The sequence below is a fragment of the Marinobacter flavimaris genome (assembly GCF_045057155.1).
Taxonomy (GTDB): Bacteria; Pseudomonadota; Gammaproteobacteria; order Pseudomonadales; family Oleiphilaceae; genus Marinobacter; species Marinobacter manganoxydans.
Genome location: NZ_CP171359.1, coordinates 3,187,795 through 3,303,137, shown reverse-complemented (window position 1 = coordinate 3,303,137; position 115,343 = coordinate 3,187,795). Strand labels below are relative to the sequence as shown.

Here is a 115,343-nt window from a genome sequence, read left to right as displayed (position 1 = left end):
TCAGCCTGCTCAACGGGCAGGGCAGTCCGCCAACCTGTTTACCCGGGCACTGTTCCCCGAGATCATCTATCCGGAGGCTGGCCTGGCCGGTGACAACCGACGGGTGATTCAGTCCCGGCAACGCCGGCTGGCCGTGGCCGCCGTGGTGGCTGTTTGTGCCGGAGCGGGTATGACAGCCGGCTGGCAGCATTTCTTTATCAAGAATGCAGAGGCCGCGACCGCCGTGGAAACCCGTGTGCGGGGATTCATCGATAACTGGCAGCCGGTGGGTTTTGAGCCGGACAATACCGGCCGAAACCTGCTCGGCCCGCTGGATGAACTTCGTGAGGCGACCCTGGCCTTTGGCGACCACCGCCGGAACTGGCCGTTGCTCAGTGATATGGGCCTATACCGTGGCCATGAGGTGGGCCCGGAAGTTGAGGAATCCTACCTGGATATGCTGGCATACCAATATTTGCCAGCCCTGATGTTCGGTGTGATGGCCGAGATGGGTCAGGCGCCGGACAATAGCACTGAGCGCCTGGAGCATCTGCGGGTGTTGCGCATGCTGTATGACGCCAGTGGTCGTCGGGACGATATTGTTACCCGCTACATGCAGAACCACTGGCAGGAGGCGTTCCCCGGCCAGAGTGAACTGCAGCAGCGGCTACTGGGTCATCTGGACTATGCCATGGCGCATACCGATCTGGCACAGCTAACTCGCCAGGGCGATGCGGTTGCCGATATGACCCTGGCGCCGTTTCGTAGCAGTGTCGAGTGGGCACAACATGAGCTTGGTCGGATTGCCACGCCAGACCGGGTCTATCGGGATCTGGAAATTGAAGCAGAACAGGAATTCCGGGCACCGTTGGAACTGGCCCGGGCATCCGGGCCGGCATTCAGCACGGTGTTCACCCGGCTGGATGGCTATGGCGAGCCGTCGGACTCGGGAGCAGCGGTGGAAGAAGACCCATTGACCATCCCCGCGTTGCTGACCCGGGAGGGACTGGAAAAATGGTTCCTGCGCAAGTCCGGCTCGGTAACGGAGCTGGCTCTGGTGGACGCCTGGGTGCTGGGCCGCCGGGACAACGTCGATTTTAGCAAGGCGGATGAAGCCAGGCTGCTGGCCAGTTTGCAGACCCTCTATGCCGAGCACTACGCCGAGGCCTGGCGTACTGCCTTGAGCCGCATTGATATTCAGCGATTTGAGGACCTGAACCACGGCGTACGTATTCTGGAGAGCCTGACCAGCGGCCACGAGCCCCTGGCAAGCCTGCTCGGGCAGGTTCGCCATAACACGCGTCTTGTACCTTCGGCAGAAGGGGAGAGTGCTGCGGCCCGGGAGCTTCTGGAGCAGTCGCCCCATTTCCGCATGCTGCAGGATATTGAACGGCAGTTTGCGGAGCTCAACCAGTTGACCCGAAAAAATGGCGATCAGCCAACCGGGCTTGAACAGATCATGCTGGTGGTCGCGGAACTTCACGAGTACATGCGCAACATCCAGGAAGCGCCAGACAAGGGCAAGGCTGCGCTGGCCGCTGCCCGGGCCCGCATGGGCCTGCAGGGAGCCGACCCGATCTTCACCCTGCAGCGCATGGCCGACAACCAGCCGGAGCCCCTGAACCGGCTGCTGACCCGGTTGGCCACGGAAAGCTGGCGGGTGGTTCTGGACCAGGCGGTGGCGCAGCTCGAGCATGAGTGGTACCGCGAGGTGTATCAGCCCTTCCAGCAGAATCTGGCCCGCCACTATCCCTTTAATCCGGACTCCGGGCGGGATGTTGCACTGCAGGACTTTGAACGGTTCTTTGCCCCGGGCGGCGTATTGGACGCCTTCTATCAGGACAACCTGAAACTGTTCCTCGAGGATCACCCGGAACAGGTGGGCGATGCCCGACGTGCCGGCCTGGTGCGCGGTGCGGTACTGACGTCATTGGAAAATGCCGATCGAATCCGCAGGGCCTACTTTACCCGGGGTGGTTCGCTGGATGTGGAGTTCGCGCTGGAACCGCTCAATCTCTCAGCCAACAAGCGCCGCAGCGTGGTCAATGTCGACGGCCAACTGGTGGAGTTCAGCCATGGCCCGCGCCAGAGCATTCCGCTGGTCTGGCCTAATACCCTGCGGGACTCTGTTGAGAGCCGTATTACCCTGGTGCCGGTTCAGGTGAACCGTTCACCCCGCAGCCTCTCGGAAAGCGGCCCATGGGCTCTGTTCCGACTGCTCGATAAAGCCGACATTACCGGCGTGAGCAGCAGCGCGGTCGATGTCCGGTTCCGGGTTGACGACGGGGAGATGCGTTATCGCCTCCACGCGGCCAGCAATACCAACCCGTTCACAGAGCAACTACTTGCGGGGTACCGCATACCCCGCAGCTTGTATTAAACTCTTTCAGCATACCAGGGCCGCCCTGATGAGAGCAGGACGCTTTCATCAGGGTTGAGCCTTCGCACAGGATGGTGCGAAAGCCCGGATTTTCTTTTTTCTTCAGGGACCGAAGACATGCCCCAGGCAAGCGGACTGCAATTCACCGCCACCATTGGCGAATACTCCTCTGACCACTTTTCCGTTGTTGGCTTTGCGCTGACAGAACGGCTGTCCGAGCTGTTCCAGGGACGCCTTGACCTGGCCAGTACCGATCCGTCTGTTGTCGCCTCGAAGGTGCTGGAGCAACCAGTGGATCTCGTGATCTGGCAGGACCGGGCACCGCTGCGTCGCTTTACCGGCGTGGTCAGCGAATTCGCTCGAGGCGATTCCGGCCATCGGCGTACCCGCTACGAACTGGTTTTCCGTCCGCCGCTCTGGCGCCTGGCGCTGATGCACAACAGCCGCATTTTCCAGAACCGGGGCACGGATGAGATTGTGCGTACCCTGCTGGAGGAGCGGGGGGTTGTCGATACCGTCTTCGACCTTGAACGCCGCCCAGAGGAGCGGGAATACTGCGTACAGCATCGTGAAAGTGATCTGGCCTTTGTTGAACGTCTGGCTGCCGAAGAAGGCTGGCACTACCGCTACCAGCACGGCAGCCTCGATGGTCAGGAGCCACCGGCCCTGGTTTTTGCCGATCATCATCGCGATTCGCCACGGCTCGAAGCCGTCCCCTACAACGGCAAAGCAGGGGGCAGCACCCGAACGCCCTGTGTGTTCCGGTTCGCGTACCGAGAGCGGGTGCGCCCTGCTTCGGTCGCCATGAAGGATTACACCTTCAAAAACCCGGCCTACGCCCTGATGCATGAGCAGTCTGGCGATCAGCTCGTCCACCGGGAGGATTACCAGCACTACGACTACCCCGGCCGATTCAAACAGGATGCCAGTGGTCGGCCGTTCACTGAAGCCAGGCTTGCTGCCCTACGCAGCGATGCCAGCACCACCTTTGGTGAAAGCAATCGTCCGGACTTTGCACCTGGTGCCAGGGTGCCGCTGACCGACCACGACAACGAGGCTGTGAACCGCGACTGGCTTCTCACAGCGATCACCCATACTGGCTCACAACCCCAGGCCCTGGAAGAAGAGGGTGGCAGCGAACCGACACGCTACGGCAACCACTTTACCGCCATCCCCGCAGACCGCAGCTGGCGGCCCGTGTGTGAGCACAAACCATTGATGGACGGACCCCAGATGGCCATGGTGACCGGCCCGGAAGGCGAAGAAATTCATTGCGACCAATACGGCCGGGTGAAAGTGCGCTTTCCCTGGGATCGCTATGCGTTAAATGATCAACACAGCAGTGCCTGGCTCCGGGTCAGCCAGGGTTGGGCCGGCGGCCAGTATGGTTTCACCGCACTGCCGAGGATCGGCCATGAAGTGATCGTTTCCTTCCTGGACGGCGATCCGGACCAGCCGATCATCACCGGCCGGACTTGGCACGCCACCAACACACCGCCGTATTCGCTGCCGGAACACAAAACCCGCACCACCCTGAAAACCAAAACCCACAAGGGCGAGGGCAGTAACGAGCTTCGGTTTGAAGACGAAGCCGGCGAAGAACAGATCTACGTTCACGCCCAGAAAGAACTGGCCCTGATCACGGAGAACAACCGCACTGAAGTCATCAGGAACGATCGCCACCTGACCGTGGGCAACGACCGCAAGGCCCACATCAAAGGCAGTGACCACGCCACGGTGAACGGTGAAAAACGGGAGAAAACCGGCAAAGACCGTAGTTTCAACGTCACTGGTACGTTGCACCTGAAAGCCGGCACGGCTTGGCTAACCGACTGTGGCACCGAACTGCACATCAAGGCCGGCCAGAAAACCGTTATTGAAGCCGGTGCGGAAATCACCCTCAAGGCCGGTGGCAGTTTCGTGAAGATCGACCCCAGCGGTGTGGCTATGGGTGGCGCTGCCATCAAGCTGAATGCCGGAGGTTCGCCGGGTAAGGGGAGTGGGCAGAAGGTTCAGGTGCCGGAGATGCCGGGGTTGGTGGAGAAGAATGGGGGGGCTGTTGCGCCGGTGGCCCTGCCGGAGACACAGCAAAGACCGATGGCCAAGTCCGACCAGATGCGCGCCATCAAGAATGCCGCGAATCAGGGTAAGGGAATTTGCCAGGTCTGCTCACCAGAATCACAAGGTGCGATCTGATGGGGCATCTGGCTGGACTTCCCGGTGAGGGGAAGACGTTCATTCTTATTGATGGCGCCAAAGTAAATAATCTGCCCCAAGTTATTTATCGTGAGATCGAAACACCTCATTGTGATGCGCTCTACAGGCAAACGGAGCTTGCCGACCTATTGGAAGTTTCACCGTGGCTGGTTGAAACGGGAATAGATAGCTCGCTGACACTTAAATGCTTCAATGATTGGAAACATCAGGGTGTTGCCATCGTATTGCGGGCTGACTGCCACTTCGAAGAGGTCATGCAACACTTGCGTGGATTGCTTATGGCGAGGTTGGTCACGGGAGATGAGGTTGTTTTCCGGTTTTATGATCCTGAAATCGCGCGGCACCTGTTGAAGCTGGATTCGTCAGGTGAAAATGTGAGGCGATTGATGGGGCCTTGTAGTCTGTTTGCCATTCAGGATCGCCGCACTGGTGAGTGGGAGTATTTTCATAATGATCAGCCCAGTAGTGAGCGGCAGGCTGAGAGGTTAAGCATTCGTGAGGAACACCAGGTTGCCATGGAAAGAGCGGCGGAACGGACGGCCCTCAGGAAACTCGAACTTCACGTTGCAAACTACTTTCCCCATTTGCTTCACAAAACGGATACAGATGGGAAGGATTGGGGGATGGTCTCTGCTTTAGTCGATGCGGCGAAAGCGCGGGGACTCTGTAGTACCCGAGATATTGCGCTGTTTATCAATACGATTGGCTGGCTTGGACACCAGGCATTCGACGACAGTGAAGTACAGCTTCTGTGGAAAGAGAATTCCGCAGCGCCAGGCAAAGCCATAGCGCGAATTGCAGAATTCGCCGAGAAAAAGTCAACGGAGGGACTGGTTCATGGGTAGCGCTAACAGCTCAGCGTTTATACAGGGTGCTGATGACATAGACTCAGCGGCACAGATGTGCCCGCTCCAGTTCAAAACCGTTGCGTTGTATCCGGTACGTTGGGCGATCAGTCAGGAAGAAGTAGCGCTGCCCCCTCACTTCCGACCGCCCACCGTTGCGCTTGAAACCACGCATTACTGTGTACGAAAACTAACGCCCGGTTGGGTGTATATGTTCTCCGAAGTATTCGGAACGCTGCATGAGTATCGTGTTGACGAACAAGGCGAGTTGACAGAAGTGCAGCCGGGGTTCAACTCGGTTCTTTTTTCCGCTGTGGACGCAGAAAGCGCTTTGCCCGCCTTACATCACCCTGCGGAAGGAAAAGTTTTTCTTAAGTTTGTGCAGCATCGATGGACTTCCCGTTTGCAGGAACTTGTACGCACGGATGCGGAAATTCGCGAAGAGCACATGCAGCCGTTCGACTTGCGAAGCCTACCTGGAAGAGGTGAGGCCGTTAATATCAGTGAAACTGAAGCGATAAGCGAGGTGGTTGAAGATTTTCGATCAGAACCGTTGGATTTTGAATGGAGTCTGACCACCTTAATGCATGGAATCGGTGAATCGGATTTGCAGGGCCAATGCAAAAAAGAAACTGAATTTTCTTACTGCGTTGCTCTTGAAGACGAAATCGGTATCACATCTGATTTGAGTCAATTGCATGCTCTTTATGTGAATCTGATTACGAACTATGCCGAGGAGAACGCATACGCCTATACAACCGCCCAGATGGTAGATGCGCTCATTGCCCGTGAGGCTGGCAAAAAGGAATCGCCTGAGGACCAGCAGGAAACTGCTGAGGAACTTAAAGAACGAGTTCGTTCAGAGGAAAAAGACGCATTCGTCGAAAGCTACCACAAGCAGCTTGAAAAGTATGACCACGCTCGAACATTGGTATTCGATGATTGGAAGCGATGGATTGATTCTGACCAACTGGCCAGGAAGCTGGAGCTCAACGACTGTTACTGCGCCGAAGGGTTCAAGGCGGTTGAGCAGGAACTGGCAGATATATTGGATGGCTACGTCAGTTCGGAGAAAGGTAAGGAAGACTCTGAAAATTGGTTAGCTGCTGATGAGGGCGACGCGGGTACGGTTGGGAACATGTTAAAAACCGTCCTGTTCCTCGCATCTGCTACCAACGGCATGACCGAAAAACTGAAAGGCCTGCCCGGCTTTGACTATGGCAGCCTAAAGATCGTGGATAGTATCTTCGATATGCCTGCCTATGTGCAGGTGAGCACCGCCACCGATACTCTGATGCTGGAATTTGCCGCTCCCGCTGCCAAGATGGGCACCTGGGCGAAAGACCCTCAAACTTGGCCGCAGTGGAGAAAGTGGACCAGGGCCGTCCAGCGACGTTATGGCATTGATGTCCACCGACACGGAATAACATTGAATACCGCGGCCGACTTGCTCCACGAGGTCCACCGTAAATCATTGGAAGGGGCCGGCCATAATCTCTCAGAACTTGCAATGACACCCCTGGCCGCCGGAATGGCGGATGCACGTATCAGGGCCTACCTGAACAGGGCACTGATCGACGTATTCCACCTGACCCCGGACTTCAAGGACAACCCCTTTGGCTGGCTTCATACCCGTCTGGACCCGGTAGTTGAAAGCATCAAGCAGAATAGGGGCAAGTTCATCGGCGCCGTGACTTTCTTCCACGCGATTAATCTGGCAAACCTGTTTTCTGGGTTGGATAAGACTCGGAAGGACGTGATGATTGGCGATAGGACAGCTATTGACCGGTGGGGGGCTGTTTTGTCCGGCCTATGGAGCGTCGGCGAGGGCGTTGTTAATCTCAGTGGAGTATTAGTCAAGGAGGAATATGCCAGAGCCTTGGGGGCAAGTCTCTCTGCGGCTGGTGCCAGGGTTTCGGTGGCTTTTAATGGGCTAAGGTTTGTTAGCAAGGTCGCAGATATTACGGTGAGTCTTGCGAGAATCAGCCTAAAGCCCCTTCCTTACGTCGGTGTCATACTGTCAATAGGTCTGGAAGGCTGGACGAGCCACAAGGCTCTGAACACAGGCCATTACGCAATGGCGTCGCTATCCGGGGTCCAGATTGGGCTGAGTATCGGCATCACTTACCTGGCGTCTTTGGCAGTAGCGGGCGCCGTTACCGGGGCGGGTTTACCCGTTGTGCTTGTGGTGGGTTCAGTACTGGTCGCGATCTCTTTCGTCATCAGTATGGTACAGCTATATATAGCCCGATCTAGGATCGAGGATTTCATTTCACTGTCATTCTGGGGTAACGCGCCTACATTGCGGTACTGGGATGAGCAATCCAGGCCATCAAGCGCAGAGCTTCTGGAAGATAGCCGAACCATTGTTTCTCAGGGTGAGGGTGTCGATGTCAGGCGATATTTCGAAGCGGAACTGGATGGATTCTACTATTTGCTGTTCTCCCCCCTGGTAAAGATAACTGAGTACATGCCCAAGCATTGGGCGGTAACCCAACAGGGTGAGCAGCGAGTTCTATCAGAATTCACCAGTCTCATCGTGCATTTTCCAGGTTACATTGAAGGTAACTGCGCTGTCTCCATCAAGCTTTTCGTGGCTAATAGAAACTGGTTAGTGGAGAACGAGTCGAGGGAAATCACAGATCTGTTTAATAGAACAGCGAGGATAGACTCCACTTCGCAGGGCTTAATGTATCGGTTCACGCACTACAATCACGATAATTGGGAACAGCTCGAAATGCTGATCGAGTATGAGAAAGACGGCAGGAGCGTAACGGGTGAAAACGGGCTTAGAGTCATTCTGGATAACAACGATGTAGAGGAACTGGGTATCGATGAAAGACTTGCCTTTGAAGTGTGATTTTCCGGACACGAACCTGGAACAACAACTGGAAAAGAAGCTGTACCGAACCCACGGAGCGCGGCTTGCTAGTCCGCCGGCACGAAAAGTGAGGGGGGTGTCCGATTCGTCGGAAAAGATGGAGCACAGTTTTGCCTGCATCGGTGAACGTTTCGTGGACATTCGCACTGCCTTAATGTCTCTTCGCTCAGGCTTGCCAGCAATCATCAATATTTTCATGATTATTGTTATGGTATTGGGTTGGGTTATTAGCTTTTTTTATTCAAAAGCACTGTTTGCGATGTTGATTGCTTTTGGGCCAGTCTGGGTGGCCGTCTATGTGTTCGAAATTTTTCTTCCCCTCACGTTGCCCGTCCGGATCGACCGAAAGGAAGGATTTGTTTACGTAGGGCATAGAGGGACGTTCTACCGGATTCCTTGGGACGAATTGGAAGTGACCTTTTCTTACAACTGGCAATATTTAGGCTCCGGGGTTGTATGGGAACGACAGTACTACGCCCACCTTTTTATGCGGGAAAAGCATTACTTTTGTGGAAAGCCCCCAAAGATGCCCCTGCAGCGGAAAAAAATATCTTCCGGTTTTAAAGAAGAACGTATTTACCAGAAATGGAATTTTATTGTCAGGTATTATGATGAAGGAACCACTAGAGAGGACTTCGATAATCTTGCCTGGGTTAATTACGATTTCTATAAAGAGGATCTGAAAAAGAAATCAATTGGGATCAAAATTGTTGAGTGTTTGGGGGTCATTTTATTTGTTCCGAGTATTATTTGGTGGAATTTTACCCCCTTTAAATACAAATGGCCGAAGGAAATTGAAGCCATTTTCGGTAAAGCCAATTACTACTAGCCATTGAAAAGGAATTCGCGGTGTCTGTAAAAATCGCTCTAATGCTCCTCTGCCTTATTCCCCTCTCCACAAACGCCGGCGTCTACAAATGGGTCGATGCCAACGGTCAGACCCATTTCGGGGACCGTCCACCAGCTCAGGCAGCATCAAGTGAAGTTACGGTAAAGGCCGCCCCGGCCAGCGTGGATGCGGGAGCCCGGGAGCGGCATCAGAAGATGACCGAGTTTCTGGAGCAGCAGCAGGAAGAGCGTGAGACGCGGCAGGCTGCCAATGCCAAAGCCGAGGAGAAGGCGGAGAAGCAAGCCGAGCTGTGCAGAAAGCTTCGGGCGCGCCTCAAGTTTCTTGCCAGCGTTTCGACCTTCTACAACATCAACGATCAGGGCGAGCGGATTTATGTCAATGAGGCCGAGAATACCCGTATTCGTGAGGATTTCCGGGAAAAGGTGAGGAGCACCTGCGGAAACGACTAATACGCGGATGCTGACCAGGGGCGGAAAGGAAAGTCTGACCTCTGTAGGAAAAAGCAACTGAGAGCAAAGGAATTGCCATGCCGTTTCGATTGTTCAGCGCCGCGCTGCCGGTGCTGATTTCCCTTCTGTTTTCCCCCGTGGCGGTAGCGAAACAGCCCGAGCTGACACTCGCCAACGTGTATCAAAAGGGCATGCCGCTGGACGGCTACTGGTTCAGTGAAAAGCTCGACGGGGTGCGAGCATACTGGACTGGCGAGCGATTTCTTTCCCGTGGCGGTCATGAGTATCGGGCACCCGGTTGGTTCACCAGAGGGTTTCCGGCACGTCCCCTGGACGGTGAGCTCTGGATGGGGCGGGGCCGTTTTGCGGAATTGTCAGGGGCGGTGCGTCAGGTGGTGCCCGATGACAACGATTGGCGGCGGATTCGGTTCATGGTGTTTGATCTTCCGGATAAGGAGGCAACCTTCGACCAACGTTTGGCCCGGCTGCGTGTATTAATCCAAGAGGTTGAATCACCCTACATGGCGCTTGTCGATCAGCAACGGGCGAGCACCCATGAGAAACTGATGCAGCGTTTGGATAAGATCGTCGACGGCGGCGCAGAGGGTTTGATGTTGAAGCTGGGGTCCAGTCATTACCGAAGTGGGCGCTCCGATGATCTACTGAAAGTAAAACAGTATCAGGATGCCGAAGCGGTGGTTGTTCATCATCTGCCGGGAAAGGGCAAATACGAGGGGCTGATGGGGTCACTGCTGGTGGAGTTGGACGATGGCAGGCGATTCCGGATTGGTACGGGGTTCAGCGATTCCGAGCGAGCGTCTCCTCCGAGACCCGGAACCACGATTACATTCAAGCACTATGGCCTCACAGCCACGGGGCTGCCTCGCTTTGCCAGCTTTCTCCGTATCCGGAATGATGAACCTGCGCGGTAATTGAGCGCACAGGCTCACTGGCGCTTGACGGGGGTCAAGACTGGCAAGCGCAGCTAGCCATACACTGGAATGAGTCAAATACATCTCATCCCCCACAGTCATGGAGACTGCGCGAATGTCCCTCGAAAAACACGATCTGATTCACGAACTGCCGGAATCCAAAGAAGCCATTCATCTTTTGAAAACCAACAGCACTCACTTCGCCAAGCTGTTTGACGAATATCATGAAGTGGACCATGCCGTTCATCGCGTTGAAACGGGCGCTGAAAACACCTCCGATGAGTATCTGGAAAACCTCAAAAAGAAGCGGCTGAATCTGAAGGACCAGTTGTTTGCCATGATTCGCGAGTATGAGGCTTCGGCGGCTAGCTGAGGGCAACCTGCCAGATAATCCAGCATCGGCTGTCAATTGGCCGTAATCCTCCTTGGGGAGACTGTTGATAGGGTATCATCGGTCTCACAAGGAGGAGGTTATGATGTTACGGATCCTTTCGGGGCTGGTGCTGTGCTCGGTACTTTCCCTGGTACAAGCGGCGACCGTTGAAGAGCTCTCCCCGCAATCAATTGCGCTGGCGCCTGAACAGTCGGAGCCCTCGGTCCATCTGGGACCACGGCCTTTCTGGCTGGTTGGTGCAATGGACGACAGTCCGCTCAAAGAGCGCCTGCAAGCCTGCAATACCGACACTGTCGAGAAAACGGATTTCTCCATCGGCCATCGTGGCGCGCCCCTGCAGTTTCCCGAACATACCCGTGAATCCTACATTGCGGCAGCGCGCATGGGTGCGGGTATTCTGGAATGTGATGTCGCCTTCACCAGGGATCGGGAACTGGTTTGCCGACATGCCCAGGACGACCTTCATACCACCACCAATATCGTTGCCGTCCCTGCATTGAACGCCAAGTGTACCCAGCCTTTTGTGCCCGCCGATCCTGCCACGGGCACGCCGGCACAGGCCGAGTGTCGCACCAGCGATATCACTCTGGCCGAGTTCAAGTCACTGGAGGGCAAGATGGATGCCCACAACCCAATGGCAACCACGCCGGAGGAATACCTGGCTGGCACCGCAGACTGGCGCACTGATCTCTACTCCAGCCGGGGCACCTTGATGACTCATCAGGAGAGCATCGAGTTGTTCAGGGCTCTGGGCGCGAAGTTCACTCCGGAATTGAAATCACCGGTGGTTGCTATGCCCTTTGAGGGGGATTACAGCCAGCAAGACTATGCCCGCCAAATGATCCAGGATTACATCGATGCCGGTGTGCAGCCGGAAGACGTCTGGCCCCAGTCCTTCAATTTGAAGGACGTTCTTTTCTGGGTAGACGAGATGCCGGAATTTGGTCGGCAAGCAGTCTTCCTCGACCAATCTGAGTCTACCCTTGTGAACGCGTCCGCAACCTATATGGCTTACCTTAAAAGTAGGGGTGTGAACATTCTGGCGCCGGCGCTCTGGAAGCTGCTGACTCTGGACAGCCAGAGGCAAATCGTTCCGTCCCGGTACGCGGAGAATGCGCGCGAAGCCGGCCTGGACCTGATTGCCTGGACCGTTGAGCGCAGCGGTCCGCTGGAAAAGGGCGGCGGCTGGTATTACCAGACGGTGACCGATGCCATTAACAACGACGGCGACGTGCTCACCGTGATCGATGTTCTGGCCCGTGAGGTAGGTGTGATTGGGGTTTTCTCGGATTGGCCGGCGACAACGACCTTCTATGCCAATTGTATGGGGTTGTCTAAGCATTGAGGTAGGGACGGCGCAGCGCCAAGTTGGCCCCCCGGAGAGAATGTGAATCTATGGCCTGTTTCTCCGGAGGACAGACAATAGCGCTCCTGAGCTCTTGTTCACTTAAAAGTCTTGTTCATTATTAATGAACAGTGCTATTTTGTGAACATAATGTTGGAGAGGCTATGAAACCATCAATCAACGAGCGCGCATTTCTAAGCCAGGCAATCCGCGCGTTCCATCAAGAGACAGGTTTAGACTTACACCCTACTGTCGAGAGTGAAGTGATGCCCTGCTCTGATGGCCTCATTCTTGAACTGGGCGATACGGGCATCCAGTACAGCGTTGAGCTGAAGCGCTGGGCGCAGCAGGCGAATATAGGCACTATTGTCGCTCAGCTACGGCGAATGCCGCCGCCCGCATTGCTGGTCGCTGATTACGTAAACCCGAATATGGCAGACCGCCTTCGAGAAGCCGGCGCACAGTTCATTGACGCCGCCGGCAATGCTTATCTGAACGAAAAGACATTCTTCATCTTCGTAAAAGGTAATCGCAAAAGGCCGGTTCATGCATCAGCAAGGAAAACCTCCCGAGCCTTTAATTCATCTGGTTTAAAGCTGATTTTCAGTTTTCTAATGGACCCTCATCTGGTCGGTGAAACTTATCGAAAAATGGCAGAAGTCAGCGGTGTTTCCCTCGGAGCCATCGGCTGGGTTCTGAATGACCTGAAAGACAAGGGCTATGTTCGAGAACATGGAAAGAAGGGCGCAAGGTCACTTGAGAACCCTATGGGGCTGCTTGATCGCTGGGCCGAGTCCTACCCGGAAAAACTGCTACCCGAGTTGGACATGGGGCTATTTCAGGCAACCTCTGCGATGCCGTGGAAGAAAATCCGGCCGGAGCTTCTGGGTGGGTGTTGGGGCGGGGAAGTTGCCGTCTCTCGGCTGGGCAACTATCTGTCGCCTGCCCAGGGGACTATTTATCTGCCCCGAGAAAAGCTGAAAAGCTTGGTGATGGAATATAGGCTTCGTAAAAGCCCGGGCAATTCACCCAATACGTCCGAGACATTGCAGATCAACGAGAAATTCTGGCTCGCTGATTCACTCAACGTAAACCAAACTCCTGGGATTGCCCCAGATATTCTTGTCTATGCTGACCTCCTGATGACCGGCGACTCGCGTAACCTGGAAGCAGCGGAGCGGCTTTATGCCCAGATTAAAGATCGATTCCAAGAATATTGATCCGACTCAATTGAAGACCTACGGAGCCATCAAGTGTGTCGCCGTGGATCAGGATGTGCCATTCATCATTGTCGGCGCCTCCGCCCGTGATCTGGTAATGCATCACGCCTATGGAGCACCCATTCAACGGGCAACAATGGATATCGATCTTGCCGTTCAGGTCCCGGATTGGGCTGATTTTGAACGCATCCGGGATAGTTTGATTGGCAAAGGTTATACCAAAACCGATCTCCCTCATCGTTTGCACGGCCCGAACGGCGCACCCATCGACATTCTTCCTTTTGGAGCTGTTGAAAGTGACGATTCAGTTATTCAATGGCCGCCTTCTGGCGAAGTGCAAATGAGCGTGGTCGGTTTTCAGGATGCCCTGAATAACGCCGACTGGTTGATGATAGCAGCAGAGTCAGAGTCAGAGCTGGAGTTGCCTGTTGCCAGTCCTCAGGGATTGGCCCTTCTGAAACTGGTGGCCTGGTCCGAAAGAGATGCGCAAACAAGACGCAAAGACGCGGCCGATATCGCTTATCTGGCATCCAACTATGAAAATATTCCTGGCCAGATGGACCGGCTTTTCGAACAGCATGAAAGCATCCTCGAAGCCTACGGCTGGGATACGAGACTTGCGGGCGCTCAGTTGCTCGGCAAGGAAACGGCACAGATTGCCAACAAATCAACGATGAAAGTCCTGCGACGCCTGCTCAGTAAGGATCTGATTGCCAACCTGACTAGGGATTCGGGCAACACGTGCGGCGATTTCACCGAAGAAGTTGTGTCAGCGTTTATTGGCGGACTTTTTGGCTCAGAAGTAACAAATGTACAAAATTGACTCAGAAGCCAACCGCATAACACCAATGGCGGTAACTTCTCAGAATGCAAGATTTTAGAGCGAAATCACTGTCAGGAATGGCTCGAAAACGCTCCCGAAGCCTTCGGCGAAGAGCTTCCGATTATCCAGAAAGAGTTCGACGGTTTTGAAGATACCCGTGGACGCCGAGATTCACTTGTTCTCGACAAAGACGGCAACCTGGTCATTATCGAAAAGAAGCTGGATGACATCCGATCGTTATGTGGTCTGGCAGGCGCTGAAGTACGGCGGCTACTCCGCGAATCTGAGCAGTTCCTAGCGCCTGATATTCGTGGCGGCTAAATTCCGCAAAGAAGTCACCAATGTGGTGTTATGGCTCAGCCAGTTCTGATTGCATTCTCTTCCTTGCGCTTGTCTTCTACCGCCTGACACGGCCGGTTTCCTCCAGAAAACGGCAAAAAGGGGTAGAGGCGCAATCAGGTTTAGGTATCGATGCCATTCGCAATCTGATCAAAGCCAATCCCCTGGAGGCCGCGTTGATGGCGTTCGCAGTGGGTATCGCAGAGCAGAAGGATCCCAGGCTCAAATCATTGCTGATGGAAGGTGGCATGGTGCTGATGAAACGGGCCGAGTCGTCTGACCCCGACCGGGTCGTTGCATATAAGACTCCCGAGAACGAGAGTGAAACCAAGCCAGATTCTAATACCCCTCAATAAGTCAAAGTTGTTGTTTTTTCGAGGTTAATTGCGGATTACGGGATCTTAGTCCGGGTTTAACCCGGTAGGGCAGGAATTCCTAGTAGGGTGAGTTCAGGTAATTGAAAGGCAACTTTCGATTTCCATGGAATGAAAGGATATTTGAACTCATTAGGAGGAACGCCCTATGAATTCCGCAATCCGTATTACCAGCGCCGCACTGTTCACAGCCTCGCTTGTTACTGCGCCCGTCGCTTTAGCTCAGAGCAACGCGGAGAGGGACCAGTCAGGCCCCTATGTCAGCGGCAGTTACGGTGGCTACAAATCACACGGCGGCGAGTTCGAGGATGAAAACGATCTGCTTGGCGCCGCTGTCGGCTACCAGTTCAATCCGTTTTTTGCCCTGGAGGCCGAATACATTGATTTCGGCAACTTTGGCGAGGACGAGGTTGAAGGCAAGCTGAAAGGCTTTGGCCTGAGCGCTGTTGGCCGTCTGCCTCTGACCGATAGCTTCGGCGTCTATGGTAAGGCCGGCGCGTTTGCGTCTGCGTTTGATGTTGATGCATTCAACGCAAGTGAAACCTACGATGAAGTATCGCCCTTTGTCGGCGCCGGTGTGGATTTCCGGGTAACGCCCGCGCTGACGGCATTCGCGGAATACAATCGCTACAACGTCGACATTGATAAAGAGGACTTCAACGGCCAGGTAACCAACAGCGGTCCGGAGTTTGATACCGGTCGGGTCGGCCTGAAACATCAGTTCTGATGAGTGCAGGGCGCAGCGCGGGGCTGCGCCTTTCTCTTTTACTGAACGTTTTCCTGCTCGCCAAACTGGCCGGCGAATAACGCTGTGGAAAGATAACGCTCGGCGGTATCCGGCAGCACCACCACGATGTTCTTGCCCTGGTACTCCGGCTGCTTGCTGATGCGTACCGCAGCCGCCACCGCTGCGCCGCAGGAAATGCCGCAGAGAATGCCCTCTTCCTGCATCAGCCGATGGGCCATGTCCATGGCGTCTTCGTTGGTAACCGTCTCCACCTGGTCAACCATTTCCAGATCCAGATTCTTGGGCACGAAGCCCGCACCGATGCCCTGGATCTTGTGGGGCGCCGGCTTGATGTCTTCGCCGTTCATCATCTGGGTGATCACCGGTGAGTCGGTAGGCTCGACGGCAATGGTGGCGATCTGTTTGCCCTTGGTGCCTTTGATGTAGCGGGAAACGCCGGTCAGCGTGCCACCGGTGCCCACGCCCGCCACGAAGATATCGATTTCACCATCAGTGTCTTCCCAGATTTCCGGGCCGGTGGTGTCCTCGTGGATTCGGGGGTTGGCCGGGTTCTGGAACTGCTGGGGCAGGAAATAGTTATCCGGGTCTGACGAGAAGATCTCTTCGGCCTTGGCGATGGCACCCGGCATGCCTTTGGCAGGTTCGGTCAGCACCAGTTCTGCTCCCAGTGCCTTCAAGACCTTGCGACGCTCAAGACTCATGGAAGCGGGCATGGTAAGGATCAGTTTGTAGCCCCGGGCGGCTGCCACGTAGGCCAGGGCGATCCCGGTATTGCCGCTGGTGGGTTCCACAATAGTCATGCCCGCCTTCAGGGTACCGCGCTTCTCGGCGTCCCAGATCATGGCAGAGCCGATCCGGCACTTAACGGAATAGGCCGGGTTTCGGCCCTCAATCTTGGCCCAGATCGTGGCGCCGTCGTTCACGCGGTTCAGTCTGACCAGTGGGGTATTGCCGATGGACAGGGAATTGTCCTCGTAGATGCGAGCCATGGCGTTCTCCTTGTTACTTTGTTTTTATTCAGTCTAGCACCACTCAGGAACCCACTGAGCGCGCTTCCAGCCGGTTGCGACCGTTCTGCTTGGCCTGGTAGAGCGCCTGGTCTGCCTGTCTGAGAAACTCTGCTGGCGAGTCGTCGGGGCCCGGTACGCCAGTGGCAAGGCCAATGCTGATGGTGAGGTGAACGTTGTGTTCTCCGCATACCGAGCAGCTTTTTTCGACGTGTTTGCGGAAGGATTCCAGCCGGTTACGAATTTCGGTACTGTCATCATAGCTGGCGAAAATAACAAACTCTTCGCCACCGAAGCGCGAGAGCCGGTCGGTTTCCCGCCGGAAATGTTTGCGCATAAGCTCTGCCAGTGTTTGCAGGCAGATGTCGCCCGCTTCATGGCCGTAATTGTCGTTGATCCTTTTGAAGTGGTCGGCATCCACCATGGCCACTGCGAAGCCAGAATGGTGGCGCTGGCACCACTGAAAGCTCTTTCGGAATTCCTGATCAAAGTAGCTTCGGTTGCCCAGTCTGGTGAGGTCGTCTGTCACGCTGAGCCGCGCGAGTGTCTCGTTGGCGTCGGTCAGGTTTTTGTTGAGCCGGTTCAGCTTGCGGTTCCAGTAAACCAGAAGCAGAGCAATCAATATGGCTGCGATTGAAAGCTGCCAGATCAGCGTGTAATCAACGGACTGCTTGAGACGGATGTTGCGCCACTGCCTCTCGAGATCTTTGCGTTCCTGCGCGGTCAGGCTGGATACCAGTTTTTGCATGATTCCCAGGACGACAGGCTCGTCTTTCCGTGTGGCGACTGAAAGCGACCAGTCTGCCGGAATGCGGCCGATGACTTTCACATCCGCAAGGCCCAGCTCCTGCATGTAATAGCTGGCTGTTGCCAGAGTTGTAATATAGCCGTCCAGGTCATGGTTCTGTAGTTTACGTAGGCCCATCTGCTCGTTGGCAACCTCGATCAGATTGAGGGAGGGGTAGCGACTCTGAAGCAATTCTGCGAAGGCATAGTCTTTGACAACGCCGACTCTTTGTCCGCGCAAGTCCCCGACCCGCTCAATGAAGGGGGCTTCAATCCGGCCAAGCACAACTGTCGGTACCTCGAGATAGGGTTCGGTAAAGTTCAGGAATTCTGACCGCTCCGGAGTTTTCATGGCCATGGTGAAAATGTCGCATTTGCCCTGCCGGGCTGCTCCGATCGATTCGGTCCAGCTGTCGGTGCGCACCAGCTCGAACCGAACCGGTGCCCGTGAGGAGAATAACCGGGCCACTTCTGCGGATAAGCCTGCGTGGTTGCCCTCTTCGTCTATGCCTTCGAGCGGGAGCCAGTTCGGATCAATACACATGTTCAACTGGTTGTCGTGGACCTTGAGCCACGCCAGTTCAACCGCATTCAGGGAAACCTCACCCGTTTCCTGTAGCTCCAGGTCTACGCTCGCGCCCAGCCAGCGGCTTTCGATGGTGTGCATCTCTTCGGGGGAAATTGCAGCCAGCGCCTGATCGAGTATGTCTGCCAGGGGCGCGAGACCGGGCCTGACGCCAAACCGGAGGTCTTCCCCGGACTGTCCCTCGATAACCAGCTCTCCCGCGATTCTGACGCCTGGTATGCCCAGCTCCCGGATCCAGAAGTTGCCGTTGGGAAGAGCAGCGAGTACAACATCCACTTCGTCTCTGGCCAGAGCCTGGAACATGGCATCCTGGGTCGTAAAAATCCGGGCGTTGTTGCCGAGGGCCTGGGTAACAGGCTCTTCGTAGTAAATGCCGGAGCCGAGAGCAACGCGTTGGTCCTTCAGGTCTTCCAGGCTTTGAATTCTTAACGCGGGATCCCGGGTAAAGGCGACGTTGGGTATGGTGTGGTAGGGCTGGGTAAATCGGGTGAAGGCCTGACGATCAGGCCGGAAAGACATGTTAGCCAACACGTCAATCTCGCCATCGCGGAATAGTGGGAGTAGCTCTATCCACTGGCCCTCGACCGGTATTACCTGCAGCCCGGTCAGATCGGATATCCGGCTCAGCACGTCTACGCTCAAACCGTGAATTCGAGTTGCGCTCTCGAAACTGTAAGGTGCGTAATCCCGCATCAGACCAACGCGCACGGGGCCGGTTTCGGAGATGAATTCCTTTTGATCTGGTCCCAACGAAAAGCTGGTGCCCCGGGCTAAGCTATTGCCTCCCAGTTCCTGCCAACGCTGAAGCAGTTCGTTGATGCGTTTCGCCGGAACCTGCTCCAGGCCAGAGGAAATCCTCTGGTACAGCTCGCTCTTGGCTTTCAGAACACCAATTCGAAAATCTTCGGTCGCCAGATCACCGAGGGGGGCGGTGCCGGCAATCTCAAGAAAACCGAACCCGGCCTGGTTGGCATAATAATGCAGCGTCAGCCGCGGCCCGATAATGACATCCACCCAACCAAATGCCAGAGCGCGAATGAGGCTGTGGACCGAATCATAGCTCGTCAGGGATACACCCTGTGCATCGAGTGCTTCGCGATAGTAGACGTCGCGCACTATACCTACCCGAAGTCCCTTCAGATCCGAGAGGGTGCGGATGTCCCCCAGTGGCCTCTGGTTGTTGTGCATCAGATAGGTCTGGCGAAGGTGGTAGGGCTCTGTGAACAGGATGTTTTCTGCCCGCTCCGCACTGAACGAGATGCCGTCGATAACATCAAGCTCGCCCCGCAAAAATGCATCGTAGATTTCCGGCCAGCTGCCAGCGCGAAATCGGAAGTTCAGATCGGCATTTCGGGCGACCTCGCGAAGCACATCAACAGAAAAACCGGAGGCGCCGGGACCATCGTCGAACGAGAAGGGTTTGTTGTCGCCCACGATGCCGACAGTCACGGTGTCGTCGGCCTGTTCGGACATCGCCAGTGGGGATGCGAGCAAAAGGCAAAGGGCCCAGAGGACTGTCGCGGCCACGCTCCGGTATCGAGTTTCTTTGTGAGTAGCGGGAGTCTTCATCGGCGAGCCGGCGATCCTTTACTGCTTCGACTTAAGTGTAGCCTTAACCGACTCGATTGAACATTACTCAGGTGCTCACTGGGCGGCCGGTGTAATCGGAGAAGTCCGGCTTTTTCGGATGATGCTGGTCGTCTGTCATGTACGCCGAGGTAAGAATGAATTCGGCAGTTGCGCGGTTGCAGGCCACGGGAATGTTCCAGAGCGCGGCAATGCGCAGCAGTGCCTTGATGTCCGGGTCATGGGGTTGAGGTTCCAGAGGGTCCCAGAAGAACACCAGCAGGTCGATTTCGCCCTCGGCGATCTTGGCGCCGATTTGCTGGTCGCCGCCCAGCGGACCGCTTAGCAGGCAATGGATATCGTCCCGCTCCAGGTTATCCCGAAGCAGCCGGCCCGTGGTGCCGGTGGCGTAGAGTTTCAGCGGGGCAAATCGGGTGCGGTTTTCGGCAACCCAGTCCACCAGTTCCTTTTTCTTGTTGTCGTGTGCCACCAAAGCGACGGATTTTACGGCCATTTGGGGTAAAGTCTCCTGTTATCAAGGTTTTTACGGTGCCAGTGTTTCACAGGCTGGCCCGGTTCGGAATAGGAAAGAGGTTTATGTCCGCGACAACATCGTTTGACTGGCAATCCACACCGGCGGCTGTCTGGCGTCGGCATCGGTCGGGGCTGCGCGCCATCCGACGGCTCGATCCGGTGCAATGGCAGGATCTGAAGGGCATCGACCGACAGCAGCAGGCTCTGGCCCGCAATACCGAACGGTTTCTGGCCGGTGAACCCTCCAACAACGCGTTGCTCTGGGGCTCACGCGGCACCGGCAAGTCGTCGCTGATCAAGGCGCTGTTGAACCGCTACCAGGAGCGTGGGCTGCGGATGATCGAGGTGGACAAGGATGATCTGGTCAACCTGCCGGAAATTGTCGATGAGATCTGCGAGCTGCCGTTCCGGTTTGTGATCTTCTGCGACGACCTGTCGTTTGACGTTGGTGAGTCCAGCTACAAGGCCCTGAAAAGTGTACTGGAAGGTTCCCTGGAACTGCCCCCGGAGAATGTAAGGGTGTATGCCACCTCCAACCGCCGTCATCTGATGCCGGAGTTCATGTCCGATAACCTCAAGAGCGAAATGCGCGACGGTGAGCTGCACCCGGCCGAAGCCATCGAAGAGCAGGTGTCCCTGGCGGACCGGTTCGGTCTTCAGCTTTCGTTCTATGCGTTTTCGCAGGCTGTGTACCTGCAGGCGGTGGACGCGCTGTTCCCCGACTTTGATGACCGGGAAGGCCTGCATCGGGAGGCGATCCGCTTCGCCACTGCCAAGGGCGTACGCAATGGTCGCACGGCCCAGCAGTTTTACCGGCAGTTTGCCGGCGAGCAGGATCTCGGCAGGCTGAAGTAGCTACTGCCGTTTTGCCATCTTGATGAAGTGATGGTGGACCACCCGAACCCCGAGAAACACCAGGGTCATTACCACCGGAATGGCGATGCCCAGAACCAGGGTCTTGTTGAAGACAACACCGGCTTCGTAAACCGAATCCAGCCCGAATTTGAGCAGGCCGATCAGGTAATAGGTGATGGCCACCACCGAGAAGCCTTCCACCGTATGCTGCATCATCAACTGGATCTTGGAGCGCCGGTCCATGGAACTGAGCAATTGCTGGTTCTGGCTCTGGATGGCCAGTTCCACCCGGGTGCGCATCATGTCCGAGGCCCGGTCGACCCGTCGGGAAAGGTCTTCCAGCCGTTCGCTCACCGCTTCGCAGGTTTTCACTGCCGGAGTCAGTCGGCGGGTCATGAATTCGGTCAGGGTCAGGTGGCCGGAGAGTTCGTCTTCCCGCAATTCTTCCAGGCGGGTCAGTACCAGCCGGTGATAGGCGCGGGTGGCAGAGAAACGGAACGTGGAGTGGGCCCGGAAGGCCTCGATACGGGCCGCAATGTTGGTCAGTTGGGCCAGCAGTTTTTCTTCGTCCACATCCTCATTTTCCGCCAGTGACCGGGTGATCACGGCCAGTTTTTCATCCATATCGTTCAGTGACGGTGTGATTTCCCGGGCAACGGGGAGTGCCAGCAGTGACATCAGGCGGTAGGTTTCGATTTCCATCAGGCGCTGGGTCAGACGGCCCAGCTGGCTGTCCGACATGTGGTGGTTCATCACCATGAACCGGCCAAAGCCGTCACTGTGTAGCCGGAAGGTGCCCCACACCCTGGCGGCACCCTCCTGGGGACTGCTCCCGACCAGTCGCATGCCTTCGAAGTGCTTGCGTACATAGTCCAGGTCGCCTTCGGTTCCGTCAGCGGCCGGCCGTACTTCCAGGTGGAATGCCGCAATCACTGTACCGGTCAGCTGTTCCAGCCACCCCTCCGGCAACGGTGTAATGCCGGTCTCGCTAAAGGGTGTTTCCTCACCCGCAGCCAGGTTGATAAAGGTGTAGGACGCGAATTCCATGTGCATCTCGCGACGCACCCGCAGGGCACCGAAGGTATGTTCAAAGCAGCCCACCTCGTTCTCCGGTACCGGATGCCCCATCAGCCGATGGAGTTCCTGCAGGTGCCGGAATTGTTCCTGCCGTTGCTCAGGTGTTGTCAGAACCGCCATCTGGGTAACCCGCGCCGGTGTCGGTAGCACCTGGAACGGCCTTGAGTGCAGCTCGTTGTAGAGATCGTTCCGAAGCGGGTGAATGTCGAGGGATTCCAGGCGTGCGCTCACGGCAGGGTGGTCCTGTGGTCAAGAGTGGATAGCTGGGATCATAACCCGGAAGCACACACCGTCAATGCCACCTTGGGCGCGGTTCCGGGCTTCCACATGGGCACCATGGTAGTCGGCAATCAGGTTGACAATGAGTAGCCCCTGTCCAAGGTGGCCCTGTTCCTGGCCGTCCCGCATTGAAACGAAGGGGCTGAAGATGTCAGTTGTTGTGTCTTCGGGCAGCGTTGAACCCTCATTGAAGACCGACAGACACAGCCCTTCCGAAGTTGTTTCCAGGCCTACCTCAATCAGTCCATCCTGTGGTGTGAAATCCCGGGCGTTATCCACCAGCTTGTCGAGCAGTTGCACCATCAGTTCTGGCGAACCCGTGATCTTGCAGCCTGCCTGCGGCCCCGAGTAGCGGATCTGATGGCTGCTGTCGAGGGCCTGATACGCAGCGGTTGCTTCTGCGGCCACCTCCGCCAGATCGAACTGTTCTTTATCCGCATGGTCCAGGCTCTGCTCCAGACGCGCCGCTTCGCTCATGCCATGGAGTATCTGCCGGAGGCGTTCGGTGGCGGAAGCGGCCCTTTCGATGTATTGCCTGCGCTCTTCCTCCGAATCGCTGTGGTTGAGGTTTTCCAGCGAGGAACGAACCACAGCGACAGGTGTTTTAAGTTCGTGAGAGAGTCGCCGGGAGAAGCTTTCCAGGTAGCGGTTGTACCCGTGGAGACGATCCACCATCAGGCTGAAGTGTCGCTGCAACTGGCCCAGTTCGTCCTTGCTTCGGGCATCCGGCACTCTGCCCGTGATCCGGCCGTCTTCATCAATACTGGCGCTGACAGCACGCTGCAGCCGGGTAATCCGCCAGGACAACCAGCTGGCATAGCCAAGCAGAACCAGGGTGAGAGCGACAATGATGAGGGTGCTGCGGGCAATGACCGAGCCGAGGGCAGAGCCGGAGAGGGTAAGAAGCTGATCCAGCGACTGCTCCAGAATCAGCGTGCGGCCACCGAAAACCTCCCGGGTGGTCAGCAGCCAGACGCTGTCATCTTCATGACGGACCAGGCTCGTTTCCGGTAGCGCCTCAACGTCCACACGGTTGGTGTCGGTTTCGATTGAGGTGGGTTCTGGCTGGTAAAGGCGCACCAGGCCCCTGAGTGCATTGAGACTGATCTTTTCGATCACCTGCACCGGGCTGAGACTGTCGAACTCTGGCGCTGTGACGGCTGAGTCAGCCTGTTGTCTCGCGATGACCCATCCGGCCGGTTCAACCAGTCGGGCCTGCTGGCCGGGGTTAAGTTGTGGTTCCAGCTGTCGCTCCAGGGCGAGATTTCGACTGACCAGCACCGGCAATGGGTCAACCGACGTGGAGACGCCGGTTACCTGATCACTGCCCCATAAGGCGGCAAAACCCAGGCGGCTGCGGTCGACAGGCATGGGCAGTTTCAGTTCCAGCTGCCAGCCATCACCGGCGCCCTGCAAAAAGCCGGAGAGGCGATAGTCAGGCTGGCCGCCTTTCTCTTCAAGGCCATAGAGCTGGCCGGGAGCCGGTGTGCGCAGTAACCAGGACTGCCGGCCGGATTCCTGGGCCAGGTTGCCGCCTGAGGGCTCTAGCCAGAGCCTCAGCCGGTCATGGGCCTGTTCCGGGCTGCCGGGATTAAAGAACACGGGTTGCCTATGGCTAACGCGAATTAGCAGGTACAGGTTCCGTCTATCGGTAGCGGCCTGCCATTGCAGAGCCGTTTCCCCGGCTTTGCCGCTGGTGACCCTTTGCCAGTTTCTGGTCTGGTTTGCCTCGTCATATCCTGGCCAATCGTCAGCGTAACCATCCAGGTTCAGGTTGCCGGCAAAAGGTTCCACGTAGATGGCGGGCTCACCGGGCCGGACCACCGGCGTACCGATGATCTGATCGCCGGCAGTCGCGGCCAGTCTTTCGGCCTGGGCCTGGAGTTGCTGCCGGGCCTGTTGGCGAAGGGCATCGTCCAGCTCCAGAACAAACTGAAGGCCCGCCCAGGGGATCAGCAGCATCAGAAGGCTGGCAACGAACAGCTGGCGCTTGAGATTCAAGACTCAGACCTCACGGGCGTTCCACCGGTAGCCCATGCCGTAGGCGGTCTGTATGCCGTCAAAAGTTGCGTCAATCTGCTGGAACTTGCGGCGGATACGCTTGATGTGGGAGGTGACCGTATTGTCATCCAGCACCGTGCTTGCGGCTTCCATCAATTGTTCCCGGCTGCGGACATGGCCGGGGTGCTGAACCAGCGAGTGCAGCATCCAGAATTCAGTGACGGTCAGGTCGATGGGCGTTTCATCCCAGGCCACTGTCATGCGATCCACATTGAGGGAGAGTTTGCCCCGCTCGAGCACCTCGTCCGGTTTCTGCAGGGCTTCGGCCCAGGCGTCGGCCCGCCTGAGCAGGGCGGTAACCCGGGCCAGCAGGTGGTCCAGGCTCATGTCCTTGGTGACGTAATCATCGGCCCCAAGGCGCAAACCGTGGACGGAATCGATGTCGCTGTCTCGGGCGGTCAGGAAGATAATCGGCAGGGTCTGGGACAGTGACCTCAGATCCTGGCACAGGGCGAAGCCACCCTCCGGCTCATCGCCCAGGCCAACGTCGATGATGGCCAGGTCCGGCAAGGACTGCCGCAACACCTGCCAGGCCGACGACCGGTCGCCATGGGCGGTCACGCGATAGCCACGGCGCTCGAATGCGGCGCGGTAGTTGTCGCGGATGGCGGGTTCGTCTTCGATCAGTACAACGTGTTTCTTCATGGTGGCGGCTGCTTCCCGTTGCCGGTGTGTGCCTATTTAACCACGGCAGGTGCTGATAACAAGCGCGCAGGTCGTTGTTGCCATAATTCATCATTTTTTGAGGGTGGTTTGTCGCTTTCTGCCATGGGAGTTCCTCTCCGGATTGCTGAAATGGCGGTGTTTCGCACAGTCATGCAGTCACAAGGATTCTCTCATGATGCTCTCCAATTCTCTCTTGCAGCTCTACTCGACTTCTTCTGATAAGAGTCTGCCGCCCGGCCAGCGCCGGGTACCTTCCGAAACACGCTGTGAATACGTCCCTGTACGCTCGGCTCCGCCATCCATGGCTCCGCACGGTTTCGGAAGGTACCCGGCGCTGGCCTCTTTCATGAGCCGCTTTCTGCACCGTCGTTTCAAGCAGATCTGTGAGGGAATTAGCCTCTGGCTGGCAGTTTTGCTGATGCTGTTTGTTCACCCACTGTATGCCGAGGCGAATGAGGCAGACAAGGTCGGCCAGTTGCATTTTGTCGACGGCCAGGGGCAATGGCAGGAACCGGCGCTGGTGCTGGACAGTGAATTCGACATTCAGGTCAGCGGACTGATTGCCGACACTCGGTTGCTGCGCAGTTTCCAGAATACCAGCGACCAGTGGCGCGAAGGCGTTTTCGTGTTCCCGTTGCCCGAGAAGGCCAGTGTGTACGGTCTGACGATGACGGTGGGGGAGCGGACCATTGAGGGCAAGGTGCAGCCCAGGGAGACGGCGCGGCAGACCTATGAGAAAGCAAAGCAGGCCGGGCAGCATGCGGCGAATGTGGAGCAGCAGCGTCCGAATCTTTTTACTGCCCGGGTTGCCAATATCCCGCCGGGGGAGACGGTTTCGGTTAAGCTGAAGTACCAGCAACCGGTGCAGTATCAGGCCGGGGTGTTCGAGCTCACTGTGCCGACCACGCTGACGCCGCGTTACATGCCGGGAGCGCCGGTCAGCACCGCACCGGATCAGTGGCAAGGCGGGTGGGCGCTGCCGACGACCGAGGTGCCGGATGCCGGTGCCATCAGTCCGTTTACGGTAACCCCGGATGATGTGGCGGCCGACAGCCACCGGGCGGTGATTAATCTGGTGATTGATTCCGGGCTGCCGCTGGAGAGCGTCTCCAGCCCGTCCCACCGTCTCGCGACCAGTCAGGATGGCCAGACTTTCAGGATTCGTCCCGATGGCGGCGAGATCCTGATGAATCGTGATTTCGTGGTGCGGTGGCGTCCGGTTGCCGGGCTGGAACCCTCCGCAGCGGTTTTTCACCAGTCCTGGCAGGGTGAGGACTATCTCATGGCGATGCTGGTGCCGGGCGAAAACGGCGCCATGGCGTTGCCCCGGGATCTGGTGTTCGTGATCGACACCTCCGGTTCCATGGCGGGCGAATCGATCCGCCAGGCCCGAGATGCTCTTCAGGCCGGTCTGGACACACTGACACCGAGGGACCGGTTCAATGTCATCCAGTTCAACAGCCAGACGCATTCCCTGTTCATGCAGCCTGAAGTGGCCACCGGTAACAACCTTGCCCGGGCGCGTCAGTATGTGGATCGCCTTCGTGCCGACGGTGGCACCGAGATGGCTCCAGCCCTTTCCAGAGCCCTGGAAGGCGGAGGCGAGACTGAAGACGGCGCACGGGTGCGCCAGGTCATTTTCATTACCGATGGCGCGGTGGGAAATGAAGCTGCGCTGTTCCGGCAGATCCGCCAGCAGCTTGGAAACCAGAGGCTGTTTACGGTGGCTATTGGCTCTGCGCCGAATCGGCACTTCATGCGCGAAGCCGCCCGCTGGGGGCGGGGTACCTACACGGCGATTCACTCGCCTTCCGATGTGGATGGACCTCTGCAGGCCCTGTTCTCAGCCATGGAGTCACCGGTTCTGACCGATATCGGGGTCAACTGGCCCGGCCAGAAAGCCGGTCAGGAGTCGTTTCCGAGACGCCCGGGCGATTTGTTCCAGGGCGAGCCGCTGATTCATGTGGTTCGTGGCGTCCCGGCCATGGGGCAGCTGGAGGTGTCGGGGCGCCTGCCGGGTGGCAAGGACTGGACCAGAACGCTGGACCTGCAGCAGGCCGCCCCGGCAACCGGGCTTCATCGGCATTGGGCGAGAGAGAAGATCGACAGCCTGGAGGATGAGGCCAGGGTGACGGGCCGGGAGCCGGACAAGGCCGGCATTACCGAGCTGGCGGTCAGCCATGGCTTGATGTCGGCCTACACCAGTTTTGTGGCCGTGGATTCCACGCCGGCCCGGAGCCCAGAAACGCCAATGGAATCGGATAATTTGCCCACTCTTCTGCCGGCGGGCAGCCAGGACGGCATGCTGCGCTATCCGCAGACGGCAACGTCGGCGCCGCTGCTGATTGCGCTCGGCCTGGTCGGGCTGATGTTTTCCCTGGCGATTGTGCTGCTGCAGAGGAGGGCGTTCCCATGACAAGGCTCCTGTTACTGTTATTGACCAGCTCTGCTACCTTGTTGGTATTCGGGTTATGGATTCCGCTCAAGGCGGTTATTGCCCAGGAATTACTGGAGATGGCCTGGGCGGAAAGTCAGGCCCGGCAGACGGACTCACGGCCCTGGCCCTGGGCGGACACCTGGCCGGTAGCTCGCCTGGCCATTCCGGAGCTGAACGACACGATGATTGTTCTGGCCGATACCCACGGCGAGAGTCTGGCGTTTGGTCCAGGCCGGTTAACCGGAAGCAGGGATCATGGCGGAGCCGTGATCATTGCCGGGCACCGGGATACCCATTTCCGGAGCCTGAAAGCGCTGGAGACCGGCAATGAGGTTCGCCTGCAAGGCCGGGATGGCCGGTGGCAGAGTTACCATGTAGACGGTGCCCGGGTGGTGGATAGCCGTTCAGAGCTGATTGACACCCAGCGTTTGCCGGAGGGGACGCTTCTGCTGGTGACCTGTTACCCGTTCGACAGTGTCGATGCCGGAGGGCCGCTTCGTTACGTGGTAAGGGCCTCGGCAAAGGGCAAACAAAGGGAGCAAATTGACACTGTTGCCGGAATATAAAGTTGGCGTACACTTGTGCGCCAAAATTTCGCTGCAGAGTTTGGTTGCATGGGTATTATCAGAAAACTGCTGGCGTGGCTGAGCGTACCGATCATTTGCCTGTTCGCGCTCGTGTTCTACGCGGCGAGGCCGTTCAATCCGGACAACAACCGTATCCTGGCGCGCGTCGTCGCTCGTTTCGGGCGGGCGGTTCTGGGTATGGAGCGCCCTCTTGAAGGCTGGGAAAACATGCCGCAGGACCGGCCTACCGTCGTCATTGCCAATCACCAGCACAATGACGATCTGTTTGTTGTGGGCGACTTGTTGCCGCCGCGCACCGTCACGGTTGGTAAATCGTCACTGGTCTGGGTGCCTTTCTTTGGCCAGGTCTTCTGGCTGGGCGGTAACGTTATCCTTAATCGCGGACGCTCCCACAAGGCCATTGCGGTCATGAAGGCCACCAGCAGCGCCATCGCACGGGATCGAAAGAGCCTCTGGGTGTTCCCCGAAGGCACTCGCAGCAGGGGCCGGGGACTGCAGAAATTCAAGAAAGGCGCGTTTCACGCAGCGGTAGCATCAGGCGCGCCCATCACCATGGTCTGTGTTCAGGAGTACGCCGATGAGGCCGTCGGCTGGACAGGCCGGCGTGAGTCAGTGGCCATTCGGGTTTTACCGCCCATCGAAACCGAGGGTCTCACGGTTGATGATATTCCGGAGCTGATCGAGCGTTGCCACAAAAAAATGTCGGAGACGATTGCCACATTGTAATCGCCTCGTCTGGAAGTGCTTGAAGCACTTCGGTAAACAGGGCAGTCTTGCGGGACTGATCGTTTCGTTCAACGACCCTCAGGGAGAGGCAAGAGATGAATCTGATTCTGTTTTTGATTATAGGCGGTGTGGCCGGTTGGCTGGCTGGTTTGATCATGAAGGGCCGTGGTTTCGGCATTCTGGCCAACATCGGTATTGGTATTGTCGGCTCGTTTCTCGGCGGTTTTGTGTTCCGCCTTCTGGGTCTGGCGGCCCAGGGTGCTGTTGGTGAGCTGGTCACCGCAACGGTAGGCGCTGTGTTGCTTCTCGCTATTGTTAGTGCAATCAAGAAGGCCTGAGCATGATCGTACCCGTAACCGGAGTGTTTGCCGCAGTTATCGGCATTCTTTTGCTGGTGTTGTCGGCGCAGGTCGTCAAATTTCGTCTGAAGTACAAAAAGGGCCTGGGCGTCACCGATGATCGGGATTTCGAGGCCGCGGTCCGGGCCCACGCCAACCTGGTGGAGTATGCGCCACTCGGTCTGCTCATGCTGGCTATCGCTGAGCTCAACGGCGTTTCCAGTACTCTGATTTACTGGACCGGTATGGCGCTGGTGGTTGGCCGCATTCTTCATGCCTTCGGCATGATCAACGGTCGCGGTGGCACCCATTGGGCCCGTATGATCGGCATTCTGCTGACCTGGCTGGCGATTCTGGTGACAGCCTTATTGCTGTTGTGGAACGTCTGGCAGGTTTATGGCTAGACCAGAAAAGAACGGGCGGCCAATGGCCGCCCGTTCTGCTTTCAGCAACCCGGTTTTATACCCGGTCAGTCTTCAACCTGGCTCTCATCCTCCAGGATAAGCTCTACTTCTTCCGCATCCAGTACCTGAGGCTCATAGGTCAGTCCCTGTGCCTCGATCACGCTTACAAAGGCTTTCAGGTGGCTTTTTGATCCATCCAGCAGGTTGGAATAGGCAAGAATGATGGCGCGCTCATCGGTTTGATTAATCGCAGCCAGAATATCTCTCATATCCTTCTCTTCGATCAGGCCCCCTACGAACAGGCCATCAACAAACGAGTTTTTTCCCTTGGCAACCAATTCGTCATACAGGGCCTGAAGTTCCTGATTGGTGAATACGCCGATCGTGTCATTCACTACCGGGTCTTCAACATCAAACTTTTTCAACAGGTAGTCTACGGTGCTGGTATGGGATTCTTCGGACAGCGCGATTCTTGCGAATACCTGCGTTCTGTCGCCCCAGTACTGGTCCATTGTGAGATAAACGTCTCGGGCCAGCTTTTCCTCTTCGCGCATGAACTGCAGATCGCTCACCTCAATGGTGGTCAGATCTTCCAAATCGGCAGTTTCTGCCGATCGACCCCCGCCGTCGCTGTTGCGCGGACCGCCTGCAGCGAATGTGGCGCTGGCAAGGAACATCGAACCAATGAGTGCGGCAGTGGTGAAGGTTTTTGCGTTCATAGTGACCTCTCTAGTCAGGTAACAGTTAAACCCTGGATACATGACTAAGACGAGGAATTCGGGCAAAAGGTTCGTTAAATAAATGTAAGTTTGCTTTCTAGTTTGTAAATAACGTCTTGTTTTTATTGAATAATAATTTTCAGTTTTAATGAAATTGATCCGTTTACCGCTTCAGAAATCGGAATAATTAAGATTTCATAAAAGCCGCCGACAGCGGTTGCAGGGTGTTCCATCACGCCTGTGCAGGGTGCATCCAGCCCCCGCTATGCGGTAAGTCCGGGGGCGGCCTATGGGGTTGGTGTTGCCGCTCAGAGTGCCTGGGCGACATCCATGTTTATGTATTCCAGTTCTACTCGGCGGTTGGCAGCCCTATCTTCCGGCGTTGCCAGAGGGCGCGCTGAGCCCCAGTGCCGCATTAGAATCCGGGATTCCTCCACGCCTTCCTGAATGAGACTTCGCGCCACTGCATTGGCCCTCAATCGTGACAGAAACTGGTTGTAATCCTCCGAACCGAAGTTGTCGGAATGGCCATGAATCCCCACGCTCACGGAAGGATGCTCCTTCAGGTAGGCGGCGTGCTGTTGCAGGAAGGCAATGTCATCCTTGTCCAGTGAGTGCTTGTTGAAGCCGTAATGGAACTTCATGCGGTGAGGGCGTCTGGTCCCGGCATCGTAAGTGGCAGCGGTGAAGCCTGCGGCCATCGCAGCATTGGCGATCAGGCCCGGGTTATCCAATACAAGTACGGTCATCTGAAAATCCTTGGTTCGGTATCCGGTTTTTCTTGTTATTCCTGTTCACTATTGGCCGGAGCAGGAATAACGGCAATTGGCGAAAAGTCGATACATGTCCCGGCACAGTACGTCGCTGGAAATGATTTAATGTCATTTGTGTGACGCGCCAATGACAGTCTCACCGGTAGTCCGGGCTTTTCCGACTCTGTGGGGTGTGCCACATTTGCGGGATTGACCCATAGCGACCTTTGCGCTGGATTCCATTTGAGCGCGAAAAGAAGGCGTGGCTGTGGTAAAAAGCAGACTTTCAGGGACAGATTATGATGAATTGTGACCGCCCATGCTGATTATCCCCGCCGAGAACGCCATCAACTGGAAACGCCCGCCCTGGGTCACCCTGGGCCTGATCATGGCCTGCCTGCTGGTTTTCCTGTTTTATCAGGGGGACGACAGCCGGAAACTCGAGCAGGCCGTTGAACAGTACCTGGCCGCCGACCTACATGAGCTGGAGGGGCCGGCCTACGAGGATTACCTGCAACGGCAAATCCAGTTCCAGGGTGAAGAAGGCCGGGTGTACGAACTACAGCAGTTTCAGCAACTCCGGGAAGAGAACGAAACTTTCTGGCTGGCCATCAATCTGATGATGGATCGGGAGTTCTACCAGTATCTGCTGCAGAACCGTGATGTGATCTGGGCGCCGACAGAAAGGGCCCGTTGGCAGGAGCAGCGCACTGCGATAGAGCAGCAGTACATCCAGAAGCTGAGTGCCAACCAGTTGGGACTGGTTCCTGCCGATCTGTCACTGTATACCCTGATCACCTACCAGTTTCTGCACGGCGGCTGGGGCCATATCATCGGTAACCTGATCTTCCTGTTCCTGCTGGGATTCACCGTTGAGAAAGCCCTGGGGCCGGGTCGGTACCTGATTGCCTATCTGGTTTGCGGTGCCTTGTCCGGCCTGATGTTTACCGCGGTTTCGGCGGGTAGTTATGTACCACTGGTGGGTGCCTCGGGCTCGATCTCCGGCCTGATGGGCATGTACGTAGCCATCTATGGCCTGCAGAAGATCCGTTTCTTCTACTTTCTCGGCGTTTACTTCAACTATTTCCGTGCCCCGGCTATTGCTCTGTTACCGGTATGGGTCGGCAAGGAAATCTACGATTACTGGTATGCCGGAGCCACCGGTATCGCCTACATGGCCCACGCTGGCGGTCTGATCGCAGGTGCCGGCCTGGTCTGGCTGCTTGGCAAAAGCTGGCTGCAGGTGCGAGAGGAATTTTTTGAACCGGAAGAGGAAGAGCAGGATGCCCGGTTTACCACCGGTTACGCCCAGGCCATGGCCAGCCTCGGCCGAATGGAGTTCGATCTGGCCCGGCGGCAATTCGAGGCTCTTCGTGAGCACTATCCGGAACGCCATATTCTGCTGGAACACCTTTACCAGTTGGCCAAACTCCGCCCGGACTTGCCCGAATATCGTGATCGCGCCAAAGAGCTGATGAACGATGCCCTCAGCCGGCGCCAGCCAGAGCAGATGATTGCGATTTGGCAGGAATACCTCGGCAAGGGGGAGAGCTATCAGCCACTAGCGGCAGACGACCATAACCGGGTCCTGTTCACCAGTCTCAAGCAACATGACCTCAAGGCTGCAGAGAAAGCTTTCGAGCGGCTCAGAAGCACAGGCGATGACATGCTGACTACCGAGGCCTGTCGGTTGCTTGTGGAAGAGTTTGAAAAGCGCCAGATGGCGCCCAAAGCTCGTCATTATCGTCAACTTCTTCAGGCCGGCTAGCCTCGGGGCAGCAGGGTATGGGAGGGGCTTCCCAAAACACGCTGTGAATACGTCCCTGTACGCTCGGCTCCGCCATCCATGGCTCCGCACGGTTTTGGGAAGCCCCTCCCATACCCTGTGTCAGTCCTGGGCAGAAAACGTTGCTTTCGGTCCCTTCAGCGGCTCTTTATTCTGCGCCTGCTCCAGATAAACCGTAATCTGCTCATGCAGCGGATGATTCACACATTTTTTCTGGATAAACGTCAGGAAGGCCGTTGCCTTTTCCCACTGGGACAAGCCGTTGGCCAGGGTCTGGGCGACCAGCAGATAGGCTGGGGCCAGCTGTTCGCTGTCCGGGAAGCGTTTGTGGAAATCCTGAAGCACTCGCAAGGCCGGTTTGAACTGGCCCCGGTGGTACAGGGCCCGGGCGCAGCGCACCGACAGGTCCGGATCCTCCAGTTTGAAGCCGGGTTCTGCTTTCTGGATCGTATTCAGCACACCGGCAATGCCCTCTCCGTCGTTGCGATCGGCCAGCCAGCCCAGAATGCGCGGGTGGTAACGGTAGAGTTCGTCGGTGTCCTGGCGGGCCGTCAGTAGCTGGTACAGCTGGCCGATTCTCAGGGCGTTATCACGGTCCCGCTTCAAAGCTTCCTTCAACATGCTTTGCACCCGATCGTAGTTGCCGTCTTTCAGGTTCATGTCGATATCGGCATCAAAGCGAGCGGTGCGGTCGCGCTGGTGGGTGTCCTGCCCGGCGGTTTCATCCTGGATATCCGAGGCGAATCCCAGCTCTTCCTGATACTGGAACAGCAGGTAGCCCAGCATGTGGAACAGGATCAGTGTGAAGGTACTGTTCAGGAAGCCGGCCAGGGGCTGGGCGACCCAGAACGGGAAGTGATTAACGGCGAAGTCCTGGGCCGCGCCAGAGGCAAGGGTGAGCAGGATCAGGTAACCGTAGAGCAGGAAATAGGGGGTGCCGATTCGCGAGATCAGCACCGCCAGATTCATCGGATTCACCGCCGCGCCCACCGAGCGCTCCATGGCCAGCACCATGATGCTTGCCGGCAGTGCCAGGATGACAAATGCCAGCGCCAGCAGCATCAGGATCGGGCCGCCGAGCATGGCGGCAGCGCCAACCAACCCGCCCATCAGCACGAAGACCAGCAACTGCAGGATGACAATATCAAAGCCACTGCCGGTGAAGGCGACGGACACGGCGGGCGGTTTCAGGTGGCCTTCAGCGGTGTGGTTGATCACCGCATAGGTGTACTTGAACAGAGCCAGGGCAAGCACCAGCCAGATCAGAATGCCAATCAGGTTGGCGGGGGCGACTACCGGCACCAGGGTACAAATGGCGATCACGATGAGCGGATCGGTATGGAACGGGTAGCGGAAGAAAGCGCCGAGTCGCTGCCAGAACGGGACCACTTCGGTGGCGGCGCCCAGGTATCGCATAGCCTTGCTGCAGTGCGGACACAGGGCCCGACGCTGTCGGGTATCGGCGTCGGGCATGCAGCGGCTGCAGTAGTGAATCTGGCACTCCCCACAGTGCCATTTGGCAGGGTCGCCGGGGTGATAGTGGCAATCGTGTTTCACAGGTGCTTGTGTCCTGGTCCATCAGAAAATCGTTGGGTCATGATGACAGATGTCGGTTTTGATCGCAGCAAACCAGTTAACAGGTAGACTATTGTGAATTCCCGGGCGTATCCAACCGGGCACATTTCATTATCCGGAGGTTGCTTGGAACACCCCCAGAATAGCGTAACCGGTATCGACACCCGTGAAACCCGGCAGCAATACACCTGGCGGGATATCTTTGGCCTTGCGCTCAAGCACAAGCCGAGACTGGTGCGTGCCAATCTGCTGGCTATCATGGCTACCATCATGAGTGTGCCAGTTCCGCTGCTGCTGCCGGTTCTGGTGGACGAAGTGTTGCTGGACGAGCCGGGCCCGGTGTTACCGGTAATGGATTCCTTCCTGCCGGGGAGCTGGGAAACGCCGGTGGTCTACATCGGCCTGATGGTTGTGGCGGCTTTTCTGCTTCGTGTGGCGGCACTGTCGTTCAACGTCTTGCAGTCCCGGGAGTTTTCCAAAGTCTCCAAGGATGTGGTGTTCCGTATCCGTTCCCGGCTGCTCGGGCGTTTGCAACGGGTTGCTATGTCCGAGTATGAGACCCGCGGCTCGGGCGGAATCAGCAGTCACTTCATCACTGACCTGGACACCGTAGACCAGTTCCTGGGCACCACCATCAGCCGTTTCCTGGTGGCGAGCCTGACTGTGCTGGGTACCGCCATGGTCCTGCTCTGGGTGCACTGGCAACTGGGCCTGCTGATTCTGCTGTTCAACCCGCTGGTCATCTTCGCCACGATTCTGATCGGCAAGCGGGTCAAGGAACTCAAGAGGCGGGAGAACAGCGCTTATGAGGAGTTCCAGGGGGATCTGACGGAAACCCTGGATGCGATTCACCAGCTGCGGGCAGCCAATCGGGAAAAGCATTACCTGCGCCAGCTGATTGACCGCGCCCGCAACGTGCGGGACCACGCGATCCAGTTTGAATGGCGCAGCGACGCAGCCAGCCGGGCCAGCTTTGCCCTGTTCCAGTTCGGCGTCGACGCGTTCCGGGCGGCCGCGATGGTGACCGTGCTGTTCAGCGACCTGAGCATCGGCATGATGTTCGCCATTTTCGGCTACCTCTGGTTCATGCTGACGCCGGTTCAGGAAATGCTCAACATGCAATACGCCTGGTTCGCTGCCAATGCGGCGCTCGGGCGTATCAACCGGTTAATGGATCTGAAAGAAGAGCCCCGCTATCCGGCGCTCGAGAATCCGTTCCGCGACCTGCATACCGTGGGGCTCACCCTACGGAATATCCACTTTGCCTACGGCGAGGAGGAGGTCCTTCGAGGCATCAACCTGGAGTTGGCGCCGGGCGAAAAAGTGGCGCTGGTGGGCGCCAGCGGCGGCGGTAAATCCACCCTGATTCAGGTCATCCTGGGCATGTATACGCCCCAGCAGGGTGAGGTGCTGATTGATGGCGTTCCGGTTCAGCGTATCGGGTTACCGTGCCTTCGGGAGCATGTGGCGACGGTGCTCCAGCACCCGGCGCTGTTCAACGATACCGTTCGCCAGAATCTGACTCTTGGGCGGGACAAACCCGACGCGGCACTCTGGGACGCCCTGCGAATTGCCCAGCTGGATACCACGGTTGCGGCCATGCATGACCAGCTCGATACGGTGATCGGCCGTCAGGGCGTGCGACTGTCTGGCGGACAGCGTCAACGCCTGGCCATTGCCCGGATGATCCTGTCAGAGCCTTCAGTGGTGATCCTGGATGAAGCCACCTCGGCTCTGGATGCGGAAACAGAGTTTCAGCTCCATCGGGACCTCGAAGCTTTCCTCAAACAGCGCACCACGCTGATCATTGCCCATCGCCTCAGCGCCGTTAAACAGGCAGATCGTGCCTGTGTTTTCGAGGATGGCCGGATTATCGAAGAGGGTCACCACGACGAGCTCATTGCCAAAGAAGGGCTGTACGCCCAACTTTATGGCGAGCGCCAGATGTAATCCTGTCCCTAAAGTTTACTTCTCATTACAACAAAAAAAGATCTGTCGCTTTTTGCGTCTGTAAAAGATTGGAAATGCAAGTTCTAGGGGCTAAACGTTGCGTAATGCACCTATAGCCCGGTTTCAAACTTCTCTGCAAACTTGCGCCGATCTTTCACGGACAGGAAAAGTGAACAGGAAAACGACAAGTATTCTGCTTTTCGCCGCAGCTTTCCTGCTGGCACTCGCGCTCCCGGTGATGCCGTCGCTGCTGAACAACAGCGGGTTTTACGGGATGGCGATCAATGAGCCGGGAGAAAACCTGATCGGCTACCAGCCTCCGCAGGAAGGGCTTGCCGTTATTTTCTTTGGTTATCGCCAGTGCGGAACCGTTTGCCCGGTCCAATTGGTCAATCTGATGGAGCTGAGCCAGCTTTTGGATGGGGCTGAGGTCGAGTTCCTGTTTGTCACCCTTGACCCGGAAAACGACACGCCGGAAGTCCTTAACCAGACCATGGAAAGTCTTGGGAAGGCGTTCAGATACTATCGGCCGGAAAATCACCGGGCCGCTCGAAAACTGGCTTCAGCTTACAACGATTTTGCCGTTAAACAGGGTAGTACCGAGGATGATCTCATTGCTCACAGCGCACATCTGCATGTGGTGACGGGAGAGTTCCGCAGAAAGCTGGTTTACACAACGCCAAGCCTGAATCTTGAGCTGGTTGAACAGGATCTTCGCCGCTTACTAAAAGACAAAAATAGCGAGAGTTCCACATGACGACAGCGGTAAACAGTCAGTCTTATGAAGTTGAAATCCGGGAGCGCAACGATCAGCAAATGTTGGTTATCCTTCTGGCCCATATTCCGGTGGTCGGCTTGCTGGTGCCGATGGGTTATGGCACCACCACGTTTGCTCTGATTGCATCTTTGTTAGTGGGAGGGCTTGCAACTGCCGGCTTCTATACGATGCGGGGAACGAGGGCCTCGTCGTCACTGTTCGCGGTCTGCCTGATGCTGTTCTCGGCCATCATGATCCAGGCCCAGATGGGGCGGATCGAAATGCACTTTCACATTTTTGCCGCGCTTGCTTTGGTCATTATCTATCGTGACTGGCTGCCAGTAGTGGTGGCTGCGGGCACCATTGCCGCTCATCACCTGGTGTTAACAGGTCTTCAACTTAGCGGAGCATCGCTGGGTGATATGCCGTTGATGATCTATAACTACGACTGCAGCTGGTCAATGGCGTTTCTGCACGCTGCCTTTGTGGTGTTTGAATCGGCAATCCTTGTATTTTTTGCGATTCGAATGGGCGAGGAGCAAAAGCAGTCGATCAGGATTATCGAGATTATTCGGGGCTTCGACAGCAACAACGATCTGACAGCCCGTCTTGATGAGGCAGACAAGAGCGTCACGGCCAGTTCCTTCAATAATATGCTTGAGCGGTTCGTTGAGTTGATTGCCAGACTCAGGGAACTGTCAGAGCAGCTGCGCTCAAACGCTAATGAAATGACCAGCGTTAGCGATACCACGACGCAGATCACCAGTGAGCAGCAGGTCCAGACCGATCAGGCGGCAACAGCTACCAACGAGATGTCAGCCAGCATCCAGGAGGTGGCCAGCAACGCCCAGTTGGCTTCTGATGCGGCTGGTAACGCATCGGCTGCGGCAAGCCGGGGTGGCGAGGCCATGACCAATGCCTCAAAGCTGACCGAGGCCACTGACGAGGCGCTTGAGAGCAGCGCCAGTCGGGTCGATGAACTGAGCGAAAAGATTGAATCCATCGCTTCTGTTGTCGGTTCCATCAACGCCATTTCCGAGCAGACCAATCTGCTGGCCCTGAACGCCGCCATCGAAGCCGCGAGGGCCGGAGACCATGGCCGTGGATTTTCAGTGGTAGCGGATGAAGTAAGGGCGCTTTCCCTTCGCACCCAGGAGTTTACCGATCAGATTCGGACGACAGTGGGCGAATTGAGTGAAATCTCCGAAGCCACCAAGGCATCCATGGAAATGGGGCGTACACGCTCTTCCGAATCCACCCGGGCAATGCGGGAAACCGGCGAGGCAATCCGTGAGGTTGAAGCAGCCATCGGCGAGGTTTCGCGAATGAATTACCAGATCGCATCGGCCTCGGAAGAGCAGGCAGCCACGTCGCTTCAGATCAATGAGAACATCCATTCCATCGCCAACCGGAACAACGATGTGGTATCCGAGGCGGAGCGGGTCAGAACCATGGCTTCAGACCTTGAGGCGGTCACCGAAAAACTGAATGAACTGGTGAAGCTGTATCGCATCTAAACCTTCCAGGAACTGATGTCGGAGAGTCGTCCGGCTTTCCGACGTTGGTCTGATATTCACCGCGCTGATGCCGAACATTCACCGGCCCGCGGTTGAACTCTCGTTAATTGCTGCAATAGTTAAAGGTGACTTCATGCTGTGGAGTCCTTTCATCAGGCTATTGCCCGGTATGGGATTGCTTTCCCGGTCGATGCGTTGCTGAAAGGGCTTCGAAAGAGCCTTCCGGACTACGCGGATAACGACGAAAAAGGAGGCACCACATGTCGAACGAAAGTCTCAGTAAAGACAGTCTGAATACCCTTTCCAGCCTGGATGCTGGCGGTAAAACCTTTCATTACTACAGCCTGCCCAAGGCTGCGGACACCCTCGGCGACCTGAATCGCCTGCCGTTTTCGCTCAAAGTGCTGATGGAAAACCTTCTGCGCAATGAGGATGGCACCACCGTGGACAGAAGCCACATTGATGCCATGGTGCAGTGGATGAAGGATCGCTGTTCCGACACTGAAATCCAGTTCCGGCCTGCCCGCGTGTTAATGCAGGATTTCACCGGCGTGCCCGGCGTCGTCGACCTGGCTGCCATGCGTGAGGCGGTCAAGGCAGCCGGTAAGGATCCGGCGATGATCAACCCGCTGTCGCCGGTGGACCTGGTGATCGACCACTCTGTGATGGTGGACAATTTTGGCGACGCCTCTGCGTTCAAGGACAACGTTACCATCGAGATGGAACGCAACCAGGAACGCTACGAGTTCCTGCGCTGGGGCCAGCAGGCGTTCGACAATTTCCGTGTGGTGCCACCGGGCACGGGTATATGTCACCAGGTAAACCTGGAATACCTCGGCAAGACCGTCTGGCAGAAGGACCAGGACGGCAAGACCATCGCGTACCCGGACACCCTCGTGGGCACAGACTCCCATACCACTATGATCAACGGCCTGGGCATTCTTGGCTGGGGCGTTGGCGGCATCGAAGCGGAAGCCGCCATGCTGGGCCAGCCCGTCTCCATGCTGATTCCGGAAGTGGTGGGCTTCAAGGTCACCGGCAAGCTTCGTGAGGGCATCACCGCAACAGATCTGGTGCTCACCGTCACCGAAATGCTGCGCAAGAAAGGCGTGGTGGGCAAGTTCGTGGAGTTCTATGGCGACGGCCTGAAGGACATGCCGGTGGCAGACCGGGCCACCATCGCCAACATGGCCCCGGAATACGGCGCCACCTGCGGGTTCTTCCCGGTAGATGAGCAGACCATCAAATACATGCGCCTGACCGGCCGTGAGGAAGAACAGCTGGAGCTGGTGGAAGCCTACGCCAAGGCCCAGGGCTTGTGGCGTGAGCCCGGCCATGAGCCGGTGTACACCGACAACCTGGAACTCGACATGGGCGAAGTTGAGGCCAGCCTTGCCGGCCCCAAACGCCCGCAGGATCGTGTTGCCCTGAAAAACATGAAGTCGTCCTTTGAGCTTTTGATGGAAACCGCTGAAGGGCCGGCTGAGAACCGTGAGGCGAATCTTGAGTCTGAGGGCGGCCAGACTGCCGTAGGCGTCGATGACAGCTACGAGCACCATGCCAGCCAGCCCCTTGAGATGAATGGCGAGAAAAGCCGGCTCGATCCGGGCGCCGTGGTCATTGCGGCGATCACGTCCTGCACCAACACCTCAAATCCGAGCGTTATGATGGCCGCAGGCCTGATCGCCCAGAAAGCGGTCCAGAAGGGACTGAGTACCAAGCCCTGGGTCAAGACATCGCTGGCGCCGGGTTCCAAAGTCGTCACTGACTATCTGAAAGTGGGTGGCTTCCAGGACGATCTGGACAAACTCGGCTTCAACCTCGTCGGCTATGGCTGCACAACCTGCATCGGCAACTCCGGGCCTCTGCCGGACGCGGTAGAGAAAGCCATCAGTGATGGTGACCTGACCGTGGCCTCTGTGCTCTCCGGCAACCGGAACTTCGAAGGCCGGGTGCATCCGCTGGTGAAAACCAACTGGCTGGCATCGCCGCCTCTGGTGGTTGCCTATGCGCTGGCCGGCAACGTGCGCCTGGATCTCTCAAAAGATCCGTTGGGCAACGACAAGGATGGCAACCCGGTGTACCTGAAGGACCTCTGGCCGAGCCAGCAGGAGATCGCTGAAGCGGTGGAGAAAGTGAAGACCGATATGTTCCGTAAGGAATACGCGGAAGTCTTCGATGGCGACGCCACCTGGAAGTCCATCAAGGTGCCGGAAAGCAAGGTGTACGAGTGGTCCGACAAGTCCACCTACATCCAGCATCCGCCATTCTTCGAAGGCCTGAAGGAAGAGCCGGATGCGATCGACGATATCAAGGATGCCAACATACTGGCACTGCTGGGCGATTCGGTGACTACCGACCACATCTCACCGGCCGGTTCCTTCAAGCCGGACACCCCTGCCGGACAATACCTGCAGGAGCACGGTGTCGAGCCGAAAGACTTCAACTCCTATGGCTCTCGCCGGGGTAACCACGAAGTCATGATGCGTGGCACCTTTGCCAATGTGCGTATCAGGAACGAAATGCTCGACGGCGTGGAAGGCGGTTACACCAAATTCGTGCCCACGGGCGAACAGATGGCGATTTACGATGCCGCCATGAAGTATCAGGAGAAAGGCACGCCGTTGGTGGTCATTGCCGGCAAGGAGTACGGTACCGGCTCAAGCCGCGACTGGGCGGCCAAGGGTACCCGTCTTCTGGGTGTGAAAGCTGTGGTGGCCGAATCCTACGAGCGCATTCACCGCTCCAACCTGATCGGTATGGGCGTAATGCCACTTCAGTTCCCGGAAGGCACGGACCGCAAGAGCCTCAAGCTCACCGGTGAGGAAACCATCAGCATCGAAGGCCTGTCTGGTGAGATCAAGCCGGGACAGACCCTCAAGATGACGGTGAAGTACAAGGACGGATCCACGGAGACCTGCGAGCTGAAATCTCGCATCGACACCGCCAACGAGGCCGTCTACTTCAAGCATGGCGGCATCCTCCATTACGTGGTGCGGGAAATGTTGCGCACTGCCTGAGTGGACAGGGTGAAATGGCATAGCGGGCGGCCGCTATGCCGAATTCAAGAGATCAATGAGAGAAACGAGAGAGACATTATGACCGATCAACCGTTTCTGACGGACGTCAAAACCCTTCGCGAAAGGGCCCGCAGACATATTGAAGAAGGGGCCCTGACCGAGGGCTATGGCGCCAACCGCGACAATGTCGTAAAAATCCTGAACGAGGCGCTGGCGACCGAGATCGTCTGCACCTTGCGTTACAAGAGCCACTATTTCCGTGCAGATGGCATCAATGCCAATGTTGCTGCCCAGGAATTCCTGGAGCATGCCGATCAGGAACAGCAGCACGCCGATTGGCTGGCCGAACGTATCGTGCAGTTGGGTGGGAAACCGAACTTCTCGCCCGAAGGTCTTTTAACGAGGTCCCACGCTGAGTTCGTTGAGGGCGATACATTACGGGAAATGGTAGTGGAAGATTTGGTGGCGGAGCGGATTGCCATCGACAGCTACCGCGAAATTGCCCGTTATCTGGGCGATCAGGACCCGACCTCACGGCGGATTATCGAGGAAATCCTGGCTCAGGAAGAGGAGCACGCCGACGATATGGCGGGCTTGCTTGAAGGTCTGGATAGCTAAGCCGCCTGACCGTGGAGAGTAAAAGTGCTGCCTTTCAGGCAGCGCTTTTATTGCCGGTTTAGGCGACTGGCAAACTCAACCAGAAACAGGCGCCATGCCCTTCCTCTGAGTCAAACCCCACATCTATGCCTTCACTTGCTCCAACGGCAGTCCCAGCCAGAAAGTTGAGCCCCTTCCTTCCCGTGACTCGAATCCGACATCTCCTCCCATCTGTGTCATGATTTCTTTCGTGATGGCCAGACCGAGACCTGTTCCCCGTTTGCCACGTGTGTCGGAACTGTCTGCCTGAGCGAATTTCTGGAAAATTCTGCCGCGGAAATTATCAGGAATGCCAGGTCCCTGATCAGTAACGAGGATACGGACAAGATCATGTTCGACCTCGGTGCATACCAAAACCTCACCTTCAGGGGGCGAGAACTTGATGGCGTTAGACAGCAAATTGGTAAATGCCTGGCCCAAGCGCGAGCGATCGATTTTCGCCATGCAGTTGGGGCTACTGTCTTCGATCTGCACAGAAACGCCGCTGTCCAGGGCGTAGGTTTTGAGACGTTCTGCCGACTCCTCAATGACGGGGCCAAGTTCCTGTATACGCAGGTTCATGGTCATCTTGCCGGAAACAAGTTTTTCCATGTCTAACAGGTCGTCCACCAGTTGTTTCAGCTGCTCGGCATTACGATGGGCGATAGACACCATACGCTCAGCCTGTGAGGGAAGCGCGCCCAAAGTTCCGCTTTCGACCAGGCCAAGAGAACCCGATATGGAGGTCAGCGGCGTACGGAGTTCATGGCTTACCGTTGAGATGAACTCGCTTTTCATCCGGTCGACTTTTTTGCGCTCGGAAATATCTTCTATGAGGGTCCAGATCAGCGGTTGGCCAGAGGGGTTGCTGATTCTCATACCGCGGACGATGGCAGGATAGGTTGAACCATCCGCGCGCACGATCTCGACTTCATAAGGCCCGAAACGTCTTTCGCTCTGAAGTTCGGCGATGATTTGCTGTCGATGGTTTTCGAAGTCCGGGGGCAGAAGCTCAAAATAGTCCATTGCCATCAATTGGTCACGGCTGTATCGGGTAGGCCCTAGCAGAGCCTCGTTCACGTCAAGAAACGCTCCTGATACATAGTCATTCAGCGCTATGCCAATGGGCGACAGTTCGTAGAGTCTCCGGAGCTGAACTTCGCTTTCCTGAAGGGCCAGTTCGGTTTGTTTTGCCTCGTCAATGTCAGCAATGTAACCGTGCCACATGGTACTGCCGTCTGGCATCCGTTCCGGTGATGACTTGCCCTCTACCCAGCGCCAGCCGGATTTGCCGTCTGTTACACGATAGTGACTGTGCCAGAGAGTCAAGGACTCCTCAGATCTCTCAATACTGGCTGCTACCTTGGGAAAATCATCGGGATGGATCTTGGTGAAGCAGATCGAGGCATCTTCATGTGCCTCCTCTGCTGTAACACCGTAGATGTCCGTGATGCCGGGGCTGGTGTAGGGAAACGAAACACGGCCATCCGGCCACTGTTGATACTGATAGAGCATGCCCGGCGTCTGTTCTACCAGTTTGGTGAGCATCTGCACACTGAGCTGCCTCTCAATGAGGGCTCCAACCCAGCGTGCCAGGAGAGTCACGAACTTGATTTCAGTATCCGAGAAGTCCTGTTCCCTCGGTTCTGGCGAAGAAAAGTTGAGGGTTCCGTACAAACGGTCTTTGATGAAAATGGGCGCAGCCAGGTAGCTCTCAAGCCCGAACTTGTCGTAGCACCGGTGATCGCGATAGCTCGATCTGGCCATGTGTGCAATGGCCAGGCTTTCCCGCGAACCGAGGAGCATTGAACAATAGGTGTCTTTCAGTGGAAAGCTGGCATTCTGCTCCAGTCCGGCATCCTCGGGGGCGACGAACCACCGGATGGAATAAACGTTACTATGGATCTCGCTGACTATTCCGAGAGGCAGCTTCAGGTAGTCAGACCCGAGCCGAAGGGCTTTTTCGATGCGAATGTCATCATTGGTTTCGGTGTCCAGGGCCAGATCATTGAGAATGGCCAGCGCTTCGTTCTGATGCTGGATCTTGCTCAGGTTGCTCATTTCCTCTGTGATATCGGCGTGGGTGCCATACATCATCAGTGGTTCATCGTTCTCGGTCCATTCAAACACCTGGCCGCGATCGTGCACCCAAACCCAATGGCCGTTCTTATGCTTCATCCGACACCGGTAGTCGTACTCGGACAATTCACCGGCAAAATGAGCTTTTAGCAATCGCTCTGATTCAGGCAGATCATCCGGATGTGCGAAGGCTAACCATGTCTTGATACTGACAGGCTCCAGCTCATCAAGCGTGTAGCCGCAAATGTTGGCCCAGCGCTCGTTGAAAACGGTTTCCCCGGTTTGTACGTTCCACTCCCAGGTGCCAATTCTCGTACCTTCAATAATAGCCCGTGACCTTCGCTCGCTGTGTTTGAGTTCCCGGTAGAACTCGGTTGCCGCCTGCATGTTGATTTCGCGCTCGACACAGTCGGCCATTTCACGAAGAAGGGATTGGTCCTCCTTATCGAAGGAGCGCGGAGTCGCGTCAATCAGGCAGAGCGTCCCCAATCTGAAGCCTTCGCTGTTGTGGAGGGGGGCGCCCGCGTAGAAGCGTATATTCGGGGCCTCGGTAACCAGCGGATTGTCGGAGAAGCGAGGATCCTCCATGGTGTCTTCGATGATCAGGGTGCCCGAGTCAAGAATGGTGTGACCGCAGAAGGATACGTCGCGGGACGTTTCCGAAGCTGCGAGCCCCTGGCAGGACTTGAACCATTGCCGGTTTTTGTCCACCAGGCTAACCAGCGCAATGGGAACCCGGAATGCCTTGCGGGCCATACGGGTGTAACGATCAAACCGCTCTTCAGGCTCCGTATCGAGCAGGCCCGTACGTTCAAGCGCCGCCTGGCGCTCAGTCTCCTCGGGGGGGATTTCCGGCGCTTTCATTAACCTTATTCCTACTGACCATGTTTTGGGGTAGCTCAACCCAGAAATTGGCTCCGTTGTCGTAAAAATAGCCGACTTCACAGTTCATGAGCTTTGCCAACTCCCGGCAGATCGCGAGGCCAAGCCCCGTCCCGGCTTTGGACCTGGCGGAGCCAGAATCGGCCTGGGCGAATCGCTGGAACAACCTGGGCAGGAAGCTCTCCGGAACGCCTGGGCCTTCGTCTGATACGGTAATTCGAACCATGCCAGTTGAGGTTGATTCTGACGAGATCCTTACAGAGCCTCCTACGGGAGAAAACTTGATGGCATTGCTGATGAAATTATCCAATATTTGTCTAAGTCTGGTTGGATCAGCGGTGACGAATTTCTCTGTGCAATGTCCAAGCGTCAGAGGAATGCGGTAGTGGCTCGCCATGGCCCGATTTCCATCGCAGGCATCCCTTATAGCTGTTGCAGGATCAACTGTCTCCAGATCGATGGGCATCTGCCCTGCCATGGCTTTGTTGAAGTCCAGCAGGTCGGATATCAGCCGTTGCAACTGTTCGCTATTCCGAAAAGCAACGTCGACCATCGAGTCAGCTTTATCTGGCAGTTTCCCCGCTGCGCCTGAGCGCAGCAGTTTCAGTGCGCCGTTTATCGAGGTCAAAGGCGTGCGCAGCTCATGGCTTACGTTCGAGACAAAGTCGTCTTTCATGATGTCCAGCGCCTCGCGTTCCTTCATCAGCTTGTTAAAGGCGCGGGCTACGTTTCTGACCTCTGGCGGGCCTTTAAGAGACAATCGGTTTGCCGCAAAACCCTCCGTCGCCATTTCCCGTATCCTGAGCGACATTCTCTCCAATGGAAGCGTTGTTGCCCGGGCGAGTAGCCAAGCTATGGCTGCCAGTGCCAGAAGAGCCACGGCACTGGCAGCAAGGAACTTGTCGAAAGAGGCCCGTGCCGGTTGTGTTGCCTGTTGGTAGGGCACTGCTCTTAGAAACATCCAGCCCACGCGGTCAAGATGTTGCGTAGCGTAGATCCACTTTTTTCCAGAATGGTCGGAAACAACGCCTGAGGTCTGGCCGGACAATGCCGCATCAATAATCAGATCCTCGCCTGGTGGCGGCAGATCGGGCATCGGATTGGCGACGGAGAGCGTATCCACCTGCATGAAATGGCCGGTGTCGATGACCTTGAACAGGGCGCCAAAAGAGGCATCTTCCTGCTTCGGTATGATCCCGGCCTCGGCCAGGTTGATGATTCCTCCGGCGAAACCAAGTAAATCCCCATCGTCACTACTGATAGGGTAAAGAAAAGATAGGAGCAGAAGCCCGGTTGTCCTGCCAATAATTGGCCGGCTGATGACGGGTTCCCGGGTTTTGTAGGCCTCGCGAAAGTGCTGCCGGTCAGCGTAAGAGGTGCCTATACGATTGGGTACGTAAACGTTTTCGGCGATTGCCACGCTGTCTTCGTCGAAGACCAACAGGCCTGCCTCGAAGTACTCGGATAAAGCCGATTGCCGACCGAGCAGAGCTTCGATGCGATCTTTTGAGAGTCGGTTTTTACCATCCGTCAGAGTAGCGGCGAAAGCGCCCAGAGCCTGTATGCGCACCTGGAGATCCTGATCGACTCGATTGGCGATTGACTCGGCGTCCAGAAGCTGGCGCTGGGTGAGAACGTTTTCGAAATCCCGGATCAGCTCGTTGTAGGCTGTCGCTGAAAGAACGACGACAGTCAAAAAGCTACTCAAGACAGCAATAAGGGCAACGCGGCTGCCAATAGAAAGATTCCTCAAATTCAGCCCTTCAGGTCGTAGCGGTAGCAGTTGAAACGTGTTTTCATTACCGAGAGAGTAATTGAATTTGCCGGCGTGGCAAATAGTCCACCAGGAGTATTGATGTGGCCTTGGAGTCGACAGGCAAGATTTCTTCACGGCTGGAAGTGCTCAGGCAAAGATTCCTTGAGCGGGCCAAAGAAGATATTCAGCAATTGCGAACATTGGCAGAGAAAACCCGGCGTGGTGAGTTCTCTGCCGACGGATTGTTGTTTTGCTATCAAAGCCTGCACAAGTTGTCCGGTTCGGCGGGGACATTCGGCCTTCCAGAGCTAGGTGAAGCTGCCAAGGCACTGGAAAAGGAGTTAAAAGGTCAAGCTGAGAGTCTTGGCGCTCTCGACGACGTCCTCAGCCATCCTATCGACATTCCCGACGGATTTGCAGATGGAATAGACGCGCTCGCAGAGCTTGTTGAAGTCAAGAGTCAGGCGGTTGACCAGGATAGTAGCTTTACCGAGGAGCCCACGACCTACAAGGGTAGCCAGGGCATGCAGGTGAGCGTTCTGCTCGTGGAAAAGGGGGAAGAACGCCTCGCGATGCTGGAGAAGGAGATGGCTCCGTATGGCTTTTCCTTCACCCGTGTAGATTGTAATGATGCCGGCGCACTTGGCAACGCATTGGCTGAGGTCCGCGGAGCAGCGGCCATTTTGTGTCGGGAATCGGCTCTTTCAGATGTTATGTCCATACGGAACACGTCTTTTGAGGAAAGCTCTCGTCGTCGCCTGCCGGTAATCTGCCTTGGCAGCGATAATTCTTTCCAGAACCGCTACAGAGTGGCCGAGACCGGAGCGTATGCATTCTTCCCGGATCCGGTGGACATACCTGAACTTGCCGAAAGGATTGAGTCGCTTGCCATTGAACGCAGCGCCAATGTACAGGGGCGGGTGCTGATCGTCGAAGACGATGCCGAGCTGGCCGAACACTATTGTCTGGTGTTGCAGGCGGCCGGTATTGAGGCGCAAGCAGTGTCAGAGCCTTTTCACCTGACGTCCAGCCTTGCAGATTTTGTGCCGGACATCGTCCTGATGGATGTTCAGATCGGCGACTATTCCGGTGTCACGCTCGCCCGGCTGATTCGGTTCGAGCCACGGTGGTTGAGCCTGCCAATCATTTATCTCTCTTCTGAGGATGATCGCGAAAACCAGCTGGAGGCTTTGTCCAAGGGCGCGGATGAATTCCTGATGAAGCCGGTCTCGGATAGTTATCTGGTCCGGTCGGTGCGCATTCGTTGTTACCGGGCCCGTCAGCTTTCCGAGCTTATGAACCGGGATAGCTTGACCGGTCTTCTGAAACATTCATTGATCAAGGAAGAGGTTGAAAAAGAACTGGCAAGATGTCGTAGGAGTGGTCACCGGTCCTGTGTTGTTATGCTTGATCTCGATCATTTCAAGACGGTAAACGATACTTGGGGCCACTCGCAGGGTGATATCGTGATTCGCACCCTTGCCAACCTTCTGAGAAATCGGTTGCGCGAGACTGATATGATCGGTCGTTACGGAGGCGAGGAGTTTCTGGTGGTTTTACCTGAGTGTGATGTTTCTGCGGCCAAAGACCTGATTCGTGGAATTGGTGAAAGCTTTTCCGAACTTTCTTTCGTGGCGGGAGAGTCCAGCTTTCAGGTTACTTTCAGCGCAGGCATTGCCGCGATTAATGATTTTACCAACGGTGAGGATGCCCTGAATGCCGCCGATCAGGCGCTTTATGAGCGCAAACGCGGTGGCCGTGACGGGGTGACCGTTTACTCTTCCAAATAATGTCCGTTGTACGCTTAGGGTGGTCATTTGAAAGCGCTGATTCTTGAAGACGATGATCTCATTGCAGAGTTGCTGGAAACTGTCGTCGCGGGCCTATACTCGGGTGTGTCTGTTGTGCTCGCCGATACTCTCGGTGAAGCGCTCAGGCAGGTAAAAAATAACCGGTTTGACCTTTACATTGCGGACAGAAATCTGCCGGATGGATCGGGGCTGGAACTTGTCAGGCAGGTGCGTCAACTGGATCGTGATGTTCCCATTGTGATGGTTTCCGGCCGCTCTGATCGGGAGTCTGTGTTGCAGGCGGCTCATTACGGGATCGACGGTTACATGACCAAACCCTTCGATGTGGCGAACCTCCACGAACGGCTTGGAAAGCTACTGAAAGTCGATCAGACCTCTGAAGCGCCGGACCTCAAGACATTGCTCCGTGATTCACTGGAGGAAGTGATTCAGTTGCCCTCCGATGTGGACCCTTCGGACATTCTTGAATTAATCGGTCGCCAGGGAGATCTTTCCGCGGCGCAGCTGGCTGAGCGCTGGCGAGAAGAGGCCAGCCTCACCGCCCGTTTGCTGGATGTGGCCAACAGCAGCTCATTCAGGCGTTCCGGCAAGCCCGTTGAAACTCTGAGAGATGCTATCGGGTCTCTGGGCGTACCTCTTGCACTGAACCAGGCTTTGGCGTTGTCGCTGGATGTATCCAACAAGCTGCAGCATGAGCCGCTACGCGAGCTTTCAAAAACCTACCACGAATGCGCCTTGCAGGTGGCAAAAGAGGCCCAGCGATTGGCGATCAGCCTGAAGAAACAACCCCTCCCGCTTCAAAAAGCCGGGTTGCTAAGCCGCCTGGGCGAGCTCGCTGTTCTCAAGGTACTCAACCAGTATGCTGCAGCCGGAGGTGAAATCGGAACGGCAGAGGCGGAAAAGGTTCTGGAGGAGTGGGCACAGGCTTATGGAAACCGGCTCAAGGTTCAATGGCGCTTGCCGCTGGGGGTCCGGGAGCTGATCGGTGCCGTCCATTTTCTGCCCAACGATTGCACCCGTGAGGAACGGCTGATTATGCGTGCTGCCTCTCTTTTGGCTTCAGGCGAGCAGGACTCCGAGGAATGCCGCAGGCTGATTAGACGCATTGGTATGGAAACCGAAGAAACAGAGCGGGAGAAAAGTAATGGAGAGTAAACAACAAAACTTGCCTCAGAAGATTCTGTATGTTGAGGATGATCCGGATATTCGGGCAGTCGCGGAAATTGCTCTGGAGGATGTCGGCGGCTTTTTAACGGCGATTTGCGAGTCCGGCGCTGAGGCTGTGGAGAGAGCCCCAGAATTCGAGCCGGAACTGATTTTGCTGGACGTTATGATGCCGGGAATGGATGGTCCTACGACGTTGCAGGCACTGCGTGAGCTTGATGGGATGGAGACAGTGCCAGTCATCTTTATGACCGCCAGGCTACAGAAATCCGAAATCGAGGAATATCAGGCGTTGGGAGCGCTCGGTGTCATACCGAAGCCCTTTGACCCCATGAACCTTTCAGAACAGATTGCTCAGATTCTGGCAGATGCGGTGGGGCGAGATTTCCGGTAGTCTGGCCAGCCTGAGCCCTGTTTAGACTGATGAGGTAGTCATGTCATCCTCCCCATCCCGGGACGAATTGAAAGCCAAGCTGAATCTTGAGACTTCTCGCATCCGCTGGCACGATCTGCAGACCTACTTTGCGAGGGGGCAGGTCGTCAGGGTGTCGCCGGACCTGGATCTGCTTGAAGTGGCGACTGAGTTGGCGGCGGATAACAAAGCCCGTTTCGAACAGTGGATGAACGATGGACGCGTTGGTGAGGTTGCGCCGGACACCGCGCAGGATTGGTATGATCGCAATGCGGAACTCTGGGCGGTCGTCATCGCACCCTGGGTTCTCGTGCAGGACAGGTCAGGGCATGTTCTGCACTGACAGAATGGCATCATGAAGCTCCACTATTTCCACGGCCGTAGCCCGCTTCGGGATCTCGTCATGGTGAAAGACGGCCAACGCATCGAGCTACACATCCGGCCAGCAGGCGGCGGTCATTGGGGCCTGGTAGCTCTGGCTGGCCCTGACCGGGGGCGCCCGGATGGGCAGTTCTGCCGTGGGCCCTGGCCAACCCAGGCCCGGGCTGAATCGGTTCTCAGAAGCGTCGCCGGCACCATGATGGGAAAAGGCTACGAGCCGAAGCCCGGAGATTATGCGGTCTGGTCCGTTACCGCCCAACGTCTTGCCCGCACCATCGGCGTTCCGCAGGGTGAACAGGCCAGCCCGGATGCCGACCCCGACCAGTTCAAACCCCTGACCTGATAACCCCCTTTTCGTTTCGAGGACGCCATGCTGACTGGAGCCTTGCTCATTCTTGCTCCCCTGTTCCTGGGTTTTGCCATCGCCCTGGAAAACCGCCGGGCCATGACGGTGATCCATTACATGGTGGAGGCACTGGTTTACTTCATCCTGTTGCTGCTGGGCCTGGGGCTTGGCCAGATGGAGGGCCTGGCGGCGCAACTAGGTGGCATGGCGACTCAGGTACTGGCACTGGTGCTGGTGCTTTTCGTCGCCAACATGTTTGGGCTCTGGATGTTCCACCGCTGGCAGCCAATGTCCATCGAGCGGGTCGAGGGCAGTGTCAGCCCCGGATACCGCCGGCTTTTTCTGGCTGGCCTGAAACCGCTGGTGGCGGTTATTGCCGGGCTGCTTGCCGGCTACTACCTGTTGCCGGACATGCCCATGGCGGAACAGCTGGCGACCTGGTCCCTGATGTTGCTGCTGTTTCTGATCGGCCTGCAGTTGCGCAATGCCGGGCTTTCGCTGCGCAAACTTCTGATGAATCGTCAGGGGCTCGGTATCGCGCTGGCTCTGACGCTCAGTTCCCTGGTGGCCGGTGCCCTGTTGATACCCTGGCTTGGGTTGCCCTGGCACGACGCCCTGGCGGTTGCCTCCGGGTTTGGCTGGTACTCGCTGTCCGGCATTGTCATCGGCGAAGCCCTTGGCCCTGCCTGGGGCGGCGTGGCCTTCCTCAATGATGTGCTCAGGGAGATTGTTGCGTTGGCAATCATCCCCTTGTTGATTGCCAACAGGCCGGCCATGGCTATTGGTTATGGTGGCGCTACCGCCATGGACTTCACCCTGCCGGTTATCCGCAGCAGTGGCGGGCTGACCTGTGTTCCGGTGGCGATCGCCTCCGGTTTCTTGCTGTCTTTTCTCTCGCCGGTGCTGATGGGGGTGTTCCTGTCTTTGGGATAAATTGACGCGGTGCAAGGCAAGTTGCGGTTTTACGGGTAGTATGTGAAGCAGTAAACTGTCGTTTATTGACAAATGTTAATGTCTTTGCCCGGTCCGGAGCCTGATGCAACGCCGTGAATTCCTTGGTCTATCGATAGCAGCCGGACTGTCCGCGGCGGGATTGCCGGGTTGCAGTGATTCCGGCCCGCTGAGGTTCGGTATCCACCCCTGGATCGGCTACGAGCCGCTGTACCTTGCCCGTGATTTCAACTGGTTGCCGGATACGGTTGCGCTGGTGCCGGGCACGTCTGCCAAAGACTCCATGGAGGGCCTTATTTCAGGGGCGCTTGATGGGGCGGCGCTGACTCTGGATGAAACCATACGGGTCCGGTCGAGTGGGCTGGAACTGGTTGTGGTTGCCGTCGCTGATGTGTCCGCCGGCGCCGATGTACTGATGGTCAAGCCATCGATCACGGAATTGACAGCCCTCAAGGGGCAGCGTATTGCGGTGGAGCTGAACGGCGTCTCGGGCGTTATGCTGTTTAAAATCCTTGAGGTAGCGGGGCTCGGTCGCAGCGACGTGATAAAAGTGGATTTGCCGGTAAGCCAGCATGCACAAGCCTGGTCCCGCGGTGAAGTGGATGCTTCGGTATGCTACGAGCCAACAGCGTCACTCATAGAGAACGCCGGAGGCGTCAGACTCTTCGATAGTAGCGACATTCCGGAAACCATCTTCGATGTGCTGGTGGTGACCCGGAAAGCGGCAGAGAGCAATTCCAGAGCGGTTCGCGACCTGTTGACCGGACATTTTACCGGCCTGCAGCACCTGGTGCGGAGCATGCACGACTCAATGTACCGGATTGCCACCCGTCAGGGGATCAGTCCGGACGAGGTTCGCATGGCACTGGCCAGCGTTATGCTGCCGGATCTGGCCGCGAACCAGCGTTATCTCAGAGCAGCCGGACCCATCGAAACCATGGCCGGATCCCTGTCTCGCCTTATGCTGGCAGAGGGGATGATTGACCAGAATCCTGGCATCCAGCGCATGTCAGATCCTTCGTTTCTGCCAGCGAGGGTCTCTTGAATATTCGCCGGTTTGTTGCCTGTCTTTGTTTTCTGTTTGCCACGGAATTTGTGGCGATGGCATCAGCCAGTGCCGATGAAACACTGACTATGGGTGTATTCGCCTATCGGCCGGACAGTGTGCTTCAGGAACGTTACCAGCCTCTGACGGACTACTTGTCCAGGGAAACCGGCATATCCGTAAGGCTGGAGGTTCTCAATCAGGAGAATATGAGCCGGGCGATCGCCGCCAACCGGCTCGATTTTTTTCTTACCAATCCCAGCCATTTTCTACTGATCCGAAGCGAACGCAGTCTGACCGGCGTTCTGGCGACTCTGGTCAGGCGCTCCGGCCAGTCTTCGACCGGCAGTCTTGGTGGCGTGATCTTTACCAGGGCCGAGCGCGACGACATTGAACAGCTTGCCGATATCCGTGATAAAACCATTGCCTCGCCCGGTGTCCATTTCCTCGGGGGCTACCAGACCCAGGTTCTCGAGCTGATGGATGCCGGTATTGATATCCGCAGAGTGAATCTGATCCGGTTTATGGGCACCCACGACCGAGTGGTTCGTTCGGTTCTCTCCGGAGATGCCGATGTAGGCTTTATCCGAACCAGCATTCTGGAGCAGATGGCGCAGGAAGACCCTGATCTGTTTACCAAGGTAAAGGTTCTGAACCGTCAGCGGCTGGCGGGTTTCCCTTACGTTGTTTCAACCCGTCTATACCCGGAATGGCCCCTGGTGGCGCTGCCCCATGTAAACGAGCGGGCTGTCCGTCGTATCGCGTCGGCGCTTTTTGCCATTGAGCCGGAAGACGAGGTGGCGCTGTCAGTGGGCATTTCGGGTTTTTCGCCGCCCGCAGACTACCAGTCGGTTGAGTACCTGGCTCGCACTCTGCGGGTAACGCCCTACGACCAGGTGCCCCAACTTACCTGGGTGGATGCATTGCACCAGTATCGGCTCTGGGTCTTTACCATTCTGGTGTTGCTCATGTTGCTGGTGGCATTGTCGCTCTGGCTGGGCAAGAGCAAGCGGCAGCTGGCCGCGGAACAGAGGCGTCTGCGCCAGCTTATCCGGGGTTGGCCACAAGCTGCATTGCTGATCCGCGGTGGACTTTTCATCGACACCAACCGGGCTTCTGTTGACCTGCTCAGGTACACCTCCAGTGAATCACTGGTCGGCAAGGATCTGGCGGTCTTTTCGCCGGAATTCCAGCCAGACGGGCAGATCTCCCGACAGAAAATGGCGCCCATGCTGGCCCGGGTTTCGGCGGGTCAGGTGGAACAGTGCGAATGGGTTCTGAATCGCTCTGACGGCACGGAGATCTGGGTGGAGCTTACCATGGCGCCCGTCCACACCGAGGACGAACCGGAAGCTCTGATTCTTTGCTCCCTGTATGAAATCACTCTCCGGAAACACGCGGAACAGCGGCAGCGGCTGGCGGCGAGCGTCTTCGAATACGCCCGCGAGGCTATTTTCATTACTGATAATCACGGCATCGTGATTGATGCCAACGATGCGTATCTGGCGATAACCGGCCGACCCCGCAAACGTGCTATTGGACGACTGCCCCCCTTACCGGTGGAGGAAGGCAGCGGTATTTTCGCCAGTGCCCGGTCTCAGGGCTTCTGGTCCGGAGAGTTTGCCAGCAGGCGCAATGATGGCGAGCCGATTACCTTGTCGGTAACACTCAGCAGCGTTCGTGGCGATCATGGCGCAGTCTCGCATTTTGTCGGTATTTTCAGTGACATCAGTCGGCTAAAAGAGCAGGAAAGAAAGCTCCGGATCATGGCCCATTACGATGCCTTGACCGGAATGCCTAACCGGGTTCTGTTTGCCGACCGATTGCAGCAAGGCATGGCTCTTACCCGGCGTCAGAGCGGCAAACTGGCGGTGGTTTATATTGATCTGGACGAGTTCAAGCCGGTAAACGATGCCTTCGGTCATGAGGCGGGTGACCAGTTGCTTGTCGAGGTGGCCGCCCGTATGCGTTCGGAACTCCGGCAAGAGGATACTCTGGCGAGGCTCGGTGGTGATGAGTTTGCGGCCATCGTGATGAATGTTCAGGACGACGCATCTCTTGAGACCCTGTTGGTACGTCTTTTGGCGCGGGTGGCAGAACCTGTCTGGGTTGCCGATCACAGCGTCGAAGTTTCAGCCAGTATCGGCTACACGCTGTTCCCGCAGGCAGAGGATCTGGACGGCGACCAGCTCCTGCGCCAGGCCGACCAGGCCATGTATCAGGCCAAGCACCGGGGCCGCAATCGCTATGTCCGATTCTCTGATCCATCTTCCTGATAGCAGCCGTTGAACCACTCTATTCCGAGCTGTCCGCGGCTGTCAGCGTTCTCAGGCGAGGAATTTCCTGACATCAATCTTGTAGGTTTCCGGATCAACGGCTCGCAGAATCCGGTCCTGTGTGCCCGGTTTCGCGAGATCGAGGGTATCTACTGTGATCGGCATGCGGAATTTGGTGTGGTACATAACGCGCACAGTCGGCAGCCTCTGGTCACTTTCATTGGCTTCAACCACGACGCCAAGGCGACCACTTTCCAGAAGCACCAGCGAACCCACCGGGTAAAGGCCCAGGCACCGGATAAACTGTTTGACCAGACTGGGATCGAGGTGAGTGCCGCTCCACTCCAGAAGCTTCTTCAGACCCTGTGTTGGTGTCATACCCTTGTGATAGACCCGGTCTGCGGTGATGGCATCGTATACATCGCTGATCGCCACCATGCGACCGTATTCCGAGATCTCATCACCCTTCAGGCCCTCTGGATAGCCTGTGCCATCGAGGCGCTCATGGTGCTGAGCGGCCGTGATGACGGTGAGCTCACCAATGCCCTCTGTGGTAGCCAGAATGTCCCGTGAATGACGGGCATGGAGTTTCATCACCTCGAACTCTTCGGCAGTCAGGCGGCCGGGTTTGTGCAGTATCTCGTCGGGTGTAAGGATCTTGCCCAGGTCGTGGAGCAGGGCGCCAACGATAGTCTGGTGCAGAACGTCAGACGACAGGCCCCGGTAATTCCCGAAAAGGGACATCAGCACACTCAGGTTGACCGAGTGTTCCAGAAGATAATTGTCCTTTTCCCGGATGCGCCCCAGGCAGCTTAGTGCGTTGGCATTCCTGAGCACGGAGTGTTGCAGTTCGTCCGCCAACTGGTGGATGGGCGCCACATCAATAGCGCTGCCCACCTTGGCGTGGTTCATGAACTCGCCCACCAGCCCCTGGGCCTGACTATGGATCTGCTGCGCAATCACGATTTCTTCCGCAAGCGGAACATGCGGCCGCAAGCCCGGCGTCAGTTCACCCGCCTTTTGCAGGGCCGACTCGTTCCGACGATCCACTTCGGCGGCCGTTTCCGAGTCCTGGGAATCGAGGCCTTTTGAAGCGTCGATATAAACGAACTCCACCCCCATCCGGCGGATTTTCTCGATGGTTTCCTCTTTTTTGATAACACCTCGCTTGCGCTGGGTGTTGTGGGGAATCCAGTCGTTGTTCAGGTCGGTTATGTACATGCCGACCTTGAGTGCGGAAATGGGGACGCGCTTGATCATTCGCCGGGGAAAAACGTCCTCAGGCTGTTTGCGTAAGTCTTACCAATCACCTCGTCCAAGGGAAGTTCTTTCACCTCGGCGATTTTTTCGGCGACAAAAGGCAGGTAAAACGGTGCATTTTCCTTCCCGCGGTAGGGCACCGGGGTCAGGAAGGGTGAATCGGTTTCCAGCAGGATCTGCTCGATCGGCGCCATACGCACGATGTCACGCACGTTCTCCGCCTTGTTGAACGTGGTGATGCCGTTGAAGCCCAGGCACCAGCCCTGATCCAGGGCATAACGGGCAAGCCCGGGGCCGGACGTGAAGCTGTGAATGACGCCACGGCGCTTGAGGGTGGTCTCAAACTCGCCCAGGATCTCGATGGTATCCTCGTCGGCTTCCCGGCTATGAATCACCACGGGTCTGTCTGTGTCACAGGCGATCTGGAGCTGGCGCCGGAACACCTCGCGCTGCACGTCCCGGTCGGCGTTGTCGTAAAAATAGTCCAGCCCGATCTCGCCCACCGCAACGATCTTCTCGTCCCGGGCGTGGGCACGGATTTCGGCTTCCACGTCATCAGAATAGCTTTCAGCGTCGTGGGGGTGGATGCCCTGGGTGCCATACACCCAGGGCGCAACCTGGCTGAGTTCGCGTACTCTGGCAAGGTTGTCCGGGGACACCGCAATGGTGATCACTTTCTCGATATTGACCCCTCGTGCCTGCTCCAGGGTTTCCTCGAGCGGACGGTCCTTGAGGTAATCCAGGTGACAGTGGGTTTCAATGATCGGGTGATCAAATACGGGAATCTCGCGACGTTTTTTACTCATTGCCGGGTACTACACTCCATCGCAACCTGCAAACAGGCTGCTATTCTGTGAATTCGGGCTCACAAGTTTACCAGCTTGTACGATTGTTGACCTGTATTACCTCCATAGGGACTTGCACGGAGTAATTTGATGAGGTTGTCGGCGTTTACCAGTTCGTTTCTTTATGAACCCGGGAAACCGAGATTCCGGGATTACCCGACTTTTCTGGATGGCGATGACACCACCCTGCCAGGGTTGGAAGCCAGTCTGGATCAGATTGGTGAATATCAGCGCCGGCTCTGGGCAAACCAGTCCAGGGCGGTTCTATTGGTTACCCACGGCCCGGACACCAGCGGAAAAGACAGCCTGATCCGTACTCTGGCAACCTACGCCGACCCCGCTGGTTTCCATGCCTGGTCGTTCAGCCGGCCCAGGGGCGCCGAAACCCGCCATGACTTTCTCTGGCGGGTAACGCCGTTTCTGCCCGGATTTGGCCAGATGGTCGCTTTCAACCGCAGCCATCATGAAGCGGTGATCGCCGAGCGGGTTTGGCCGGTCCACGCGCCTGAAAGCTACAACTGGCAAAACCGTTACCGCTCCATCCGGAACTTCGAGAATCATCTGGTGGAAGAGGGCACCACGGTGATCAAGATCTGGCTCAACCTGTCTGAGGATGAGCATCGCCAGAGGCTTCTCAAGCGTCTGGACAAGCCGCGCAAGCGCTGGAAGTTTGATCGGTCCGATATCGATGGCTGGGAAAAACGCAGGGAGTACGAAGCGTTTGCCGAGGAAGCCATTGCCGCGACCCATACAGAGCAGGCACCCTGGTTTATCGTGCCGGGAGATCGGAAGCCCCAGGCGCGCCCGATTGTCGCAGCCATACTGGCTGAGCAATTGCAGAATCTGGCGCCGGAATATCCGAAAGAAGATGAAAGCGTTTTGAAAGAGTACCGGCGTCTGCTGGCGAAAAGCGGCGTGAAATAAACACAGGGGAGGAATGCATGCACATTGCTGTTGTTGGTGGCGGCGTGGTGGGAATGACCACCGCCTATGAACTGAATCGCCGGGGCCACCAGGTGACGGTGCTGGAACGTCATTCAATGGCCGGCAACGAGACCAGCAAGGCCAACGCGGCCCAGCGATCCTATGGCGTGGTGTATCCCTGGGCCGATCCCGCGATTGTGTTCAAGGCCATCCCCTGGATCCTCAAGCAGGATGGCCCCCTGAAGCTACGCTTCCCGCCGTCTGTGGAAACACTCAAGTTCATGTTCGCCACGCTCCGTTACGCCTGGTCGCCAGGGCTGTTCGGGTTGAATCGCCGCGCCATGTTGCGCCTCGGTATCCACAGCCGGGAGCGATTCCTGGCGCTTGAGAAGGAGCTTGATCTGTCTTTCGATGGCGACCACCAGGGTCTGCTGCACCTGGCAAGCACACCGGAAGCGCTGGAAGGCTACCGGACGACCCATGAACTGCTGAACGAACTGGGCATCCCTTCCCGTTTGCTCACACCCGAACAGGTGCGCGACGCCGAGCCCGGCATGGTTGGTAATGGTCCGCTTTATGGCGCCCTGAGCTATGACACCGACGGAACCGGCGATTGCCACAAATTTTCCCGGGAACTCGCTAAAGTCTGCGAGGCAAAGGGGATAGTGGTTCGTTACAACGTGGAAGCGGAAAAGCTGATTGCCGATGACCAGAGGGTCAGCGCAATTTCAGTCAGAAACAGCGATGGAGTCATGGAAGCCCTGGAAGTGGATGCCGTGGTGATCAGCGCCGGCTGCTGGTCCAACCACCTGGTTCAGCCCCTGGGCCTCGAACTGCCCATCTATCCGGTAAAAGGTTACAGCCTGACGGTCCCCATGAAGGACCCGGAACGAGGCCCCGCTTCCACCATTCACGATGACAACTACAAAGTGGTTTCTACTCGTCTGGGCAATCGATTACGCGCCACAGGGTTTGTCGAGCTAGCGGATTTCAACAGAGACATTCCGGAGGCGAGGCTGGCCACGATCCGAAAATCGGTGGAGTCCCGGTTCCCCGGCTGCGCCGATCTCGACGCCGCGGAAACCTGGACCGGCTTCCGCCCCATGACCCCGGATGGCCCTGCGATTATCGGCCGCGGTCCCCGAGACAACCTCTACCTCAACACTGGCCACGGCACCTTCGGCTGGACCCTGTCCGCGGGCAGTGCCGATGTCATCGCCCAGGTAATCGAAGGCGAGGAGCCGTCCGTTTGCCTGGATGCCTTCCGCCCAGGAAGATTCCAGGAGTAGGCTCAATACCCCGGTGCGCGCAAAAGGCCCGAGAGCAGGGCGGATAGCCCCTCCCGGGATCGTCGAAAACATGGATGTTTTCGTCGAGCGTACATGGACGTATTCACAGCGTATCCCGGGAGGGGCTATCCGTCCTGCTCCGCCTCGGAATTCGAGCGCGACTGAGATCTGCAATCCACAGCGCGCTCAATGTTCGAACACAGCGTATGAACAAACCCGATATCCCGATCAGACAACAAGGGCAAACGCTCGAAAACCCACTGGGACAGTTTTCCCTCAGGCGGTGTGTCCAGTTCCGGTAGCAAGGTTTCGAGTCGTCCACGAAGCGCGCCAAGACGATGTTCACCTGCGGGCTCAATCTGGCTCTCCGTAGCGACCGATAGTCCGGACATTTCCCAGGCATAGAGCATCACCGACTGGGCAAGGTTCAGGGAGGGGTAGGTGACCTTCATGGGGATGCCGGTTAACAGATCGCAGAGAGCCAGCTCTTCATTGGACAGCCCGCGATCTTCCCGGCCAAACACCAGTGCTGCGGTTGCCACGGACGCACCCTTCGTGGCCAGAACCTTCCGCAGATCTGAGGGGCCGTGCCAATCCTGGCGCTGATGCCGGGTCTTGGCGGAGGTGCCCATCAGCAGGTCTACGGAGTTTCTTACCGCTTCCAGATCGGGGAAAATGCGCGCATTGTCCAGGATGTGGTCGCTGCCGTGGGCCAGCCATTGGGCTTCGGGGCGGGTGTGCAGGTCGGAATTGACCAGCCAGAGCTCGCCGAAGCCCATGGTGCACAGGGCGCGGGCGGCTGCGCCGACATTTTCCGGAACCTTGGGTTCAACAAGTACAAAGGCCAGTTGCATGACGTTACCTCCGGCGGCGAGTTTACACCACGGCGCGGAATCTTTTTACCAGCATTGGCAGCAGCTGAACGACTGGCTGGTACAGCATTCCGAGTTCTGGCAACCGGCGCCGTTCATGACGCCGGAGCCCGCCTGGGCGCGTCGTTATCCGGAACTGGCCACCATGCTGGCGGAACTTACCGATGGGGAATGCCAGCAACTGGATGGCAGCCCGGTTGAGTTGGCGGCTCGGGTAGCCTCATGGTTGCCGTCCCTCGTCCGTTACGCCGACATGGTTCAACTGCCGGAGCTGTTATCGGCACCCGAAAAGGCATCAGAGGCGACTCTCCCGGAAATCCGGGCCACGGATATGCCCGGTCGGAAACGCCTGCAGTCGGGCGCCTTTACGGCGGCACTGACGCCGCTGGAACACCCCGCCCTGGACTGGTGCTGTGGTAAGGGCCATCTGTCCCGGACACTGGCGCCGTTTTGCCCCGGTGAGATACAGGGTTTTGAGTGGAATCCGGAGCTGGTGCGCGATGGCAACCGACTGGCACAACAGTTCGGAGATCCAGTGTCGATCCGCTGGCAGGATGTCATGGCGGAGGAGTTGTCGCTTCCCAGCCGTCACCACGGTGTTGCACTGCATGCTTGTGGCGATCTGCACCGACAGTTGCTGAAGCGAGGCAGTGAATCCGGGTTGCCAAGATTGAGCGTCTCGCCCTGCTGCTACCACCTCACCGAGATGGAACACTACCGGCCGCTTTCAAAGCGGGCGGCGGATCACCAAAAAGCGCTGCAGCCGAGCCGTAACGATCTTCGGCTTGCGGTTCAGGAAACCGTGACGGCACCGGCCCGGGTGAGGGAACAGACCCGTCTTGTCAGCCAGTGGCGCCTGGGATTTGATGGTCTGCAGCGGCAACTTCGTGGGTGTGATGAGTATCTGCCGGTTCCTTCGAATCCGCCCCGCCTTTTGAACGAAGGCTTTCCCGCCTTTTGCCGTTGGGCGGCGGCAAAAAAACAGCTCCGATTACCCGATACGGTGGACTTTGATCACTGGCAGGCGTTTGGCGTGCAACGGCTGGCCGAGGTTCGCCGCCATGAGCTGGTCAGGCATCTGTTCCGGCGTCCTCTGGAGCTCTGGATGGTGTTGGATTACGCGCTCTTTCTGGAAGAGCAGGGGTACAGGGTCAGGCTGGGGCATTTCTGCGACCGTTCACTGACACCCCGCAACCTGCTGCTTGATGCGGTCAGGGTTTCCGGTACTCAACCCGTTCAACACAGCCATCCCTGAAATACACATAGGTCAGCTCATAGAGCGCGCCATAATAGCGGGTCTGGTAGATCCAGACTTCCTGGGGGCTGGTGTAGGTTTCAGGAGGGTTACCAAAAGCACGGCGCACGTTGTCCCGGGTCATGCCTCGCACCACCTGCTCACGAACCAGATAACGACGCAAATCGGTGGAGTTGATAAAACGGCATGTGCCGGCCTCTTTTTCTTGTTCTGACTCTTCGGTCTGTTCTTCTGGATCAGGGGACTCCTGCACCGGGAGGTTCTGATTGAAACTGCCGCCAATGCGGTTATCCCGTAGCTCAAGCGATTCAGCATCCTCGCCGCAGGGCTGGTCCGAGAACACCGTATTGCCGTCTTTTTCGCAGCGAAAAACCTGAGCCTGAGCCGGCACGGCCAGAACAGAGAGGGCGAGCATCAGTGCCATGGCTCTCAGCATCGGTTCCTCGCATTTTTGCAGAAACAAAAAAGGCGCCCGAAGGCGCCTTTTCAAACCACTCAGGTAAAAACCTTCAATTAACGGCGAACCTGAATGCGCGCTTCAACCCGGCGGTTGGCAGCTCGGCCGTCCGCTGTGTTGTTGGACGCGATCGGCTGCTCCTCACCGTAACCTACGGCTTCCACTCGTGCCGGATCAACACCCAGAGGCCCGGTCAGACGACCGGCAACTGCTTCAGCGCGACGCTGGGACAGGAACTGGTTGTAGTCCGCGTCACCGCGGCTGTCAGAGTGACCGGCAATTTCCACGATGGTTTCCGGATTTTCTTTCATGAAGTCAGCGACTCGACTGATTTCACTGTCATAGGCGTTCCCAATCACCGAGCTGTTGGTCGGGAAATTCACTTCGATAGTGAACGTCTGGATGGTCTCAACGACACCTTCACAGCCGGTTTCGTCGACCTCAGCACCCGCAGTTGTGTCTGGGCAAAGATCCTGACTATTCACAACGCCGTCATTATCGCTGTCCAGCTCACAGCCACGGCTGTTTACTTCCGCACCGCGCGGTGTGTCTGGGCACTGGTCACGACTGTCGGCCACGCCGTCTCGATCCGAATCCGGTTCGCAGCCATTGCTGTCAACGGTTGCGCCTGCCGGGGTGCCGGGGCACTGGTCCCGGGAATCGGGAACGCCGTCGCCATCAGCATCTGACGGACGCGCAGGCGCCGGGGAGGCTTGTGCCACGGTGCGGGTAAAAGCAAAACTGATGCCCAGAGAGACCTGAGTGTCGAAGGTGCTTTCATCAATGCCGTGGAATTCACGGAGGTCGCCGCGCAGTGATACGGCGTCGCTGATGTTGTAGCGGAAGCCGGTACCCACGTTCACCCGGGTTTCGTCATGGTTGCTGCCCGCGGTGCGAACGCCACTGTTGTCCGAACCAAAGTCTGCATGGCCTGCGCCCAGAGAAACGTATGGGTTCCAGGCTTCGTCCGGCCCTGCAAAGTAATACGTACCGTCAACCCGAACTTCATCAAATTCCGATTCGCCCGGCACGTATTTGCGGTCTGCATCGGCACGTGAGTAAAGCGCCTCCACCGACCAGTGGGGACGGAAGCGGTATTCCACACCAACGCCGAAGGTGCCGGTTTCGCTCAGATCGCGCTTGTCGTCAAACAGCTGAAAACCTGCAAACGGGTTGATGTAAACGGTTTCCTGACGATCGGCCATGGCCGGGGTTGCCAGGGTAGCGGCCAGTACAGCCGCGGAAATCGGACGCATGACGTTCATGCAGAACCTCCTGTTCATTGTCGTTGTGGTACCGCACTTCTTCATGAAAAGTGCTTGTATACCCGGAATTTAGGCTAGTAAGCCAAAAAAGACAAAAAAATGATACGGATTGTTACGTCCGCAATTGTACCCAGTTGACCTTTACGACCCCGAGGTCGTTTCAGGCCAGAGCGGAAAAATACAGATGCGCGCTCTTTTTACTGAAGTTAAGCACCTCGCCGTTGTCGAAATGTACCTCGAAAGAATTCTCATCTTCGGCGACCACCGAGCCAGGACCAAAGATCGCGTGGCCAAGACGTTTTTGATGCCAGAGTGGTTCCGTTGAGTTTTCGAATGTTGCCGCCTGGCCCTCAAGGGTGACGCTCTCCCGGTCGGCGTAACGCTGGCTGACCGGTGTCAGGGGGGCAGTTAACCGAATGGTTGATGTTTCTGCCGGAGATCGATCATCCAGCCAGCGACCGAATTCCTCGGCAAGCTCAAAGCAGCACTCTTCCACGAAACGGCTTGGGCCCAGATCGCCGTCCAGGTGCGGTTGCTTGCTGGCCGGTCGGGTGATCAGGTGCAGCTGCTGGCGTGTGCGTGTCATGGCCACATACAGCAGCCGTCGCTCGCTTTCCAGAAATGCTCTGGCATTGTCCTGGGGGCGGGGGCTGTACGGCAGGTATTTCTCCTGTAGTCCGGGAATGATAACTGTTGGCCATTCCAGACCCTTGGTGCGGTGAATCGTTGAGAGCAGCACCCCACCCTGCTGTTTTTCTCCCGCCTGTTGTTTGAGGGTTTTCAGGTGTTCCAAGGCGCCTTCAGCTGTGACATCAAGGCTTTTAAGGTACTGCCGGAATCCTTGTATCGTATCGATCCGTTCCTCGGCACTCTCATGCGTCAGCGCCAGGCTGCGGATGCCCTCGTAAAGATCAGTGTGCTCGGCATAGACGCTGATCAGTCCTGCAACCGGACCTCCGTAGCTGCGCAGTTGGGCAAGCACTTCGCCGAGTTTCCGGAGCTTGCGGGCGGCCATGGGCGCCAGCGCGTCGAAGTCCATCGCCAGCAGACGCTCGTGCCAGCCACTGGAAAATCCTGCCAGGAAACGCGCCAACTGCTCCAGCTCCGGCTCTTTCAGACCCACATGAGGAAAGCGCAACAACTGCCGTGCCAGCTCCAGGCGATCCTCGTCCGGCAGGTTTTCCAGTTTCCCGGTCACCACCATCAGAAGGGCAGTGATCGCCTGAACTTCCCGGCTGAACAGCGCGCCCTTGCCGGCATCAATCCGGTAGGGAATCTGACGAGCCAGCAACTTCAGCTCGATAGGGACACTCTGACTCCAGACCCGGAACAGTATGGCCGTGCCTGCCAGAGCCGGTTCCGGTTGGCCCTGAAGAATTTGAAGCACGGCATCGGCATCGCTTTCCGACCGATGCAGGGTGATCTCCGTGCCGGGTGTGGAAGCGTGGGAATGGCAAAGCACATCCTTGCGACCGGTGTTGTGGCAGATCAGATGGTTGGCGAGCAAAGCGACGCGATGGCCGTACCGGAAGGTATAGCTGAGCGTCTGCTCCAGCGGGCTTTCGAACTCATCGCTGAACCGCTTGAGAATAAACTCGGGCTTTGCGCCCCGGAACTCGTAGATCGTCTGGTCCGGGTCGCCAACAACCGTCACCCGGGCCCGGTCTCCAGCCACGTAGCGCAGCAGCAGGTGCTGGATTTCATTGGTGTCCTGGTACTCATCCACCAGAATCAGATCCATCTTGTTGCCCACCAGCCGCTGCAACGGCGGATTCTGGTGAATCGCCATCACCGGCTCGTACAGCATGTCGGCATAACTGATCCGGCCCTGGCTTTTACGCCACTGCTCGAAGCTGTGGAACAGATCAATGAGGTACTTGTGCTTGTCCGAATACCCCAACTCCTCAAACACGATCTCCGCCGGTGACAGCGTTGTCTTTACCAGATCAATAAACCCCGTCGCCGTCTCGACAAAATCCTTCTTGTTGCGCCGTATCTCATCCGCCAGATCCTCCGGCGCCAGCCGTCGGGTCAACTGCCAGGCCTGGAAGCTGATCTCCTGCTCGGTCAGGATTTTGTCCGAAAACCCCGGCAGATAGCCCTCCCGAACAAACCTCTTGTACAACCTCAAGCCCATGGCGTGATACGTCCGTATCTCTGGCAGCGCCAGCCCGCTCCGGGCGCACACCTCCTGCAGCTTGCGCTCGAAATCCACCCGGGCGCTGCGGTTGAACATCAACACCAGCATCCGGTCCGGATCGTGGCCCTGTTCCAGCAGATACCGGATTCGCCAGGCCAGCGTCGACGTCTTGCCACTGCCGGCTACGGCGGTAATCACCGAATGCTCATAGCCCGCGGTGATAATCGCCCGCTGCTCATCGGTGAGGAAGTCCGGAAGGTTGGTGGTCTCAGGAATTTGGGGTTCGGTCGGCATGGCCGGTATTTTAACGGCCTGCTGGTAGAGCGGATACCGCTCCCGCATAATTACGATCAAAACATGAGAGCGAAAGGGTCTTAAACATGGAAATGTCCGAATCGGTAAACGTACTTGGCGAAAAACTCGAAACCTGCGGCAAAGACCCGATCACCGGCTTTTACCGCGATGGCTGCTGCAACGTCGGCCCGGATGATTTTGGCCTGCACGCCGTCTGCGCCGTGGTAACCGACGAATTCCTCGAATTCTCCAAAGCCCAGGGCAACGACCTCAGCACCCCCAGGCCTGAATTCGGTTTCGAAGGCCTGAAAGCGGGCGATAGCTGGTGCCTGTGTGCCGGCCGCTGGCAGGAAGCCTTTGAAGCCGGCTGTGCCCCCAGGGTTCGACTGCGGGCCACCCATCGGGCTGCCCTTGAAAAATGCGCCCTGGACGACCTCAAGTCTCATGGTGCCGACCTTAGCTGATGAGCCATTCCGGACCCGATGCCAAAGCGGATCCGTCCGCATGGCGTGCCCTGCAGGACAGCCTCACCGCCAACGGTGAACGCCGACTGGTTCTGCTTGAGGGTGATCGGGAACAGAACCTCAGGTGGCTTTCCGGTCTGTTACCCGGGCTGGAAATACAGAGCGGCCTCTGGACGGGACCGGCGGATCACAGCCCCGATACCCGGCTGACCCGGGTCACGCCTTCCGGGGCCCGGAAGTGGCTCGGGCGTGAAGTCTCGCTTATTGTCTGGGATGGCTGGCAGGGTAATCCGCCGGATGCCTTTGCCGCGCTCTCAGGCGTACTCACCGCCGGCGGCCTGCTGTTCTGGCTGATGCCGCCGCTGGCAGAGTGGTCCCGCTTTGCGGATCCCGATTACTCGAGAACCGGTCTGGAGCATGGTCCGAACCATCCGTTTGCTGCCCGCATGGCCGACCTGCTTGCCGACGATGATGCGGTCATCCGGGTGTCACCCGACCGTCCGGAATCACGGCCGCCGGTTCCGCCCCTGCCTGAGAAACGCTTTCGAATCGCCGCCACCCGGGATCAGGAACAATTGGTTCAGCGCCTCGTCCGTTTTGGCCTGGGCCGCCGGCGCCGGCCGCTGGTAGTGACGGCGGACCGGGGCCGTGGCAAATCTGCGGCGATGGGTATGGCTGCAGCCGAATTGTTGCGCCAAGGCAGGCAGGACATCGTGGTTACCGCGCCCTCGGAGCAGAATGTGGAGACCCTCTTTCGCCACGCCCGTGAGTCTCTCGGGGACGAATTGGCCGAAGCCAGCCCGGGGATACTCGCCTCCCGAACCGGTGGCCGCCTGAGGTTTATGCCGGTGCGTGACTTGCTGGCTTTGCGGCCGGAAGCCGAAGTGGTCCTGGTGGATGAGGCAGCAGCGATTCCGGCGCCGCTGCTGAAATCGGCTCTGCTCGGCTGGCCGAGAGTGGCGTTCGCCACCACGGTCCATGGTTACGAAGGGGCCGGCCGGGGCTTTGCCATTCGTTTTCGGCAGGTCCTTGATCAATCAACGCCCCAGTGGCAGTCGGTAACGTTGAGCGAGCCGGTACGCTGGGCCCTGAACGATCCGCTGGAAGCCCTGATCACCCGACTCTTTCTGCTGGCTGCCGACGGTGGTCGCTTGCCCGGGAAAACTGAATACAGCGCCGGGGAGCTGGTCATCGAACCCTGGGAGCCGGCAGCGGCAAGTGACGGAGCCCTGTCCCGCGCCTTTGGGTTGCTGGTGGATGCCCATTACCGGACCAGCCCCGCTGATCTGAGGCAGTGGCTGGATGACCCGGCCGCCCGTAGCTGGCGCGCGCGAATTGGCGATCAGACGGTTGGTGTGCTCTGGTGCGCGCTCGAAGGTGGCCTTCCGGCTGAGCTGGCAGAGCAGGTCAGTCTGGGTACCCGGCGAATACGGGGCCATCTGCTGCCGCAATCGTTGGCCAGCCACAGCGGCTATCCCGAGGCCGCGGTCCTGCGGGGTCTGAGGGTTGTCCGCATTGCAGTATCAGACGAGGTCAGACGCGCGGGCATTGGCCAATGCATGGTGCAGGCTGCCAGGGCGTATGCCGCCGAGCAGGATGTTGATTACCTCGGAACCAGCTTCGGTGGCAGCGCTGACCTGCTCGCGTTTTGGCAGACCTGCGGTCTGCATGTTGTCAGGGTTGGCTTGCAGCAGGAAGCATCCAGTGGCGAATACCCACTGCAGATGGTGGCCGGCTTTTCGCAGGCTGGTCGCGACCTGGAAGAACGCATCCGCAACCGCCTGGCCGATCATTGGCTTACTCTCTTGCCCGGCAACTGGCAGGGGCTGGAGCCAACATTGCTGGCCGGGATAACCGCCGATCTGCCCACCGGGCCGACGCTGGACAAGGATGATTTGCGGGATCTCCGCAATTTCGCCAATGGGCATCGTGGCTTTCAGGTTACTGTCCCGGTATTGCGGAAGCTGAGTCAGGTGCCGGGGATCATGGCGTGGCTGAAAAGCCATGAGGCGCTTGCGGTCTGGTGCCAGGGTGTTCTTCAGGGGCGGCTCTGGTCCGCGCTGCAGGCGGACAGGCTTTGCCTGGGCCAGAGAGAAGGCGAAGATCGTCTGCGACAGGTGGTGCGTGATCTTTTGAAGGATGGCCCGGGTTTGTGACTCGCTCGATTTAATTTCCGCCGGTGTCTGCCCAGAATGGGCTCTCGTATCCTTTCAACGAGATCCACAGAGACTGTTTGTTATGGCCAAGGGAACCGGCGCCTTCCGTTTTTTGCTGATATTACTTCCGCTTGTTGTTTTCCTGTCCGCCTGCGCCTCCCCGAACCAACCGGTTGCTCTGAGCCCCGAGGCCCTGGCCGAGGCGGATGCACTGCTGGTTTCAGCCGCCGGGAATGGTGAAAAGCGGCGCGTGCAGCTGTTGTTGTCGGCCGGCGCCGATGTGAACACCAGTGACCAGTACGGGTATACCCCCGTGATGCGGGCGGCGGAAAACGGCCATCTGTCGGTGGTGAAGGTATTGGTGGCAGCCGGTGCCAACGTCAACGTGAGTCAGGGGGGCGAATCCCTGCTGATGAAAATCGTGGCCAACGGGGATTTGCTGACGGCGGAGAGGCTGGTGGCGGCCGGAGCCGACGTCAATTACGAGGCGAGCGATGGCCAAACGGCACTTGACGTTGCCCGCGCCACCAACAATCGGGATCTGGAAATGTTGCTGGTGCAGGCGGGCGCCGAGTTCTAGCGCCGACCGGCTTACTCCAGGCCCATCGGATCCGTCTCGTCATCCCACTCCGGGGTGAAATGAGCCGCAACCACGTCTTCCGGCACATCGGCCACGCTCGGGTAACTCCATTTTGGCTGACGGTCCTTGTCGATAGCCAGAGCCCGGATTCCCTCTGCCAGATCAGGCCGGCGGATGCATTCGGAAACCATCGCCAGTTCCATGCGGAAGGCGTCCTTCAGGGACATTTGCTGCGCTTTCTGTAACTGGGTCCAGACCAGCCATGCAGAGACCGGGCATCCGTTTCTGAGCGTGTTCATACACGCATGCCACCAGTCGCAGTCAACCTCCGCTGCAAGCAGTTGATCAACGATGTCCGGAAGTTCATCGCCGGCGCTCAGCCTGGCAATCCGCTGTTCGTGCCGGGCGAGGTGACTGGGTGGCAGTGTCCGGTAATCCGGTGTCTGGATCTGGTTGAGTAACCTGAACAGTCGATTGTCATCGGCGGCGGTTTGGCCGGTCCAGCGTTCCGAGGCCAGTCGGTCAAGCAGGCGATCCCGGTCCTCCGGCAGGATGGCCATGTCGGCGAGACCAACCCGCAGCGTATCGCTGACGTTCAAACGGGCGCCGGTCAGCCCCATGAACAGCCCCAGCCTTCCTGGCAGCCGTTTCAGAAACCAGCTGGCACCCACATCCGGAAACAGCCCGATCGTGATCTCGGGCATTGCCAGCGTGACATCGGGTGTAACCAGCCGATACCGGCAGCCTGAGAACACACCAAGACCGCCGCCCATCACCACGCCGTGGGCTATACCCAGCACCGGCTTTGGGAAGCGATGGATGTTGTAATCCATCCGGTATTCCCGGCTGAAAAACCGTACCGGTTTCTCCGGCTCTTGCCCATCGAGAATTGCATCATAGAGTTCGCGGATATCACCGCCGGCGCAAAAGGCTCTCTCACCGGCGCCCTGAATGACCACGATGCAGATTCGGTCATCATTGGCCCAGCGGTCCAGGATGTCCTGGATCTGCTCGATCATGTGTTCGGAAAGCGCGTTGAGAGTGCCCGGGGAGTTCAGTGTCAGAACACCCATGTGCCCTTCGCGGCATGCAAGTTCCTCGGCCTCTACAGACATTGGCGTTTTCTCCGGAGAATTAAATCAATCTTGGATACGGAATCGAACGTACTTTCACCCTAATAGCCAGAACAGGAAAGAGGACAAACGTCGAAAAGATGTCCTTGACCTATCGCATTTGAGGTTGCCCCGCTCTGTGCTATAAGTGCAAGTCAGTTTAGTGCCCGGCCTCCGAACCGGCCTTAAAATCTGGAAAATGACGATGAGAGGGTAATAACAATGAATCTGAAACACTACGCTGTTGCGGGAATTTTTGCGCTTGGCGCTGCTGTGCCTGCTGTAGTTTCTGCTGGCGACCCTGAAGCTGGCAAAGCCAAGGCGGCTGTTTGTGCTGCTTGCCATGGCCAGAATGGTATCGCCCAGATTCCGACCTATCCGAATCTGGCGGGCCAGAACGAGCAGTATCTGGTCTCTGCCCTGAAAGCCTACAAGAACAAGCAGCGGTCCGGCGGCCAGGCGGCCATCATGCAGGGCCAGGCCACTGGCCTGAGTGACACCGATATCGCCAATCTGGCGGCCTACTATGCCAGTCTGCCCGCGGACGGCGGCAAGTAAGATCCCGCTGTGTCAGCGAAGCGGCTCAGGCCGCTCCGCTGACGATGCGATAGCTCGGTTTGTAGGCAGATGATCCCGGAAGCTTCATCCGGTTCTGGGCCACAAACTGCTCCAGCATTGCCTCCAGTGGTTTGATCAGGCTCGGATCTCCGGCGATCTCGAACGGCCCTTTCTCCTGAACCTGCCGAATACCGCCTTCCTTGACGTTACCGGCAACGATGCCACTGAACGCCTTGCGCAAATTTGCAGCGATCAGGTGCACAGGCTGGTCCCGATGAAGTTCCAGCGCACGCATGTTGTCGTGATTGGGTTCGAACGGTAGCTGAAACACCGGGTCGATCTTCAGCATCCAGTTGAAATAATAGGCATCCTGCATGGCACGCCGGAACGTCTCGACCTCCTTCATTCCTTTTTTCATGGTCTGGGCCACTCGCACCGGATCGTCGATGATGATCTCGTACTTGCTCGCAGCCTCATCCCCGAGGGCATTCCGGATGAACTTGTCGATCATCTCGAAGTATTCTGCGTTTTCTTGCCGGCCAGTAAATACCACCGGGAAGGGCAGATCCGCATTGTCCGGATGCAGCAGGATTCCGAGCAGGTAGAGAATTTCCTCGGCGGTGCCTACACCGCCCGGGAATACAATCACGCCGTGACCGCAGCGGACGAAGGCTTCCAGGCGCTTTTCAATGTCCGGCATGATGACCAGTTCATTGACGATCGGGTTTGGGGCTTCTGCGCCAATGATGCCGGGTTCTGTAATCCCGATGTAGCGGCCGTTCTTGACCCGCTGCTTGGCGTGGCCAATGGTGGCGCCTTTCATGGGGCCTTTCATGGCACCCGGGCCACATCCGGTGCAGATGCTCAGGGCCCTGAGCCCCAGCTGATGACCAACATCCTTGCTGTACTGGTATTCTTCATGTCCGATGGAGTGGCCACCCCAGCAGACCACGAGGTCTGGTTGTCTTCCCGCCTGCAGCACCCGGGCGTTGCGGAGAATGTGGAACACGTAATTGGTCAGGTCCTCCGGATCATCCCGGCGAAAACCGGCGGCTGTCTGAGGGATCGAATGCGAGTAGATAATGTCTCGTAAAACCGAGAACAGGTGCTCGCGGATCGCCCTCAGCATTTCGCCATCAACAAAGGCATGGCCGGGCGCATTGATCAGTTCCAGTTTGAGGCCCCGGGGCTGCGGTACCAGGCGGACATCAAAGTCGGCATGGGATTCCATCAATGCCTTGCAGTCGTCAGTCTCGATGCCGGTATTGAGAACCGCCAGCGCGCATTGGCGAAACAGCCGGTAAAGGCCGCCTTCGCTGCGGTCCTTGAGGCGGTTGACCTCATGATTGGAGAGAATTTCAAGGCTGCCCTCTGGTGAGACGAGGGCATTGATGGTGGTTTCCTGCATTAACGGTGAAACTCCTGGATGTTGCGGAAATGCCCGATTTTGAGGCACGCATTCAAAAGGGTAGACTAAGGCCTTTCAGTACAATACGCCACCCGACAAAATTCCGATTTATGAAACTGCTTATTCGTCCCGCTCCGGAAGTTGCTATCAAGAGCAAACCCGTACGCCGTCAGCAAATGCGTCATCTGCGGCAGAACATTCGCAAACTGCTGGCACGGCTGGATCCTGAAATCCGCGTTGAGGGCAGTTGGGATCGGGTAGACGTGGCTGTGCCCGACGGGCGTAGCCTGTCCGGGCCTGTCATCGAGGCACTCCTGCGTATTCCGGGCATCTCCACCATTCAGGAGATCGGGGCATTCCCCTTTGTCAGTCTTGAGGATGTTGCGGAAAAGGCGGTAGCGGCTTTTTCGGAGCGTCTGAATGGCAAGACGTTTGCCGTCAGGGCCCGTCGGCATGGCGAACACAGCTTCCGCTCCATTGATCTTGAGCGTACCGTCGGAGCCGCCCTCATGCAGGCATCCGGGGCCCGGGGTGTTGATCTGAAATCACCCGAGGTCGAGGTACGCATTGAGGTGCACGGCGACCAGTTCCATATTGCCCATCGCAGACATCGGGGGCTTGGCGGTTATCCGTTGGGCAGTGTCGAGAATGTGCTGACTCTGATTTCCGGCGGCTACGACTCTTCGGTGGCCGCCTACCTGATGATGCGTCGCGGCCTGCGCAGTCATTTTCTGTTTTTCAACCTGGGAGGCACGGCCCATGAGGTGGGTGTTCGCCAGGTGGTGCACTACCTGTGGGACCGTTATGGCGCCTCTCACAGCGCCAAGTTTATCTCGGTACCCTTCGAGGGCGTGGTTGCCGAAATCATGCGATCGGTGAATCACCGTCACTGGGGGGTGGTTCTGAAACGCCAGATGCTGATGGCGGCTGCCGAGATTGCTCGCAAGAACAACTCAGTGGGCGTGGTAACCGGCGATGCAGTGGCCCAGGTTTCGAGTCAGACTCTGAGCAACCTCAACGTGGTAGACAGGGCCAGTGACGAGGTGGTTCTGCGCCCTTTGGTGTCCATGGACAAGGAATCCATTATCCGCATCGCGCGGGAAATCGGCACGGAATCTTTCGCACGAACCATGCCTGAATACTGCGGAGTGATCTCCCAGAAGCCTGCCACCCGGGCCAAGCTGCACCGGGTGGAAGAAGACGAGGCCCAAATGGACGCCGCGGTTCTGGCAAACGCCATTGAGGCACGTGAGGAAACGCCGGTAAACCGGTTGCTGGAAACCACGGTAACGCCAGAGGAAGTGGAGCTCGTGCAGACACCCTCGGTGGATGATGTGATCATCGACGTGCGTCACCCCTCGGAAGGCGAGCAGTCACCGTTGATGTTGACCAACAACGAGATTCTGCAGATTCCATTCTATGAGCTGAACCAGCAGATACCAGAACTGCCGGCGAACCGGCAATACCTGTTGTACTGCGATCGCGGCACCATGAGCCGCATGCACGCCGGGCATCTGAAGGCCGAAGGGCACGAAAACGTGAAGGTATACGTGCCCGCAGCCTGAAGCGTCAGCCTGCCAGACCTTTGAAGAACTGCTGGACGTTCTCGCTCAGAGCCTCCAGATCGTAACCGCCTTCCTGCACTACCAGCGTCGGCAGCCCCAGCTGACGCACATGGGTGCTGAGCTTGCAGAACCCTTCGGAAGAGACTGACACCTTGGCCTGTGGATCGTTCTTGTAGATATCGAAGCCGAGGGCAAGGATCAGGGCATCCGGCTGGAAAAGTTTGATGGCCGCCAGGGCTTCATCCAGTTTTGCGAAGAAATCTTCTTCCGTTGAACCGTGGGGCATCGGCATGTTGATGTTGTAGCCAAAACCTTCCCCTTCGCCACGTTCGTTCTCAAAGCCGCTGACGACCGGGTAGAAGTTGGTGGTGTCGCCATGGATAGAGATGTACAGCACATCGCTTCGATCGTAGAAGATTTCCTGGATGCCCTGGCCATGATGCATGTCGGTATCGAGAATTACGATCCTGGGGAACCGTGTTTTCATGTGCTCGGCGGCAATGGCGGCATTGTTCAGGTAGCAGAACCCGCCTGCGGCATCCCGGCGCGCATGGTGTCCCGGCGGGCGGCATACCGCGTAGGACGTGCGGTCGCCGGCAATAAGCGCGTCGGCGGCACCCAGCGCACTCTGGGCCGACCAGTAGGCGGCATGCCAGGTGTGCTCGCCAATCGGACAACTGCCATCGGCCTGGTATCGGGCTGCCTCCGCCAGTATGCCAGTCAGGTGATTGGGGGAACGTACAAAGATATTCGAGATGACCTCATCGCCCCAGTCATCCATCTGTTTCCAGCGCCGATGGGCGGATTCCAGAAAACGCAGGTAACCAAGATCGTGAACTTTCGAGATCGGCCCCGCACCCTGGTCCGCAGGCTGCAGCACAGAGATGCCCATTTCCTTCAGTCCGCCCAGCATTTCGCCGGTTCGAGCAGGAATCTCCTGGGGCTGGCGCATTTGTCCCCGGGTAAAGTAGGTCTGTGGAACATGCTCATCCTGTGCGGGATGGAAAAATGCCTTCATTGTTCGGTCTCCTGGGTGTCTGATTCCCCGAGTATAGGCACACTCAGGCGATGATCAAAAGCCTGCCCTTGACTTTACAGGTCGGGATACAACATCCACTATGAAAGACATAAAACACTGACGCAACCAGATTACCTGGACTGCGCCCCACACGGGGCGGAGCCAATCACAGAAGAGGAGTCGAGATGATCGAGTCACCCCTGCTGGAAAAGCTGACCGGCTATATCGGTGGTCGCTGGATTGATAATGAGCATGGCAACACCTTCGATGTTTACAACCCGGCAACGGGCAAGGTGATCGCCCAGGTCGCATCCATGTCGGAAGATGAAGTGAGCGCCGCTATTGCCTCCGGCAAGTCGGCACTGCGGTTGATCAGTCCCTACAGCATCGAGACCCGCCGCAAGTGGCTGGAAGACATCCGGGATGCGCTCAAGGCCAACAAGGAAGAAGTGGGCCGCATCCTCTGCATGGAGCACGGCAAACCGCTGCAGGAGGCCCAGGGTGAAGTAGATTATGCCGCCGGGTTTTTCGACTACTGCTCCAAGCATATTCAGGCACTCGACGCCCACACCATTCCGGAAAAGCCGAAAGACTGTACCTGGACGGTCCACTACCGCCCCATTGGTGTCACCGGCCTGATTACGCCCTGGAACTTCCCCATTGGCATGATCGCGAAGAAGCTCTCCGCTGCGCTGGCGGCAGGCTGTCCCTCGGTGATCAAACCGGCCAGTGAAACCCCGCTGACCATGATTGCTCTGTTCAGCCTGATGGATAAGCACACCGACATACCCGACGGCATGGTGAACCTGGTGATGGGTAAAGCCAGCGTGATCGGCAAGGTTCTCTGCGAGAGCCCGGACGTGCCCATGCTCAGCTTTACTGGTTCCACCGAAGTGGGCCGCAAGCTGATCGTAGACACCGCGGATCAGGTCAAGAAACTGGCCCTGGAGCTGGGCGGCAATGCGCCGTTCATCGTGTTTGATGACGCCGATCTGGATGCCGCGGCAGATAACCTCATAGCCAACAAATTCCGGGGTGGCGGCCAGACCTGTGTCTGTGCCAACCGGATTTTTGTGCATGAGAAAGTGGCCGATGCCTTCGGTGAAAAACTGGCCGAGCGGGTCAACAAAATGACCGTCGGTGACGGCATCAACGGCGATGTGGATCTCGGCCCCCTGATTAACCAGGCTGGCTACGACAAGGTCAAGCGTCACGTCCAGGATGCCCTCGAAAAAGGCGCCACCCTGGTTGCCGGCAAGAAACCGGAAGATCTGGGTAACGACCTGTTCTTCCCGCCCACCGTGGTCCACGGTGTGAACCGGGAGATGTCCTGCTACCAGGAAGAAACCTTCGGCCCGCTGGTACCCATGGCCCTGTTCCGCACGGAAGAGGAAGTCATCGAAGCCGGTAACGACACCGAGTTCGGCCTGGCCTCCTACGTGTTCACCAACGATGCCGAACGCGCCCAGCGTGTGGCTGCCGGCCTGCGCTTTGGCCACTGTGGCTGGAACACCGGCACCGGCCCGACGCCGGAAGCCCCGTTCGGTGGCATGAAGGCCTCCGGCATCGGTCGTGAAGGCGGCCTGGAAGGTCTGTTCGAGTTTGTAGAAGCGCAGACTGTACCAAGAGGTTTTTAACAGAGAAGCCATCTCCAAAGCGAGATAAGCGCGGGGGCGGGGCTCTGTTCAGGACTGTCTGTGGCCAAGGATGGCCACAGCCAAGCGCACATGGATGTGCTCGTAGCGTGTCCTGAACAGAGCCCCGCCCTCGTGCGTTCCTCCCTGGATAAGGGCTAACCCAGACCCCAAAGAAATCCCTCTTTTCTCCTGTTATACTCAACAACCTGTTTATTTAACCAGTAGCGAACCGATTCTTTATGGACGTCTCCCACATCATCGATCCGTTGAACGATGCCCAGCGTGAAGCTGTTACCGCTCAGAACGATCACCTTTTGGTTCTGGCCGGCGCAGGAAGTGGCAAAACCCGTGTTCTGGTGCACAGGATCGCCTGGTTGATGACCGTGGATCGGGTGCCGCCCACTGGAATCCTGGCGGTGACCTTCACCAACAAGGCCGCCAAGGAAATGCGTTACCGCATCGAGCAGATGATGGACATTCCGGCCCGCGGCCTTTGGTTCGGCACCTTTCATGGTATCGCGCACCGACTGCTGCGTTCGCACTGGAAAGATGCTGGGCTGCCGGAGAACTTCCAGGTTCTGGACAGCGACGACCAGCTGCGACTGATCAAGCGGGTGATACGGGAAAACCAGATTGATGAGAGCAAGTGGCCACCGAAGCAGGCCCAGTGGTTTATCAGTAGCCAGAAGGACGAGGGGCTGCGGGCGGATCACATCCAGGAGAATCCGGGCGACCATTTCCTGTCGATCATGCTGAAGATCTATCGCCAGTACGAAAAACTCTGCCAGCAGGGTGGTCTGGTGGATTTTGGCGAGTTGTTGCTGCGATCCCATGAACTGTGGCTGCATCGTCCGGAGCTGCTGGCCCATTACCAGAGCCGGTTCCAGCATATCCTGGTGGACGAGTTTCAGGACACCAACACCATTCAATATGCCTGGCTGCAGGTGCTGGCCAGCAATCGCGTGCCAATGACGGTGGTGGGGGACGACGATCAGTCTATCTACGGCTGGCGGGGCGCCAAGGTCGAAAACATCCAGCAGTACCAGCGGGATTTCCCCAATGCCCGGTTGGTGCGTCTGGAGCAGAATTACCGCTCCACCCAGATGATCCTGAAGGCGGCCAACGCGGTGATCGCCAACAACCAGGGCCGGCTGGGCAAGGAGCTCTGGACCGACGGTCCGGAAGGCGAACCGATCAGCCTGTACGCGGCGTTCAACGAGCAGGACGAAGCCAACTACATTGCCGACAGCATTTCTGCCTGGGTGCAGGACGGCAACCTGCGCAGTGAATCCGCGATTCTCTATCGCTCCAACGCCCAGTCCCGGGTGCTGGAAGAATCGCTGATGCGCCAGGGCATTCCTTACCGGGTATACGGTGGCCTGCGATTCTATGATCGTCAGGAAATCCGCAACGCCCTGGCATATCTGCGGTTGGTCCAGTATCGCCGCGACGATGCGGCGTTTGAGCGGGTGGTGAACGTGCCGCCCCGTGGCATTGGCGCCAAGAGCCTGGCGGAGCTTCGGGAATACGCGACCGAGCAGAGTATCTCATTGTGGGAATCCGCCGAGCGTCTGCTGGAAGCCGGGCAGGTTAAAGGCCGGGCCAAAACCGGGCTGCAGTCTTTCATTGCGATCATCGAAGGCCTCTCCGACATGGTGGGCGATGCTTCGTTGCATGGCCTGATGAAGCAGACCATCGAAAACAGCGGGCTGAAGGACTATCACGCCAGCGAAAAAGGTGAGAAAGGCCAGGCCCGGGTGGAGAACCTCGAGGAACTGGTCAATGCGTTGTCTGACTATGAGGTGGAGGACGGCGTGGACGCGCTGTCGGAATTCATTGCTCAGGCGGCTCTGGATGCCGGTGAATCCCAGGCCGAGGACCATGAGGACAGCGTTCAGTTAATGACCCTGCATTCCGCCAAGGGTCTGGAGTTCCCCCTGGTTTTCCTGGCGGGCGTGGAAGAGGGGCTGTTCCCCCACGGCATGTCCCTGGAAGAACCTGGTCGCATGGAAGAGGAGCGCCGCCTGGCCTACGTGGGCATCACCCGGGCCATGAAAAAGCTGGTGCTTACTTACGCCGAATCCCGGCGTTTGTACGGTCAGGAAAAGTTCAATGCGTTGTCGCGGTTTGTCCGGGAGATTCCGGGTGACTGTCTGCTGGAAGTGCGGCTGCGCAACACAGTGACCCGCCCCGCTATGGTGGCGCGTCCGAATGAGAGCATGTTCAGCCAGGATTCGGCCCAGCAATCCGGTTTCAGCCTGGGTCAGCGGGTGCGCCATCCCAAGTTTGGCGAGGGCATCGTGATGAATTCGGAGGGCACCGGGCACCATACTCGGGTGCAGGTGAACTTTGATGAGGGCGCCAAGTGGCTTGTTCTGGCTTATGCGCCTCTCGAGGCCTGCTAATTGTAAGCAGGCCTACATCAGAACTGCGTAAATCACACCCGCCAGAACAATCCGATAGATAACGTACGGCCACATGCCTACCTTGTTGAGCCACTTAAGGAAGAAGTGGATTGCGGTAATGGCCATCAGGAATGAAGTCACCCCGCCAATCAGAAAACCACTCCAGTCGACGATCACATCCGAAGTTGCCACTTCCAGCAGTTTCACGGCTGATGCCAGCACGATGATGGGGATTGCCAACAGGAATGAGAACCTGGAGGCGGTTTCGCGGGTCATGCCCAGGAACAGGCCGGCGGTGATGGTTACGCCGGAACGGGAGGTGCCGGGGACGAGGGCCATGGCCTGGGCGATGCCAACCAGGACGGCGTCTTTCCAGTTCAGTTTGTCGAGGGTGCGCTGACGTTTGGGCAACCAGTCTGCAAGGCCGAGGAGCAGGCCGAAGAACAGGGTGGTGAAGAAGATGACTTCCACCGCCCGCAGTTCGTTGTCGATCATATCCAGCAACGCCAGGCCGGCCAGGCCCGCAGGGATGGTGCCGATGACGAGGTACCAGGCAAGGGCGCCCTGGCCAACGATTTTGCGGCGGCTGACGGAAATCAGTCCGTCCCGGGCAATACCAAAAACATCCCTCCGGAAATAGAGCACAACCGCCAGTAAGGTCCCGACGTGCACCGACAGGTCGAAGCCTACGCCCTGATCGGTCCAGCCGAACAGCGCCGGGGTGAGGATCAGGTGAGCGGAGCTGGAGATGGGCAGGAATTCGGTCAGTCCCTGGAGAAGGCCAAGGAAAAGGGCCTGGAAAACATCCATTGCGTGGATTCCGTCAGATTCGGTGCGTCAGAAATGTGGGCGGGATATTAGCAGGGTGGGGGTGGGCTGAACAGATAGTGCGAGTGAAGCCAGCGCCATGATCCGAAGTCTGGCGCTGGCCTCTGCGGCTTATGCCGGAAACCGGTCCCGGGTGCGATTAGCTATTTTGACCAGCATCAGCATGAGCGGTACTTCCACCAGCACACCAACCACGGTGGCCAGCGCTGCGCCGGATTGCAGGCCGAACAGTGCGATGGCTGCGGCCACGGCCAGTTCGAAGAAGTTGCTGGCACCGATCATGGCGCCAGGCGCTGCGATACAGTGGCGTACTTTCCACAGCCTCGCCCAGCCGTAGGCCAGGAAGAAAATCAGGAAGGTCTGAACAATCAGCGGCACGGCAATCAGCACGATGTGCAGGGGGTTGTTCAGGATTACCTCGCCCTGGAAGGCGAACAGCAGTACCAGAGTGACAATCAGCGCTGCCGGGGTGACCGGGCTGAGCCGCTTCATAAAGACATCGTCGTACCACTGCTGACCGTGGCGCGAAATCAGGGCGCGACGGGTCAGGTAGCCGGCTGTTAGCGGAATCACGATGTACAGGACGACGGACAGCAGCACGGTATCCCAGGGCACCTGGATGTCGGAAATGCCCAGCAGGAAAACAACAATAGGCGCGAAGGCAAACAGCATGATGATGTCGTTAAGCGATACCTGCACCAGAGTGTAGGCGGCATCGCCTTTGGTCAGGAAGCTCCACACGAACACCATGGCGGTGCAGGGCGCCGCACCCAACAGGATCGCCCCGGCCAGGTACTCGCTGGCCAGTCCCGGCGCGATCCATGGCTCGAACACCACCATCAGAAAGAACCAGGCAATGGCAAACATGGTGAAGGGCTTGATCAGCCAGTTGACGATGGTAGTGATCGCCAGGCCTTTCGGTTCTTTCCGTACACCGACCACCGCACTGAAATCAATCTGCGCCATCATCGGGAAAATCATCGCCCAGATCAGAATGGCGATGGGGATGGAGACCTGCGCGTATTCGAAACGGGACAGGGTCTCGGGTACCACTGGTGCGAGCTGACCGAGCGCCACGCCGGCGATGATGGCCAGGGCTACCCATACCGACAGGAACTTGCCGAACAAATCCATGCCGCCGTCGGCGTCTTCAGCCCGGGTTATTTCTGTGTTGGTGCTCATCGTATTTGATGATTCCTTTACTCGTAGGGAGACTGAATCTATTATGCACAAAATTGGATATCCATAAAGCCGAATATATGGGGAAGCAGATATGAAGCGCCGCGTTTTGTTTGTCTGTACCGCCAACAGTGCCCGTTCTCTTATGGCAGAAGCCTTGCTGCGGGACATAGCCGGGGACCGGTTTGAAGTGGCCAGCGCCGGTACCGAGCCAACCGAGCCCCACCCGATGGCATTGCAGGTTCTTGAGGAAGCCGGCGTATCGACGGAAGGGCTTTCTAGCAAGCGGTTGGCAGATTTGCAGGAACAGTATTGGGATTACGTGATTACCCTCTGCGAGAAAGCTTCCAGCGAGTGCGGTGCGGTCTGCCAGCCGGCCCAGCAGATTGCCTGGGATTTTGCCGATCCGGTACCAGCAAACCGCCATTCCACTTTCGCCCTCAGGCTTAAGGAGATCAAAGAGCGAGTCGCCCTGTTCGCACTCATTCATCAGAAAGAAACTGGAGCGAAACCCGCCAGCTATGACCCGGTCACGGTGTTCAAGGCGCTGGCCGACGATTTCCGCCTTGCGGCGCTGTTAATGATCCGCAGCCAGGGGCAACTCTGTGTCTGCGAGCTTACCGAAGCCTTTGAAGCGCCCCAGCCGAAAGTCAGCCGGCATCTGGCCACGTTGCGGGATGCCGGCCTGCTGGCCACGGAGCGTCGGGGCCAGTGGATCTACTATTCCCTGAACCCGGGCATTCCGCAGTGGCTGGCCCGGGTGCTGGATGAAACCGCCAGCCATAACGGCCGATTGATAGAGAACCCGCTTGCGCGATTGCAGGCCATGGCAGACCGCCCATCTGTCCAATGTCTGTAATGTCCGCAGGGTCTAATGTACGGAACAGGTTTATCAGGAGCACAACATGAGCAAGATCAAAGTAGGCATTAATGGATTTGGCCGAATCGGTCGTCTGGCCTTGCGGGCCGCCTGGGGCTGGCCAGATATGGAGTTTGTGGCCATCAACGATCCGGGCGCCGATACCGGTACTTTGGCTCACCTGCTCAACTTTGACAGCATCCATGGTCGCTGGAGTCGGGAAGCCACTGCCGACGGAACGGATATCGTCATCGAGGGCCAGCGCATTCGCGTGACTCACAACCGGAGCATCGGTGAAACCGACTGGTCCGGCTGCGATCTGGTGATCGAGGCCAGTGGCGTGAACAAGAAGGTCAGTGCTTTGCAGGCGTACCTGGACCAGGGCGTGAAACGGGTCGTGGTCACGGCACCGGTGAAGGAGGCGGGCGCCAAGAACATTGTGGTTGGTGTGAACGATGATATTTTCGACCCGGCCAACGACCGCATTGTGACCGCCGCCTCCTGCACCACCAACTGTCTGGCACCGGTGGTGAAGGTGATTCATGAGAAGCTGGGCATCAAGCACGGCTCCATCACCACCATTCACAGCCTGACCAACACCCAGACCATTATCGATGCGCCCCACAAGGATCTGCGCCGGGCGAGAGCCTGCGGCAGTTCACTGATCCCCACCAGCACCGGTTCAGCAACGGCGATTATCGAAATATTCCCGGAACTGAAAGGGCGCCTGGATGGCCACGCCGTGCGCGTGCCGCTCACCAACGCGTCGCTGACCGATTGCGTGTTTGAAGTGGAATCGGCTACCGACAGGGACACCGTAAACCAGCTGTTGAAAGAGGCTGCCGAGGGTGAACTGAACGGTATTCTGGGCTACGAAGAGCGCCCACTGGTGTCCATCGACTACAAGACCGACCCGCGTTCCTCCATCGTTGATGCCCTGTCCACCATGGTGGTCAACGGTACCCAGGTGAAAATCTATGCCTGGTACGACAACGAGTGGGGCTACGCCAACCGCACCGCCGAACTGGCGCGCCGGGTGGGCTCGGCGTGATATGACGGCCGCCATCCGACAGTACCTGATTATCACCGGTAACTACTGGGCTTTCACCCTCACCGATGGTGCCCTGCGGATGCTGGTGGTGCTGCATTTCTACCAGTTGGGCTATTCGCCGCTGGAAATCGCCCTGCTGTTCATCTTCTACGAGTTCTTCGGGGTGGTGACCAATCTGGTGGGCGGTTACCTGGGTGCCCGCATGGGCCTGAACCGCACCATGAACATCGGGCTGTTCCTGCAGATTGTGGCGCTGGGCATGCTGGCGGTGCCGGCGGCGATGCTCACGGTGCCCTGGGTGATGGCGGCGCAAGCATTGTCCGGCATTGCCAAGGATCTGAACAAGATGTCCGCCAAGAGCGGCATCAAGTTGCTGGTGCCGGATGAGCAGCAGGGCACCCTGTACAAGTGGGTGGCCATTCTGACGGGCTCCAAAAATACCCTCAAAGGTGTGGGCTTTTTCCTCGGTGGGGTCCTGCTGATGGCGGCCGGCTTCAAGGGTGCCGTGATTATCATGGCGGTGGCTTTGGGACTGGTCTGGCTGGCCAGCCTGTTCTTGCTGGGACAGGATCTGGGCAAGAGCAAGGCCAAACCGAAGTTCAGCGAGATCCTCTCCAAAAGCCGGGCCATCAATGTCTTGTCGGCGGCCCGGATGTTTCTGTTCGGCGCGCGGGATGTCTGGTTTGTGGTTGCTTTGCCCGTTTACCTGCACACGGTCTTTGGCTGGGACTTCTGGAAAGTGGGCGGCTTTATGGCCAGCTGGATTATCGGCTACGGCTTTATTCAGACCATTGCCCCGCGCATCACCGGCAACATGGAAGGCAAGCAGCCTGCTGTGCTCTGGGCGGCAGCACTGGCGCTGATTCCGGCAGCGATTGCCATCGGCCTGGCAGCGGGTTGGTCACCCCAGTTCGTGATTGTTGGTGGCCTGCTGTTGTTTGGCGTGCTGTTTGCCGTCAACTCGTCGCTGCACAGCTATCTCATCGTTAGCTATGCCCGCGGTGATGGGGTGTCCCTGGATGTGGGCTTCTATTACATGTCCAATGCCGCCGGCCGGTTGCTGGGAACGATTCTGTCCGGCTGGGTCTACCAGGCCTGGGGGCTGGAGGCCTGCTTGTGGATATCGTCGGGTCTGGTGGCCATGGCCGCGTTGCTGTCGGTTTTGTTGCCCCAGCGGCGGCCAGTGACGGCCTGACCGGGCTTCAGAACCGAATGGCCAGCCCTGCGGCAGCTTCCACCTGCAGGTAGCCGCTGCTGTCGAATCTGAGTTCGCAGCCGCCGGAGCAGAACGCGGAGCCGCCCGAGTTCAGGGCTGTGTAAACACCACGCAGATCGAGCCTCAGGCGCAGTTGTTCCGTCAGGAAAAACTGGTACCCGCCGCCAATGGACAGGGCGGCCCGGTGATGGGTTTCATACCGTGAATCGTCCGGCTCGAGGCGGGTAACGCCGAACACACCAGAGACAAACCCGCCATGATTCTGGCCAGCCGGGAAATACAGCCCGCCGAACTGGAGCTGGTAGATGGTCAGGTCGATGGAATCCAGGCTCGGTGCAAACAGACCATTGTCCAGTCGGGCGGAGGTGTTCTGCCGGCCGAAATAAATCTCTCCCTGTTTGCCGGGCTCTGCCAGATCAAAATTGAACACCAGTCCCTGGCTGGCGGAATCCCGGAAGTCGATCTGGTCTGAGGTGCTGGCGCCGGCGGTCTCGATATCCACCGAACTGCTCATGCGAAAACCGGCAAACGGTGCCAGACTGACCTCTGCTGCCAACGGCGGGGCAATCAGTGCAACTGCCAGTGTGAACGTAACAAGAGATCGAAGCTTCATACATCCCTGGCCTGTGTGGCTGGTTGTTGGCAGGACACTGTGCAATGGTATATCCGTTATGAACATTGGCGAGCCCTGATGAGGCTATCTTGACAGATTTGGTCCTGAAAAATCTCTGTGTTGGCACTCTCAGTAACGTGTCTTTGACGGTACCTGGTGGACAGGTTGTCTGTCTGTCCGGTCCGTCAGGCAGTGGCAAGAGTCGGCTGCTGAGAGCCGTGGCGGACCTGGAGCCCCATGGGGGCACCGTGTCTGTGGCTGATACCTGCCAGGAGGATTTGCCCGCCCACCAATGGCGAAGCCGGGTGGTGATGGTGCCGGCAGACAGCCAGTGGTGGTTTGATGAGGTTGGAGGTCACTTCCCGGATCATGTGAAGGCAGAATTGCCGTCAGCGCTGGGCTTCCCGCCCGAGGTGCTGGAGTGGTCGGTAAGCCGGTTGTCTTCCGGTGAGCGGCAGCGGCTGGCGCTCTGGCGGGCTCTGCTGCTTGAGCCTGAGGTTCTCTTGCTGGACGAGCCCACCGCCAACCTCGACAACGACAGCACAGAAGCGATTGAAACCTGGCTGCTTGAGGAAATCCGTAGGCGGCAGATCGCAGTGCTCTGGGTCGCCCATGATGTTGGCCAGATTCATCGGGTAGCCGATGCCCATTACCGGATTCTTGGCACCAGCCTGGAGCGCGCCGATGGAAGTGATTGATCTGGCCTGGTGGAAGTTGGGTCTGGCTGCGCTGCTGGTGCTCGCCCTGGCTGGGACGGGGTATCTGGCCCGACTGGGCATTACCCGAAACCTGTTGATCGCTGCACTTCGAACGGTGATTCAGCTGGCGCTGATCGGGCTGGTTCTGGAGGCACTGTTTGCGTCGTCCGGTTTCCAATGGATCGCCCTGATGGCCCTGGTCATGCTTCTGGTTGCCGGCCGGGAGGTTGTGGCACGTCAGGGCCGAAGACTCCAGGGCTGGTGGGCGTTCGGTATCGGCACCGGATCGATGTTCGTATCGTCCTTCTCGGTGACGGTACTGGCGCTCTCGGTAGTGATCGGCCCAGACCCCTGGTACACCCCACAGTATGCCATTCCCCTTCTGGGCATGATGCTCGGAAACACCATGACAGGCGTCAGCCTGGCGCTGGATCGTTTGAACGAATCGGTCTGGCGGCAGCGGGCCGTCATCGAGAACCGCCTGATGCTGGGCCAGACCTGGAAGCAGGCGCTGGAAGATATCCGGAGAGACGCCATGCGCAGTGGTATGATGCCATCCATCAACGCCATGGCCGCTGCCGGTATCGTCAGCCTGCCCGGTATGATGACCGGCCAGATTCTCGCAGGCAGCCCGCCGGCAGTGGCGGTGAAATACCAGATCCTGGTGATGCTGATCATCACCGTCGGCACCGGATTTGGTGCCCTGATGGCAGTTTCCTGGGGCGGGCGAAGACTGTTCGACGACCGGGAGCGCCTGCGACTGGACCGACTGGTGAAACAATGATCGACCTGCTACGACGTTACCCCCTCCCTGTGATCGTTCTGGCCCAGCTTTTCGGCACCTCGCTCTGGTTCAGTATCAACGGTGTCTGGTTGTCGCTGGCCGGCGAGCTGGGCCTGACCGAGAGTGATCTCGGGCGGCTGACATTGGCGGTGCAGGCCGGGTTTATCGCAGGCACCCTGACCATTGCGGTGACCGGCCTGGCCGACCGCTTTGGCGCGAGTCGGATCTTTGCGCTGTCGAGCCTGTTGGGGGCTCTGGTTAACGGTGGATTTATTTTCGCTGCCGGTGCGCCGCCGCTCGATTTCCTCCTGCGCTTTGCCACCGGGCTGTGTCTGGCCGGGATCTATCCCCTGGGCATGAAAATGGTCATTGCCTGGACGCCAAAGTATGCCGGGGCTGCCCTGGCCTGGCTGGTGGGCATGCTGACACTGGGAACGGCGCTGCCCCACCTGATGCGCGGAGCAACCCTGGGCATGCCCTGGGAGTGGCCGCTGATGGCGGCGTCCTGTCTTGCCGTGGCCGGAGGGCTGCTGGTGTTTCTGCTGGGTGACGGCCCGCACCTGCCTAGAAGCAGCGGGCGATTGCCCCTCAGCCAGGGGCTGGCGGCTCTGCGCATCCCGAGATTCCGGGCAGTGGCCGGTGGTTACTTCGGCCATATGTGGGAGCTCTACGCGTTCTGGACATTAACACCCCTGCTCATCGGCCGGGAGCTGCAGCGGATGGGGCAGAGTGACGCACTTATTCCCTGGTTGTCGTTTGCTGTCATTGGCATTGGTGCGGCAGGTTGCGTCGGTGGTGGCCGGCTCAGCCGAACACGGGGTAGTGAATGGGTGGCCCGGCGAGCCCTGATGGTGTCCGGGGCCTTCTGCCTGGTTTACCCCTGGCTGAACGGACTATCGCCGGCCTTGCTGATCGTTTTGCTCATTGTCTGGGGCATTGCTGTGGTTGCCGACTCACCTCAATTCTCGGCGCTGGCCTCGGCAACGGCGCCGAGGGAGTCGGTAGGCTCCTCTCTGGCGGTGATGAATGCGGTCGGGTTTGGTCTGACGCTGCCGGCCATCTGGCTGACCAGTGGGCTCTGGGGCCAGTTGAATGTCTGGGTGGTTCTCCTGCTGTTCCCCGGTCCGGTGCTCGGGCTTTGGGCACTCTCCCGGGCTCGGCCTGAGATTCAGGCTGGTTAGTGAGACATCGTATGACGACCTCTGGAACCACGCCGAGAATACTCCTTCTGTCTGGCTACGATGCCGCCAGTCACAGGCGCTGGCGGGAGCAGTTGAGCGCCATGTTTCCGCGTTATGAATGGCAGTTTCTTGCTTTGCCGCCAAGATTCTTCCGCTGGCGTATCCGTGGCAATCCACTGAGATGGCTGAATGAGCCGCTCCTGCAGGAATCCTGGGATCTGATCATCGCCACCTCCATGGTGGACCTGGCAACCTTGCGGGGGCTACATCCGCGCCTGGCCAATACCCCCTGCCTGCTGTACATGCATGAAAACCAGTTCGCCTTCCCGGTATCCAGTGGCCAGAACGCCAGTGCCGATCCGCAGATGGTGAACCTGTACAGCGCGCTTTCGGCCGATTGTGTCGTGTTCAACAGTGGCTGGAACCGGGACAGTTTTCTGGCTGGCGCCGACTCTTTCCTCAAGAAGCTGCCCGACGCAGTGCCCGAGGGCCTGATCGAAACCCTGCGGGACAAGTCGAGGGTGATACCGGTGCCGATCGAGGACCGGTTGTTTGCTGATCGCCGGCCACTTATGAACCGGGCCTGCCCCCATCTGCTCTGGAACCATCGCTGGGAATATGACAAGGGGCCTGACCGTCTGCTGAAGTTCCTGCAGGTGCTGGACCAGCGTTCGATGCCGTTCAGGTTGAGTGTGGTGGGTGAGCGATTTCGCAGCTATCCGAAGGCATTTGACCGGATCCGGGAACAGTTTGGTCCTTGCATCGAACACTGGGGGTTTTTCGAGAATCGTGAAGACTATGATCAGTTGCTGCGTCAGGCCGATATTGTGATCTCCACGGCACTGCACGATTTCCAGGGGCTGTCGATGCTGGAAGCCATGGCTTCAGGTTGCGTGCCACTGGCGCCGGATCGCCTGGCCTATCGCGAATACGTGCCGGATCTGTGTCGCTATGAGAGTCATCAGGAAAATGCGGCGATGGAGGCTGAAGTGGTTGCCGACACGCTTGAACAGCTGCTGGAAGGACAGCTTCTGGCCTGCCCGCCGGAGGATTGGCGGGCATCCAGCCTGGCCGGCGATTATCATTCCCTGTTCCAAGATTTGATTCAGGCAGGATCAGCCAGTTCCTGAACCTGTTTCTTCCTCAAATCTGTCTCAGATCAATCCCGTTCCTTTGCGGTTGGCCCGGCCGATACTAGACTCAGAACTGTCTTTCGGCCTCACCACAAGGAGTTGTGGCCATGGAGTTTCATACCCTCGATGGCAATGAAGCGGTGTCTTCGGTGGCTTATCGCCTGAGCGAGACCATTGCCATCTATCCGATTACCCCTGCTTCGGTCATGGGCGAGCATGCCGATGACTGGGCGGCCCTGGGCAAGCCCAATCTCTGGGGGCAGGTGCCAAGTGTGGTCGAAATGCAGTCCGAGGCTGGTGCCGCGGGTGCCATGCACGGGGCACTGCAGGCCGGTTCACTGGTGACCACCTTTACTGCGTCCCAGGGGCTGCTGCTGATGCTGCCCAATCTGTACAAGATTGCCGGTGAGCTGTCGCCCTTCTGCATGCATATTGCTGCGCGCAGCGTTGCCACCCATGCCTTGTCGATCTTCTGCGACCATTCCGATGTAATGAGTGCCCGCGGTACCGGCTTTGCCCTGCTGGCTTCGGGGTCGGTACAGGAGGCCCAGGACCTTGCGGCCATCGGCCACGCCGTCACCCTGGAAAGCCGGGTGCCGGTGATGCATTTCTTCGACGGCTTTCGCACCTCCCATGAAATCTCCAAGATTGCGGCGCTCAGTGACCAGGATTTGCAGGCGCTGGTATCGCACGACGGAGTTGAAGCACATCGCAGCCGCCGGATGACACCGGACCGGCCAGTGGTTCGCGGCACCTCCCAGAACCCGGACGCCTTCTTCCAGGCCCGGGAGGCCATCAATCCCTTCTATCAGGCATTCCCGGGGAAGCTTGAAGCCGTGATGGACCGTTTCGCCGGTATCACCGGTCGGCAATACCGTCTGTTTGATTATGTTGGGCACCCTGAGGCCGACAGAGTGGTCATCCTGATGGGTTCCGGGGCCGAATGCGCCCATGAAACGGTGGAGTGGCTGCTGGCGCAGGGTGAGAAGGTCGGGGTTCTCAAGGTCCGCCTGTTCCGGCCCTTTGCCACGTCGCGTTTTCTGGACGCTTTGCCCGATACCGTCGAACATCTCGCGGTGCTGGATCGCACCAAGGAACCGGGAGCCCAGGGTGAGCCCTTGTTGCTGGAAGTCAGCGGTGCCCTGATGGAGGCCTACAGCCGGGGGGATCGGAAGGTACTGCCCCGGGTGATTGGCGGCCGATATGGGCTGTCTTCCCGTGAGTTTACGCCGGCCATGGTCTGCGCCATTTTCGACGAACTTAAAGCGGCAGCGCCGAAAACCCGCTTCACCGTCGGCGTGCGGGACGATGTCAGCCACCTTTCGCTGGAGGTGGATAGCGAACTGGATATTGAATCCCCGAAAACCCGCCGGGCGCTGTTCTTCGGTCTCGGTGCCGATGGCACTGTCAGCAGCAACAAGGCCAGCATCAAGATCCTGGGTGAGGGCACGGAGCTGTTTGCCCAGGGCCATTTTGTCTATGACTCCAAGAAATCCGGCGCTACCACTGTCTCCCATCTGAGATTTGGGCCGCTGCCGATCCGCTCCAGTTACCAGATCAACAGGGCCCAGTTCGTCGCCATTCACGCGCCCCAGTTTCTGGAGCGGTTTGATGTGCTCGAACACGCTGCCGAGGGCGCCACGGTGCTGCTCAATGTGCCCTGGCCGAAAGAGGAGGTCTGGGACCGGCTGTCGGAAGAGGTCCAGCGGGCGCTGGTTGAGCGCAAGGCCCGACTGTTTGTGATCGATGCCGCCGAAGTGGCGGAAAAAGCGGGTCTGGAAAGACGGATCAACACGGTCATGCAGGTCTGCTTCTTCGCCCTGGCGGATATCCTGCCCCGGGATGAGGCCATTGCCCACATCAAGGAATCCATCCGCAAAACCTGGGGCCGCCGCGGGCCGGAAGTGGTGCGTCGCAACGTGGAAGCGGTGGACTCGGCGCTGGACAACCTGCACGAGGTACCGGTACCGGACAAGGTAACGGCCACCCGCACCCGGCCACCAAGAGTGCCGGAGGATGCGCCGGACTTTGTGCAGAAAGTCACCCGCCTGTTGCTGGAAGGGCAGGGGGACAAGCTGCCGGTCAGTGCTTTTCCGCCGGATGGTACCTGGCCAACGGGAACCAGCCAGTATGAAAAGCGAAGTATCGCTCTGGAAATCCCGATCTGGGAATCTGACCTTTGCGTGCAGTGCAACTTCTGCGCAATGATCTGCCCGCACACCGCGATCACCAGCAAGGTGTTTGAGCCCGAGACGGTCAAAGGGGCGCCAGAGGCGTTCGAGGTGGTGCCGGAAACCCACACCTCGGAGCTGGAGGGACTGGATTACCGTATTCAGGTGGCGCCTGATGACTGCACCGGCTGTGGCTTGTGTGTCGAGGTCTGCCCGGCAAAGGACCGGACCCAGCCCAAACGCAAAGCGATCAATATGCAGCCGATCGAAGCGCACCGTGAGGTGGAGGCAGAGAACCTGGCGTTTTTCCGGCAATTGCCGGCTGTGCCCAGAGACCGTATCCCCCGGGACTTCAAATCCCTGCCGCTGCTGATTCCCCTGTTCGAATATTCCGGCGCCTGCTCCGGCTGCGGTGAAACACCCTACATCCGTCTGCTGACCCAGCTGGTGGGCGATCGGTTGCTGATTGCCAATGCCACCGGATGTTCCTCGATCTATGGTGGCAATCTGCCCACCACGCCTTACACAGTGAACGCCGACGGCCGTGGTCCTACCTGGAACAACTCGTTGTTTGAGGACGCGGCGGAACTGGGCCTGGGCATGCGTCTGGGGCTGGACAAGCTTGTCGGTCGGGCCTGGCAGTTACTGGAAGGGTTCCGGGAAGAACTACCTGACGGACTCTACCCGGAGCTGACCAGCGCCTGCACCACCGTTGATGAATGGGCAATGGCAGCCAGACGCACAGCCATTGAGCAGCTGCGGAACTGGCTGGCAGACAAGCAGACGCCAGAGGCCCGGGAACTGGACAGTCTGGCCGATGAGCTCTGTCCGAAGAGTGTCTGGGTAATAGGGGGCGACGGCTGGGCCTACGATATTGGTTATGGCGGTCTCGACCACGCCCTGGCCTCGGGTCAGAATGTGAAACTGTTGGTACTCGATACCGAAGTCTATTCCAACACCGGCGGGCAGCAGTCCAAGGCCACCCCCATGGGTGCGATTGCCAAGTTCGCCGCTGCCGGCAAGGCCACCCGGAAGAAGGATCTGGGCCTGCTGGCCATGAGTTATCGTCACGTCTACGTGGCCCAGATTGCCATGCAATCCCACAGCAACCACACCACCAAGGCCCTGCAGGAAGCCGAGAGCTTCGACGGCCCGGCACTGATCATCGCCCACAGCCCCTGCATTGCCCACGGTTACGACCTGGTGCACTCGCCCGCACAGCAGAAGCGGGCGGTAGACAGCTGGGCCTGGCCGCTGTACCGGTTTGATCCCCGGCGTATTCACGAGGGGCTGCCGCCCCTGCAATTGGACTCCCTGCGTCAGAAAGTCACCATGAAAGCCTACATGCAGGAAGAAGCCCGCTTCCGGATGCTGGAGCTGCGGGATCTCCAACGCTATGAACAGCTGGTGGCTGCGGCTTCGGAGGCGGCCACTGAACAGCGTGAGCTCTACAAGCAGCTGGCGGGGATTCACTTTGAGCCCCATGAAACTTCTGACGCTGACAATGAAAAGGGTGAACGTCATGACTGAATTGGCAACCCGTTGGCTGGGGTTGGAGCTTCGCTCCCCCCTTGTGGTCGGCGCCAGCCCCCTGACCGATGACCTGGACGCGCTGAAGGCCTGTGTTGACGCTGGCGCCGGTGCCGTGGTGATGCATTCCCTCTTCGAGGAGCAGTTGGTGGAGGAGCAAATGGCGGCTCACCGGTTTATTGATTCGCGGATCAACATGGACGCCGAAGCCCGATCGTTCTTTCCCGAATCCGAGTTGTTCGAGATGGGATCGGACAGCTACCTGCAGCGGTTGGAGCTGTTGCGACATTCGCTGGGTGTGCCGGTGATTGCCTCGCTCAACGGTATTTCAGCGGGTGGCTGGACCCGGCATGCACGTGAGCTGGAAGCGGCGGGCGCCCATGCTATCGAACTGAATCTCTATGACCTGGCCTCGGATCCGGAGGAAACAGCGGAGGCACTGGAACAGAGACAACTCTCGGTTGTGAGGTCAGTGGCTGAGCAGGTGAGCATTCCGGTCAGCGTCAAGCTATCGCCTTTCTACTCGGCCTTGCCTGCGTTCGTCGCCGGTATCGAAGAGTCGGGGGCCCGGGGCGTGGTGTTGTTCAACCGGTTCTATCAGCCGGATATGGATCTGGATGAGCTGGAGTTAAGCCGGGAGGTGGTGCTGTCGACCAGTGCCGAGCTGCCGTTGCGGTTACACGCAGCCGCCATGTTGTTTGGCCAGACAACACTGGAGATGGCGGTTTCGGGTGGCGTTCACAGTGGTGACGATGCGGCAAAAGCCATTCTTTCGGGCGCTTCCGCTGTGCAGGTGGTCTCGGCCGTGTTGTCGGAGGGTACTGGCGCCCTGTCGAGGATTACCCGGGAAATGACGGCTCGGCTCTCCGGAATGGGATACCGCTCGCTGGCGGAAGCCCGGGGCGTCCTGTCAATGGCGAACGCCCCCAATGCCCGAACCTGGGAGCGTCTTAACTACGCCCGCCTTCTGCACGGCTGGAAATAGAGCGGCTCAGGGTCAGAGAACCTGCTCCGGCACCTCGCGGATCCGACCGTGCTCATCAATGGCAACGTAGACGAACAGACCCTCGGTGACCTTACGTGGATTCTTGGCAGTGCGGTCAAGGGTCCACACTTCCACGCTGATTTTCATGGAACTGCGGCCGATATCGACGAGTTCGCAGTAACAACCTACCTGGGACCCTACTCGCAACGGTGACAGGAACTCCATCCGGTCCATGGCCACGGTGGCGTTACGGCCCTGGGAAATCCGTCCGGCCATGGTCGCCGCGGCGAGATCCATCTGTTTTACCAGCCAGCCGGCAAAGACATCGCCATTGGCATTGGTGTCTGAGGGGAGCGGGATAATCTGCAGGGTGAGTTCGCCACGGGGCGTGGGTTTGTCATCATCTAACGCTGTCATAGTACTGCCTTCTTGCGAGCCTGGAATTGTTTTAACACGCATGGTAGCGGGCTGAAGCAGCGCTGCAAGCAAATTTGAACATTCCTGACTATATTTCAGAAGCTGTAACAAAGTTGTCACAGAGTGCCATTAGTCTGCACCCATCGGTAAAGCACATCCGACAAAACGTCCAAACCAAAAAATGGAGACATGACGTGATGAAACTGAACAAAGCACTCGCGACTGTAGCACTGGCCGGCTCCGTAGCCGCCATGTCTGCACCAGCCATGGCCCGTGACACCATCAGCATCGTGGGTTCCTCAACTGTTTATCCGTTCGCCACAGTTGTTGCCGAGCGTTTCGGCACCAAGACCGACTTCAGCACACCCAAGCTGGAATCCACCGGTTCAGGCGGCGGTCTCAAGCTTTTCTGCCAGGGCATCGGCACCCAGCACCCGGACATCACCAACGCGTCACGTCGCATGAAGACGTCCGAGTTCGAACTCTGCCAGAGCAACGGCGTTACAGACATCACCGAATTCCGCATTGGTTCTGACGGCATCGTGATCGCCAGCTCTAAAGAAGCTGAGAACCTCGATATCACCCTCGAGCAGCTGTTCCTGGCCCTCGGTTCCAAAGTGCCTGTTAACGGCGAGTGGGTAGCCAACCCGAACAAAAACTGGAGCGATGTTGACTCCAGCCTGCCGAACAAGCCGATTCGTGTAATGGGTCCGCCCCCGACTTCCGGCACCCGTGATTCCTTCAACGAGTTGGCTCTCGCCGCTGGTTGCGACGAGCTGCCTGAAGCCGCCAGCCTGAGCAAGGACGAGCACGCCTCCATCTGCGAAAGCGTTCGTGAAGACGGCGCCTTTATCGAAGCGGGTGAAAACGACAACCTGATCGTGCAGAAGCTGATTGGCGACACCGGCATGTACGGTGTATTCGGTTACAGCTTCCTGGAAGAAAACGCAGACCGTCTGCAGGCTGCCACTCTGAACGGTATGATCCCGACTGCCGAAGCCATTGCTGCGGATGAGTATCCGGTGGCCCGTTCGCTGTTCTTCTACGTGAAGAAAGCTCATGTTGGTGTGGTTCCGGGCATTGCGGAGTATGTCAGTGAGTTCACCAGCAACGCTGCCATGGGCCAGAACGGCTACCTGAAAGATGTGGGCCTGATCGTGCCGCCGCGGGCTGCTTTGATGGACCTGATGGACAAGGCAGAAAGCATGCCGAACCTGACCCTGGACGAGCTCAAGTAAGACCGTCGTCCGGTCAAGAATGGAGGTGCGGGTCTCGTTGGAGGCCCGCACCTTTTGCACGTTTGGACGATCCGGTGCGAGTTCAGAGCTGAATCTGTAAACTGTGCGCCAATTCGAAGTCGAATACAGGAATTTTCATGCAACCGGCTAATCTTTTATTACTGACTCTGGTGCTGGCGATCGTGGCCTATTGGCTCGGTTACGCTCGCTCCCGGTCGTTGGCGATGCCGCTGGGTGGGATCCGTCACCTCAAGTCCCTGCCTTTTTATTACGGAGCCCGAGCGGCATTGTGGAGCGGTATCCCCGCTCTTATCGTGCTTGGTCTTTGGGCGGCATTCCAGGGCAAAGTCATCCAGATGATCGTTATTGGTGGTTTGCCTGAAGGTATAATCCCGGCGACCGACGGTGAGGCGAGCCTGCTGTTGAGCAAGATCAGCAATGTGGCCAGCGGAGCCTTGCCTCCTGGCTTCGTTGAAGCACCGATAGCTGAGGCCGCCGAGCGTTTACAGGCACTGCGCACGCAGAGTCGGTTCCTGATGTCTGGTCTTGTAATCTCGGTTGCCGTGCTTGCGGGTTTTCTCGGGTGGTTGAGAATTCGCCCCCGCCTGAATGCCCGTTCCCAGGTCGAGTCCATTCTCAAGTGGGTATTTTTCGCCTGTGCGGCCCTGGCTATATTGACCACCGTCGGAATCATTTTCTCGGTGGCGTTCGAGACTTTTCGTTTCTTTGGCAAGGTCCCGTTCACCGAATTTATCTTTGGTAGTCACTGGAGCCCCCAGACCGCTCTGAGGGCCGATCAGGTGGCTTCTCAGGGCGCCTTCGGGATGATTCCCCTGTTTACAGGTACCCTTCTGATTTCTGCCATTGCCATGGTTGTGGCTGTGCCGGTGGGCTTGCTGTCGGCCATTTACCTGTCGGAATACGCGGGTAGAAAGGTGCGCGGTGTGGTCAAGCCGTTGCTGGAAATGCTGGCGGGTATTCCCACCGTGGTTTACGGCTTCTTCGCCGCTCTTACGGTCGCTCCGTTTATCAGCGATCTGGCCGCATCCATGGGTATCGAGGCATCAAGCCAGAGTGCCCTGGCCGCTGGTGCCGTTATGGGCATCATGATCATTCCGTTTGTGTCTTCCCTGTCGGATGACGTGATCAATGCCGTGCCCCAGGCCATGCGTGATGGCTCTCTTGCGCTCGGAGCCACCCAGTCCGAGACCATGAAAAAGGTGATTTTCCCGGCTGCACTGCCCGGCATCATGGGCGGTATTCTGCTGGCGGTCTCCCGGGCCATCGGTGAAACCATGATCGTGGTCATGGCCGCTGGTCTGGCTGCTAACCTGACGGCCAACCCGCTGGAAACGGTTACCACCGTAACCGTGCAGATCGTGACCCTGCTCACCGGTGACCAGGAATTCGACAGCGCCAAGACGCTGGCTGCCTTCGCATTGGGCGCCATGCTCTTCCTGGCAACCCTGTTGCTCAACGTCATTGCACTGAAAATCGTACGCAAATATCGGGAACAGTATGACTGACCAACGTTCACAGGCGGAGATTGTCCGCCAGTCGCTCAAGCGTCGCTACCGTAAGGAACGCCGTTTCCGCGCCTACGGCATCATGGCAATCGCCATTGCCCTGGGGGCCCTGTTAATCCTGTTCACCGATATCATCGGCAAGGGTTATACCGGCTTCGTGAAGACCACCATCACCATGGATGTGCAGTTGGATGGTGAGATGATGTATCTGGATGATCCCACGGACGAGCGTCAGATCAAGATGGCCGATTTTGTCGAGCCTCTGGTTCAGGCACTGATCAAGGAGATCCCTGGAGCAACGGAGGATGACCGGAATCAGGTTCGCGAGCTGATCAACCCGTACGCCTCGGTGACGCTACGGGATGCCCTGAAGGCAAACCCCGATTGGTTGGGCACCACCCAGACCATGACCTTTCTCACGCACACGGATGTGGATGTCTACGTCAAGCATGCAGGGGATGATGCCTACTCGATCAAGCTGAACGACCAGCAAAAAACCTGGGTCGATGAGCTTCTGGAGCGGGACGTTATCGAGACATCGTTCAATGATGTGTTCTTCAGTGGCGGCGATTCCCGTGATCCGTCCAAGGCAGGTATTCTTGGCGCCATTGTCGGTTCGCTGCTGACCATGTTCGTTACCCTGATCCTCTCGTTCCCGATTGGTGTGGCCGCGGCGATCTACCTGGAAGAATTCGCGCCCCAGAACAAATTCACCGATTTTATCGAGGTGAATATCAACAACCTGGCGGCGGTTCCTTCCATCATCTTTGGTCTGCTTGGCCTCGCGGTGTTTATCAACCTGTTCGGGATGCCACGTTCGGTTCCGGTGGTTGGTGGTCTGGTGCTGACGTTGATGACTCTGCCGACCATCATCATTTCCAGCCGGGCCGCGATCAAAAGCGTACCACCCTCGATCCGGGAGGCCGCTGAAGGTATCGGTGCATCCAAGATGCAGGTAGTTCTGCACCATGTGCTGCCGCTGGCCATGCCGGGTATGCTCACCGGTTCCATCATCGGTATGGCCCAGGCACTGGGTGAAACCGCACCGCTGCTGCTGATCGGTATGGTGGCGTTCATTGTGGACGTACCCGACGGGTTCTTCGATTCGGCGACGGTGCTGCCTGTGCAGGTGTTCCTGTGGGCGGGCAGCCCGGAGCTGGCCTTTATTGAGCGAGCGTCGGCAGCCATCATGGTGCTGCTGGCCTTCCTGATCAGTATGAACGCATTGGCCATCTGGATGCGCAAACGTCTCGAGCGCCGGTGGTAAGGAGAATCAAGATGAATAGTGTGAATACAACCATTACCAGTGAAGTTACCCAACCGGACGAGGTTGCCGTGCCAGTTCAGGAATCGAAGCCCGCTGAAACCATCATCGAGGAAGGCAAGACCGTCGGTAAGCCTTACTCGGACGACCCCAAGTTCAAGCTTCGGGATGTCGAGGTATTCTACGGGGATGCCCCCGCGATCAAGAAGATCAGCCTTGATATTGGCCGTAACGAAGTCATTGCCTTCATCGGCCCATCCGGTTGCGGCAAATCCACCTTCCTGCGCTGCCTGAATCGCATGAACGACAGCATCGATATCTGTCGTGTGAAGGGTTCCCTGCAACTGGACGACCACGACATTTACGACCCCAAGCGGGATGTGGTCGAACTGCGGGCCAGGGTCGGTATGGTATTCCAGAAGCCGAACCCCTTTCCCAAGTCCATCTATGACAACGTGGCTTACGGTCCCCGGATTCACGGCCTGGCCAACCGCAAGTCGGATCTGGACGAGATTGTGGAAAACAGCCTGCGCAAGGCCGGCCTCTGGGAAGAAGTAAAGGATCGCCTGGACGCCAACGCAACCGGTATGTCCGGCGGCCAGCAACAGCGTCTGTGTATTGCCCGTGCAATTGCCGTGAGCCCGGAAGTGGTGCTGATGGACGAGCCCTGCTCGGCCCTGGACCCTATCGCGACCGCGAAAGTGGAAGAGCTTATTGCCGAACTGTCCGAAAGCTACACGATCGTTATCGTGACCCACTCGATGCAGCAGGCGGCCAGGGTATCCCACCGCACGGCCTACTTTCACCTGGGGCACCTGGTGGAAGTGAACGAGACCAACAAGGTATTCACCTCGCCGGAACATGAACTGACCGAGTCCTACATCACCGGCCGTTTCGGCTGATTCCGGACCTGAGGAATTTTGGAGAAGAACAGTATGCCTACGAAGAAGGACGAAGTTTACGGGGATCACATCTCCCACAAGTTCAATAACGAACTGATGGAACTCAAGACCGAGTTCCTGAAAATGGGTGGCATGGTGGAATCCCAGGTCGAGAACGCCATTCAGGCCCTGGTGGATGGCGATGGTCATCTGGCCGACGAAATCCGTGCCAACGACAAGAAAGTTGACCGGATGGAAGTGGAAATCGACGAGGAAGCCACCCTGATCATCGCCCGTCGCCAGCCGACGGCAAGGGATCTGCGTCTGGTGATCTCGGTCATCAAGATGGTGGCCGACCTTGAACGGGTTGGCGACGAGGCCAAGAAAATCGCCAAGCTTGCGATCAAGCTGCAGGAAGAAGGCCAGGCCCCGCGGGGCTATGTGGAAGTACGCCACATTGGCACCCACGTGCTCAGCATGCTTCACGATGCCCTGGATGCCTTTGCCCGGCTGGATTCCGAGCAGGCACTGCGGATCATGAAGGAAGACAAGCGCGTCGATGAGGAATATCAGGCAGCGGCCCGTACTCTGCTGACGTTCATGATGGAAGATACCCGCAACATCTCACGGTGCATGTCCGTGATGTGGGTGCTTCGTGCCCTGGAGCGGGTAGGTGACCACGCGTGCAACATCGCCGAGAACGTGATTTTCATGGTCAAAGGCGAGGACGTTCGTCATACGCCGGTGGAAGAGGCTGAGAAGGTGGTCGGCCGCTGATTTTTTGCTTTGGAGGAAGCAAGCGGGCTGGTAGTGCTGTTTGGGACACGCTCAAGGCATCCATGCGCGCTTAGCTTTCGCCATCCATGGCGAAAGATAGTCCCAAACAGCACTACCAGCCCACTTGCCCGAAGCTGGGTGCTGCTCTCCAGTTCGCTTCAGTCATCTTTGGTAGTTGGTTGCAGGCGTAATGCAATAGTTTGGCCGGACGGCGTGTGGTGGGGCTTTCCGGGACTGTCTTTCGCCATGGATGGCGAAAGTCAAGCGACCAGGGACGGCTCGAGCGGGTCCCGGAAAGCTCCACCACATGCCGTCCCTCCACCCAAGCCTAAAAAATCAGGCCTGCTTCATTTTGTCGGTATACGGAGGCCAGCCCAGCGGCTTGCCACCGAGAACGTGCAGGTGGATGTGAAACACTGTCTGCCCGGAATTCTCCCCGCAGTTCATGACAACCCGATAGCCGTCGTCGGCAAACCCCTTCTCCTTGGCAATCTTCGCTGCCACCAGATACAGATGCCCCACCAGCTCCCGATCATCTTCGGTGATGTCGTTAATGGTGGCAATGGCCTTTTTCGGGATGACCAGGAAATGAACCGGCGCCTGAGGGTTTATGTCGCTGAAAGCGAGGGCGATGTCGTCTTCGTAGAGGATGTCCGCGGGAATTTCCCGGTTGATGATCTTGGTGAAAATCGTCTTTGACATGGTGGCTCCTTTTCACTTGTCCTTGGGATTGTTGTTTGGCTCTAAAGCTGATTCAGGCCCGGAATCCGGGAGGCTATCTGCCGCACCACGGCCGGCAGTTCCTCGTCGATGCCCATGGCGTAGCGGGCCACCCGGTTGCGGGCGAAGGGCAGGGCGCGGGCGGCGCCCAGGCCCAGATTGCGCAGCAGATGGACGGGCGGAATCCGGTTACTGAACAGATGGTAAAACACATCCATGGTCAGCATCATTCTGCGGTTCGCTGGTCGGCGCTGTTGCTCGTAAAGGTTCAGCCACTTCTGGGCGGCCAGATCATCATCGGCGCGCCTGGCTTCCTTGAGGACTGCCTGTAGGGCCTGGGCATCCTGGAAGCCCAGGTTCACGCCCTGGCCAGCCAGCGGGTTGATGGTGTGGGCTGAATCTCCGGCCAGGACCACTCGCCCGGCGTGGTAGTGTTTGGCGTGCTGACGGGCGATGGGAAACGAGGCCTTGCTGTCGATGTGGGTCAGCAGTGGCAGGCTTGCAGGGAACGATGACTGGATTTGTTCCATCAGGGCCCTGTCGTCCAGGCCTTTCAAGCGGGCCAGTTCCTCCGGCGAATCGTACCAGACCAGGGAGCCCCAGCTCTCGCCGGGATGGTCCGGGCCGGCGCTGTGCAGGGGCAGGAAGGCGCGTGGTCCGGAAGGGTGGAAGCCTTGCCAGGTAATGTCTTCAACCGGCCCCTGATAACGTACCGAGACGACCATCGCCTGCTGTTCATACTGGTTCCGGGTGGTGCCAATGCCGGCCAGCTCGCGAATTCGGGACTGGGCGCCATCGGCTCCGACCACCAGGGCTGCGAGCAGCTCGCGGCCATCATCAAGGGTGACCGTCGCGGTATCACCGGACTGCGCCAGTGAGGCGACACCCTGACCGTGGAACAGGGATACCTGGGGGCAGGCCTCGGCGGTTTGCCAGAGTGCCTGTTGGGTAACCGAGTTCTCGACAATATGCCCCAGGTGCTGTGCGCCAAGCTCGGTGGCGTCGAACTGGACTTCGGCCAGCTTCCGGGGCACCAGGTTCTGCAGTGGATAGCGGGTTTCATCCCATACGGCCAGTCGTTTGTAGGGCGTTGCCCGCATGTGAAGGATATGGTCCCAGGCGCCCAGGCTCTGAAGATAGCGCTCGCTGCCGGCGCTGAGGGCAGATACCCGTATATCGGGGGCGTTTTCTGGATCGAAGGCGGGCGGCGGAGCCCGGTCTACCAGGGCAACGCGGAAGCCATTCTGGCCAAGGCCAGTGGCGAGGGCAGCACCGACCATGCCGGCACCAACTACCACAATATCAAAGGCTTGAGTCATATCGGTTTCCTGTCTGATGCCCTCAGTTTACGCGATGGCGGCAGCCAGACAAGAGACCGGGATCAAGCCGGCAGGAAAAGCCTCAGTAGCCGGCCATTCCTGATACCCGTTGCTTGGCAACGTCGTCCGGCCGGCGACGGCCTTTGACCAGCCAGGCGGGCTTCTGGGCTCCGGGTTTGTTGAAGCCCTGGTTCAGTACCATCGGTTGCACGAGGTTAATGAAATCGGCGGTCTTCATGTGGACAGATTCACTGTGACTGCCCGCCGCAAAGGCAAGTTCCGACTGTTCGGTCAAGGCTTCCGCGCAGTACACGGTCATTCCGAACAGGTTGCCAAAGGGGGGCATGGCGCCTACCTCGCAATCCGGGAAGCGGTCCTGGAATTCCTGTTCGTCAGCGAGGTCAAGAAAGTCGGTGTCGAGGATGCGGGATAACCTGTCCCAGCGGATTCGCCAGGTGGCCGGCATCACCAGCATTGCCATTTTGCCATCCAGTTCGATGATCACCGTTTTGACGACACGGTCGCCGGCAATCTTGACGTGGTGGGCGAGTTCCTGGGCGGTAAATGCAGGAGGGTGGGAGAGGCACATGTATTCCACACCTGCCTCATCGAGGAATTCCTTCAACTGCTGTACCGGCATAGTGACAACCTCCTACCAGCAATGACAGCGTTCCGGAGCCTGTGTTGATCTGATTGCCTGGCCCCGATGGCCTGGTGGGGTTGGTCAACCCCGCCATTAATGGTCAGCTTAGTCGAGGTTACGCAGTTTGCGAGTAACCGGATGTATCAATGAGAAACCGATCGCGAATCTCAGTCGGTTTTAATCATATGAATATCGCGCTGGGGGAACGGAATGCTGATGCCCTCGGCGTCGAATGCTTTCTTCACTTTCTCATGCATGTCCCAGTAGAAGGGCCAGAGATCACCTGATTTGGTCCAGGCCCGAACGGTCAGATCGACGGAGCTTTCGCCCAGGGCACCAACAACGACCAGTGGTTCGGGGTCCTTCAGTGCGCGCTCGTCTTCTTCAATGAGGCGCTTGCAGATGGCCTTGGCCTTGTCGATGTCATCACCGTAGCCGATGCCGAAGCTCATGTCGCAGCGACGGGTTTCATAGGCGCTCAGGTTGGTCAGGCTGGCGTTGGCCAGTTGACCATTGGGGATCACAATCCGGCGGTTATCGAAGGTGTCGACGATGGTGTACAGGATGGAGATTTCGCGGACGGAGCCGAGGTAGCCCTGAGCATCAATCGCGTCACCAACTTTGAACGGTTTGAAGATCAGGATCAGCACGCCGCCGGCGAAGTTGGCGAGGCTGCCCTGAAGCGCAAGACCGACGGCCAGGCCGGCAGCACCGATAATGGCAATGAAGGAGGTGGTGGCAATGCCGACCATGGAGGCGACAGAGATCAGCAGCAGAATCTTGAGGATTGCTCCGATGAGGCCGCAGAGAAACTTGTTCAGGGTGGGGTCTTTTTTGCCCAGCTTGTTATCTAGAACGCCGACAAACCGGTTGATCAGCCACATGCCCACAATCAGAGTGACAATGGCCAGCACGACCTTGGGTGCGTATGTCATGACCAGAGACATGGCCTGATTCATGAGTTCCGAGGCACCGCCTTCAGCGCCAAATAGGTCTTCCATAAAGGACTCCTTGTTCGTTGGTATTTTTCATAAGTGTCGGATTAACGGACAAATTACTGCAACAACCTGATTCGTCTATTCCTTTATATAGCAGACAAATGTCAGGGCTGTGTACTGCAGGCGTAATATTCAGTCAGGGCCTTACGCAACCGAGCTCTTGTTGGCCCAGTCGAGAATGGTCTCGGGGCCTCCGCGGACAAGAATCCGGCCTTCTTTCTTGCCCAGTTGGTAGTCGTACATGGGGTCGTAATAATCCTGGAGCAGCGACTGGATCCAGGCGTTGTGGGCCGCTGTCTCTCCAGTGGCTTCCTGCTGCAGGAGTGCCTGTTCCATCAGGCCGCGCAGCTGCTGGTGTCGCTCCCCGCCCAGGCGTTTGCGGATGCGGTCAATGGCGCTCAGCAGATAATCCCGGAAATTCAGCCACCCTGCTTCGGCCCCGTCGCGGTCCACGTAATCCGAGTACATTCCCTCAACATAATCTTCACGGATGATGCCAATACGCTCTTCCATCGGTTGCTCGAGGATCAGCAACGGCGACCTGGCCATGCGCTCCTTGAGGGATTCGGGCAGGGCGCAACGGCCCACCAGGCGGCTTTCATCTTCCAGATAGACCGGACCACTGTTCAGATGGCGGGCCTTGAGCATGGCTACCGCCAGCCGATTCTCGAAATCGATTTGTGAAGGCTGCGGTGTTACCTGACGCCCGAAACTGGAGCCCCGGTGATTAGCCAGGCCTTCAAGATCCACCGGATTGGGTAACTGTTGCAGAACCCGCGTTTTGCCGGTTCCAGTGCGCCCGCTGAGAATGCGGAACTCGCCGGATTCGATCTGCGCTTCCAGACTGTCGATCAGGAATCGCCGCAATGCCTTGTAGCCGCCTTTGACCAGCGGGTAGTCAATGCCGGCCTCCCGGATCCACTGCTGAGTGAGCCGGGAGCGCAGGCCGCCCCGAAAACAGAACAGGTAGCCGTTCGGGTGGCGGGCGACAAAACGTTTCCAGGCTTCAATGCGCTGGGCCTTGATGTCACCGGACACAAGCTGGTGCCCCAATTCAATCGCCTTGTCCTGACCTTTCTCTTTGTAACAGATGCCAACCCGATGGCGCTCCTCATCGTTCATCAGGGGCGCGTTTTCGGTATTCGGAAAGCTGCCACGGCTGAACTCTACCGGTGCCCGGACGTCCATCAGCGGCACATCATTCAGGAACAGGGAAAGGTAGTCGTCGGTGTCGGGTCTGCTTGCCATTTCAGCGGTAAACCAGTTGTCAGATGGAGGCGGCAGTATAGCGGAAATGGGGTTTTTCTGCTTGTCGCCGCCTGTTTCCCGGACTGGTCACGGGTACAATGACGCCTTCCGGAAAATTGAGGTTGGGTACCCCATGTCAGTGGACAGTCTGAATCAGCACCTGCGCAAAACCCTCTCCCGAGGCCGGGTGGCCGTTTCCCGTCCTGCCGGCTGTGAGCGCATTGCCCTGTACCTCTTTGACCCGAGGGTGCTTGAGGGGCCGTTATCGCACGAAGAGGCCCAGGCGGTCGTTGCCGAACCCGCCTACTGGTCGTTCTGCTGGGCCAGCGGCCAGGTGCTCGCCAACTGGATTCTGGACAATCCCCATTGGGTTGAGGGCAAGCGCGTCCTGGATTTCGGCTCGGGATCCGGAATCGTGGCTGTCGCGGCGGCAATGGCCGGAGCCAGGGAAGCCATCGCCTGTGACATTGATCCGGCTGCGCTGGACGCGGCCAATGCGAATGCGGCTCTCAATGGTGTTTCCGTTGGCCTTTGCCCTGACTGGGCAGCCCGGCCGGACGAAATAGATGTCGTGGCCGCTGCGGATGTGCTCTACGATCCGGAAAACCGGCCGTTGCTCGGCGTTTTACGCGAGGCGGCTCCTCGGTTGCTGCTGGCGGATTCGCGGATGAAAGTGTTGGGTGACGATGCCTACCGCAAGCAGACAACGCTTGAGGCCCGGACCTGGCCGGATCTTAACGAATTCGAGGAGTTCAATCAGGTTCGTATCTACCTGGCCGAGAACAACCAGTGATGGATCAGAGGTGAGAAAAAAGAAGGTATAAAAAAATAAAGGGCAACCAAACGGTTACCCTTTCTCGGAACAGGTCGGCGCATCCTTGCGCATTTGGCAACAGCCTTGTTGCGAGATCCTTGAGCCACTCCGTGGTGCCGGCATCCGAGCCGGCTATCCGAATAGTTATCCCTTAAGCGAGGCGTCCTTGTGTCCCTACCTCTCCCCGCGATCCTTGCCGGGGTGCATCCAGTGCGTCGTCCATTTCCCTGTCATCCTTGACAACAACAATATACCAACTGGATTCTGACAAACGTGTGAACTGTGCACGCATCGCAGGAGATGTCAGCGTGGGTGTCTCCAATAAAACAAAGTTATCAGTGAGTTAGCTTTTTTCTAAAGAGTTTCTGCCACTGCCGCGCACACAACGTCGCTGCAAGATCTCACGCCTTTGTAAGAGATATCTCACAGCGACTCTGGCGAATTTCGCAAATCCGGTTTTCCGGCGTTTCGGATGCCGGGCCAGGGAAGAAGTCCGATGGCAATGCCGGCGCCGTCCGCAGCCAGATCGGCCAGGGAAAATTCCCGATAGGGCAGGGTTGCCTGGATAAGCTCAATGCCAAGGCCAAAGCCCAGCAGGGCCGGCGCAAACCAGATGGGCCGGAGCTCCGGCCAGGCCAGCCGGGTGAGGATGGTGAGCTCGAGGAAGGCGATCAGATGGTTCACCTTGTCGTTCGACGATGAAGGTATGGCATGAGGGCTGTCGGTTGTCGCCAGAAACCCGATGGCCAGAACGGAAACCACAAAGGCTGCCTGCCAGAGGGGGCGGAATTGCAGCAGGCTGGTCAGTTGTTGTTTCAATGTATCCATCGGGGAAGTCACTGAGCGTTCTCGGGCTGTGGGAATGTTGCCAACATGATATGCTTTGCGCCCCGTCATTGTCATTGAAGCGGAGGTCCTGCCAGCTATGCTCAAGGGTAATTTTTTTCGTGGACTGGGCTACCTGGGTGAGGGTTTCCGCCTGATTCGTCAGCCCGGTCTTCGGCTGTTCGTCATCATTCCACTGGTTATCAATATTCTGCTCTTCGGATTGCTGTTCTTCTTCATGGGAGAGCTGTTTGCAGGCCTGATTGCCACCGCGATGTCGTGGTTGCCGGACTGGGCGTGGCTTCAGGCACTGGATTGGTTGTTCTGGATTCTGTATGGGGCGGTCATCGTACTGATGCTCGCCTACGGCTTTGTGATCGTTGCCAATCTGATTGGTTCCCCTTTCTATGGCTATCTTGCCGAGCTGACAGAAAAGCACCTGACCGGCCAGGAGGTGAATACCGATGACAGCTGGGCATCGATCATCAAGGATATTCCCCGCGCACTCTGGCGCGAGGTTCAGAAGATCCTGTATTACCTGCCGCGGGCTATCGGTTTACTGATCATCGGTCTTATACCGGTTGTTAATCTGGTGGCTGCTGTTCTCTGGTTCCTGTTCAACAGCTGGATGATGGCGCTGCAATACGTGGACTACCCGGCAGACAACCACAAGGTCAGTTTCCCCGCACTGCGACGGTTGCTCGGCGACACCCGCCTGTCTGCCTTTGGCTTTGGCCTGCCGGTGGCGCTGGCTGCCATGGTGCCGGTGCTGAATTTGTTTGTCGTTCCGGCGGCGGTATGTGGGGCGACGGCTTACTGGGTGCGTGAGAACGGCGCCACAAGAACTTAATTGGTCTGGAGGTTTCTTGGATACATCGGAATTTGTTATTGGTCAGCGTTGGGTCAGCCACAGTGACACCGGCCTGGGGCTCGGGATCGTCACGGATATCTCCGGGCGCCGGGTGACCCTCGGGTTTCCCGCCGCCGATGAGGAGCGCACCTACGCGATTGATAACGCCCCGCTGTCCCGCATCATCTATCAGCTGGGGGAAGAGATTGAGACCTTCGATGGCGAACGGTACACCGTCCGTGCAGTTGAGGACCGGGGCGGGGTGCTCCTGTATCACGGGGACGACGGCACCGATCTGCACGAAATATCCGAGGTGAAACTCGCCGGATCCGTGAATTTTTCTGCACCGCACCAGCGGCTGTTCGCGGGCCAGTTCGATCGCAACGGTGCCTTTCGCCTGAGGTTTGCCACGCTTCAGCACATGAACCGCCTGCGGGCATCGTCAGCCCAGGGGTTGATCGGCGCCCGCACGCAGCATCTGCCACACCAGATATACATTGCCCATGAAGTTGCCCGGCGCCATGCGCCACGGGTTCTTCTGGCAGATGAGGTCGGTCTTGGCAAAACCATCGAGGCGGGGCTGATCCTCCACTATCAGCTGCACACTGGCCGGGCAAAGCGTGCCTTGATCGTGGTGCCGGATTCCCTCACCCATCAATGGCTGGTGGAAATGCTCCGCCGCTTTAATCTGCGATTTTCCATAGTGGATCAGGGTCGCTACGACGCTCTGAAAGAGCAGGAAAGCGACGTGGATGCGCTGGTAAACCATATTTTTGGCGATGAAGATGCGGTGAATCCGTTCGAGAGCGAACAGCTGGTGCTCTGCAGTCTCGACTTCCTGAAGAAAAGCCAGAAGGCGCAGGACGATGCCCTCAAGGCTCACTGGGACCTGATGATTGTTGATGAGGCCCATCATCTTGCGTGGAGCCCTGAAGAGGTTAGCCCGGAATACCGGATCGTTGAGGAACTGTCGGCGGTCAGCCGCGGCCTGCTCTTGCTGACAGCAACGCCCGAGCAGGTGGGTATCGCCAGTCACTTTGCCCGCCTGCGGCTTCTCGACCCGGCCCGTTTCCATGATCTGGAAACCTTCCGCAGAGAAGAGCAGCAGTATGAAGCCATCAACAGTGTTGTCCGGCGTCTTCAGGACGAAAGCTCCGATATCAGCGAGGGTGATCAGAAGCTGCTGCGGGAATGGTTGGGTGAAGAGCTGGACCAGCTGTTTGCCGGTGACAATCCGAGGCAATCGGTGATCGATGCCCTGCTGGACCGGCATGGTACCGGTCGCGTGCTGTTCCGTAACACCCGGGCGGCCATCCAGGGATTTCCCGAGCGCCGACCCGATCCTGCACCGTTGCCTTGTCCGGCCATGTACGAAGGGCAGGCCTCAGGTATTCAGGGGTTGGCCCCGGAGCAACTGGTGCCCGAGGAGCAGTGGCTGGCGGACGATCCCCGGGTTGAGTGGCTTGAGAAAAAGCTGGTCGGCCTGCGCCCGGCCAAAGTGGTGGTGATCTGTGCCAGTGCCCAGACCGCCATGGCCCTGGAACATTATCTCCAGCTGCGGGCGGGTATCCGCAGTGCTGCCTTCCATGAACACCTGAGCCTGATCGAGCGTGATCGCGCCGCCGCCTATTTCGCCGACACGGAGCAGGGTGCCCAGGCGCTGATCTGCTCTGAAATCGGCAGCGAAGGCCGCAATTTCCAGTTTGCCCATCATCTCGTGCTCTTCGATCTGCCTGCAAACCCGGACTTGCTCGAGCAGCGCATCGGGCGGCTGGACCGGATCGGTCAGACAGAAGCGATTGATATTCACGTGCCCTATCTCAGTGGCACCAGTCAGGAGGTGCAGTTCCGCTGGTTCCACGAGGGCCTGAACGCCTTTGCCGAGAGCTGCGCGGTGGGCGTTGCCGTTCAGGAAGCGGTGCAGGCCCAGTGGCAGCAGGCTATTGATGGCGACCTTGATGTGGCTGATGGACTCGTCGAGGCCTCTGCGGACGAAGCAACGCGCCTGAAAACGCTCTTGCAGGCTGGCCGTGATGCCTTGATCGAGCTGAATTCCTGTCGCCCTGAGGTGGCAGAGGATCTGATCGCCGCCATCGAAGACGAAGAATCCGAGGCCCGGGTTCGGGATTACATGATGGAGGCTTTTGACATCCTCGGCGTGGATGTCGAAGACCATGCCGATCACTCCGACATTCTGCGACCCGGCGAGCAATATCAGGCCGGCCATGTCGCCGAATTACCGGAAGACGGGATTACCGTGACCTGGGACCGACAGAATGCCTTGGAGCGGGAAGACCTGGCTTTCATGAGCTGGGAGCACCCGATGGTCACGGGGGTGATGGACTCGGTGACCAGCTCCGGCCTTGGCAAGGCCGCCCTCGCCAGTCTTTCCGTAAAGGCGCTGCCGCCCGGAACGCTGTTGATGGAGGCCCTGTTTACTGTGCACTGCCCGGCACCGGAAGCGCTCCAACTGACCCGCTACCTGCCGGTCTCGCCACTTCGGCTGCTGGTGGATGTCAATGGCAAGGAGCTTTCGGGCGCGTTGCCTCACGACCGGCTCAACGAGATGTGCTCGAATATCCGGCGGCGCACGGCCCAGGCCATCGTTCCGCAGATCCGGCCCCAGGTGGAAACCATGGTGGACCACGTGGAGCGGTTGTCGGAGCCTCATCTGGAGCCCCTGAAGTCTCAGGCGCTTGAGCAGTTGGAGGCCAGTTTCGGACCGGAAATCCGTCGGCTGGAAGCATTGCAAAAGGTGAATCCGGCGATTCGTGAGGAGGAAATCGACTTTTTCCGCGATCAGTTCGAAGCGGCAAAAGAGGCGATAGGGCACGCCAGTCTGGCATTGGAAGGCATTCGTGTGATCGTGACCGCATAATGCCAGGTGTGATCTCCGTAACTGGCTGACTGTGCGGCATTTGCTGGTCAGCCCTCATCTGATGCGGTACCGTAAACGTAACGGTTTATAGTCTTCGACATTCCCGAACCATGGATGACAGAGAGAACCTATGATGACTTTCATACTGTTTGTAGTGGCACTGGCTGGCCTGCTGATTGTGATGCGGCGCGAGTCTGGTGCAACGTCCGCGATTGGCGTAATGGCCGTTACCGGCCTGCTGTCGCTGATTTTTGCCTCTGGTTTGCTGGCCCTGGTTTTGTTTATTGGTGCCGCCCTAACAGCTGCTGCCGGCCTCCCCGGGTTTCGCCAAAGCTGGCTGACACCCCGCATTTTCGCGATGTTCAAGAAGGTCGCACCGAAGGTTTCCGAGACTGAGAAAGTGGCTCTCGAAGCCGGTACGGTCGGCTGGGACGGTGAACTGTTCACTGGTCGGCCTGACTGGCACAACCTGCTGATCAACCGCAATACCGGCCTGAGCGAGGAAGAACAGGCCTTCGTCGACAATCAGTGTGTCCAGGCAATTTCCATGTGTAACACCTGGGACGTGGCGGTCGAGCGGGCTGATCTGCCCGAAGAGCTGTGGGACTTCCTCAAGAAGGAAGGTTTCTTCGGGATGATCATTCCCAAGGAATACGGTGGCCTCGAATTCTCTGCCAAGGCGCAGTCTGCAGTTCTGCAAAAACTGGCATCCAACGAGACGCTCATGGTGTCTGTGGGCGTACCCAATTCCCTTGGTCCTGGCGAGCTGCTCGTCAAGTACGGCACCGAGGAGCAGAAAAACCATTACCTGCCAAGGCTTGCAGACGGTCGTGAAATTCCTTGCTTTGGTCTGACGGGCCCAAGGGCTGGTTCAGATGCGACGTCGCTTCCGGACACCGGTATCGTTTGCAAACAGAAAGTCGATGGCAAGGAAGTTGTCGGTATCCGGCTGAATTTCGAGAAGCGCTGGATCACCCTGGCGCCCATCGCAACGGTTGTTGGCCTTGCCTTCCGCATGTTCGATCCGGACGGGCTCCTGGGCGAAACCGAAGACTATGGTATTACCTGCGCACTGATCCCCAGGGACACCAAAGGCATGGAGATCGGCCGTCGTCATTGCCCGATTGGCAGCCCGTTCCTGAATGGCCCGATCAAGGGTAAAGACGTCTTCATTCCGCTGGACTACATCATCGGTGGCGTGGATATGGCCGGTCAGGGCTGGCGTATGCTGGTTGAGTGCCTGTCGGTGGGTCGCTGCATCACCCTGCCCTCCGGTGCGGCCGGTGCGGCTGCGTCGGCCGTTGGCACCGCTGGTGGTTTCACCCGTATCCGCCGTCAGTTCAATACGCCGGTTGCTGATATGGAGGGTGTGCAGGAGCCTCTGGCCCGAATCGCCGCCAAGACCTATATCTCTCAGGCAGCTGTAAACCACACTGCCAATATGATTGATAAAGGTGAGAAGCCGGCAGTGCCGTCTGCCATCCTTAAATACCACCTTACCGAGTTCCAGCGCGGTGTATTGACCGATGCCATGGACGTTCACGGTGGCAAGACCGTCACGCTTGGCCCGCGTAACTACCTGGGCATAGGCTACAGCGGTGCCGCTGTCTCGATCACTGTTGAGGGTGCCAACATCATGACCCGCAGCCTGATGATCTTCGGTCAGGGCGCCATTCGCTGCCATCCGTATGTGCTCAAGGAGCTGGCGGCCAAGGACAACGATGATATCAATGCGTTTGACGATGCGTTCTTCGGCCACGCCGGGCTGATTTTCGGCAATGCCGCCCGCGCCTTCACCCAGGCTCTGGGTCTTGGACGGGCAGATGTGCCGTTTGACAGTGCCAGTCGCAAGTACGCGCAGGCCGTGGCCCGCTTCAGTGCGGCCTTTGGTCTGTGCTCGGATGCCGCGATGACCACGCTTGGCAGCGAACTGAAAATGCGGGAGCTTATCTCTGCACGGCTGGGGGATATGCTGTCCAACCTGTACCTGGCTTCCATGGTCCTCAAGAACTGGCACGAGACTCAGCCGGTAGAGGGTGAGAAGGAAGTAATGGAGTACAGCCTGGGCATGCTGCTGCATCGCACTGAAAACGCCCTGGATGAGTTCCTCCAGAACCTGCCGAATCGTGCCGTGGCGCTGGTTCTGCGGGGCGTCACGATGCCGCTCGGCCGTCGCTGGGGTAGTCCGCAGGACGACCTTGCGCGCAAGTTGGCTCGTGCAATCTCCACAGACACGCCTATCCGCAACAAGCTGATTGCCAGCATCTGGCATACCAATGGCGAGGGTACCGTGGAGAATCCGGTGGCTCGCTACAACGGTCTGCTCAAGGACTACGACAAGGCAGAACAGCTATACCGGAAAGCGACCAAGGCCTACGCCAAGGGTGAATTGCCGATGACCGCCTTGCATCCGGAAGAGCGGTTTGAGGCGGCCCTGAAGGCTGGTATCTATACCAAGGAAGAGGCCGATTTCATGCGCCAGTATGAGACCGTTGTACTTGAGATGCTGACGGTCGATGACTTCCCGTTTGATGAGTTTGCGCGCAACAAGGAGACAGTGATTGATCACAACCCTGCCTGACAGGAGACAGCCCTGACATGTGGTTGTCGTTCGTTGCTGTGAGTGTTGGCGCCGTTATCGGCGCCAACCTTCGTTGGGCTCTGGGGTTGTGGTTGAACACGACATACCATGCCGTTCCTTACGGAACGCTGGTTGCCAACCTAAGTGGTGGTTGGCTGATCGGGCTGCTGATCGGTTACTTCAGCCATGGCACCACGCTGGCACCGGAGTGGCGGCTCTTTGCCATAACCGGATTGTGCGGTGCGCTGACCACCTTTTCGACGTTTTCACTCGAGATGTTTGCTGCAATCCAGGACGGAAAATGGGCCATGGCCATCACCGGTATTCTGGCCCACGTTGTCGGCTCCATCCTCATGACTGCACTGGGAATTTACACCTTTGGCCTGGTGAAGGGATGATGGGTACCACTACCTACACAAATTCTCGAAAATACCCTTGGCAAGCTTCGGATTCAGGAGTAGAGTGAAGGGCGTAGGAAAGATTCAGTAAAGCATTTCATGAATAAGACGTACCTCCGCAGTTAGTAGTGACCGTCCTGTTTTTGATTCCGCGAGTTCTGTATTTCCGCAAAACGCTGACCTGACACCATGAAGGTGCGAGGCGGCAGATAATATGATTGATTTCAGGAAGTTTAAGTATGTCTACTACTACCGGTACTGTTAAGTTCTTCAACGAAGCAAAAGGCTTTGGCTTTATCACTCGTGAAGGCGGCCCGGACGTTTTTGTTCACTACAGCGCTATTCAGGGCAGCGGTTTCAAAACTCTGGCAGAAGGCCAGCAGGTTGAGTTCACCGTTACCCAGGGCCAGAAAGGTCCTCAGGCGGAGAACGTTGTTGCCCTGTAATCCCTGATGGATTCGGCAATAACCGCCAAAAAGGCAGCTTCGGCTGCCTTTTTTAATGGCTGAAAAACGCCTGGCAAGGTGGCACGCTTTTGTCATTTTCCCATCATTGTGTAATCTTTACCGACCTGCTGCTCGTTTAACCGGAAGTCGAGATCTCCAGGAATCATTACATGCTCCGACTGCTCAAGGCCGCCTGGATCCTGTTCTGGGCCATACTGCTCACCCTGATTCTGTTCTTCCCGATTGTTATTGCGGCCCTTTTGGGGAAGCGAGGGGATGCGGCGTTCCACGGCACCCAGATCTATGCATGGATTATCCTGAAAGTCTGCGGTATCCGCCTCAAGGTTCGTGGCAGGGAAAACATCGAGCCCGGTCAGCGATATGTCATTCTGAGCAACCATGCCTCCTATCTTGATCCCCCGGCGCTGGTGCTCGCCCTTGGTCTGCAATATCGGTGGGTGATCAAGAAAGAGTTGCGCAAGGTGCCCCTGTTCGGATTGGCACTGGAAGCCTCGCGGAATTTGTTTATCGATCGTTCGAAAGGCAGTGATGCACTGGAGAGCATCAAGCGGGGTGTCGGCCAGCTCCCGGACGGCACCGGCATTCTGATTTTCCCGGAAGGAACCCGTTCGTGGGATGGCAAATTACTACCCTTCAAGAAGGGTGGTTTCGTCATTGCACAGGATGGCGAGCTTCCGATTCTTCCCGTCACCATCTGTGGGTCCCACCAGCGATTGCCCAAGGGAAGTGCTGCCTTCAGCAGCGGTGACATTGAAATCGTCATTCATCCCCCGATGGCGTCCGGGGCTTTGCCGCTGGATGATCTGATGACAGACGTTCGCAACAGTATTGCGTCGTCCCTCTGAAGCAGAAGAACCCGGCCGCCAGGCCGGGTTCCGGTGTTCAGCGCACGGTGTTACCGGGCGAAAATAGCCTCGTAGAAACGCATGGTTCCCTCCCAGGAACGGGTGGCGGCCTCTTCGTCATAACCTATCGGCATGCCGAACTCCTCGGCGACCTTGTCAGCGCCAGGATTGGTGAATGAGTGCAGCACGCCGGGAAAGCTCACCAGGGTGAGATCGACTTCTGCATCCTGCATCTCCTTCACCAGGCCGGCGACCTGGTCCGAGGGAACCATCTTGTCGGCACCACCGGTGTACACCTGAACCCTGGCCTTCACTGTTCCGGCTTCGGCGGTTATGGGGCTGCCAAGCGCACCGTGGTAGCTGACGACGCCGTCCAGATCCACGCCCATACGTGCCATATTCAGGACCACCGCGCCGCCGAAACAGTAGCCTTGTGCAGCAATGCGGGACGCATCAACGCTTTCATGGTTTTGCAGGATCTCCATCGCCTTCATGAAGCGCGCCTTCACCTGATCCATGTCCTTGGTCGCTTCCTGCATGAACTTCTGGGCGGTATCAGGGTGGTCCGCCAGCTTGCCGGAGCCATACATATCGAGGGCAAACGCCGTGTAGCCAGAGGTCGCAAGCCGCTCTGCCTGCTCCCGAGCGAATTCATTGTGGCCCCACCATTCGTGGACCACCAGAACACCCGGGCGCTTTTCTTCAAATTCGTCGTCCCAGGCCATATAACCGGTGAAGGTGGTTTCGCCGATCTTGTACTCGACGGTCTCAGTTTGCATTTCTGCCAGTACCTGCGTGCTTGCCAGAGTGAGTGAGAAGGTTGCCACTGCCGCTATTGTTTTCATGGTCTTCATGATCAGTCCTGCTCCTTTTGAATCCAATTGTTTTGTTTCCGAACATCCAGTTGCCAACCTGATACTACGAGTCATCCTGAAAAAGGTAGCAGATGGTGAGATGGAGGATTTCCGAGAGCTTGTCCATCATGAGCAACTGTAAACGATTTTTTCAAAAGCTTAGCTGATGGCGTCAAAGGCACAAAAAAGCCGGGAGTGTCACGCCCGGCAATCAGATGAGCAACGCTTGGATTCAAGAACAGTGGCTTAGTCCGTCCTCACTTTCAGCATCCCAGAGAAATATGTCAGTCTTGCGACAATTGGGCATTTTTTGAGCAAGTAGCAGGCGTCACGATGTGTCGCTAACTAAAGGGCTGGAATTTTTCCTGAAGAACAGAAAGGCGGAAGACCGTATCGTTCGAGTAGTTTAGCCGGAGCAATGCTCAAGCTCGTCTATCGGATCCCCCAATAGCATTGTCAGGTAGTGCCTGGCAGCGTGTTCACTCGTGCTACGGAAAAGTGAACTTTCTCCTTTAATGTGAACTTCGTACCGGAATGGCTTGAAGAAGCCACTCACCTCCTTGAAGCC

The 115,343-nt window shown here is 57.8% G+C and carries 95 protein-coding genes (1 of these 95 running past the window's edge); 64 read left to right on the top strand and 31 right to left on the bottom strand.

The window, feature by feature from the left end; translation table 11 throughout:
- The 13 genes from tssM to ACGK9W_RS15425 form a co-directional block, all read left to right on the top strand.
- Positions 1-2,359: the 3' portion of a type VI secretion system membrane subunit TssM gene (tssM, locus tag ACGK9W_RS15485; protein ID WP_288367160.1), read on the top strand. 1,235 nt of this gene lie to the left of the window's left edge; the window shows 2,359 of its 3,594 coding nt (coding positions 1,236-3,594); the start codon falls outside the window, past its left edge; its stop codon occupies positions 2,357-2,359.
- A 117-nt stretch (positions 2,360-2,476) separates the two neighbouring features.
- The gene (locus ACGK9W_RS15480) at positions 2,477-4,555 is read left to right on the top strand and encodes a type VI secretion system Vgr family protein (RefSeq protein ID WP_405417427.1); all 2,079 of its coding nucleotides are present in this window, start codon (positions 2,477-2,479) and stop codon (positions 4,553-4,555) included.
- Entirely contained in the window at positions 4,555-5,421 is an 867-nt protein-coding gene (locus ACGK9W_RS15475; RefSeq protein WP_008175739.1) for a DUF4123 domain-containing protein, read from the top strand. Before ACGK9W_RS15480 ends, ACGK9W_RS15475 begins: the two co-directional genes overlap by 1 nt.
- Positions 5,414-8,281 (top strand): toxin VasX, encoded by a 2,868-nt coding sequence (locus ACGK9W_RS15470; protein WP_405417425.1) that lies wholly within the window; start codon positions 5,414-5,416, stop codon positions 8,279-8,281. Before ACGK9W_RS15475 ends, ACGK9W_RS15470 begins: the two co-directional genes overlap by 8 nt.
- Positions 8,256-9,131 (top strand): hypothetical protein, encoded by an 876-nt coding sequence (locus tag ACGK9W_RS15465; RefSeq protein ID WP_008175742.1) that lies wholly within the window; start codon positions 8,256-8,258, stop codon positions 9,129-9,131. The genes ACGK9W_RS15470 and ACGK9W_RS15465 overlap by 26 nt, the downstream gene beginning before the upstream one ends.
- Positions 9,132-9,151: 20 nt before the next feature.
- Positions 9,152-9,601, top strand: a complete 450-nt coding sequence (locus tag ACGK9W_RS15460; protein WP_227497864.1) for a DUF4124 domain-containing protein — start codon at positions 9,152-9,154, stop codon at positions 9,599-9,601.
- A gap of 77 nt (positions 9,602-9,678) precedes the next feature.
- Positions 9,679-10,533, top strand: coding sequence for a DNA ligase (locus ACGK9W_RS15455; protein WP_008175746.1), 855 nt, complete (start codon positions 9,679-9,681; stop codon positions 10,531-10,533).
- Between the two features lie 115 nt (positions 10,534-10,648).
- A complete protein-coding gene (locus tag ACGK9W_RS15450) occupies positions 10,649-10,906 on the top strand; it encodes a YdcH family protein (RefSeq protein ID WP_008175748.1) in 258 nt (85 codons plus the stop codon).
- Between the two features lie 100 nt (positions 10,907-11,006).
- Positions 11,007-12,272: a glycerophosphodiester phosphodiesterase family protein gene (locus tag ACGK9W_RS15445; protein ID WP_008175750.1), complete on the top strand. Its 1,266-nt coding sequence runs from the start codon at positions 11,007-11,009 to the stop codon at positions 12,270-12,272.
- A 164-nt stretch (positions 12,273-12,436) separates the two neighbouring features.
- Positions 12,437-13,492, top strand: a complete 1,056-nt coding sequence (locus tag ACGK9W_RS15440) for a type IV toxin-antitoxin system AbiEi family antitoxin (RefSeq protein WP_039882122.1) — start codon at positions 12,437-12,439, stop codon at positions 13,490-13,492.
- Positions 13,458-14,315, top strand: a complete 858-nt coding sequence (locus tag ACGK9W_RS15435) for a nucleotidyl transferase AbiEii/AbiGii toxin family protein (protein WP_405417421.1) — start codon at positions 13,458-13,460, stop codon at positions 14,313-14,315. Before ACGK9W_RS15440 ends, ACGK9W_RS15435 begins: the two co-directional genes overlap by 35 nt.
- A gap of 341 nt (positions 14,316-14,656) precedes the next feature.
- Positions 14,657-15,010, top strand: a complete 354-nt coding sequence (locus ACGK9W_RS15430) for a hypothetical protein (RefSeq protein ID WP_008175757.1) — start codon at positions 14,657-14,659, stop codon at positions 15,008-15,010.
- Positions 15,011-15,176: 166 nt separating this feature from the next.
- Positions 15,177-15,755: a porin family protein gene (locus tag ACGK9W_RS15425; protein ID WP_008175760.1), complete on the top strand. Its 579-nt coding sequence runs from the start codon at positions 15,177-15,179 to the stop codon at positions 15,753-15,755.
- Positions 15,756-15,793: 38 nt separating this feature from the next.
- Here ACGK9W_RS15425 and cysK read toward each other — a convergent pair whose 3' ends face one another.
- From cysK to ACGK9W_RS15410, 3 genes are all read right to left on the bottom strand, one after another.
- Entirely contained in the window at positions 15,794-16,765 is a 972-nt protein-coding gene (cysK, locus tag ACGK9W_RS15420; RefSeq protein WP_008175762.1) for a cysteine synthase A, read from the bottom strand.
- 43 nt (positions 16,766-16,808) lie between these two features.
- Positions 16,809-19,682: a transporter substrate-binding domain-containing protein gene (locus ACGK9W_RS15415; protein ID WP_227497865.1), complete on the bottom strand. Its 2,874-nt coding sequence runs from the start codon at positions 19,680-19,682 to the stop codon at positions 16,809-16,811.
- Positions 19,683-19,791: 109 nt separating this feature from the next.
- Positions 19,792-20,235 (bottom strand): methylglyoxal synthase, encoded by a 444-nt coding sequence (locus ACGK9W_RS15410; RefSeq protein WP_008175765.1) that lies wholly within the window; start codon positions 20,233-20,235, stop codon positions 19,792-19,794.
- Between the two features lie 83 nt (positions 20,236-20,318).
- On the opposite strand from ACGK9W_RS15410, the gene ACGK9W_RS15405 reads away from it, so the two are divergent.
- The gene (locus ACGK9W_RS15405; protein WP_008175767.1) at positions 20,319-21,110 is read left to right on the top strand and encodes an ATP-binding protein; all 792 of its coding nucleotides are present in this window, start codon (positions 20,319-20,321) and stop codon (positions 21,108-21,110) included.
- Here the strand turns inward: ACGK9W_RS15405 and ACGK9W_RS15400 are convergent, their stop codons facing one another.
- The 3 genes from ACGK9W_RS15400 to pdsR are packed head-to-tail and all read right to left on the bottom strand — an operon-like array spanning position 21,111 to position 25,172.
- The gene (locus ACGK9W_RS15400; RefSeq protein ID WP_008175769.1) at positions 21,111-22,418 is read right to left on the bottom strand and encodes a DUF3422 family protein; all 1,308 of its coding nucleotides are present in this window, start codon (positions 22,416-22,418) and stop codon (positions 21,111-21,113) included. It lies immediately after the preceding gene.
- An 18-nt stretch (positions 22,419-22,436) separates the two neighbouring features.
- Positions 22,437-24,467, bottom strand: a complete 2,031-nt coding sequence (locus ACGK9W_RS15395; protein ID WP_008175771.1) for an ATP-binding protein — start codon at positions 24,465-24,467, stop codon at positions 22,437-22,439.
- Between the two features lie 3 nt (positions 24,468-24,470).
- Positions 24,471-25,172, bottom strand: coding sequence for a proteobacterial dedicated sortase system response regulator (pdsR, locus tag ACGK9W_RS15390; RefSeq protein WP_008175773.1), 702 nt, complete (start codon positions 25,170-25,172; stop codon positions 24,471-24,473).
- Between the two features lie 193 nt (positions 25,173-25,365).
- Here pdsR and ACGK9W_RS15385 point away from each other — a divergent pair, with 193 nt between their 5' ends.
- The 5 genes from ACGK9W_RS15385 (at position 25,366) to ACGK9W_RS15365 (ending at position 29,685) form a co-directional block, all read left to right on the top strand.
- Entirely contained in the window at positions 25,366-27,609 is a 2,244-nt protein-coding gene (locus tag ACGK9W_RS15385) for a marine proteobacterial sortase target protein (protein ID WP_405417416.1), read from the top strand.
- Positions 27,606-28,196 (top strand): class GN sortase, encoded by a 591-nt coding sequence (locus ACGK9W_RS15380; protein ID WP_008175776.1) that lies wholly within the window; start codon positions 27,606-27,608, stop codon positions 28,194-28,196. The genes ACGK9W_RS15385 and ACGK9W_RS15380 overlap by 4 nt, the downstream gene beginning before the upstream one ends.
- A 48-nt stretch (positions 28,197-28,244) precedes the next feature.
- Positions 28,245-28,943, top strand: a complete 699-nt coding sequence (locus tag ACGK9W_RS15375) for a lysophospholipid acyltransferase family protein (RefSeq protein ID WP_405417414.1) — start codon at positions 28,245-28,247, stop codon at positions 28,941-28,943.
- Between the two features lie 95 nt (positions 28,944-29,038).
- Positions 29,039-29,281 (top strand): GlsB/YeaQ/YmgE family stress response membrane protein, encoded by a 243-nt coding sequence (locus ACGK9W_RS15370; RefSeq protein ID WP_008175780.1) that lies wholly within the window; start codon positions 29,039-29,041, stop codon positions 29,279-29,281.
- A gap of 2 nt (positions 29,282-29,283) precedes the next feature.
- The gene (locus ACGK9W_RS15365; protein WP_041645712.1) at positions 29,284-29,685 is read left to right on the top strand and encodes an MAPEG family protein; all 402 of its coding nucleotides are present in this window, start codon (positions 29,284-29,286) and stop codon (positions 29,683-29,685) included.
- A gap of 65 nt (positions 29,686-29,750) precedes the next feature.
- On the opposite strand, the gene ACGK9W_RS15360 is transcribed toward ACGK9W_RS15365, so the two are convergent.
- Positions 29,751-30,404 carry a DUF2202 domain-containing protein gene (locus tag ACGK9W_RS15360; RefSeq protein WP_405417411.1) on the bottom strand — a complete coding sequence of 218 codons (654 nt, stop codon included), beginning with the start codon at positions 30,402-30,404 and terminating at the stop codon, positions 29,751-29,753.
- A 308-nt stretch (positions 30,405-30,712) separates the two neighbouring features.
- Complete coding sequence (locus tag ACGK9W_RS15355; protein WP_405417409.1) at positions 30,713-31,153, bottom strand: OmpA family protein; 441 nt, start codon at positions 31,151-31,153, stop codon at positions 30,713-30,715.
- Between the two features lie 322 nt (positions 31,154-31,475).
- Here ACGK9W_RS15355 and ACGK9W_RS15350 point away from each other — a divergent pair, with 322 nt between their 5' ends.
- Complete coding sequence (locus ACGK9W_RS15350) at positions 31,476-32,924, top strand: rhomboid family intramembrane serine protease (RefSeq protein WP_405417407.1); 1,449 nt, start codon at positions 31,476-31,478, stop codon at positions 32,922-32,924.
- 120 nt (positions 32,925-33,044) lie between these two features.
- On the opposite strand, the gene ACGK9W_RS15345 is transcribed toward ACGK9W_RS15350, so the two are convergent.
- Positions 33,045-34,499 (bottom strand): hypothetical protein, encoded by a 1,455-nt coding sequence (locus ACGK9W_RS15345; protein ID WP_405417404.1) that lies wholly within the window; start codon positions 34,497-34,499, stop codon positions 33,045-33,047.
- Between the two features lie 144 nt (positions 34,500-34,643).
- Here ACGK9W_RS15345 and ACGK9W_RS15340 point away from each other — a divergent pair, with 144 nt between their 5' ends.
- The 5 genes from ACGK9W_RS15340 to ACGK9W_RS15320 all read left to right on the top strand — a co-directional run bounded on the left by ACGK9W_RS15340 (position 34,644) and on the right by ACGK9W_RS15320 (position 42,379).
- On the top strand, positions 34,644-36,467 hold the full coding sequence (locus ACGK9W_RS15340; protein WP_405417402.1) for an ABC transporter ATP-binding protein: 1,824 nt from the start codon (positions 34,644-34,646) through the stop codon (positions 36,465-36,467).
- Between the two features lie 169 nt (positions 36,468-36,636).
- Positions 36,637-37,224 (top strand): SCO family protein, encoded by a 588-nt coding sequence (locus ACGK9W_RS15335; protein ID WP_405417400.1) that lies wholly within the window; start codon positions 36,637-36,639, stop codon positions 37,222-37,224.
- Positions 37,221-38,741: a methyl-accepting chemotaxis protein gene (locus ACGK9W_RS15330; protein ID WP_405417398.1), complete on the top strand. Its 1,521-nt coding sequence runs from the start codon at positions 37,221-37,223 to the stop codon at positions 38,739-38,741. The genes ACGK9W_RS15335 and ACGK9W_RS15330 overlap by 4 nt, the downstream gene beginning before the upstream one ends.
- 260 nt (positions 38,742-39,001) lie before the next feature.
- Positions 39,002-41,761, top strand: a complete 2,760-nt coding sequence (gene acnA, locus ACGK9W_RS15325; protein ID WP_273157430.1) for an aconitate hydratase AcnA — start codon at positions 39,002-39,004, stop codon at positions 41,759-41,761.
- Positions 41,762-41,839: 78 nt separating this feature from the next.
- The gene (locus ACGK9W_RS15320) at positions 41,840-42,379 is read left to right on the top strand and encodes a bacterioferritin (RefSeq protein WP_405417396.1); all 540 of its coding nucleotides are present in this window, start codon (positions 41,840-41,842) and stop codon (positions 42,377-42,379) included.
- A 123-nt stretch (positions 42,380-42,502) separates the two neighbouring features.
- Here ACGK9W_RS15320 and ACGK9W_RS15315 read toward each other — a convergent pair whose 3' ends face one another.
- Together ACGK9W_RS15315 and ACGK9W_RS15310 are read right to left on the bottom strand one after the other, a co-directional pair.
- Positions 42,503-45,340, bottom strand: coding sequence for a PAS domain S-box protein (locus tag ACGK9W_RS15315; RefSeq protein ID WP_405417394.1), 2,838 nt, complete (start codon positions 45,338-45,340; stop codon positions 42,503-42,505).
- Positions 45,306-47,054, bottom strand: a complete 1,749-nt coding sequence (locus ACGK9W_RS15310) for an ATP-binding protein (protein ID WP_405417392.1) — start codon at positions 47,052-47,054, stop codon at positions 45,306-45,308. The genes ACGK9W_RS15315 and ACGK9W_RS15310 overlap by 35 nt, the downstream gene beginning before the upstream one ends.
- Before the next feature lie 161 nt (positions 47,055-47,215).
- On the opposite strand from ACGK9W_RS15310, the gene ACGK9W_RS15305 reads away from it, so the two are divergent.
- The 8 genes from ACGK9W_RS15305 to ACGK9W_RS15270 all read left to right on the top strand — a co-directional run bounded on the left by ACGK9W_RS15305 (position 47,216) and on the right by ACGK9W_RS15270 (position 55,500).
- Positions 47,216-48,904, top strand: a complete 1,689-nt coding sequence (locus ACGK9W_RS15305; RefSeq protein ID WP_008173031.1) for a diguanylate cyclase domain-containing protein — start codon at positions 47,216-47,218, stop codon at positions 48,902-48,904.
- 27 nt (positions 48,905-48,931) lie between these two features.
- On the top strand, positions 48,932-50,080 hold the full coding sequence (locus tag ACGK9W_RS15300; RefSeq protein ID WP_008173029.1) for a response regulator: 1,149 nt from the start codon (positions 48,932-48,934) through the stop codon (positions 50,078-50,080).
- Positions 50,070-50,483, top strand: coding sequence for a response regulator (locus ACGK9W_RS15295; protein ID WP_008173027.1), 414 nt, complete (start codon positions 50,070-50,072; stop codon positions 50,481-50,483). The genes ACGK9W_RS15300 and ACGK9W_RS15295 overlap by 11 nt, the downstream gene beginning before the upstream one ends.
- Positions 50,484-50,523: 40 nt before the next feature.
- Complete coding sequence (locus ACGK9W_RS15290; RefSeq protein WP_008173025.1) at positions 50,524-50,844, top strand: DUF2288 domain-containing protein; 321 nt, start codon at positions 50,524-50,526, stop codon at positions 50,842-50,844.
- Positions 50,845-50,856: 12 nt separating this feature from the next.
- The gene (locus tag ACGK9W_RS15285) at positions 50,857-51,225 is read left to right on the top strand and encodes a hypothetical protein (RefSeq protein WP_008173024.1); all 369 of its coding nucleotides are present in this window, start codon (positions 50,857-50,859) and stop codon (positions 51,223-51,225) included.
- A gap of 27 nt (positions 51,226-51,252) precedes the next feature.
- Positions 51,253-52,161 (top strand): lysine exporter LysO family protein, encoded by a 909-nt coding sequence (locus ACGK9W_RS15280; RefSeq protein ID WP_008173021.1) that lies wholly within the window; start codon positions 51,253-51,255, stop codon positions 52,159-52,161.
- Between the two features lie 103 nt (positions 52,162-52,264).
- Positions 52,265-53,224 (top strand): ABC transporter substrate-binding protein, encoded by a 960-nt coding sequence (locus ACGK9W_RS15275; RefSeq protein ID WP_008173020.1) that lies wholly within the window; start codon positions 52,265-52,267, stop codon positions 53,222-53,224.
- Positions 53,225-53,280: 56 nt separating this feature from the next.
- The gene (locus ACGK9W_RS15270; RefSeq protein ID WP_405417388.1) at positions 53,281-55,500 is read left to right on the top strand and encodes a PhnD/SsuA/transferrin family substrate-binding protein; all 2,220 of its coding nucleotides are present in this window, start codon (positions 53,281-53,283) and stop codon (positions 55,498-55,500) included.
- A 51-nt stretch (positions 55,501-55,551) separates the two neighbouring features.
- Here the strand turns inward: ACGK9W_RS15270 and ACGK9W_RS15265 are convergent, their stop codons facing one another.
- Together ACGK9W_RS15265 and ACGK9W_RS15260 are read right to left on the bottom strand one after the other, a co-directional pair.
- The gene (locus ACGK9W_RS15265; RefSeq protein WP_405417386.1) at positions 55,552-56,760 is read right to left on the bottom strand and encodes an HD-GYP domain-containing protein; all 1,209 of its coding nucleotides are present in this window, start codon (positions 56,758-56,760) and stop codon (positions 55,552-55,554) included.
- Positions 56,757-57,566 (bottom strand): TatD family hydrolase, encoded by an 810-nt coding sequence (locus tag ACGK9W_RS15260; protein ID WP_092030572.1) that lies wholly within the window; start codon positions 57,564-57,566, stop codon positions 56,757-56,759. Before ACGK9W_RS15260 ends, ACGK9W_RS15265 begins: the two co-directional genes overlap by 4 nt.
- Positions 57,567-57,695: 129 nt before the next feature.
- Between ACGK9W_RS15260 and ACGK9W_RS15255 the strand changes: the two genes are divergently transcribed.
- Together ACGK9W_RS15255 and ACGK9W_RS15250 are read left to right on the top strand one after the other, a co-directional pair.
- A complete protein-coding gene (locus ACGK9W_RS15255; RefSeq protein ID WP_092030570.1) occupies positions 57,696-58,529 on the top strand; it encodes a polyphosphate kinase in 834 nt (277 codons plus the stop codon).
- Between the two features lie 17 nt (positions 58,530-58,546).
- Positions 58,547-59,818 (top strand): D-amino acid dehydrogenase, encoded by a 1,272-nt coding sequence (locus tag ACGK9W_RS15250; protein ID WP_092030568.1) that lies wholly within the window; start codon positions 58,547-58,549, stop codon positions 59,816-59,818.
- A 125-nt stretch (positions 59,819-59,943) separates the two neighbouring features.
- Here ACGK9W_RS15250 and ACGK9W_RS15245 read toward each other — a convergent pair whose 3' ends face one another.
- Positions 59,944-60,672 carry a tRNA/rRNA methyltransferase gene (locus tag ACGK9W_RS15245; protein WP_405417383.1) on the bottom strand — a complete coding sequence of 243 codons (729 nt, stop codon included), beginning with the start codon at positions 60,670-60,672 and terminating at the stop codon, positions 59,944-59,946.
- Here ACGK9W_RS15245 and ACGK9W_RS15240 point away from each other — a divergent pair.
- Positions 60,671-61,945, top strand: a complete 1,275-nt coding sequence (locus ACGK9W_RS15240; RefSeq protein ID WP_405417381.1) for a methyltransferase — start codon at positions 60,671-60,673, stop codon at positions 61,943-61,945. The genes ACGK9W_RS15245 and ACGK9W_RS15240 overlap by 2 nt on opposite strands.
- Here the strand turns inward: ACGK9W_RS15240 and ACGK9W_RS15235 are convergent.
- The 3 genes from ACGK9W_RS15235 to ACGK9W_RS15225 all read right to left on the bottom strand — a co-directional run bounded on the left by ACGK9W_RS15235 (position 61,902) and on the right by ACGK9W_RS15225 (position 66,149).
- Positions 61,902-62,381, bottom strand: a complete 480-nt coding sequence (locus tag ACGK9W_RS15235; protein WP_405417379.1) for a DUF4124 domain-containing protein — start codon at positions 62,379-62,381, stop codon at positions 61,902-61,904. The two genes, ACGK9W_RS15240 and ACGK9W_RS15235, sit on opposite strands and share 44 nt — an antisense overlap.
- A gap of 77 nt (positions 62,382-62,458) precedes the next feature.
- Positions 62,459-63,667, bottom strand: coding sequence for an OmpA family protein (locus ACGK9W_RS15230; protein ID WP_405417377.1), 1,209 nt, complete (start codon positions 63,665-63,667; stop codon positions 62,459-62,461).
- A gap of 160 nt (positions 63,668-63,827) precedes the next feature.
- Complete coding sequence (locus ACGK9W_RS15225) at positions 63,828-66,149, bottom strand: ATP-dependent helicase (RefSeq protein WP_405417375.1); 2,322 nt, start codon at positions 66,147-66,149, stop codon at positions 63,828-63,830.
- A gap of 38 nt (positions 66,150-66,187) precedes the next feature.
- Between ACGK9W_RS15225 and ACGK9W_RS15220 the strand changes: the two genes are divergently transcribed.
- From ACGK9W_RS15220 to ACGK9W_RS15210, 3 genes are all read left to right on the top strand, one after another.
- Positions 66,188-66,565, top strand: a complete 378-nt coding sequence (locus ACGK9W_RS15220; RefSeq protein ID WP_008173000.1) for a DUF2237 family protein — start codon at positions 66,188-66,190, stop codon at positions 66,563-66,565.
- A complete protein-coding gene (locus ACGK9W_RS15215) occupies positions 66,565-68,721 on the top strand; it encodes a tRNA(Met) cytidine acetyltransferase TmcA (RefSeq protein WP_405417373.1) in 2,157 nt (718 codons plus the stop codon). Before ACGK9W_RS15220 ends, ACGK9W_RS15215 begins: the two co-directional genes overlap by 1 nt.
- 82 nt (positions 68,722-68,803) lie before the next feature.
- Entirely contained in the window at positions 68,804-69,301 is a 498-nt protein-coding gene (locus tag ACGK9W_RS15210; protein WP_008172997.1) for an ankyrin repeat domain-containing protein, read from the top strand.
- 11 nt (positions 69,302-69,312) lie between these two features.
- Here the strand turns inward: ACGK9W_RS15210 and ACGK9W_RS15205 are convergent, their stop codons facing one another.
- Entirely contained in the window at positions 69,313-70,416 is a 1,104-nt protein-coding gene (locus ACGK9W_RS15205; protein WP_008172996.1) for an enoyl-CoA hydratase/isomerase family protein, read from the bottom strand.
- Positions 70,417-70,635: 219 nt separating this feature from the next.
- Between ACGK9W_RS15205 and ACGK9W_RS15200 the strand changes: the two genes are divergently transcribed.
- Positions 70,636-70,971: a c-type cytochrome gene (locus ACGK9W_RS15200; RefSeq protein ID WP_008172995.1), complete on the top strand. Its 336-nt coding sequence runs from the start codon at positions 70,636-70,638 to the stop codon at positions 70,969-70,971.
- A 25-nt stretch (positions 70,972-70,996) separates the two neighbouring features.
- On the opposite strand, the gene ppnN is transcribed toward ACGK9W_RS15200, so the two are convergent.
- Entirely contained in the window at positions 70,997-72,379 is a 1,383-nt protein-coding gene (gene ppnN / locus ACGK9W_RS15195) for a nucleotide 5'-monophosphate nucleosidase PpnN (protein WP_008172994.1), read from the bottom strand.
- A gap of 110 nt (positions 72,380-72,489) precedes the next feature.
- On the opposite strand from ppnN, the gene thiI reads away from it, so the two are divergent.
- Positions 72,490-73,944 (top strand): tRNA uracil 4-sulfurtransferase ThiI, encoded by a 1,455-nt coding sequence (gene thiI / locus ACGK9W_RS15190; RefSeq protein WP_405417370.1) that lies wholly within the window; start codon positions 72,490-72,492, stop codon positions 73,942-73,944.
- A gap of 4 nt (positions 73,945-73,948) precedes the next feature.
- On the opposite strand, the gene ACGK9W_RS15185 is transcribed toward thiI, so the two are convergent.
- Positions 73,949-74,962, bottom strand: a complete 1,014-nt coding sequence (locus ACGK9W_RS15185) for a histone deacetylase family protein (RefSeq protein WP_405417368.1) — start codon at positions 74,960-74,962, stop codon at positions 73,949-73,951.
- A 185-nt stretch (positions 74,963-75,147) separates the two neighbouring features.
- On the opposite strand from ACGK9W_RS15185, the gene ACGK9W_RS15180 reads away from it, so the two are divergent.
- Together ACGK9W_RS15180 and uvrD are read left to right on the top strand one after the other, a co-directional pair.
- Positions 75,148-76,599, top strand: a complete 1,452-nt coding sequence (locus ACGK9W_RS15180; RefSeq protein ID WP_405417366.1) for an NAD-dependent succinate-semialdehyde dehydrogenase — start codon at positions 75,148-75,150, stop codon at positions 76,597-76,599.
- A 239-nt stretch (positions 76,600-76,838) separates the two neighbouring features.
- Positions 76,839-79,004 carry a DNA helicase II gene (gene uvrD, locus ACGK9W_RS15175; protein WP_405417364.1) on the top strand — a complete coding sequence of 722 codons (2,166 nt, stop codon included), beginning with the start codon at positions 76,839-76,841 and terminating at the stop codon, positions 79,002-79,004.
- A 12-nt stretch (positions 79,005-79,016) separates the two neighbouring features.
- Here uvrD and ACGK9W_RS15170 read toward each other — a convergent pair whose 3' ends face one another.
- Together ACGK9W_RS15170 and arsB are read right to left on the bottom strand one after the other, a co-directional pair.
- Positions 79,017-79,814 (bottom strand): undecaprenyl-diphosphate phosphatase, encoded by a 798-nt coding sequence (locus ACGK9W_RS15170; protein WP_008172985.1) that lies wholly within the window; start codon positions 79,812-79,814, stop codon positions 79,017-79,019.
- A 129-nt stretch (positions 79,815-79,943) separates the two neighbouring features.
- Positions 79,944-81,014: an ACR3 family arsenite efflux transporter gene (arsB, locus tag ACGK9W_RS15165; protein WP_273018403.1), complete on the bottom strand. Its 1,071-nt coding sequence runs from the start codon at positions 81,012-81,014 to the stop codon at positions 79,944-79,946.
- A 91-nt stretch (positions 81,015-81,105) separates the two neighbouring features.
- Here arsB and ACGK9W_RS15160 point away from each other — a divergent pair, with 91 nt between their 5' ends.
- The 3 genes from ACGK9W_RS15160 to arsJ are packed head-to-tail and all read left to right on the top strand — an operon-like array spanning position 81,106 to position 84,116.
- Positions 81,106-81,870, top strand: a complete 765-nt coding sequence (locus tag ACGK9W_RS15160) for a metalloregulator ArsR/SmtB family transcription factor (protein ID WP_008172983.1) — start codon at positions 81,106-81,108, stop codon at positions 81,868-81,870.
- Positions 81,871-81,916: 46 nt separating this feature from the next.
- Positions 81,917-82,921, top strand: a complete 1,005-nt coding sequence (locus ACGK9W_RS15155) for an ArsJ-associated glyceraldehyde-3-phosphate dehydrogenase (protein ID WP_104270787.1) — start codon at positions 81,917-81,919, stop codon at positions 82,919-82,921.
- Between the two features lies 1 nt (position 82,922).
- Entirely contained in the window at positions 82,923-84,116 is a 1,194-nt protein-coding gene (gene arsJ, locus ACGK9W_RS15150; protein ID WP_104270788.1) for an organoarsenical effux MFS transporter ArsJ, read from the top strand.
- A 7-nt stretch (positions 84,117-84,123) separates the two neighbouring features.
- On the opposite strand, the gene ACGK9W_RS15145 is transcribed toward arsJ, so the two are convergent.
- The gene (locus tag ACGK9W_RS15145) at positions 84,124-84,750 is read right to left on the bottom strand and encodes a hypothetical protein (protein WP_008172980.1); all 627 of its coding nucleotides are present in this window, start codon (positions 84,748-84,750) and stop codon (positions 84,124-84,126) included.
- A gap of 89 nt (positions 84,751-84,839) precedes the next feature.
- On the opposite strand from ACGK9W_RS15145, the gene ACGK9W_RS15140 reads away from it, so the two are divergent.
- From ACGK9W_RS15140 to ACGK9W_RS15115, 6 genes are all read left to right on the top strand, one after another.
- On the top strand, positions 84,840-85,448 hold the full coding sequence (locus ACGK9W_RS15140; RefSeq protein ID WP_405417360.1) for an ATP-binding cassette domain-containing protein: 609 nt from the start codon (positions 84,840-84,842) through the stop codon (positions 85,446-85,448).
- Positions 85,435-86,232: an ABC transporter permease gene (locus ACGK9W_RS15135; RefSeq protein ID WP_008172978.1), complete on the top strand. Its 798-nt coding sequence runs from the start codon at positions 85,435-85,437 to the stop codon at positions 86,230-86,232. The genes ACGK9W_RS15140 and ACGK9W_RS15135 overlap by 14 nt, the downstream gene beginning before the upstream one ends.
- Positions 86,229-87,413: a nitrate/nitrite transporter gene (locus ACGK9W_RS15130; protein ID WP_053113212.1), complete on the top strand. Its 1,185-nt coding sequence runs from the start codon at positions 86,229-86,231 to the stop codon at positions 87,411-87,413. Before ACGK9W_RS15135 ends, ACGK9W_RS15130 begins: the two co-directional genes overlap by 4 nt.
- Positions 87,414-87,424: 11 nt before the next feature.
- Positions 87,425-88,543 carry a DUF3524 domain-containing protein gene (locus ACGK9W_RS15125; RefSeq protein ID WP_405417357.1) on the top strand — a complete coding sequence of 373 codons (1,119 nt, stop codon included), beginning with the start codon at positions 87,425-87,427 and terminating at the stop codon, positions 88,541-88,543.
- Between the two features lie 110 nt (positions 88,544-88,653).
- Positions 88,654-92,247, top strand: a complete 3,594-nt coding sequence (gene nifJ / locus ACGK9W_RS15120) for a pyruvate:ferredoxin (flavodoxin) oxidoreductase (protein WP_405417355.1) — start codon at positions 88,654-88,656, stop codon at positions 92,245-92,247.
- Positions 92,240-93,232 (top strand): dihydroorotate dehydrogenase-like protein, encoded by a 993-nt coding sequence (locus ACGK9W_RS15115; RefSeq protein ID WP_053113209.1) that lies wholly within the window; start codon positions 92,240-92,242, stop codon positions 93,230-93,232. The genes nifJ and ACGK9W_RS15115 overlap by 8 nt, the downstream gene beginning before the upstream one ends.
- Positions 93,233-93,244: 12 nt before the next feature.
- On the opposite strand, the gene ACGK9W_RS15110 is transcribed toward ACGK9W_RS15115, so the two are convergent.
- Positions 93,245-93,649 (bottom strand): acyl-CoA thioesterase, encoded by a 405-nt coding sequence (locus ACGK9W_RS15110; protein WP_008172970.1) that lies wholly within the window; start codon positions 93,647-93,649, stop codon positions 93,245-93,247.
- Positions 93,650-93,846: 197 nt separating this feature from the next.
- Between ACGK9W_RS15110 and ACGK9W_RS15105 the strand changes: the two genes are divergently transcribed.
- The 5 genes from ACGK9W_RS15105 (at position 93,847) to phoU (ending at position 99,335) form a co-directional block, all read left to right on the top strand.
- A complete protein-coding gene (locus tag ACGK9W_RS15105; RefSeq protein WP_008172969.1) occupies positions 93,847-94,887 on the top strand; it encodes a substrate-binding domain-containing protein in 1,041 nt (346 codons plus the stop codon).
- Positions 94,888-95,024: 137 nt separating this feature from the next.
- Positions 95,025-96,413, top strand: a complete 1,389-nt coding sequence (gene pstC / locus ACGK9W_RS15100) for a phosphate ABC transporter permease subunit PstC (protein WP_008172968.1) — start codon at positions 95,025-95,027, stop codon at positions 96,411-96,413.
- Positions 96,406-97,680: a phosphate ABC transporter permease PstA gene (gene pstA, locus ACGK9W_RS15095; RefSeq protein WP_053113208.1), complete on the top strand. Its 1,275-nt coding sequence runs from the start codon at positions 96,406-96,408 to the stop codon at positions 97,678-97,680. Before pstC ends, pstA begins: the two co-directional genes overlap by 8 nt.
- A gap of 11 nt (positions 97,681-97,691) precedes the next feature.
- Positions 97,692-98,579, top strand: coding sequence for a phosphate ABC transporter ATP-binding protein PstB (gene pstB / locus ACGK9W_RS15090; RefSeq protein ID WP_041645688.1), 888 nt, complete (start codon positions 97,692-97,694; stop codon positions 98,577-98,579).
- Positions 98,580-98,612: 33 nt separating this feature from the next.
- Complete coding sequence (phoU, locus tag ACGK9W_RS15085; protein WP_088558819.1) at positions 98,613-99,335, top strand: phosphate signaling complex protein PhoU; 723 nt, start codon at positions 98,613-98,615, stop codon at positions 99,333-99,335.
- A gap of 336 nt (positions 99,336-99,671) precedes the next feature.
- Here phoU and ACGK9W_RS15080 read toward each other — a convergent pair whose 3' ends face one another.
- The 5 genes from ACGK9W_RS15080 to mnmH all read right to left on the bottom strand — a co-directional run bounded on the left by ACGK9W_RS15080 (position 99,672) and on the right by mnmH (position 104,263).
- A complete protein-coding gene (locus ACGK9W_RS15080; protein WP_008172964.1) occupies positions 99,672-100,037 on the bottom strand; it encodes a histidine triad nucleotide-binding protein in 366 nt (121 codons plus the stop codon).
- Positions 100,038-100,078: 41 nt separating this feature from the next.
- A complete protein-coding gene (locus tag ACGK9W_RS15075) occupies positions 100,079-101,374 on the bottom strand; it encodes an FAD-dependent monooxygenase (RefSeq protein WP_008172963.1) in 1,296 nt (431 codons plus the stop codon).
- An 82-nt stretch (positions 101,375-101,456) separates the two neighbouring features.
- Positions 101,457-102,014, bottom strand: a complete 558-nt coding sequence (locus ACGK9W_RS15070; protein WP_008172962.1) for an aminoacyl-tRNA deacylase — start codon at positions 102,012-102,014, stop codon at positions 101,457-101,459.
- Between the two features lie 170 nt (positions 102,015-102,184).
- Positions 102,185-103,018, bottom strand: a complete 834-nt coding sequence (locus ACGK9W_RS15065; RefSeq protein WP_008172961.1) for a mechanosensitive ion channel family protein — start codon at positions 103,016-103,018, stop codon at positions 102,185-102,187.
- A 141-nt stretch (positions 103,019-103,159) separates the two neighbouring features.
- Positions 103,160-104,263, bottom strand: coding sequence for a tRNA 2-selenouridine(34) synthase MnmH (mnmH, locus tag ACGK9W_RS15060; protein ID WP_008172960.1), 1,104 nt, complete (start codon positions 104,261-104,263; stop codon positions 103,160-103,162).
- Between the two features lie 133 nt (positions 104,264-104,396).
- Here mnmH and ACGK9W_RS15055 point away from each other — a divergent pair, with 133 nt between their 5' ends.
- Entirely contained in the window at positions 104,397-105,056 is a 660-nt protein-coding gene (locus ACGK9W_RS15055) for a class I SAM-dependent methyltransferase (RefSeq protein ID WP_405417349.1), read from the top strand.
- Positions 105,057-105,500: 444 nt separating this feature from the next.
- On the opposite strand, the gene ACGK9W_RS15050 is transcribed toward ACGK9W_RS15055, so the two are convergent.
- Positions 105,501-105,905: a VanZ family protein gene (locus ACGK9W_RS15050; protein ID WP_039881983.1), complete on the bottom strand. Its 405-nt coding sequence runs from the start codon at positions 105,903-105,905 to the stop codon at positions 105,501-105,503.
- 97 nt (positions 105,906-106,002) lie between these two features.
- Here ACGK9W_RS15050 and cysZ point away from each other — a divergent pair, with 97 nt between their 5' ends.
- From cysZ to ACGK9W_RS15020, 6 genes are all read left to right on the top strand, one after another.
- The gene (gene cysZ, locus ACGK9W_RS15045) at positions 106,003-106,752 is read left to right on the top strand and encodes a sulfate transporter CysZ (protein ID WP_008172957.1); all 750 of its coding nucleotides are present in this window, start codon (positions 106,003-106,005) and stop codon (positions 106,750-106,752) included.
- Positions 106,753-106,768: 16 nt separating this feature from the next.
- Positions 106,769-109,630 carry an RNA polymerase-associated protein RapA gene (rapA, locus tag ACGK9W_RS15040; RefSeq protein ID WP_008172956.1) on the top strand — a complete coding sequence of 954 codons (2,862 nt, stop codon included), beginning with the start codon at positions 106,769-106,771 and terminating at the stop codon, positions 109,628-109,630.
- 130 nt (positions 109,631-109,760) lie between these two features.
- Positions 109,761-112,211 (top strand): acyl-CoA dehydrogenase, encoded by a 2,451-nt coding sequence (locus ACGK9W_RS15035; RefSeq protein ID WP_008172955.1) that lies wholly within the window; start codon positions 109,761-109,763, stop codon positions 112,209-112,211.
- Between the two features lie 17 nt (positions 112,212-112,228).
- Entirely contained in the window at positions 112,229-112,609 is a 381-nt protein-coding gene (crcB, locus tag ACGK9W_RS15030; RefSeq protein ID WP_008172952.1) for a fluoride efflux transporter CrcB, read from the top strand.
- A 239-nt stretch (positions 112,610-112,848) separates the two neighbouring features.
- Entirely contained in the window at positions 112,849-113,055 is a 207-nt protein-coding gene (locus ACGK9W_RS15025; RefSeq protein ID WP_008172950.1) for a cold-shock protein, read from the top strand.
- Between the two features lie 170 nt (positions 113,056-113,225).
- Entirely contained in the window at positions 113,226-113,921 is a 696-nt protein-coding gene (locus ACGK9W_RS15020; RefSeq protein WP_008172949.1) for a lysophospholipid acyltransferase family protein, read from the top strand.
- A gap of 50 nt (positions 113,922-113,971) precedes the next feature.
- On the opposite strand, the gene ACGK9W_RS15015 is transcribed toward ACGK9W_RS15020, so the two are convergent.
- Positions 113,972-114,775 (bottom strand): dienelactone hydrolase family protein, encoded by an 804-nt coding sequence (locus ACGK9W_RS15015; RefSeq protein WP_039881979.1) that lies wholly within the window; start codon positions 114,773-114,775, stop codon positions 113,972-113,974.
- Positions 114,776-115,343: the final 568 nt, after the last annotated feature.

Coding starts and splice junctions, on each gene's coding strand:
- ACGK9W_RS15480 (WP_405417427.1), top strand. CDS start 2,477: ATGCCCCAGGCAAGCGGACTGCAATTCACCGCCACCATTGGCGAATAC.
- ACGK9W_RS15475 (WP_008175739.1), top strand. CDS start 4,555: ATGGGGCATCTGGCTGGACTTCCCGGTGAGGGGAAGACGTTCATTCTT.
- ACGK9W_RS15470 (WP_405417425.1), top strand. CDS start 5,414: ATGGGTAGCGCTAACAGCTCAGCGTTTATACAGGGTGCTGATGACATA.
- ACGK9W_RS15465 (WP_008175742.1), top strand. CDS start 8,256: ATGAAAGACTTGCCTTTGAAGTGTGATTTTCCGGACACGAACCTGGAA.
- ACGK9W_RS15455 (WP_008175746.1), top strand. CDS start 9,679: ATGCCGTTTCGATTGTTCAGCGCCGCGCTGCCGGTGCTGATTTCCCTT.
- ACGK9W_RS15450 (WP_008175748.1), top strand. CDS start 10,649: ATGTCCCTCGAAAAACACGATCTGATTCACGAACTGCCGGAATCCAAA.
- ACGK9W_RS15445 (WP_008175750.1), top strand. CDS start 11,007: ATGATGTTACGGATCCTTTCGGGGCTGGTGCTGTGCTCGGTACTTTCC.
- ACGK9W_RS15440 (WP_039882122.1), top strand. CDS start 12,437: ATGAAACCATCAATCAACGAGCGCGCATTTCTAAGCCAGGCAATCCGC.
- ACGK9W_RS15435 (WP_405417421.1), top strand. CDS start 13,458: ATGCCCAGATTAAAGATCGATTCCAAGAATATTGATCCGACTCAATTG.
- ACGK9W_RS15430 (WP_008175757.1), top strand. CDS start 14,657: ATGTGGTGTTATGGCTCAGCCAGTTCTGATTGCATTCTCTTCCTTGCG.
- ACGK9W_RS15425 (WP_008175760.1), top strand. CDS start 15,177: ATGAATTCCGCAATCCGTATTACCAGCGCCGCACTGTTCACAGCCTCG.
- cysK (WP_008175762.1), bottom strand. CDS start 16,765: ATGGCTCGCATCTACGAGGACAATTCCCTGTCCATCGGCAATACCCCA.
- ACGK9W_RS15410 (WP_008175765.1), bottom strand. CDS start 20,235: ATGGCCGTAAAATCCGTCGCTTTGGTGGCACACGACAACAAGAAAAAG.
- ACGK9W_RS15405 (WP_008175767.1), top strand. CDS start 20,319: ATGTCCGCGACAACATCGTTTGACTGGCAATCCACACCGGCGGCTGTC.
- pdsR (WP_008175773.1), bottom strand. CDS start 25,172: ATGAAGAAACACGTTGTACTGATCGAAGACGAACCCGCCATCCGCGAC.
- ACGK9W_RS15385 (WP_405417416.1), top strand. CDS start 25,366: ATGATGCTCTCCAATTCTCTCTTGCAGCTCTACTCGACTTCTTCTGAT.
- ACGK9W_RS15380 (WP_008175776.1), top strand. CDS start 27,606: ATGACAAGGCTCCTGTTACTGTTATTGACCAGCTCTGCTACCTTGTTG.
- ACGK9W_RS15375 (WP_405417414.1), top strand. CDS start 28,245: ATGGGTATTATCAGAAAACTGCTGGCGTGGCTGAGCGTACCGATCATT.
- ACGK9W_RS15370 (WP_008175780.1), top strand. CDS start 29,039: ATGAATCTGATTCTGTTTTTGATTATAGGCGGTGTGGCCGGTTGGCTG.
- ACGK9W_RS15365 (WP_041645712.1), top strand. CDS start 29,284: ATGATCGTACCCGTAACCGGAGTGTTTGCCGCAGTTATCGGCATTCTT.
- ACGK9W_RS15360 (WP_405417411.1), bottom strand. CDS start 30,404: ATGAACGCAAAAACCTTCACCACTGCCGCACTCATTGGTTCGATGTTC.
- ACGK9W_RS15355 (WP_405417409.1), bottom strand. CDS start 31,153: ATGACCGTACTTGTATTGGATAACCCGGGCCTGATCGCCAATGCTGCG.
- ACGK9W_RS15350 (WP_405417407.1), top strand. CDS start 31,476: ATGCTGATTATCCCCGCCGAGAACGCCATCAACTGGAAACGCCCGCCC.
- ACGK9W_RS15330 (WP_405417398.1), top strand. CDS start 37,221: ATGACGACAGCGGTAAACAGTCAGTCTTATGAAGTTGAAATCCGGGAG.
- acnA (WP_273157430.1), top strand. CDS start 39,002: ATGTCGAACGAAAGTCTCAGTAAAGACAGTCTGAATACCCTTTCCAGC.
- ACGK9W_RS15320 (WP_405417396.1), top strand. CDS start 41,840: ATGACCGATCAACCGTTTCTGACGGACGTCAAAACCCTTCGCGAAAGG.
- ACGK9W_RS15315 (WP_405417394.1), bottom strand. CDS start 45,340: ATGAAAGCGCCGGAAATCCCCCCCGAGGAGACTGAGCGCCAGGCGGCG.
- ACGK9W_RS15295 (WP_008173027.1), top strand. CDS start 50,070: ATGGAGAGTAAACAACAAAACTTGCCTCAGAAGATTCTGTATGTTGAG.
- ACGK9W_RS15290 (WP_008173025.1), top strand. CDS start 50,524: ATGTCATCCTCCCCATCCCGGGACGAATTGAAAGCCAAGCTGAATCTT.
- ACGK9W_RS15285 (WP_008173024.1), top strand. CDS start 50,857: ATGAAGCTCCACTATTTCCACGGCCGTAGCCCGCTTCGGGATCTCGTC.
- ACGK9W_RS15280 (WP_008173021.1), top strand. CDS start 51,253: ATGCTGACTGGAGCCTTGCTCATTCTTGCTCCCCTGTTCCTGGGTTTT.
- ACGK9W_RS15275 (WP_008173020.1), top strand. CDS start 52,265: ATGCAACGCCGTGAATTCCTTGGTCTATCGATAGCAGCCGGACTGTCC.
- ACGK9W_RS15270 (WP_405417388.1), top strand. CDS start 53,281: ATGGCATCAGCCAGTGCCGATGAAACACTGACTATGGGTGTATTCGCC.
- ACGK9W_RS15265 (WP_405417386.1), bottom strand. CDS start 56,760: ATGATCAAGCGCGTCCCCATTTCCGCACTCAAGGTCGGCATGTACATA.
- ACGK9W_RS15260 (WP_092030572.1), bottom strand. CDS start 57,566: ATGAGTAAAAAACGTCGCGAGATTCCCGTATTTGATCACCCGATCATT.
- ACGK9W_RS15255 (WP_092030570.1), top strand. CDS start 57,696: ATGAGGTTGTCGGCGTTTACCAGTTCGTTTCTTTATGAACCCGGGAAA.
- ACGK9W_RS15250 (WP_092030568.1), top strand. CDS start 58,547: ATGCACATTGCTGTTGTTGGTGGCGGCGTGGTGGGAATGACCACCGCC.
- ACGK9W_RS15240 (WP_405417381.1), top strand. CDS start 60,671: ATGACGTTACCTCCGGCGGCGAGTTTACACCACGGCGCGGAATCTTTT.
- ACGK9W_RS15245 (WP_405417383.1), bottom strand. CDS start 60,672: ATGCAACTGGCCTTTGTACTTGTTGAACCCAAGGTTCCGGAAAATGTC.
- ACGK9W_RS15235 (WP_405417379.1), bottom strand. CDS start 62,381: ATGCTGAGAGCCATGGCACTGATGCTCGCCCTCTCTGTTCTGGCCGTG.
- ACGK9W_RS15230 (WP_405417377.1), bottom strand. CDS start 63,667: ATGAACGTCATGCGTCCGATTTCCGCGGCTGTACTGGCCGCTACCCTG.
- ACGK9W_RS15225 (WP_405417375.1), bottom strand. CDS start 66,149: ATGCGGGAGCGGTATCCGCTCTACCAGCAGGCCGTTAAAATACCGGCC.
- ACGK9W_RS15220 (WP_008173000.1), top strand. CDS start 66,188: ATGGAAATGTCCGAATCGGTAAACGTACTTGGCGAAAAACTCGAAACC.
- ACGK9W_RS15215 (WP_405417373.1), top strand. CDS start 66,565: ATGAGCCATTCCGGACCCGATGCCAAAGCGGATCCGTCCGCATGGCGT.
- ACGK9W_RS15210 (WP_008172997.1), top strand. CDS start 68,804: ATGGCCAAGGGAACCGGCGCCTTCCGTTTTTTGCTGATATTACTTCCG.
- ACGK9W_RS15205 (WP_008172996.1), bottom strand. CDS start 70,416: ATGTCTGTAGAGGCCGAGGAACTTGCATGCCGCGAAGGGCACATGGGT.
- ACGK9W_RS15200 (WP_008172995.1), top strand. CDS start 70,636: ATGAATCTGAAACACTACGCTGTTGCGGGAATTTTTGCGCTTGGCGCT.
- ppnN (WP_008172994.1), bottom strand. CDS start 72,379: ATGCAGGAAACCACCATCAATGCCCTCGTCTCACCAGAGGGCAGCCTT.
- thiI (WP_405417370.1), top strand. CDS start 72,490: ATGAAACTGCTTATTCGTCCCGCTCCGGAAGTTGCTATCAAGAGCAAA.
- ACGK9W_RS15185 (WP_405417368.1), bottom strand. CDS start 74,962: ATGAAGGCATTTTTCCATCCCGCACAGGATGAGCATGTTCCACAGACC.
- ACGK9W_RS15180 (WP_405417366.1), top strand. CDS start 75,148: ATGATCGAGTCACCCCTGCTGGAAAAGCTGACCGGCTATATCGGTGGT.
- uvrD (WP_405417364.1), top strand. CDS start 76,839: ATGGACGTCTCCCACATCATCGATCCGTTGAACGATGCCCAGCGTGAA.
- ACGK9W_RS15170 (WP_008172985.1), bottom strand. CDS start 79,814: ATGGATGTTTTCCAGGCCCTTTTCCTTGGCCTTCTCCAGGGACTGACC.
- arsB (WP_273018403.1), bottom strand. CDS start 81,014: ATGAGCACCAACACAGAAATAACCCGGGCTGAAGACGCCGACGGCGGC.
- ACGK9W_RS15160 (WP_008172983.1), top strand. CDS start 81,106: ATGAAGCGCCGCGTTTTGTTTGTCTGTACCGCCAACAGTGCCCGTTCT.
- ACGK9W_RS15155 (WP_104270787.1), top strand. CDS start 81,917: ATGAGCAAGATCAAAGTAGGCATTAATGGATTTGGCCGAATCGGTCGT.
- arsJ (WP_104270788.1), top strand. CDS start 82,923: ATGACGGCCGCCATCCGACAGTACCTGATTATCACCGGTAACTACTGG.
- ACGK9W_RS15145 (WP_008172980.1), bottom strand. CDS start 84,750: ATGAAGCTTCGATCTCTTGTTACGTTCACACTGGCAGTTGCACTGATT.
- ACGK9W_RS15135 (WP_008172978.1), top strand. CDS start 85,435: ATGGAAGTGATTGATCTGGCCTGGTGGAAGTTGGGTCTGGCTGCGCTG.
- ACGK9W_RS15130 (WP_053113212.1), top strand. CDS start 86,229: ATGATCGACCTGCTACGACGTTACCCCCTCCCTGTGATCGTTCTGGCC.
- ACGK9W_RS15125 (WP_405417357.1), top strand. CDS start 87,425: ATGACGACCTCTGGAACCACGCCGAGAATACTCCTTCTGTCTGGCTAC.
- nifJ (WP_405417355.1), top strand. CDS start 88,654: ATGGAGTTTCATACCCTCGATGGCAATGAAGCGGTGTCTTCGGTGGCT.
- ACGK9W_RS15115 (WP_053113209.1), top strand. CDS start 92,240: ATGACTGAATTGGCAACCCGTTGGCTGGGGTTGGAGCTTCGCTCCCCC.
- ACGK9W_RS15110 (WP_008172970.1), bottom strand. CDS start 93,649: ATGACAGCGTTAGATGATGACAAACCCACGCCCCGTGGCGAACTCACC.
- ACGK9W_RS15105 (WP_008172969.1), top strand. CDS start 93,847: ATGAAACTGAACAAAGCACTCGCGACTGTAGCACTGGCCGGCTCCGTA.
- pstC (WP_008172968.1), top strand. CDS start 95,025: ATGCAACCGGCTAATCTTTTATTACTGACTCTGGTGCTGGCGATCGTG.
- pstA (WP_053113208.1), top strand. CDS start 96,406: ATGACTGACCAACGTTCACAGGCGGAGATTGTCCGCCAGTCGCTCAAG.
- pstB (WP_041645688.1), top strand. CDS start 97,692: ATGAATAGTGTGAATACAACCATTACCAGTGAAGTTACCCAACCGGAC.
- phoU (WP_088558819.1), top strand. CDS start 98,613: ATGCCTACGAAGAAGGACGAAGTTTACGGGGATCACATCTCCCACAAG.
- ACGK9W_RS15080 (WP_008172964.1), bottom strand. CDS start 100,037: ATGTCAAAGACGATTTTCACCAAGATCATCAACCGGGAAATTCCCGCG.
- ACGK9W_RS15075 (WP_008172963.1), bottom strand. CDS start 101,374: ATGACTCAAGCCTTTGATATTGTGGTAGTTGGTGCCGGCATGGTCGGT.
- ACGK9W_RS15070 (WP_008172962.1), bottom strand. CDS start 102,014: ATGCCGGTACAGCAGTTGAAGGAATTCCTCGATGAGGCAGGTGTGGAA.
- ACGK9W_RS15065 (WP_008172961.1), bottom strand. CDS start 103,018: ATGGAAGACCTATTTGGCGCTGAAGGCGGTGCCTCGGAACTCATGAAT.
- mnmH (WP_008172960.1), bottom strand. CDS start 104,263: ATGGCAAGCAGACCCGACACCGACGACTACCTTTCCCTGTTCCTGAAT.
- ACGK9W_RS15055 (WP_405417349.1), top strand. CDS start 104,397: ATGTCAGTGGACAGTCTGAATCAGCACCTGCGCAAAACCCTCTCCCGA.
- ACGK9W_RS15050 (WP_039881983.1), bottom strand. CDS start 105,905: ATGGATACATTGAAACAACAACTGACCAGCCTGCTGCAATTCCGCCCC.
- cysZ (WP_008172957.1), top strand. CDS start 106,003: ATGCTCAAGGGTAATTTTTTTCGTGGACTGGGCTACCTGGGTGAGGGT.
- ACGK9W_RS15035 (WP_008172955.1), top strand. CDS start 109,761: ATGATGACTTTCATACTGTTTGTAGTGGCACTGGCTGGCCTGCTGATT.
- crcB (WP_008172952.1), top strand. CDS start 112,229: ATGTGGTTGTCGTTCGTTGCTGTGAGTGTTGGCGCCGTTATCGGCGCC.
- ACGK9W_RS15025 (WP_008172950.1), top strand. CDS start 112,849: ATGTCTACTACTACCGGTACTGTTAAGTTCTTCAACGAAGCAAAAGGC.
- ACGK9W_RS15020 (WP_008172949.1), top strand. CDS start 113,226: ATGCTCCGACTGCTCAAGGCCGCCTGGATCCTGTTCTGGGCCATACTG.
- ACGK9W_RS15015 (WP_039881979.1), bottom strand. CDS start 114,775: ATGAAGACCATGAAAACAATAGCGGCAGTGGCAACCTTCTCACTCACT.